Source organism: Virgibacillus sp. JSM 102003 (genome assembly GCF_041949995.1).
Lineage (GTDB): Bacteria > Bacillota > Bacilli > Bacillales > Amphibacillaceae > Lentibacillus.
In genome coordinates this window covers 112,777-228,119 of record NZ_JBHFQH010000002.1, presented here as the reverse complement: position 1 = coordinate 228,119, position 115,343 = coordinate 112,777, and the positions used below count along the sequence as shown (strand labels likewise).

Here is a 115,343-nt window from a genome sequence, read left to right as displayed (position 1 = left end):
TAGCAATTGTTTTTCAGCAGGAGGTACATATGAGAAAAAATCGTCGCCGCAAAACACAGTCTAAATCCATCTTCCCTATAAAAATTGAAAAACTTGAAAAGCTCCTTAAAGATAAGTTTGAGAACAACCCGGATTTAATTTTTTCCACATTTGAACTAGGAGAAAAGAAGGTTTGTGTTTTTTATATATCCTATCAGGTTCAAACGGAAAGAGTTGATAATTTTCTATTAAAACCATTACTGAATATTAGCGAGTTGAGCAGCTCAAACATTCTCAATGAGATTCCTATAGGCGGTGGGTCAACTACAGATACACTGGAGGATATTCTTGAAGGTCTATTAATAGGTAAAGTTTTTGTGTATGTAGAAGATGAGGATAGAACAGTTTTCTATTTAATCATTAGAAAGGAATCAAGGCAACTTGCAAAGTCCGAGAATGAATCTGTTGTTTTAGGACCCCAAGTAGCTTTCAGCGAATCGCTAATTACAAATCTAAATGTTATACGCTGGAGTATAAGGTCTACAGATCTTGTGCTGGAAAAAGTAATGATTGGAAAAAGATTTAAAACAGAAGTTCGAATGATTTATGTGAAATCCATTGCAAACGATACACATGTGAATACAATGCGCCAGAGACTGCAGGATTTGGAAATTGATAAAGTTGAAGACAGCAATGTCCTTGCTCAGCTAATTGAGGATTCTTCGTCTACTATTTTTCCTCAGTATTACTTAACTGAGCTGGCAGATCGCTTAAGTTATACAGTTTCCCAAGGCCGGATAGGTGTGTTGGTCGAAAATAACCCACAAGCAATTATAGCTCCTTCCACAATATTTAGTTTCTTTGAATCAACTGAGGATATGTATATGCGCTGGAACGCTGGATCCTTTTTACGGATTCTGCGGTTTATTGCTATGTTTATCTCAATCATACTTACACCTCTTTACGTCGCGGCGGTCACCTATCACTATGAGCTTATCCCTCCAAGGGAACTAATAACAATTGGGCAATCCAGAGCCATCGTGCCATTTCCACCGATAATTGAAGCCTTATTTCTGGAATTTTTAATTGAATTATTACGGGAAGCGGGTGCAAGGCTACCAACTAAGGTTGGTCAGACAATAGGTATTGTTGGCGGTGTAATTATTGGGCAAGCTGTAGTACAGGCTGGATTAACCAGTAGCATCCTTATTATCGTGATTGCTTTAAGTGCCTTAGCTTCTTTTACTGCTCCCAATTATGAAATGGGAACTACAGTTCGAGTTATTCGTTTTCCTATGATTATATTGGCAGGAATACTTGGTCTCATCGGTATCGTGTATGGTCTGTCCTTTTTAGCAATTCATCTGTTAAAACTCAAATCATTAGGGGAACCCTATCTATCCCCCATATACCCATTTCGTTGGGATGACTTGAATAAAGCACTATATAGGGCACCCCATGCTTATCAATACAAACGGTTTCTCTCATTAAGACCTAAAGATCTGCTTCGTTTTAAAAAGTCTGAGGCAGTTAAAAAACAAGATATAGATGAGTAGGTGGTTCTATGGAAATAAACGTCAAAACTAAAGAGAACGTTCGTATCCGTGCATTCTACTTGTTTTTTATCATTACATCCATTCAAATAGGCGTTGGGATAATGGGTGCTCCGATGTATATTTTCAGAGAAGCAGATCAAGATTCCTGGTTATCTATTATTATCGCGTTTGGTTACTTACTGCTTGTGTTATTTGTTATGTTTCGGATATTGGATCAATATGAAAATGCTGATATTTTTGGAATCCAAGTGGATATTTTCGGTAAATGGCTGGGGAAATTATTAGGGACAATTTATATAATTTATTTCGCTACTGCATTGTTATCCGTAATACTAAATTATATCGATGTTGTTCGAGTCTTTATCTTCCCGGAAATAAGTTCGCTTATCCTCGGTGCTTTACTTATTTCCTTAATAATTTACTGTATTTATGGAGGATTACGAGTCATAATTGGTGTCGTGTTTATATTCTTTTTTTCTGCACACTGGCTTCTGTTTCTTTTATATGAGCCACTCATTAGAATGGACCTGACTCACTTTCAGCCATTTTTCCAAGCATCATTTACGGACTTGTTAAAGGGAGCAAGAGCAACAGCATTTAGCTTTGCGGGATTTGAAATACTCTTTTTGATCTATCCATTTATTCAAAACAAGGAAAGAGCTAAATTTCCCGCCTATTTTGGTGCATTTTGGTCTTTTGGACTTCTTCTCATCGCCACCGTTATTTCAATTGGCTACTTTAGCGCACTACAATTAAAGGAACTGGAGTGGTCTTTATTATCCCTATTCAAGATTGTTTCCCTTCCGTTTGTTGAGCGTTTTGATTATATCGTTGTTGCAGAATGGATGATGGTAGCCTTGCCTAATATGATTTTGCCAATGTGGGCAATTACGTACGGCATGAAACGCCTGTATAAGGTTCAACAAAAAAAGACATTATTTATAACATCGTTTATCCTATTAATACTTATTGTCTTCATGTCCAACCATAGTGTAATTCTTAAACTAACCGACCTTGTAGCTAAAATAGGTTTCTGGATTGTTTATGTCTATCCATTCCTGCTTTTACCGCTTGTATTACTTAAGAAAAGAAAGCAAAAGAAAAAGGGAAGTGAATCTGCATGAGCAACAGTATAAGATCAATTGTTTTATCTGTGCTATTAGTTACTTTCCTTACAAGCTGTGTGCAACCTAAAGCGATCGAAGACCTTGGAATTATTAACACCCGCGGTATCGATTTATTGGAAGATAACAAAATAGAGACAACCTTAGTAATTTATAAGTTTGATTCCCAGAACCAAGAACTGTCAGCAATTCTTTCAGGGGAAGGTGATACAGTTAAGGGAGCCCGCAAAAATGCGAACTATAAAACCAGCTTCCAGTTAACACCCGGACAAATACGTGTTGAACTGTTTGGAAAAGAAATTGCTGAGAAAGGACTATTAAGTTTTGTAGACACACAAATACGTGACGCCAGGGTGTCGGATACCATGTTTCTGGCAGTAAGCGACACAACTGCAAAAGATGTACTTTTACAGGGTAAAGAAGGAGCCTCCGTTCACATAGGTAAATATCTATACGAACTGATTGAACAAAATATTCAGGATAACATTATTCCACGAGTAACATTGCAGGATTTTCTGCATATTTATTATGACAAAGGAAAGGACCCGTTTTTACCAATTCTGTCCACTAAAACCGAATCACCTACATTATCAGCTATTGCACTATTTAAAGATGATAAATATGTTGGTCAGGTTCCTTTAGGGAATGCATTATTAATGAATATGTTTACGAAAACCGTTGAAAATGCATCCCTGGAAGTAAACTTGCCACTAGAACCTTTTAAACACTATATGAAAAATAACAAGCAAGATGAAAGTGATGAAGAAAAACTAAACATACTGATGGAAGTAATTAAAGGCAACAGTAAAACAACGGTAACGAGTCAGCAGAATATGAAATTTGAAACAAAAATAACATTCAATACAACAATATTAGAAATATCAGAAGAAATTGACCTCAAGAACCCAAAAGTTAAAAGACGCTTTGAACAAGAAATGGAAAAGGATTTCAAACAACAATTTGAACAACTTTTACAACAATTACAGGAGTTAAACTCAGATCCTCTCGGGTATGGTACTGTTTACCGGGTTAATAAGCCTGGTGGCAAACTAACAGATGAAGAATGGCACAACAAATTTCCGGATATAAGTGTGGATTTCAAAGTAGACTTCACGCTAAATCGTCATGGGACAATTCCTTAATCAGAAAAATTTTCTCAACACCTGAAAAACCGACCTTACAGAAAGGTCGGTTTCAGATTATCCATGGTATTCGTCGCTCTCACTCACATCATCAGATACTAAGCCGGATAAAACGTGTACACGCAAAATAAATCCGATTAGCTTCTCTTCTTCATTTACAACGGCAAGTGGAAAACTTGATTCCAATGCCTTTGGAATAATATCATTTATATATTCATCTTTTTGTACTACCGTAACATCATCACGCAAAACATCTTCTAATGATTTCTTTTGTTTTGATCCTGAAATGGCATCATCAATCGTCACTATTCCTTTCAAATGACGTTGACGATCCACAACAAATACACTGGAAATACCGTTCTCTTCCATTTCTTTTCTGGCAACATTTAAGCCATCTTTCATGGAAACAAGTGCATTTGGTTTAATCATGACATGTTCAGCCTGAAATACTTTTGAGCGGTCAATATCCTTTATGAAATCAGATATATAGTCATTAGCTGGATTTTCAATAATCGCTTCAGGTGTATCCACCTGATTGACCTTACCATCCTTCATAACAGCCACTCGATCCCCCAATTTAAACGCCTCATTAACATCATGCGTAATAAAAATAATTGTTTTTTGTAAACGGTCCTGTATATCAAGCAATTCAAGCTGCATTTCACGGCGAATTAATGGGTCTAGTGCACTGAAAGGTTCATCCATCAATAGAATATCCGGGTCATTTGCAAGTGCGCGTGCCAATCCTACACGCTGCTGCATACCACCAGACAGTTCATCCGGATATTTGTCCTCGTATCCATTTAACCCGACAATATCAATATTCTTCTGTGCAACTTCCCGCCGTTCTTCTTTGGAAATATTCCGTATCTCCAGACCGTATTCCACATTTGCCATGATAGTCCTATGGTTGAAAAGACCAAAATGCTGGAATACCATCGCAACCTTTTCCTGGCGAACTTTTTTAAGCTGTGAACTATTGAATTTAACGATATCTTCCCCATCAATAAATATTGATCCATCAGTCGGTTTATTCAATAAGTTAAAACAGCGGATTAAAGTTGACTTGCCACTTCCTGAAAGTCCCATGATAACAAAGATTTCACCTTGTTTTATATCCATTGATGCGTCGTAAACACCTACAGTATGCCCCGTTTCAGCAAGTATTTGATCTTTTTCCATTCCGGCTTTTATTTTAGGAATTATTGACTTTGGTTTTGAACCAAAAATCTTTGATACATGCTCAAGTTTAATTTTAGTAGACATTAACTTACCCTCCTATGCTTCTGGAGCTTATCGGCTACCCCACCAGTTATACGGTCAATTATTATTGCTAAAAATACAATACTAATACCCGCTTCAAAACCTAATGCAATATCGATTTGGTTAATAGATACTAGAACTTGCTCACCAAGACCTTGTGCACCAACCATTGATGCTATAACAACCATTGCCAATGCCATCATTGTTGTCTGGTTCACTCCAGCCATAATTGTTGGTAGAGCCTGTGGAAGCTGAATTTTGAAAAGCATTTGCCAATTTGAGGATCCGAAAGATTGTGCCGATTCAATAACTTCTCTGTCGACGCTTCTTATAGCTAGTTCTGTAAGCCTTATTACTGGTGGAACTGCATAAATTAATGTAGCAAAGATTGCCGATATATTCCCTAATCCAAAGAAAAATATTGCTGGGATTAAATATACGAAACTTGGCATCGTCTGCATTGCATCTAAAATCGGACGCATTACGGTCGAAAATCCCTTACTAAATGCCATCCATACCCCTAATGGGATACCTACAGCTAAGGAAATGATAACAGCTGTCATAACAATTGCTATTGTAGTCATCAAATCTTCCCATAAACCGAATGTCCCAATCAAGAATACAAATACACCATAGAGAATTCCAGATACCATTGACTTAAAATACCAGCCAAGAATTACTATTAATAAAATAAACACCCACCAAGGCATCCACAATAAAAAGCCTTCGATTGCATTGATAATCTGCGATGAAAACAGATAGATAAAATTGAAAAAGCCTTCTAATGATTCATCCAGAAATTTAACCAAGTCTGCAACATAATCACCAAGATTAGTAGTTATACCAGGAAAAGCACCCATAGGTACCACCTCTTTCTTTTAAATTAGAAAAAGCAGCCGACCTTAATCCGGCGCCAGCTGCTTGAGATTTTTACTCCATTGAACCTTTGACTTTTTTGGCCACGTCATCAGGGACCCAACTTGTCCAAATATCTTCATGTTCTTTCATCCACCATATTGCTGCCTCTTCAGGTGAAATATCTTCTTTAGATTCCATATAACTTAAGGCATCTTCCGTTAACGGACTGCTTGTTTCATAATTTTTTAGGAATTCTACAACCTTAGGTGCCGCATCAGGAATATCCTTGTGAACTGCAGTTACAACATCATTTGGAGGAAACTCTGTACCTTTTGTTTTATTCCATGTTTCCTGATCAAATTCTGGTTCTTGCAGTAATGTTAAATCGTATTTAGCAGTCACAGCAGTTGGTGACCAATAATACCCTACCCATGGTTCTCCAGCATTATATGCGTCAGTTAAAGAAGCTACAATAGCTGCGTCAGAACCTGGCTTAAAGTTTACAAATGTATCGTTCAAGCCATAGGTTTCCATTTTTTGAGTGATCGTTTTTTCAACAGCCCATCCACTTGGAGCATTAATTAAACGACCTTTATCAGGTTCTGCAGGATCTGCAAATAATTCAGGATATTTTTTCAAATCTTCAACGGTTTTTAAATCTGGTGCCATTGGTTCAATACCGCGTTCTTCATCACCTTCTATTACGTATGTTGGTACATATAATCCTTGAACATTATCGTCAAAGTTTACAGAAGTTTTTACGATATCACCAGCTTCAATCGCCTCTTCATATACTTTTTTAGTATTATCTGTCCATATCTCCATATAAACATCAATGTCACCTTCAATGAACCCTTGCAAAGTGGCTGCAGTCGATCCAGCAGTAACTTCTGTTTCAATACCATAGCCTTCCTCGATGATCTTTTGTGCAATACTATTATGCACTTTGATACTGTTCCAGCCAGCATCAGCAAACACGAGTTTATCAATTTTTCCTTCCGAACCCGAACTGGAATCAGTTCCTCCGCAAGCAGAGAGAACCCCTGCTAAAATGATAGCAGAAAACAATAATAATAGTTTCTTCAAAATAACTACCCCTTTATTTTTGTATTGTCGAAAATAAGTAAAAGTACGTCGACGGACGTGATTAAAATATTTTTATACCATGTAACAGCTGAAGGATACATATATAGAAGAGATGTGAAGATGAAGGTCGATGACAACACTCTTTATGATAGTTAATTGCAAATTTTTAATCAAACTTTATTTAAAGCAGTTATCTCCTATAAACAATGATTAGTGGATGTCAGTGGCTTTTAACTGCGACTATTTGCTTTTTTATCTAAAATACTACAATATTCGACACAATCAGTTTTAAACAACTCCGTCTATTCTTATGGCGAGTAGCTTAATTTTACTAATCAAATAGGAAGGTATTAACACTTTCTCAACTGCAAAAAAATCCCCAAAACGCTGATGCGCCTGGGGACATTTATAAGTTATTTCTTACCAGAGCTTTTAATGATTTCAATCACTCGGTCTCGTGCTTTTTCGCTCTGATAATTTTTCATATTATCCATTATTATAGGAGCATGCTCTTTTAATTGAGAGAGTTCATGTACCAGCGAGTCTTCTGTTAGCTCTTCTTCTTCCATTACACGAGCATACCTTTTTTCGACAAACGATTTTGCATTTATTATCTGATCTCCCCTGCTCGCTTCTTTTGATAACGGAATGAGCAGCATTGGTTTTCTAAGTGCAAGAAACTCAAAAATTGCATTTGAACCTGCTCGTGAGAGGACAAAATCAGTTGCAGCAAAAAGATCCTTCAATGTTTCGTTAACATATTCAAATTGGTTGTAGCCATCACGATTTATCGATGTATCTGTCTTACCAATTCCGCAAATATGAGCTATTTGAAATACTGGTAATAACTCATCAAGGCTTGCTCGTACTGTATTGTTTATTTTTTCAGAACCACCACTTCCACCCATGATGAGTAATACTGGTTTTGCTTTGGTAAACCCGCACATTTCCAATCCTTTTCCCTTATCCCCCTGAAACAGTTCATCACGGATAACAGCACCTACGTATTCAGCTTTATTTTCCGGAAGGTACTTCATTGTTTCCGGAAATGTTGCCAGGACTTTGCTCGCAAAAGGAATAGCAAGTTTGTTTGCGAGTCCAGGTGTAAAGTCTGATTCATGAATAACAGCTGGAACACCACGCATCTTTGCTGCCATAATTACTGGCACAGAAACAAAGCCACCTTTTGAGAAAATAATGGAAGGCTTTCGTTTACCAATAATCCGCCATGCCTGCATCGTACCTTTCATTACTTTAAATGGATCTTTAAAATTTTCCTTTGACATATATCGACGTAACTTCCCTGTTGAAATTGGATAGTATGTAATACCGTCAAGCTGTTCAATTAGTTTGCGTTCTATTCCACTTTTGGAGCCAATATAATCAATTTCCCATCCTTCTTTTTGGAATATCGGAATGAGTGCAAGATTAACGATTACATGACCTGCCGATCCCCCACCCGTAAAAAGAATTCGATTCGTATCCACAGAAATAACTCCTTTCTTTCATAATGCTAACTAAACTTCTATAATTGCATTTATAATTATAAATTCGCTTTCTCTATCCTAATCGAAAAACAACTAAAAAGGAAGCGTATTGTATATGAGACAACATATTTACCCATCCCTGTTATCGAAAAGGCATGTTTAATGAGTTCTTTCGATTCTGTAATGTTCGAGCAATTTGCTGCTATAGGATTCAACCTTTGGGTAGGAATTCGCATGTTTCTTAAAGGATTCTTACCATTCGTAAAACCTTATAGACCTTGAAGTTTGAAGTTCAAATTGATGGGAGTCTCTAATAATTGTACTAAACTGTTAAAATAAGGAGAGCTATCCAAATTATCTATTTTAACATAATACTGGCAAAGCAGGTCACTTGTCGATCCGCTGAAAGAAATCTAAAAGCGCTCAGAATTTATCTGAGCGCTTTTATTTGCCATCTGTACTATTACTATAAGAATATTCCTGCTACTGTAGCAGATAAGATTGATGCAAGTGTTGCACCAACTAACAGCTTCATACCAAATCCAGAAACCTTAACTGCCTTTTCGCTGTCAATAGCCTGTACTGTTCCAGCGATAATTCCAATGGATGAAAAGTTGGCAAAGCTCGTTAGAAATACGGATACGATTCCGATTGTCTTCTCGGACATGCTTCCTAGCATTTTTTCAAACTCAAGCATTGCCACAAATTCATTAGTAACAATCTTAGTACCCATTATTCCGCCAGCCTCAATAACTTCGCCAGGCGCAATACCCATTAAAATACCTATCGGAGCAATAATATATCCTAGAATTTGCTGTAAGGTAACTCCAGCAAACACTGATTGTATAATCCAATTCACTAATTCCAATGAAGCAATAAACGCAACAAGCATTGCTGCAACGATTAAGGCAATTTTACCACCATCGAGTGCACCATTACCCATCGCCTCAAAAATACTTTTATCATTCGATACATCTTTCACATCAACATGATCTTCCTCTGGCGCTACATTAACCGGTGAAATAACGGATGAAATCATCAGCGCACTAAACATGTTTAGCGGTAATGCAACGAGTACATATTCAGGAGGAAGAATTTGAATATATGCCCCAACAATTGATGCCGAAACGGAACCCATTGCCGACGCACTCACAATATACAACCGATTTTTATCCAAGTGATGAAACTGAGATTTAATCGCTAGTAATGCTTCAGATTGACCAAAGAAAATACTGTTCACCGCATTAAACGATTCCACCTTTGGCAATCCTGTAATTTTTGATAAGAATCCGCCAAAATATTTGATAATCGGTGGTAAGATTCTTAAATATGTTAGCACTGACAGAATAGTTGAGAAAAAGATAATTAGAAGTAGGACATCAAAGAAGAAAATGCTTCCACCTTCTGTACGTGCAACCCCACCAAGTATAAAGTTAATACCTTCCATGCCAAATTCAATTAATTTATTAAACCCAGCCGAAATACCGTTTATGATTGTCTGTCCAATTTTCGTAGCAAACATAAACCACGTTATTAAAAATTGCGATGCTAACATAACGATGATGCCTTTATAATTAATATTTTTCTTATCATTGGACATCAAAAATGCTAGTCCGAGGACGATGATGATTGCTAGAAACCCGAGAAGAATATCCACGGATGCAGCCTCCCTTGTAGTTGATTAAATGTAATTGTAACTGCTTACAATAACGTTTTCCATAAATGATTCTAGCAGGTTGTCAGACGTCATGCAAGTTAAATTTTTTCCAATTCGTGCACTGTTTTAGTAATACCCTACATTGAAACATTTTAACAACTTTAATTTGACAGCCCACGGACACTCATAAGCAAAAAGTGAAAGCAGAACACTCCATCCGGTTCTTCTGGCGATTCACCACCTTCTTCTGTTCATTCAGCACCTCCTTCTAGCGATTCAGCATCTTCTTCTGGCGATTCAGCATCTTCTTCTGGCGATTCAGCATCTTCTTCTGGGGATTCAGCACCTTCTTCTGGCAATTCAGCATCTGCAAACCCCAGAGGACCTTCTCTAAAAGCAAAAAGACCCTAGCAATAATTCGCTAGAGTCCCATGTAGATTTATTTTATTAATGTGCTGGGAAAAAAGTCATTTGCAAGACGAACACTATTCCAAAGAAATATAAAATCCAGTGGACATCTTTTCCTTTCCCGGTAACTAATTTTAATAATGGATATGTTATAAACCCAATCGATATCCCTGTTGCAATGCTGGAAGTTAGTGGCATTGTTAAAATAATTGCAAACGCCGGAAATGCTTCATCGAATGTTTTCCAGTCAATCCGTGCCAGCCCTTCCATCATGAAACATCCTACAATAATTAATACAGGAGCTGTAATTGCAGGTAAGCCAGCTATCGCACCTACAACCGGTGTAAAGAAAATGGAAATTGTAAATAACACAGCAATAACTAATGCCGTTAAACCTGTGCGTCCACCAGCCGCAACACCAGAAGAAGATTCGACATATGCTGAAGAAGGACTTGTACCAAACATTGAACCTACTGTAGTTGCCGTAGCATCAGCTAATAGTGCTGACTTTGCCCGCGGCATTTTTCCATCTTTGATAAAACCTGCTTGTTCTGCCACACCAATCATGGTTCCAGTTGTATCAAAAATCGTTACCAATAAAAAAGCGAATACAACCGTGTAAAGTCCGTTGGCAAAAACTCCACCAATATCGATATCAAAGAACACCGGCATTGGTGGCATCGATGTAAATCCTTCCGAAAATTCCAGCTGACCGGTAAAATAAGCTATGATACCCGTAGCTAGCATCCCTAGAAACAAAGCCCCTTTAATATTTCGAGCCATTAGAATCAGTGTAATAAATAACCCAGCTAACGTTAACAGAGTCATGGGTTGGTGCAAATCACCAAAACCAACCATGTTTGCCTCATTAGGTACGACAATACCAGACATCTTCAGACCTAAAAACGCTATGAAGAGGCCAATTCCAGAAGTAATGCCAAATTTTAGTGAAGGTGGTATTGCCCATATTAACGTTTCACGCAGCTTCGTAAAACTCAATAAAACAAAGAGAATACCTGCTAAAAATACCGTTCCGAATACTACCTGATAGGATAACCCCTGAGATGCAACTACACTGGCAAAATAAGCATTCAGACCCATGCCTGGCGCAATCGCGATTGGATAATTGGCTCCTAATGCCATGAATACCGTTCCAACTACCGCGGCAATGACCGTAGCCATAAAGACTTGATCAAATGGTACCCCAGCGGAAGAGAGGATTGCCGGGTTGACCACAACAATATAAACCATCGTTAAGAAGGTAGTTATTCCTGCAACAAACTCTGTTTGGATCGTTGTATTGTTTTGTTTTAGTTTAAATAGATTTTCCAATGAGTTCACCTTACTTCCGAATAATTATAATCACAAGTAACATAATATTCGTTTTTAACACAGAATGCAATACATTTAAAGGATTTCTGTCGCAAAATTTTAGCATAAATCTCACTTGGATTATGTAACAGGGTGTGTTGCTTATCCAGTTACCAGTTCTGGCGATTCGCCACTCTCTTCTGGCGATTCACCGCCTCCTTCTACTCACTCACACCCCAAAAATCGCAGCATACAAAAACCCCGCTTCGACATATCATCAAAGCGAGGTTCATATACCTTTTTTATCTACTTAATTATCCTTCCAACAATAGATCATATGGATCTTCAAGCAATTCTTTAATTCTAACTAAGAATTGCACCGCATCTTTTCCGTCAACAATACGGTGATCATATGATACTGCAAGATACATCATTGGGCGTACTTCAATGGAATCGTCCGGCATTACTATTGGACGCTTTTGGATATTGTGCATACCTAGGATTCCTACTTGTGGTGCATTTAAGATAGGTGTTGACATCATGGATCCAAAAGTTCCGCCATTTGTAATGGTGAAAGTTCCACCTTGCAAGTCGTTTAATCCTAATTCTTTATTAATAGCTTTCTTGCCTAAGTTGCCAATCTCACGTTCAACTCCAGCAAAGTCAAGACGATCTGCATCGCGAACAACTGGTACTACAAGTCCTTCCTCAGTTGATACGGCAATTCCGATGTCATAGAATTTTTTCATTACAATTTCGTTCCCTTGTATTTCTGCATTCAATAGTGGGAATTCTTTCAATGCCCCGATTACTGCTTTGGTAAAGAATGACATAAAGCCAAGTTTTACATCATGTTTCTTAATAAAGTTTTCTTTACGCTCACTTCGAAGTTTCATAACGTTTGTCATGTCAACTTCGTTAAAAGTTGTCAGCATCGCCGCTTCTTGCTGAACTTCAACAAGACGGTTAGCAATCGTTTGACGACGACGGCTCATTTTCACGCGTTCAACAGGTTTGTCAAACTCTGTTTTCTCGGATTTCTTAGGTTCTTCTTTTTTAGCTGGCTTGGATTCTTTCTTGTCATTGCCACCTTTTGCAGCAGAATCAACATCTTCAGGACGGATACGACCTAATGGATCACGTGCCTGAACACTGCTTAAGTCAATACCTAATTCGCGTGCACGCTTACGAGCAGCAGGTGAAGCAATTACATCCTGCTTGTTATCAGAACCATCGTCTTTCGCTGGCTCTTTTGCTTCCTCTTTTTTAGGTGCTACTTCTTTCTTTTCTTCTTTTGGTTCATCGGGTGAGGCATCCGCACCAGCTTCACCATTTTCATCTATTTTAGCAATTACGTCTCCTACTTCGACGTCTTCGCCTTCTTCACTGACAATTTCAGTTATTACGCCGGCAAAGTCGGAGTTAACTTCAACATTAACTTTGTCTGTTTCCAGTTCTACAACTGGATCACCTTTTTCTATCTTGTCGCCTTTTTTCACTAACCACTCGGCAATTGTACCTTCTGTAATGGACTCTGCAAGCTCTGGAATTTTAATTTCGTTCACTGGAATCTCCTCCTTTTGACGGATTAATCGCCTGTCGTACTATTTGATTCTGTTCTGTTTTATGAATGTTCGGCTCACCAACTGCCGGTGAGGAACGGTCTGGACGGCCTATATAACGTAGCGATTGACCCTCACTCAACAATTCTCTTAAGTAATCATCCACGAAATCCCAGCTGCCCATGTTTTTTGGTTCTTCCTGTACCCAGACTATTTCCTCCAGGTTTGGCAGTTCTTTTACTGCTTTTTCCAACTCTTTTTCCGGAAATGGATAAATTTGCTCTAATCGCAATGCACGAAGCCAATCAAAATTCTCTTCTGAATTGTCAATTGCATCTTCAACGTCAACCATTATTTTACCACTGCCAATTAATAAACGCTTTGCATTTTTCTTACTTACCTTCAAATTAGGCTGCTGTCTCAAAGGTTCAAATTTTCCTTCTGTAAATTCTTTCGCTGCTGATGCAACGCGCTGATTCCGTAATAAACTCTTCGGGGTCATTAGCACTAATGGGCGTGCTCCTTCTTTATCACGTAGTGCTGCCTGACGACGGATTAAATGGAAAAATTGTGCAGCTGATGTCACATTTGCTACTATCCAGTTTTTCTCTGCAGCCATTTGTAAAAAGCGTTCCAAACGTGCGCTTGAATGCTCCGGACCCTGGCCTTCATAGCCATGTGGCAACAGCATTACCATATTGGACTTTTCGCCCCATTTCGCACGGCTTGCTGCTATAAACTGATCAAAAATAACCTGACCGGCATTCGCGAAATCACCAAACTGCGCTTCCCAGATAACCAGGGTATTCTTTGACTGTACACTATACCCATACTCGAACCCTAATACACCAGCTTCTGAAAGCGGACTATTGCGAATATCAAACGATGCTTTAGCTTCATCTAATCCATGCAACGGTGAATAGGTTTCAGCTGTTTTAACATCGTGTAACACCATATGTCTGTGTGCGAATGTTCCACGCTCCGTATCCTGACCTGTCAATCGAATAGGAATTCCATCATTTAAAATGGATGCATATGTTAAAGCTTCACCTGCACCCCAGTCTGCTTTATTTCCTTCTTCCAGAACATTTTCACGGCGCTTCAGTATTTTTTCAAGTTTTTTAAACCCGGTAAATCCTTCTGGCCGTTTCAACAAACCAGCATTTAAAGCCTTTAAATCCTCAAGCGGAATTGCTGTTTCAAAACCCTCAAGGCCATTTGCCAATGCTTTAGGCATATTTTTAGCCTCAGCTTCACCTGTCTTATTTTCTTTCATACCGTCATAAATACCACGAAGGCTGGATTCAACTCGATCCTTAATTTTTTCAAATTCATCTTTATCAACCACACCTTCAACCTTCAGTCTTTCGGCAAAAACATTGGCTGCTGTTAAGTGTTCATCAATATCCTGATATAGGTTTGGTTGTGTTGTTCGTGGTTCATCCATTTCATTATGTCCATACCGGCGATAGCCTACAAGATCAATAAGAAAATCTTTATTGAATTTTTGTCGATATTCATAAGCAATTTTAATAGCAGAAACACATGCAATTGGATCATCCGCATTAACATGAATAATCGGTATTTCAAATCCCTTTGCTAAATCACTGGCATAACGAGTTGATCGCCCATCTTCCTGATTTGTTGTGTAACCTACAAGGTTATTGGCAATTATATGAAGTGTGCCACCTGTCTTGTAACCAGGCAAGCCACTTAAATTCAATGTTTCCGCAACGACACCTTCACCGATGAACGCAGCGTCTCCATGGATTAAAACACCTACTGCTTTTTTAAAATCCTGTTGAGGATAACCTCTGCCTGATCGATCATCCTGAGCTGCACGTGCAAACCCTTCAACGACAGGATTTACAAATTCCAGGTGTGATGGATTATGTGCAAGCGTAATTCGTGTTTCAGTTTCATCGCCATCTTTCACTTCTTTTGTTGCACCAAAGTGATACTTCACATCACCAGTCCATCCATAATTAATCCCAGTAGATCCTTCAGAAGGAATTAATTCTTTGTCTGGTGAATGATGGAATTCAGAAAATATTCTATCATAAGGTTTTCCTAAAACGTGCGCCAACACGCTTAAACGTCCACGATGGGCCATTCCCATCATTATATGTTCAACTTTTTCCTCAGTCGCATATTTAACAATGCGATCAAGCATTGGAACCATTGCTTCCAAACCTTCAATCGAAAAGCGTTTCTGTCCAACAAACGTTTTTTGTAAAAAACCTTCAAACCCTTCTACATGGGCAAGACGTTCAAGTAGTTGTTTTTGCTCTTCATTGGAAAGTTTTAAATGAAATTCTCCGGATTCAATACGCTCCAAAAGCCATGTCCGTTCGTCATCATTATTGACATGGTCATATTCAAATGTAATCGTTCCGGAATATAATTCTTTCAACTTTTGTATGACGTCAAAACCGTCTTCTACACCGCTAGGGGATTGCTCCCATAACCAAGATGCAGGCATGTTTCGTAAATCCTGTTCTGATAATCCATAGGTTTTTGGATTAACTAATTCTGTATCGCGCTCTTTACGCCCTACTGGATAGATGTCCGCTTCCAAATGCCCAAAACGACGAATAGCCTCAACAAGTTTCATTGCTGAGGTTAGCTTTTTAACATTATCTATAGACGGCGCTGAATCAGATGTTGCTTGTATGGTACCTTTAGATTGGTTCAGCCATTCAGGAGCCCCATGCTCATCAAAGATTTCTCTCAGTGATGGGTTAACAGCTTCATGATTTTCTTTGTACAAATCATATTGCTCTTCAATATACCCCATATTTGGACCATGAAAAGTACCCCAGAATCTTTCGTTAGATTCTTCATTCTGTGCCACGTCTTATACCCCCATTAGAAGTTAACTTTACCCCGTTGCAAAACGGTCATTTACACTCAAGTTTTATTATAGAACTCTACTATGATTTCATCAACTAATATACCCTATTTTGTTCAGAGAAACAACAACCAATCCAGCCATTTAAAATAATTTCATGAACATGACATATCTTCTGGTTCACATAAGGATAATTATTCGGTATAATAAGGGCATAATTATATTAATGCGTACTTTACATATAGAATAGAAGGAGGAAAACGTCATGAAACTAGCATTATTAATGGGCGTTATTGTAACATTTATCGTATCTTGCTTCACTTCAGGTTACGATGCAAAACCAGGAGTTCCTAAAAAGGATCAGTAATAACAAATAACAAGAGCCGCCATGTACACGTACATGACGGCTTTTTTTAGCAGTTAGGCTTTCTCCATTAGACTTTGCGATAAGCCAAGTTTTTTATGATACCATCTATTCCAGCCCTGAAAAACCACGCTGTCTTAATGCTTCATAGATGATAATGGCAGATGTGTTGGACAAATTTAACGACCGCACTTTATCACTCATATGAATGCGAAGGCACCTGTCTTCTTTTCCCTCTAAAAGACTTTTCGGAATCCCGTCTGTCTCGCGGCCAAATACAAAGTACAGGTCTTCATCACTATTACTGTAATCATATTCCGTATAATACTTTGTACCAAAATTTTCGATATAATAAAACGTTCCTTCTGGATATGTAGCATATAAGTCCTGAATTGAGTCGTATTCACGGATATCGACGTTTTCCCAATAATCAAGCCCAGCACGCTTCACCATTTTATCATCAGTAGAAAACCCAAGTGGGTGGATTAAATGCAGCGTGGCATCTGTTGCAAGACATGTTCTTGCAATATTCCCCGTATTTGCAGGTATTTCTGGCTGATATAATACAATATTTATACTCACTGTTCATTCTCCTTATTCGATTAATACCTACATCATTATACACTACTCACCAATTCGAAAAAACTTATACTGAATATCTGGAGTCCAAGCTGTCGAATCCTCATAAGACCAATAGCGGTTGCGGCTATTATCAGTATGTGCGTTTACCAATGGCATCCCGTTCGCATCTTTTGCCACGACAATTGTATTATGATCCCATTTACCATTTCCTTGAAAATCATAGCAAATGACATCACCAGGTATCAGGTCCCGAGCCGACTCCTTTTCATTGCCTTTTAACCCTGCTGTTGATCCACTTAAATACCAGCGTAAGGAATGTGCTACCGCCCAACTGTAACTCCAATTATCCGCCTGATACCACCAGCCGCTCCCTCGATTAGGCATGCCACGCATGGGAGCACCGCCAGCACGTAAACACTGTGAGATATAATTTGTACAGTCTACATCGAACGTACGATAAGCAGGGTTATAACTGTTCCACCAGTGTTCGGCATATTGAACTGCTGCACGTCGATCATAAGTGAAACGTTCATCAGCCAAATTACGAACTTCATCTGCTTCCATCGATGGTGCATCCACCTTTACAAGCTTTTGCTGCAGTATTTTGTGATCTGTTATATTCCCTTTTTCTATCCGAAACTGGTACGGGACAACTTGTTCTTCCCTAATGAATTGCTCATTTTGCTTCATTAAAAAAGATAAATGAAGTAGATATCGATAACATATTTTATTGGAATAACGGAGTTCTTCGAAAAATTGTCCCCTGCCACTGATTCGAACAATCTCCACACCCCTGTCATTACTAACTGCTTTTTTCCGTTTCCACCAATCCTCATTAACCTCTTGACCTTGAAAAAAATTCAGCCACATATTTTTAATTCTTTCCATAAAAAATCCCCTCCACTTTGAGTATATGGAGAGAACCTCTAATTAATGGCAATTGTACGGGCCATTATTTCGCTTCATGAGCTAACAAATATTCTTTCTTATCAAGTCCACCATTATAACCAACCATTTTGCCATTTGCTCCAATTACACGATGGCATGGCACAACAATCGAAAATGGATTTTTGTTTACTGCACCACCTACTGCACGTACTGCTTTTGGGTTACCAATTGTGTCTGCAATATCTTTATAGGTTTTTGTTTCCCCATATAAAATGGTATCATACAAAGCTTGCCAAACCTTATGCTGAAAGGGTGTACCATGGAATGTAAAGTCAAATGAGAAGTCCCTGCGTTTGCCCTTAAAGTAGTCTTGGAGTTCCGTTTTGACATGATCAACTATCCCGGGTTTATGGATGAACTTCGGATTGTTAAAATAACGTTCACTCCACTTTTGCATTTTTGCTTTCATTTGATTAAATAATCCATATTCTATTCGAACAATGTGTTCACTATCACTAATAATTGTCAACGGACCAACTGGTGATTCCATCTCATCATAGTATAGTTCCATAACCAAATCCTCTTTCCGTATATAATTTAGGGAGTTTAATTGAAGTTTGCTGCTATTGATCTGTGACATAGAGCGAAAATATGAGGCCGCTCCAGAAATATACTTCGCACACCCTTAGGGCAACGCTTCAGCTGTTGCTTCGACGAACAGGAAGTTCATAAAGCGTATTAAGTAGCGGATAATTCCTGTTGAAAATTTAATCCTTTTTCCATTTCAAATAAAACCTGTTCATCTGTTTCGTTCTCCATTGCTTCCGTAATTGCTTCAAATGCTTCATCGGTGCCGATTTTGCCAAGCGACCATGCAGCAGTACCTCGTATCACCGGACGAACATCGTTTTTCATTACCTTAATCATTTCGTCAACAGCTGTCACGTCCTTATAGTGACCAAGTGAAATTAAAGCATTTCGCTGTAGTGGCTTTTTCCCCCGCCACGAACCTGCTACATGACCAAATGTTTCCTTGAATTCACGATTTGATATCCGGAGCATCGGTTTTAGTTTTGGTTTGGCAACATCTGGTTCTGGTTCAAGCTCTGGGTGATTATGAAAGTCTACCTTCTGGTTATATGGACAGACAGCCTGACACGTGTCAAAACCATAAATGAAATTACCGATTTGTGAACGGAATTCATCCGGCATAAAATCTTTTGTCTGAGTCAGAAACGCAAGACAACGCTGAGCATTTAACTGCCCACCTTGTACGAGAGCTCCAGTTGGACAAGCATCCAGGCACTTTGTACAGGAACCGCATCCATCTGCAAGCGGCGTATCAGGGACAAATGGTATACTCGTAATCAATTCACCAAGATAAACATATGATCCGAATTCAGGCGTAATAATAGAAGTGTTTTTCCCGCTGAATCCAATACCAGCACGTTCTGCCACCGCACGGTCTGATAATTCTCCCGTATCGACCATCACCTTGTTCACGGCATCAGGAAATTTTTCCTCCATGAAGGCAGAAAGTTTCTCCAGCTTTTCACGTAAAACAACGTGGTAGTCAACACCCCATGAGGCACGGCAAAATATCCCGCGGCGTTCATCTTTTGTGCTTTTTGGTGCATCCTTAATTCGTGAAGGGTAGGCGATTGCAATCGAAAGGATCGACTTCGCCTCTGGTAATAACCGCTCTGGTTCCGTCCTCTCGTCTACAGACCCTTTTTCGAAGCCTGATTGATAGCCAAGCGACTGCTGACGCCGTAAGCGTTCCTTCAATTCACCAAACACATCAGCAGATGCAAATCCTATCTTATCGATGCCTATATCCTTGCTGTAGTCAATAATCTCCTGCTTCAATTGATCTGTATTCAACGGTAACCCTCCTTTTTATTGTTGCGTAACTTTTGCTGTACGAATTCGATTTAATACAGCAGCAATTTCATACCGCCGTGGTCGTGCGATATCACCTGGATGCTGATTTTTAAACGTCGTAAATGAGGCTAATCCTTTTTTGTCCATCTGCTCTTCCAGATCATCCAGTAGTTTATTTAACGATTTAGCACCAAGCCCATTTGTTCGATCCAAATATTGAATAACCTCTGCAATCATGCGTGTTTGTGAGGAATCCACAAGTTGCTCAGTATCATCAAATGAAATATCCGTCCGCCCCATAATAATTTTAGTTAAGCCTTTTGCCTGTGTTTTCGGACGGCTTCCTTTTTTGGTCTGCAGGGAACCCTGCTGGAAGTAACGTTCGGCAATATCACCAAAAGCGTCTTCCGATAAAGCATCACGGTCTAATGGGTATTTCTCCATTATTTCCTTTGCATCATTCGTAACATTATAAGGGACATAAGCTTCCATCATAATAATCGAATCCGCTACAGCAAAATAATCACCGGAGCCTCCCATAACGAGAATCGTTGATACATCAAGCTGATCTCGCATTTGTTTTATTTTATCAATAAACGGTGTAATCGGCTCTTTATCCTTTTTCACAAGCTGCTGCATCCGGTGATCACGAATCATAAAGTTGGTTGCGCTGGTATCCTCATCGATAAGTAATGTAGTAGCTCCTGCTTCTAATGCTTCCATTACATTCGCTGCCTGCGAGGTGCTTCCGCTGGCATTTTCAGTCGAGAAGAATTGTGTATCCTGTTTGTGTGGTAGATTATTGATAAATGGTGAAATGTTAACACCAGTAACTTGTCGCCCATCTTCTGCACGAATCTTCACAGCATCAGAATCAGTAAGTACGTACTCACGTCCATCACCTTTAGTATGTGAATATACACCGCGTTCTATCGCTTGTAAGATCGTGCTTTTACCATGATAACCACCGCCAACAATAAGTGAGATACCTTTTTTAATCGCCATTCCTTTAATTGGTACAGGTTGGTGCGGCAGCTGAATTTCCACTTCATCTGCAGCAGGACTTTTAAATGGAACCGCGTCCTTCAGCGGCCGGTTGCTAATACCACTTTCCCTAGGCAAAACCGAACCGTTCGCAATAAAAGAAATCCAATCATTATGGCGCATTTCGCTGCGAATAACTTCCTGCTGATCAGCAAGCTCGATAACCTTCTGAACTTCATCATCGGCTATGGCGAAAATGGAGCTTTTAATTATCGTTGGAATGGCATTTGAAAATAACTTCTCTGCCTCTCTCCCGTTAATTTTTCGTCCATTCGCCGGCAAGCCCACAGAAATACATACCGTTATAGACGCTTGATCAATTTGAACAGCGCTCCGTTCCAGAACTTCCTGTCCAGGCTTATCAAAAAGAATCTGTCCACTCTTTCCAGACCCCTTGATAAATTGTCCTACCTTTGCAACGGCTCCACCAACTTTGCGGGCAAGCAGATCCTCTGCAGCTACCTTGCGTGCCTGAGAGTCGAGCCACTCACTTTTTACCTGCCGTTTTTGAACTGGAATGACAACGCGTATTTTGGATGGTGTGGCGAATGGATCACCCTGCACATAATCTATATATAAATCAAAATCATCAAATGTGTAGTGACCCTGAACACTTTTATATGCTTTATAGCCTTTACCATCAATCTGTTTCAAGTTTTGCATTAATTTTTTCATATTAAAATCCCTCAAATTATCGTAGTTATCATAAGAATACAACTTACATTGGTATAAGTTCAAGTTCTATAAAAAAACGCAATGCTTCGTAGGGTATGTTACGAAACACTGCGTTATGACTTATGTATGGAGCGGGTGATGGGAATCGAACCCACGATATCAGCTTGGAAGGCTGAAGTTTTACCACTAAACTACACCCGCACTTCACTCGTATAGTATGTACGATGAATGCTCCGATTTTAGGCCGTTAAGAAGCCAATTTTTCTAAGGAACATTATTAATTATACCAACTCTATCAAATTGAATCAATAGTTTTCTGTTATTATTTTAGAAACCTGGCTTATCAACAATCGAACATGAATGAAAAATATTCCTATCTATAATGCCACTTTTCTTCATCCACGTTCGATTGTAATTATAAGAAATGGCAGGTTTAACTATATTGCACAATTTTCTACACCGCATTGGTCACAAACAAGTAATCTCCTAAAATAGTTCATGTCTTTAAGTATAAAGTGTTTATTTTGATTGTCTATAATCCCTTGGTCTTTCCATTTATTCACAATACGACTGACAGTTTCTCTTGATACAGCAATATGTTTGCTAATATCCTGAATCATAATTGGATCTGTTAGCTCTATACCTTCTGGAGTTACGACACCACATGTGTTGGAATACCGGACAAACACCGATGCAACTGCACCTTCTGAGCCAAATGCAATGTAGTCACGCATTTTTGCTTTACTTGCTTCCAGATTCTCTGCAACCCAGCGCGTAAAATGAAGACCTATTCTTCCATTTTGTGCTAGGACATCTTCAATTTCATGACGTGTAATCGAATATAGCTTACTATCCTGTAAAGCCTTCGCTGAATTGGAATAATAATTTCCACTGAAAATACCGATTTCACCGAACCCATCATTTATATTACGTGTGAAAATAGTAATATCTTTATTTGAACCGAGGTTTTTAAAAATTCTTACTTCACCTTGCTGTATAAAAAACAAATGATCAGCAGTGCTTCCTTCTTCAAATATGAATTCACCTTTTTTCACGCTCATCTGTTTTGAGTTTGCCATGAGAATACTGTATTCATGCTGAGCAAGTCGTTCTAAAATTGGTTCCAATTATGGTCATGCCTCCTTTAACTAACTTTATATCCATTATAAAGGAAAAATAAAACAAATTCTGTGATATTTATCACTATCCAACAAAACATTTACATACAGTGATAGAAGATATAAAATAGTCATAAGTTTCAAGGAGGGGAATAGTATGTCTGTCTATCCAGTAATCATCTCACAAACAAATTTTGTAAACCATGATGATCTTAAATATCCATATGAAGAGCGAGGATTACAGTTTGGTGATGGTGTATATGAAGTGATCCGTATCTACAATGGCACGTATTATCTGCTTTTGGAGCATGTAAATAGGCTGTTTCGGTCTGCAGAGGCAATCAAGATTGAATTACCCTTCACCAGAGAGGAAATAACAGATTTGCTGCAGGAATTATTAGAAAAAAATTCTATGGCAACAGATGGCAAGCTATATTTACAGGCATCACGGGGTTCTGCACCACGTGAACACACTTTTCCAAGCAATGTTCCAGCAAATGTTTATGCATATATGGAGGATTTTCCTCGTAATCTCAAAAATTTATCAGATGGGGTTTCTACGATAACGCAGCGTGACGTCCGATGGGAAAATTGTTATATAAAAAGTTTAAACCTATTGCCTAATGTTATCGCAAAACAGGAAGCAAAAGAGAATGGCAGTTATGAAGCCATCCTTCATAAAGAAGGAGTCGTTACTGAGTGCAGTTCCTCCAATGTTTATCTTGTAAAAGATGGAAAAATTTATACGCATCCTGCCACAAATAATATCTTGCATGGCTGTGTACGCATGCGTATTGAAAAGTTCACGCGCGATTTAGATATCCCATTAATTGAAGAAGCCTTTTCTGTCAGTGATATCGCCACAGCTGATGAATTATTCTTATCCAGCAGTACTTCAGAAGTCTTGCCGATTGTTAAAGTAGATAGCGATACAATAGGTGATGGCCGTCCAGGAAGGATTACAGCAAGATTGCAGGAAGCATACGAACGGGATGCCAACTTAGCTAAGCATAAAGTCTAGTCTTTTGTTAATCAAAAGGCTTTTCTTTTTTAATAGTAGATATTTTCCAAGGGAGGACATTTCATGAATACAACGAAACGTGCATTAGCAGCAGAAGATCTGTTTAATATTAATGTGTACAGTGATCCCCAGTTCACACCTATGGGAGATGCCTACACATTTGTTTCCACAACAGCAAACGACGACAATGAATATACATCACAGTTATTTTTTCAAAAATTAAATGAGACTAAACCAAGCCAGTGGACATTTGGTGAAGCAAAAAATAACAATCCCGCCTTCTCACCTGATGGAAAGAAAGTCATATTCCAGTCGACTAGGAGTGGGCTTCCTCAGCTCTGGATGATACATACAAATGGCGGAGAGGCAAAACAGATCACAACATTTAAGAACGGTGCGACAAACCCTGCCTGGTCAAGGAATGGCAAATATATTGTTTTCAGTGCATCACTGGAAACAGATGATGACGTAACGGCCCAACATGAACAATCAAAAGAGGAACGCCAAAAGTTAAAGGAAGAAAAAAGTGAGCAGCCCATTGTAATCAATCGATTGGATTACAAATCGGACGCTAAAGGATTTTATGATAATAAGCGAACACAGCTTGTTTTGTTTGACGTTGAGAAAGAGATATTTGAGCAGTTAACAACAGCAGATGCAAACCATAACCTCGAGGATATATCACCTGATGGAAAACAGATTCTGTTTACTGCCAACTTGAATGATGATGCAGATTATGAACTCACGAACGACCTTTACCTTCTTAATCTTTCAACAAAAGAAACAAGGAGGTTAACGAACGGACATGGTGCATACGGGAGTGCACAATTTTCACCAAGCGGAACAAAAATCGCCAGTTTCGGCCATGAGTATGCATACCAGGGTGCAACACTTAATGACCTGTATGTGTTTAAAACAGAATCGGCTGAAAGGACATGCTTAAGCAAAGAATGGGATATCCAATTAGGTGATGCGCTGATTGGTGATACCAGACTCGGTCAATCAACAACAGGACCAATATGGGACGAGGCAGAAAAACATTTATTTTTTCTGGGAACAGATTTTGGTGCAACCGGGCTATATCAAGTGAATCTGAACGGTGACCTCGAAGTGCTGTATAAAGAAGACAACCATGTCTTTGGATTTTCGTATAATGCTGGCACTTTCATCCTTGGTATTAGCACTCCAACAAACCCATGCAATTTTTATAAAATGAATAGCGATAGAAAGCTAGCACGCTTAACCAACGCGAACCAGGAGTTTCTAAGCAATGTATCATTAAGTGAACCAGAAACACTGACCTATACTGCAGAAGATGGCTGGGAAATTCAGGGGTGGCTATTACGTCCATATGGCTTTGAAGAGGGCCAAAAATACCCATTCGTACTGGAAATTCACGGCGGCCCACATGCGATGTACGGCCAGACATATTTCCATGAGTTACAATTACTTGCAGCAAAAGGCTATGTCGTTTTGTATACGAATCCCGTGGCAGTCATGGATACGGGCAGTCGTTCGTTGATGCCTGTCGTGAAGACTACGGTGGCAAGGATTACACGGATTTGATGAGTGCGGTTGACTATGCCTTAAAAGAATTTGACTTCATCGATGAAAACCGGATTGGCGTAACTGGCGGCAGTTATGGCGGGTTTATGACAAACTGGATTGTTGGTCACACAAATCGGTTTAAAGCAGCCGTTACCCAGCGCTGCATTAGCAATTGGCTAAGTTTTTACGGAGTAAGCGATATTGGCTATTTCTTTACAAAATGGGAACTTGGTAAAAATTTAATGGACGATCCTACTAAACTATGGGATTTCTCTCCATTGAAGTATGCTGAAAATGTGGAAACCCCGCTGCTTATTGTGCATGGCGAGCAGGATTTGCGCTGCCCAATCGAACAAAGTGAACAAATGTACACTACATTAAAGCATTTGCGTAAAGAAGTTGAATTTGTCCGTTTCCCGGAAGCTAACCACGAATTAAGCCGAAGCGGAAAACCAAAAATGCGTATCGCCCGCCTAAACCACATAGCAAACTGGTTTGAAAAATATTTGTAAAGAACTAATGTTGCAGGTTAATCGTATCGGTGGTCGATATATCGTGTTTCAAGTCGATATACTGCGTTTTCGGTTGATATCCATTATATAGTCGATAGCATGCGTCTCAAGTTGATATTACCACCTCTTAAGTACATACAACTGCCAAATAAAAAGAGTTTTCCCCCCTGCCAGGTGGAAAACTCTTTTTACGATTAATTACCAATATACTTATCCAAAAAAGAATTCAATTTCGTGATATATTTCTCTTTCTTTGTTGCGAATGCTTCTCCATGACCTGCTCCATCTACTGTCATAATCTCTGCTTCACTTTTCGTATTTTCATATAATTTATATGCCATTTTGGTTGGCACAAAGGTATCAGCATTACCATGAATATATAATATCGGCACGTCAGCTTTCTTAACTTGCTCCAATGAAGATGCTTCCGTAAAGGAGTAACCTGCCTTTACTTTTGATACTAGACTTGTGCTCGGTAAAACTGGAAATGCAGGTATGTTATACATTCGATTCATCTGATAGGAAAACATATCCTTTACGCTTGTATAAGGGCTGTCGGCCACAATTGCCTTAACGTTATCAGGAAGCTCTTCCCCGCTTGCCATTAACATTGTTGCAGCCCCCATCGAAACACCGTGCAGGACAATTTCTGTATCTTGACCATATTTTTTTACAATCCGATTGACCCAATCAACATAGTCCTTACGATCATGCCAGCCAAATCCAATGTACTCGCCTTCACTTGCACCATGACCTCTCGCATCGGCCATAAAAATGTTATAGCCAAGCTGTTCATAATAATATTGGCCGTACAATCCCATATCCATCGCGTCACCAAGATACCCGTGTGCCATAACAACAACTTTATTCGTTGGTTGTTTCGCCTCTAAAAAGTAACCTTGCAGCTTCAACCCGTCATACGAAGTCATCGTCCATTCATCAAAATTCTGCTTGCTGACCCAATCACGCCAGTCACCTTCAAGGAAGACATCCATTGCTTCAGCGGAGACTTCCAAATCTTTATTCCCTTGTAAAAAATCCTTTTCATTACGATCGATTGCTAAATTATAAAAATAAAAGCTCGCAATAATATCTATAATAAGTAAAACACTTAAGATTCCTATAATAATTTTAAGCCATTTTTTCTTCCTCACGACAGCTCTCCTTTCTACAATACTCTAACTCTATTATACTAAATATTAAAAACAATTTCGCCCTATATAGTCTGGTACTTCTTTACAATGGAAAGGCGAGCAACAATTTGTCGCTCGCCTCACCCATTACAGCCCTAAATCTTCTTTCACTTCTTTTATCTGTTCCGTGTGCCGTTTTTCATGGTAGCCAACGAATGGTATCCACTGTTTTAAATTCATTTTACCGAATATTGGATGCACAGATCCTTTTTCAGCAAGTAGCTTTTCATCCGCTGTGCAGGCCAACTCCGACAATCCGTTATGTGTCGCTTCAAGCTTATGTTTCAATTCCTCAAGCGTAGCAAACGATTCACTGGGTTGGACGAATTCTGGCGCATCCACCTTCCTGCTCCGATCAACAGACAATTCAATTGGTTTATCAGCTATATTAACTACTTCACCTTGAGCCAGCTCGCTTCGGATGTTTTTTGTAATTGCTCCCTCCATTAGATACAAATGCTCGAGTATCTGCTTCATTGACCATCTGTTTTCTGAAGGTTTTCTATTTAAATCCTCATCTGAGATACCCTTTACTATTTCTAAAAGTTCCTCACGTGCCTGATTATTGATTTCCAATCCATCACTCCTCACATACTTTTATTCTATCAGTGATATATTTTTTTGAAAATAACAGCCAGTCACACATGCCTCTTTTCCATTAAATGAATACCAATTCCAGTCATCATGACACCCATTAGCAATAATATACTGATTGGAAATAATAAATCTTCCACTGGATAACCATAAACGGCTACACCATTTAACACTTCCATCCCATACGTAATAGGAACGATTTTTGATAAAAATAACATAAACTGGGATTGAACAATTTCAATTGGCCAGTAAGCCCCGCCAATCATTGCCATACTCACGGCCACAATTGGAATCACCGCATTAAATTGCTGCACTGTTTTTACCAAGCCTGTTATCAAAATGGAAAGGGCTACAATTGCAAAAACATATGGAATAATCACCAGCAGCGAATCAATAAACCTTCCATGAAAATTAACACCAACCCAATAACGAAATACCAGAAATACAATTGCCACCTGCAGATAACCTGTAATAAACGTATAGACGAAATTTGCTGTATACATCTCCCACTTTCGAACTGGTGATAATATAACCCTATCCCAAATACCATCCTTCTTTTCTGTCAAGATGTAAAAGACATTGTAGGCAATCGTATAAATTACAAAAAACAGTGTAAACCCGAATAACGTATGGAATGTGTTATCAATAATAACCGCATTTGATCCACGGAAATTGTTTGACTGAATACCAAATACCGGTTCATCTAAAGCTGCTTTCAAGTCATCCATAACCTGATCTTTTTCACTCGGTGTTGTTGCATCTGTCTCGGCAAAAATTTGATTGTATTGCGCTTTTTTATTATACGCTTCCCGTATTGTTTGCTGAACCAGCCTAGTATTTTGCGATGAAACCCCAACAATTACATTAAATTCATTTTCCTGGAGTTCTACACCAACCTCTGCTTTTCCACTTGAAATCTGCTCCATCATCTCTTCTTCAGAATGCCATTTAAAAGAATATGCATTAGATTCATCTAACATTTCACCTACCATCGATTCACGGACCGAATCATCAGCTGCATAAAGCGGAACACTGACTGTTGTAAAGTTTCCGGATCCTCCTAGAATAAGGGCAAACCCAACCGACATGACAATCATAATTAAAAACGTCCATGGATTTCGCATAAACATTTTTATTTTTGCTAAGAAAATACCTTTCATGCCGATTGCCCCCTCTTTGGAAAACTAAGTGCCGCAATCACAACAATCGTAACTGCAAAAATAGAAAGGAAAAAAACATGCTCCCAGATCGAAGAAATTGGATCGCCTCTAAGCACACTAAGATAAGCTGTCATCCCGGCACCATTAGGCGTTAAGTTACCCATAAATTGAATCGTTTTAGAAGTATCACCAATTGGAAAAAAACTGCCCCCTAAAAAGGCAATAATCGTAATGACAATCGATTGAAAAAAGTTCGTTACTAATTCCGAATTAATCCGATAACTAATAGCAGTAAGCAAAACGGACAACCCTCCAACCGCTATTGCCAGACCAAATGTAACAATTAAGAATGCTAGAATACTCGGCCAAGCTACCCCAAAGAGAATCCATGACACACCAAACACAATTAATAAATGAAGAAAGCCAAATACAGTACCAGCAATTAGCACACCTGAAAAATAAACCCATCTTGATACGTTGGCCAAAATAATTCGGTTGAAAACGTGGAGTCTTTTTTCAAGAAAGGCATAGGAACCTATTGTGGATGCAAGAAAAAGAACATTCATGACAGCCATTCCAACTGCATAATATTTCTTAGCTGTCACAGGCTGAGTCTGATCAATCGTCGTTATTTCACCAGAAATCGCTTCTGTATCAACCTGAATTGCTTCCATCGAAATACCTTTCTCACCAACAAAGCTTGTTAGCGTTAATTGTTCCTGAAACTGCTCTAAAACCTCTAAAATAATCGTTGACCCTAGTTGTTTCCCTTCGTTACGTGATACGGTTAATGAAGGTTCGGAATTCCTCATGCCAAAGAAATTTTGAAGTGTGTGATATGTGAAATTTTCGGGAACCTCAATAACTGCAGTATAGGAATCATCATTTAGCATTTTTTCGCGTTCAGAAGGCTTAGCACTTTCCAGTTGTATTAATTCCTTTAAGCCTTCACTTCCAAAAACGGATTCTTTTAATAGTTTAATAGGAACTAGCTCTCCTGTTGCCGCTTGAATTGCTTCCACTCTTTCCGGAGGCGCTCCGCTGTTTTTGATATCATTTATAAACCGGTTAACCTGTTCCATTTCATCTCCATGCTCAATAATGGCAACCTTGGCATCAATTGTAACTTCTTCACCATTCATAACATTCCCAAGCGCTGCACCTAAAATTGCAATCAGGATAATTGGGAGGCCAAGCAGCAGAAGCAACTGTTGAGGATTACGCACCAGAGTCAACCCTATTTTTTTCACAATTTGCCAGATCATTAAATCCTCTCCTCCTTAGTCCCGCAGTGCTCTTCCGGTAAGATGCAGGAACACATCCTCCAATGTTGCCTCCTGAACATCAACAGAATTCAATTCAATTTCAGCTTCTTCTGCATACTTCAAAATTGTACCGAACGCTTTTGTTTCTTTTGGCACGATTATTGTCACAGCTCTCTCACCTTCCGTGACACTATTTATCGTTGCGTCATTTCGAAGTAAATGAACAAAAACTTCATTTATCCGGTCAGACTTGATTTCAATCGTTTTTTCTGCTGAAAGAATTCGTTTAATTTCCTCATTCGTTCCAGATGCAATAAGGTTCCCCTGGTCCATAATATAAATACGGTCACAAAGGAATTCCACTTCTTCCATATAGTGACTTGTATACAATACAGTCATCTCTTTCTCACGGTTAAGCCGTTTCACTGTCTCCAGGATATAGTTTCTCGATTGTGGATCTATCCCTACTGTTGGTTCATCCATGATGATTAACTCTGGATTGTGCAGTAGCGCTACACCAATATTAAGACGCCGCTTCATGCCCCCAGAAAACTTTTTAACTACATTCTTACGCCGGTCTGATAAGCCGATCAGCTCCAGCACCTCATCAATTTTCTGCTTCAGTTCCTCACCTGACAGCCGATAAATCCTGCCAAAAAACTGTAAATTCTCTTCTGCAGTTAAATCATCATATAAGGCAATCTCCTGTGGTACCATGCCAATCACATCCCGAATTGGCCCGGGGCTTTTAATAATACTGGAACTCTTAAACCGCACATCACCTGTTGTCGGTTCAACCAAGGACGACAATATGGAAATTGCCGTTGATTTCCCAGCACCATTTGGTCCCAGCAAACCTACAATTTCACCTTTTTCAATAAACATATTCAAATTTTTCACAGCATAAAATTGTTTAAATTTCTTGGATAAATCAACTAACTCAAGCATCGTATCTTCCTCCTCTTACATTATTGTACGATGTCTGGCCACCATCGCATACTGTCTCAAGTCACTAATAGTTATCATAAGAGGATGACCTGCGTCACTTTTATCGTTTTTCTGTTGATGTTTCATGTTTTCCTGTCGATGTGCACGCTATCTGTTAATATTCGCTCCCTTCTGTGATGCATTACCTCCTCTACACCACATAAAAAACTCCCCACTCGCGCAGGAAGTTTACTAGCCTATATCATGTTTTACCGCAAAGATAGCCAGTTGTGTGCGGTCGCGCAGCCCTGTTTTTTGCAGTATTTGTGTGATGTTGTTTTTCACGGTACCGATCGATAAATATAGATCTCCTGAAATTTCTTTGTTTGTTTTTCCTTCGCCCACCAAACGTGTTATCGTTAATTCCCTTGATGTCAGATCAACATTAACTGCAGCATTGTACGATGTTGAACGTTCCAATAAACGCGGCATCACTTTTGCAGCTACTTCTTCATGAATTGTTAAACCTCCGCTCATACAACTGTAAACAGCAGCAATTAATTTAGTCGATTCTGATGTTTTTAATAAAAATCCATTTGCTCCTTCTTTTAACGCTTGAAGAGCATATTCATCGTCATTAAACGTTGTCAAAATCAGGATTTTAACCTCTGGCCATTGCTTTTTAATCTTTCTTGTCGCTTCAATTCCATTGACCACAGGCATCCGTACATCCATCATGATAAAATCGACCATATGTTTTTTTAGAATATCCAAAGCATGCTGACCATTATCCGCTTCATGGGTTACTGTAATATTGTCGTCCTGTTCTAAGATAACCTTCAGCCCCTGCCTGACAATCGCCTGATCTTCAACTAACAGCACACGAATCATTACGCTTCCCCCTCATTCACAGGAATCGTTCCCAATACAACAAATTTTTCTTCTGTTTGATAAACGAATAGTGTTCCATTAACTTCTTCCACTCGGTTTTTCATATTCGATAGACCGAATCCAAATTCGAACGGGTCTGCATCATAAATCTTATTCAATACTTCCAATGAAATGGATCCTGTGGCTGCCCTGCCCAAATTAATATGTACTTCCTTTGATTGTGCATGGCGCATCGCATTGGTTAATGCCTCCTGTATGACCCGATATAAAACAACACTTTTATCATTGGAAAGTGGAACTGACAGAACCCCTTGCCTGATGGTGAACTGAACTTGGATGTTACTTTCTGCTTCAAGTTTACGAATCAAATGGACAACCGTAGCCAAACCTTCATGTTCCTCACTTTGCAAAGCCTTTACAGCTTGTCTTGTCTGATCAAGACTACCCTGTGCCATTTCCTTTAATTCACTATATTCCGCTGCATTGTTTTGAATAGACAACATTTCCAATTTCATAATTAAAGCCGTTAATCGATGTCCTACCGAATCATGGATATCCCGGGCAATTTTCGTACGCTCTTCAAGACGGGCGTCCCTTTCCGCCACCAGGTTCATCCTTTTTAATTTACGATACTCACCTGACATCTGTTCATACATTTCGTGTTGCTCATTTTTTTCCAAATACAATCGGTTAACCGCGGCTACCATGAAGTAAAAGAAACTGGATAGAATAATTAATTCAACCACACTATTATTAAAATAAACAACCATCATCATGGATAATGCCAAGTTAAAGATTAAATAGATTGTCAAAGGCTTTTCCTTATGGCGATACACAGCAATAATTGCAAGATATAATAATAATAAAATCGAGTATGTAACTTCATTTGCCAACATAATTCCATGAGTAAAAATGATTACAGACAGACTAATGTAAAGAAGAAGCAATTCTTTCCGGATAGACAAAAAGAAAAATAATCCTAATGCAAGTGCTGCAATTAACAGGCTAATAGGTTGATTTTCACTATACCTGAAGATCAGCAAGGACCAAAGCCCACAAAATATACCAAACCGTGCCCAAAAAATGCTCACTCAATTATCACCTGCCCTATAAAAAAAGACTAGCAGAATTCTATTAATTTGGAAATAACTTCTTTAATAGTGTATCTTTATACTATAATAATAGTAATTTAAAAAAAGGAGCAATTATATGAAGCATACATATTTTCTCACAGGCTATCCTGGTTTCCTTGCATCTAACTTAGTTAAGCAGCTTCTCCATGATCATCAGCAGGACATCAAACAAATCTACTTATTAGTATTGCCCTCCCTCCAGAACACAGCTACCCAAGAAATTATCAGACTGGCAAAAAATAACGGACATGATCCCGGCATGTTTTCCATTGTAACCGGCGATATCACAAAGCCCACCCTCGCACTTGATCATGATATAAACCGCGAGATACAGGAGTCGGTTACCCATGTCTTTCATCTTGCAGCCGTTTACGACCTGGCAGTACCTAAAGATATTGCATATCAAGTAAATGTCGATGGAACAGAAAACATAAACAATTGGGTAAAGACGTTGGGAAATCTCGAGCGATATACTTATTTTAGTACGGCATATGTGGCGGGAATGCGTGAAGGAAAGATATATGAAGATGAGTTAGTAGCAGGGCAATCATTTAAAAATCATTATGAAGAAACGAAATATCATGCAGAAGTTTTAGTCGAGGATCTTAAGCAATCTGTTCCGACTACTATAATCAGGCCCGGTATTGTTAAAGGGCATTCAAAGACTGGAGAAACCTCCAAATTTGACGGCATATATTTTATGCTTAATTTACTTGATCATATAAGTTTTCTTCCATTCACGCCATATATGAGCGATGGTAAACCTGAAGGAAACTTTGTACCATCTGATTATGTATTACGCGCCACAAGTTATCTTGCAATCACACCTGCCGGCAAAGGAAAAACATATCATCTGACTGATCCAAATCCTTACACAATGCATGAGTTACAGAAGATACTCGCCGAGGCTTACTTAGGAAAAACACCAAAAGGTACAATTCCTGTATCTTGGGTAAAAAGTTCTCTATCAGCTGCTCCAGTGCGGAAGTGGCTTCAAGTCGAGCTGGAAGCAATGGATTATTTCACAATTAATGCATCATTTGACTGTTCATCAGCAGTAGCGGATTTAGAAGGATCAGGGATTGTTTGTCCTGACCTGAAGGACACTGTTGAACCAATGGTTGAGTTTTATCGAAAATACAGGCATGACCGAAGCAAGCACATACAAATTAACTAAACTGACTAATTTACAGATTTATGAGAATATTGGCCCATTTCCTAAAAATTACCACATTTCTGATTCCTTTTATAGTATACTATTTGGGACAGGTTATGCAGGGTGGCTTCAATTAAGAAGTGGTGGAAGAGTTTTTCTCTTATTACTTGGCGGCTTCAAATCCCCGATGAAAGGGGTTGAGCGAGTGATTCCAGTTGACAGTGCTCTTGAGCTGATGTTAATGTTTGCCACACTCGTATTACTGATCGTCAACAGTAGCCACGGAAAAAAGTAATCACCCTGTCGTCTGCGTAATTGTGGGATAATTACTTTTTTCGTTCCATAAACGGAGTCGCCGTGCCTTGCGGATAACTGTCAGAGCCGCAAGTTGCAGCTTGCGGCTCACTAAATTCCCCCCGAAAAAAACAACCAATTTAATAATATTTCAGTCCAATCAAATTTATTCACTTTTTTAAAAATAACACCAAAACAAATTTTTTAAATAGGTCATAAGTTTCTATTTCAATTGCTGGAAATACAGATTGATACTTTTGTCTTAATAAAATAGTATCACATCACACTTCCTCAGTCATCATAAATATTCCAAAATTTTCTTCCACTCTTCTACTTTCCCCTTAAAGGTCTTCGTATAACGTCCGGGAATTGGACTGGTCGAAGGCAATTTTATAACATCAACTCCACTAACAGTAAAATTTTTCTTGAAGGTTTCATAAGATCTACCCCCATTACATGCTATCAGGCAAATTCCAGGATATTGGTTCAACAACCCAATAATATCATTCGGTTTCTCATCCACAATATTAGCGTCAAGACTCCCTTCCCGATAGCAGTGACCTATTGTATCCCATAAAGCAAGCTGCTTATGCTTTACAAATGTGATTTTTTCATCGTAGTCAGATGTTGGCTCTTGATCAAAAAGTTCAAAAAGAATATCCCAAAAATGGTTGCGGGGATTCCCATAATACTCTTCTTTTTCCAAAGAAATACCGCCTGGCATGGAACCCAGGATAAGAACTTTAGGGTTTGCGGGAAGCACTGGTGCAAATGATGTTAATTTTACAGCCACTATACGGATTCTCCTTTCAGTTTATATTACCTTTATTAGATAACTCTAATCATCTTATGATTTATATTAAATCAAACGGGGAACAAATAACATATATAGCTACTCTTAGAAAGAAGGTATCAAAATGAAAGCAATTGTAATAAACGAATACGGATCTGCTAACCAGTTGACTGAGGAAGAGGTTCCAAAACCAGTTATAGCTGATGATCAGGTATTAGTAGAACTTCATGCAACATCAATTAATCCAATCGATTGGAAACTGCGTGAAGGTTACTTAAAAGAAAAATTCCCGTTTGATTTCCCCATTATCTTAGGCTGGGATGCTGCCGGAGTTGTTAGTGAAGTTGGCCATAGTGTATCAAACTTCTCCGTTGGCGACCGTGTTTTTGCACGTCCCGCTACAACCAAAAATGGAACTTACGCTGAATACACCGCTGTCGATAAAAATCTGCTAGCAAAAATACCGGAGAATGTATCATTTGAAGAGGCTGCTGCAGTTCCACTTACCGGACTTACTGCATGGCAATGTCTGGTCGATAGTTGCGACATTAAATCTGACGACAAAGTCTTAATACATGCAGGCTCAGGAGGTGTCGGAAGTTTTGCCATCCAAATTGCCAAAAGTTTCGGCGCCCATGTTGCATCAACTGCGAGTGGAAAAAATGAAGGTTTCCTCAAAGAATTAGGAGTGGATCAATTCATAAATTATCAGATGAAAAACTTTGAAGAAGAGCTTACTGACTTCGACGTTGTGCTTGATACAATGGGGGGCGGAATTCAAAAGAAAAGCTATGATGTCTTAAAAGAAGGCGGAAAACTTGTATCTATAGCAGAACCACCAGATGAAAGCCTCGCTGAATCAAAAGGAGTTAAAGCAAGCTTTCATTGGTTAGAGCCTGATGGCAAACAGTTGGCCAAGCTTGGCGAATTGATGGAACAAGGAGAAATGAAAGCACATATTGGCCATACGTTCCAACTTACAGAAGACGAAATGCGCGAAGCCCATAAACTAAGTGAGACACACCATGCAAAAGGAAAAATCGTGATAAAAATAAAGTAGAGATGGAATTAGAGAACCTGTGAGGATTTCGCAGGTTTTTTTAATGGGAAACCTAAAAGCAGACCATGATCCTGATGCGCTACCCATTTTTACTAAGAACTGCAACATCTATTCAAATAAGATTAACATACCTAAGGAAATTTTGATGCATCATGCATAGAATAATGTATTCCATATAGTTTTTCCTATATCAAAATGCTTTTGGGAGCATAAAAGCTGGCTTTCTCTACACTAAGGGAAAGCCAGCTTTATTATGTTCACTAACTAAAAATAATAAATAGGTGGTGCTATAGTTTTACAAGACAATAGTTATATTTACTATACTCTTGGAAAACTCAGCTACCCAGACCCCATTAATCAATTCAACAAGGATAGCGATGATAATTATCACAATACTAGACTAACCCCCTAAAAGTAACTGAAAAAGGGCTAATCTATCAGATGATTTGTCCTTTACGTATTTTGAAGTCCTCCATATGCTGTAGAGATAGATGCAAAGGAGGTGAAATTATATGGGACGTAGTAATAATAATAATGTTCGTTCAGATTTTGACACAGATAACTGTGTATGCAGAACATTACGTGATATTTTAGCTGCTCAAGATGAAAACAATGGTAATGGTTGTACTACTAGTTGTGCAAGATTTGCGTTAAGTCCTGCCAGCAATGGGCCAACTACAATTCCTTTTGTTCTGACAACAAAAGCAAACACTTTATTCTATGCATTTGGTAACATTGCATCTGGTACTGGTTCTGCAAATGATTGCTTCATCAGTGTATATTTCAAAGTAAGAGCGGTGGATGATGATTGTTGTGCGGTATTGGAAATATTAGAACCTAACAGTTCAAGGGCTATTCAGGCTGGTAATGAATGTTGTGTACCTTTGGAGCAGGTTTGTGATCCATCTTCATTATCATTAATGTCGACAGGCCAGTGTGTGACAGTCGACCTTAACTGTATTTGTTCTGTTCAATGTTTCGATCCATCTGTTGTATCTAATGGCTAACAAAAATAATGAGGAAATAAAATTCTACCAACAATACCTTTAGCTCAGGTTCTCCCCCCTGAGCTTTTGGTTTACCCACTGTCAAACAATCTAGGTGATCCCATTTTATGAATAAATAACCGTAATCTAGTCAAGTTTATCATTTTCTCTACCTTAGTGAATATAACTAGAACATTTAAGCTTATATACAAATACGGAGGGAGTGATCCCCCTGTTCCCCCTTCCATAAGAGGTCCTAAAAAAGGCTAATCTACCAGATGATTTGTCCTTTACGTTTTTTGAAGACCTCCATATGCTATAGAGATAGAAGTAAGGGAGGTGAAATTATATGGGATGTGGTTGTAATAGCAACAATGATGTTAGCTTTGAGACAGATAACTGTGCATGCAGAACATTACGAGATATTTTAGCCGCCCAGGATGCAAACAATGGTAATGGCTGCACTACAAGTTGCGCAAGATTCGCATTAAGCCCTGCCAGCAATGGCCCCTCAACAATTCCTTTTGTTCTGACAACAAAAGCAAACACTTTATTTTATGCATTTGGTAATATTACGTCGTCTGGTACTGGTTCTGCGAATGACTGCTTCATTAGTGTATATTTCAAAGTAAGAGCGGTGGATGAAGATTGTTGTGCGGTACTGGAAATATTGGAACCTAACAACTCAAGGTCTATTCAAACTGGGAACGAATGTTGTGTACCTCTGGAGGAAGTTTGTGATCCAGATCCATTAACATTAACGACAACTGGCCAATGTGTGACAGTTGACCTTAACTGTATTTGCTCAGTTCAATGTTTCGATCCATCAGTTGTATCTAATAATTAACAATTTAACATGAAAATGTCGTCCAATAAACGATGCTTTTAAGCTCAGGCTACCCCCTGAGCTTATTTGTCCGTGATCTGGTAATTCGATTCTATAGATAAATAGCCTTAATAAGGTCTAGTTCAATTTTAATAACTGTACCAGAGCGTTTAAGCTTTTCATTAGGTCAGTTCCAGAACAAATAGGATTACCTTTATGATCTATTATATTATTATGTTTGGGTTTTGGTTCCTAAAAATTAATAGTAAGCAAGCAAATATGTAATTCTTAACAACTATAACTGCGTGTGCTTCCGTTATATCATACCTAACAACCAACTCTTATGATTCGACATATTCTGCCACATCATTACTCCTAACCACTTTTTACAGTTTATAGACAAAAATCTATTAAATGATCTAACTTTTATTTAGCCTTTCACACATTTATCTCAAATCTATTTTTTTGCCCAAGCATCCCCTTTTCTACCTCCATATAGTACTAAAAGGGAGGTGAAATCATGACCGAATTAGTATTGTATTCACTTATCTTTGGATTGTTCCTAGGAGGGATGGTAGTTTTCAGACTGCTAATGCAACACCAAATAAACCAAGTCCTTAAAGCTTTAGATGTTGATAGGAAACCAGAAAAGGAAACCGAAAAAGTTCGTCCAACCACAAATCCTTCCTTTATTTTACAGGAATCCACAGAACGCCTAAAAGACTAGAGTTTCCAAAGCTTACTCCTGCAGTTCATTTTTCAAACCACTGCCACTCAAACATTCATTAATTAGAAAGGAGGTGTGGCAATGATCCAACTATTATATTTTGTTCTAACTTTGGGGTTGTTCCTATTTGGAATGTATCTTGTAAGAACTGGACTTTTCAACCTATCAGCCGATAAATTAAAACACTGGTTAGCAACTCTAACTGATGCCCCCTGGAAAGGTCTTATATTGGGAACAGTAGTAACGGCTATTTTACAAAGTAGTTCTGCTGTATCAATTATTGTAATTGGACTAGTTGCCGGACAAATGCTCAAATTTTCTCAAGCGATTGGAATTATTTTAGGAGCAAATATCGGAACTACGATCACCACCGAAATAATTGCATTAGATATTGAGTCTATGATAATTCCAATGGCAATTATTGGAGCAATTTTCATGCTCATAAAAAGAAGCAATATATTCCGCAATACTGGGATGGCATTAATCGGACTATCTGCCGTATTTGGGGCAATGTGGGGATTTAAGACGTTAGCAGCCCCATTAACGCAAATGGCGTATATCGATCAATTGTTTCTTACTTTAGATAGCAGCTTATTACTTGCTGTTATCGCAGGAGCTATCATATGCGCGATTATTCAGTCAAGCACAGCCACTACAGGGATTACAATGGGGTTCATTGCTACAGGATCCTTAAATTTAGATACCGCTGTAGCCATTGTTCTTGGGGCAAATATCGGCACATGTGTTGATGCATGGCTTGCCTCCATTGGAGCTGGAAGAGAAGCAAAGCTTACTGCCTGGTCTCATATTTGGATAAATGTCCTAGGGGTCATCGCCTTCTTCCCATTTATAGGGATTCTCGCTAATCTAGGAACGATGCTGGCAGATCAGCCGGCTGTCCAAGTTGCGCATATAAGTGTTATCTTTAATATCGCTTGTTCAATAATTGCACTTCCATTCACAAATAAATTAGCAAACCTCATTACAAAAATTCATGACCGTAAGAATGCAGTTGCCTAACCTTCCTTTATCCCTAGAACAAAAGCGCAAGTGCCTGTTCAGCGCCGTATGGACTGGACTGACCCGTGTGAGATAAAGGATACACGAAGAGCGTAAGCGATTCGATGTTGACTTATCGTAGACACGGGGAGGGAAGTCCACTAGGCGCTAGGCGCTGGCCGGTGAGAACGCCACGTCCTGTGGCGTCACCGGCACTAGTACGTCCTGTACGTCGGAGCTGGACGTCGCTGATTCTGATGTCCAGTTACTCATAGCACTTAAATTTTATAATTTTCTATACAATTAAAAGCATCTCCTTAGCGAGGAGATGTTTTTTTAAACATATTGTTGCATGACAAAACACACAAAGGAGGTATAACAATGATTTTCATACTTTCATTTTTTCTATTTCTGGGGGGACTTATCTATGGAATGTATCTGTTACGATTTGGGCTGCTTAACCTGTCAACTAATACGTTTAGAAAATGGCTAATAAACTTAACAGATACTTACTGGAAGGGCTTACTATTGGGTACCTTTATTTCAGTATTTTTCCAAAATGGTTCTATCGTAATGGTTATCACTGTTGGATTAGTTGCAGCAAGAATGCTCAGCTTTCCTCAATCCTTTGGAGTTATCTTAGGAGCAAATATTGGCTCGACAATAAAGATAGAATTAATCACCACTCACTTTCAAGGATATGTCGTTCTGTTAGCCTTTATTGGAGCGATTCTATGTCTTATAAAGAATAGGAACTCAATTAGCATTGGTTACGCACTCATGGGGATATCACTTTTGTTTGGGGCATTATGGGGATTTGAAATGATCGGTCCTCCTATAAGTGGGCTTAAGTATGTAAGTAATATGTTCCTGAATGCAGACCATAATAAGTTCTTTTCTATTTTAACTGGCACTACCTTTACTGCAATTGTCCAATCGGTTAATGTGCTTAACGGAATTACGGTAGACTTTCTTTCGATTGGGGGCATCGACTTATCTGCTGGGGTCGCCTTTATTCTTGGGGGGAATATGGGGGCATGTGTTACTGTGCTGCTAGCTACTATTGGTTCCGGAAAAAAAGCCTGGCTTACTGCTTTTGCCTACACATGGCTGAATGTATTAGGAGTTGCTCTTTTCTACCCACTTATCGATATACTTGCCTCAATAGGAATCAACTTATCAGCCCATCCAGATATACAGCTTGCACATATAAATATTATCTTTAATGTAATTCTCTCCCTAGTCGTCCTTCCTTTTTCAAATCAATTCGTAAAGCTTATACAAAAAATTCATAAACAGATTACTTAATCTGCTCTATAATAGTTAGCTGTTATCATTCTACCTTTTGCAATCAAAAACAGGCTGTACAGCGCTCCTCCACAGCCTGAAAACAGCTTACTTATTTTCATGTACTTCTTTGTTCCCCTGAATTTCAACTTTAATTTTTCTTACTCGTCGACCAACAACTTCTTCAGCACTTATCTTTAAATTTTGATAAGTAAAAGAATCTCCTTCTGCGGGAATTGCTCCAAGCTTTTCCATAATCCATCCCCCTAATGCAAAATAGGAACTTCTCGGTAAGGATACATGCATCATTTCAGCGAAATCATCTAAGTGGTACTGAGCATCAAAAATATAGATCTTTTTATCTATTTGAGATACTAAATCCAACTGATCTTCATTTTCATCCAAAATTTCACCAACAATTTCCTCTAAGATATCTTCCAGAGTTACAATACCTGCAGTTCCTCCAAATTCATTTATAACAATTGCTAAAGGCATTTTATTTTTCTGCAGTTGTGGTAAAAGAGTTGAAATCTTCATTGACTCTGCTACAAACAGTGGCTTTCTTAGTAACCCTTTTATGTTTACGTCTTTATACTTTAATAAGTCAGTCAGAAATTCTTTCTCCGTTATAAATCCTATAATGTTATCAATGTTTCCTTCATAAACAGGAATTCGTGAAAAACGCTCTTTTAAAAAAACATTTTTAATTTCTTCAATGGTCAGTCTACTATCAATCGCAACCATATCCATACGCGGGGTTAGTATTTCTCTTACAAAGGTCTCATCCAGGTCCATTGACCGATGGATTAATTGCCTTTCCATTTTATCAATAACCCCCTCTTCCTCACTTATACCAAGAATAATTCTTATTTCATCTTCTGTGATGAATGGAAAGTTGTTTTTCTTTGAAATGAAACGCGAGACAAAAAATACTTTAAATTTGAGGAAAAAGAAATTTATGGGGGTTAGGAACTTAATTAATATATATAACACATTGGATATAGCAAGTGAATAGGATTCTGCATGTTCCTTTGCTAACGATTTAGGGAGAATTTCTCCAAAGATCAATATCAATATCGTCATTATTACTGTACTTACTACTACTCCTGTATTCCCACCAATTAATTCAGTGGATATTTTCGCTGATATACTTGCAGCAGCTATGTTTACAATGTTATTTCCAACTAAAATAGTAGAAAGAGTCTGATCAAAATTGTCACTTCTAACAAGATGAAGAGCCATTTTACTCCCTCGTCTTCCTTCATTCACAAATTTTTTCAATCTAACTTCATTCACACTTGAAAAAGCCGTTTCAGAAGACGAAAAGAATGCAGAAAGGATAATTAGTGAAATTAACAGTATTATTAAATTTACAGATATCACTTCAAAAACTCACCCCCGTCAATCATCTGATTTCTATTTGAAATACGGTGTTACTTGTACATATCTTTAACAAGTATATACTGTAGTTTAGAGTAAGTAAGTACATCTAATTGAAGGTCGCTTCAGAATACTTGGCTTTCATCAAAAGAATTCTTAGGAGGCGTATTTAGCTTTTACTTAAAACCCATCTTTATGGGGAATCATTTGTAGTAATAAAGCATTTTATCCCCTGGTAAAAATAAACTACCCTTCTCCTGTTCAGGAAAAAGATAGTATAGCTGCTCTTCCTATCTCGTATTACTCCAACATAAACTCAATCATATCAATTCGATCACCGATTGCTACAAAGGTGCTGCCAGAACTGTTGGAGAAATAGGCAAGGCCTGTTTTTTCATCATACTTTACAAATGTCTCAACTCCTGATACATCTTCTCCATTCATCATTAATTCTCTTACAGCTGTGCCCGGTGGGGTTTCTGACAATAGTTCACTTAAAGGATTAGACAATTTAAGACCCTCCTTTACTTTTAGATACTATACTATATTTCAATCCAATAGCTTTTGTATGTGCATTTACTGGAGTATGTCTTAAAATGTGCACTTGCTGAATGCAATGTAAAGGAAAGTATTAAAGAACACATAATAGGATTGTTAGGAAAATGGGGAAGACATAATTAATCTAGTATATTAAAAATATCACAAACATGCGGAAATCCTTGGTTAATTAGGGGGCGACGAAACACCATCAAATTAGTGATATATTTGTAATAGAAGACGGGACCCGTGATAAGTTTTACAGTTTTTTCATAGGCAACCAAACAAGCAGATCAACGTTCAAGTGCATAAATTAACATGAATTAGTATAAATTTGGAGCGGTGGTATGCTATGAAAATCCCTACTTTACTGGCAGGACCAATTATTCGTCGGGTTGAACCTCAAAATGTCTATATTTGGTTGGTTACTAGCAAAGATTTTGCTATAGAAGCAGCCCTTTATCAAAATGATTTTGATGAAGAAATCAGAACATATACAGAAACAAAGAGAATTCATGTCGGTACAAACATGTATTTTCATTTAATTAACATTTCTCCATTTGGCGATGCATTTCCAACTGATTCTTTAATTGGGTACAATCTTTTCTTTACAAATAAGGATGAAACATTAGATTTGGGTAGTTTCAATCTTCTTTCCACCGATAACCCAAACAGTATTGTTTACGGTGACCTTAAGTACCCGTCCTTTTTCATTCAGCATAATTGCCCTTGCAATATCTTATATGGTTCATGCCGAAAACCGCATGGAAAGGGTAATGACGTACTCGCAAGTGCAGACGAAACCATTCAGGAAGATTATTTGAATTTAACGGTCCGACCAAGTTCATTATTTCTAATGGGAGACCAGATTTATGCAGATGATGTCGCAGATCCCCTATTTTTTCTAATATCTAGCTGGTCAAATCGATTAATCAGTGAAGAAAAGAAAAACATTGCTGATATTGACCCACGCTTAAATTCACAAACATTCTATCCGGATAAACTTCATGCCAGACAATATATCATGGATAAATTTGCCGCATTCACATCCGGAAATGCCGACAACCATCTCATTCGACTAGGTGAATATTTCGTAATGTACTTAATGACTCTTGGCCCTGCCCTTTGGGATAATACAGAAATACCATTATTTGAAGAACTCATTGAAGATAACGAATACTATTTTATGTATACGGAAAAAAATCAGAAGCAACGAGCAAAAGAATTGAAAAAACATCAAGCCAGATATTATGAACAATTAAAAGATCTTCTTACTTTTACAAAAACATTACCTCAAATCAGACGCGTACTTGCTAACACTCCAACATACATGATTTTTGACGACCACGATATTACCGATGATTGGAACCTTTCGCTGGATTGGAAAGAAAATGTGTGGAATGCCCCTTTGGGAAGGCATGTAATCGCTCATGGTTTAACTGCCTATTGGTTATTCCAGGGATGGGGAAACGACCCCAAGGCTTTTGATGGGAACTTCACCAAGTTACTCGCATACCATACTGGAATATTTACCAAAAGGTCATATTTTGATGAAGAATGGATCAAAATACTTTGGGATTCTCGCTTCTGGAATTTCGTCACACCTACCAATCCAAAGGCTATTTTTCTAGATATACGGACATCACGCGATTTCGATCTTGCACCACAACCAATTCGAATTGGAAACATTATTGATGAAGGAACAAATGCACCACATTTAATTGGAAAAGATGGATGGAAAACCGTATCCAATACGTTACTCAAAAGTGGTTGGGCCACAGCGGAACCTTTGATTATCGTATCCCCTACACCACTGTATGGAATAGGTATCGTCGAATCCGCTTTAAACCGCTATGTCTATCCACTGCGTATATTAGGCCTTCCAATCAAATATACAGCTGATTTTGAGGCATGGAAATATAACGGAACAGGATTCAATAGCTTTCTCCAGCAAATCATGGCCTGGAATCCAAGTCAATGCTATGTTTTATCAGGTGATGTCCATTACGCGGGCGCAATCAGATCCCGAGTTGAATTTAGCGATTCGGAGCAAATTACGATCAACCAATTCACTAGCAGCCCGATCCGTAATATGAGCTTCTCAGGATTATGGGGGTTCCTCTTGAAAATTTTCGTTTGGTTTAATTCGCTTAAGAGGAGAAAGCGTTCGATTAAGAGATGTTGTGATAATACAGGTAACCTAATAATGGGGCGAGGTGATTCTGATAACGTAAAATGGAATGAAAATATTGAATACCTGTCTTCCAAAGGAGGAAAAATCATTATAACCGACAATAATCTTGGCCTGCTTACAGTAAATGGTCAATCTGCAGCAAACAAATTGCTGAAACACGAACAGGAAGTTATATTCAAGGCCTAAGTAAATATAGTTTAACTCTCACTCTAATCTAATAGGATAAAACCTGCTTAACTCTTCTAGCAAACGTTTAATTTTTTATGGTTAAAGTAACTTCTCCAACTCACATCAAAATTAATACTTCTATCAAACGTCTTGTTCGTAAAATTCCTCATCCCCGAGTCTGTCTGTCTTTAATTGCCAGATAAAAAGCTCAAGTGATCTGGCGTTGACCCAGTTTGTCCCCCAAACATCGTCATTCTCAAGCATTGTGCCTAACAGCCAAATTCTTCTCGCGGTTATGAATAGTGGCAAACTTTTCAAATCATCCAAAGCGAAGTTCCGCTTCGCCAAATATCCCTGTAAAAATGCCTCCCAGCATTCAGCTTCAAGGTTTTTGTAATTATTTTTCAAATTCCACCAAGAAACGGCAACATCATACGCCCGGTACCCCATTGCACAACAATCGAAGTCGAATACTTCAATTGCACCACCATGAATATGCATGTTGTGATTATGAAAGTCACCATGACAAAATCCTATTTCCAGATTAAGCTCAGCTAAATCTGCTTTAATATTTTCAACAACGATTTGCAGCGTTTCCTCTTCCTCATTTCCGAGGTGTTTTTTCAATATCGGTGAGATGATAGCTGCCGGTTCATCCAGCAAATGTTTCGTATCCAACGAAAAACCTCGCTCATAATTAGAAGTAAGCTTGTCCGATTTCGCATGAAGCATACCAAGTGTCTCGCCAATAATTTGTGAATTATCAACGTTAATTTGCGGACGTTCTCCACTTGAATAAGAAAATAACACACCATAACGTAATCCCTCAGGTGCTTTTACCTCTGTCAAATAGTTGCCATCTCTCTTTTTAATCGGAAAAGAAACCCTACAACCATGCAAACAGTTAATCGCATCCAACTCAAACAAGATAGCTTCTTTATCCCGCCAGTCAGCACGATAAAGCCTATAGATATAGGACTCATTTTCAGTCGTAATGAGATATGTGTCATTTAATCCACGTGCTAAAAAATCACACTGAATAGCTTTTATATTATATTCATTGAAAATTTGTATGATTGAATCTGTGTTGATTAGTGAATGTTTTACCTGAATATCCAACGTCCCAATCCTCCAAAAAATAAGTGCTACTCTATAATTCTGAAAAAATCACGAAGATTCCTTCCTACTGAAAAAACAATACCATATGCTCTTCGTCATAGTAAGTGTCTCCTAATTTTACCGCGCGTTTATGGGTACCAAACGGAACAAACCCCAATGCATAATAAAGACTTTTGGCTGTGTCATTCTTGGTTACGACAGATATGCACACCTGCTCAACCCCATCAAGTGAATTCGCATGATCAATCGCTGTCTGCAATAACTGTTTGCTCACACCTCTCCCACGTTTATAGGGTGTAACATACACGGCATAAATACTTGTTCGATGGTCTATTTTTACCTTTGTTTCCCTGACCAACGTTACAACTCCAATCAATTCATTATCCTCAAATGCACCAAAATTATATGCGTTTTCTGATTGAAACCTAACCTTGTACACATCCGCCGAATTATTTTTCACTTCGTCATAGCTCGAAATAAAAGCTTCCGGACTATTAAGCAACGCTTCTAATCTCAGCTTTCGATAAGCTTCAGCATCCTCTGGCTCCAATATACGTATATCCATTTAACCAACTCCCCATTAAGTTTTATAGGTTAAACTCTAGTTTATTAGAAAACTTGGCTTATCTCCATGCCTTACTATAGATAAGCCTTAGTTGCACTTATGCAGTAAGAAAGTATTTATACTTTCTTATCTGCTGAAACAAAAACGTCTCCCCATAAGGACACGTTCTTCCATACCATTTTTATTCAATAGGAAATAATGCCGAATAACAAGCAACAAATGACTTTATCAACTCATCCCCCATGACAAAACCCCTCTCCAATATAACAGTCGCTATTAATATATGTATCGTATCATAGTATTCATGATTAAATTCTAAAATAAGAAAAAGAGTCTTAAATCGCGTCTGTTTCTGATATGATACTATCTAAAGACATTGAATACGAGGTGCCATAATGAAAGCAATTTTAATTGGAATTTTTTCTGCTATATTCTTTTCCGTGACATTTATTTTAAACCGTTCGATGGAGTTAGAGGGAGGAAGCTGGGTTTGGAGTGCATCTCTCCGATTTATGTTTATGCTTCCCATGCTGCTAATCATTGTCGGATACAAAAGGAACGTCAGGCCAGTTATCCAGCAATTAAGAATACAGCCGTTCCCATGGATTATTTGGAGCACAATTGGATTCGGCTTGTTTTATGCACCTATAACTTTTGCAACAATATATGGACCTGGTTGGCTCGTTGCGGCAACCTTTCAGATAACAATTATTGCGGGTTCACTTTTAGTTCCCTTTTTAAATAAAAAGGCAAAACAGAGAATCCCTTTTCAGAGCATATTTGTTTCGCTGATTATCCTTTTCGGCGTGTTCGTAATGCAACTAGAACATGCGTCATCTGTCTCGCTAACCAGTGTTTTACTATGTGTTGTTCCATTGATCATATCTGCATTCGCCTACCCGCTTGGAAATCGGAAAATGATGCAACTTGTGAATGGGAAATTGAACACATTCCAGCGAATCCTTGGAATGACAATTGCATCGATGCCATTCTGGATTATTTTATCTATTTATGGAATTATAGCGCACGGCACACCAAACACAAGTCAGGTGCTACAGACATTTATTGTTGCTGTTTCATCCGGTATCATTGCTACTGTATTATTTTTCTATGCAACCGAACTGGTCAATCACGACAACCAGAAACTCGCTGCCGTGGAGGCAACACAATCAGGTGAAGTTGTCTTCGCTTTATTCGGCGAACTATTCTTGCTAAGTGCGCCATTACCAAGCTTTCTTTCATTTATCGGTATGGCACTTGTTATTACTGGAATGATTTTACACAGTATCATCTCTGCACTGGGAAATAAGAAAATTAAAAAACCGCTACACCACACGGCATAACGGGGCCACCTGTGAAGTGCAAAACCAGTGATTCGAAAGGTGATTTTCAATTTATAAATAATACCTATTAAAAAAATCCCAATTTCATATTCAAACTCTAAGAAATTGGGATTTTTCTCTTATTACTGAATTTTACTTATATAAATCATGTGTTGGATCGAACAAGCTTTCCTCTGTATTTCTCACAATTGAAAAGTGTTCAACATTATAATGACCATGAAGGGTTTCATTATGATGCTTAATAATTTGTTCCGCACTTAAGTTATCGCTGTCCGTTGTCGAATGTCCATCACCTACTAATGTGACATCTAAACCACTAATAGTAGCTGTTCTGACTGCACTATCTATACAGTGTTGGGTCACACACCCCATTATAACAACATGTTCAATCTCATGAGATCTTAAATGATTTAGAAGTCCTGTCCCATGGAAGGAATTCGTTGCAGTTTTGTCAAAAGTCTTTGCATCCGCAGGCATATGAATTTTTTCATGAACCAGAAACCCTTTCCCTTTGCCTTCAGCAACTTCCAAATCCCTTACAAAAACGACAGGAATACTGGATTTACTCGCCTTTTCAATAACTAAATTGATATTCCTGATAAGTTGCTCTTTATTAAAAACAGCACTTTCTTCTTTATTCCCATCAATTAACTCTTGTTGGGAATCAATGATTAACAATGTTTGTTTCAAATAATTTTCCCCTTTCAAATGTGGGGAAACGCTATATTTAATTAGACGTATTCCCCTTAGTGTTCATTAAGCCAATACTAATTTGATTTGTCATAATATCTACCTCCTGGATAAAATAATGCCTGTAAAATAAGCGTTTAAAATTTTCAGGCAATTAAATTTTAACACAATTTTCTTTAAAAAGGTACTTTATTAAGAGATTTGTATAGATTACTTCATTGACCTGTCCTTTAGTAACCCTCTTAGAAAACTTGGCATTCGTTAAAGGGATTCTTATGATAGCGTATTTTGCTTTCTTAGAACCCCTTATACTCTGGAGTGCAAACCGCTAAGCGATTTGCACTCCTAATTATTGTGTTACTTAATGTTTTCTCCCCTATAACTGGTCCCGTCGTCACATAGCATAGCGAATCTTATTTTTCATTTTCTTCGGCAAGTTCCATTGCAGCACGGTCTTCAGCTGGTGTAGACCGTTTGATAAAAAACGCCAGTACAAGCCCTCCCAATGACAACCCTGTTGCAACGTAGAAGGCCACATTAACACCATGGATCATTTCACTTGGGTCCGCATCTGCGCTCATATCCACTGCAGCAGCCGTCATCACTGTAACCAGGATGGCGGTACCAATCGATGCCGCAACCTGGCGCATTGTATTATTCATCGCGGTACCATGCGGTATTAATCGTGTTGGTAACTGGTTAAGACCTGCAGTAGTAACAGGCATCATCACCATAGAAATACCAAACATGCGAATCGCAAACACGACGGTGATATAAGTCAATGACGTCTCAGTCGAAAGATTCGTAAACATAAATGTGGTGATTGTGAGAATAGATAATCCAATAATCACTAGCCACCTGGCACCCACTCTGTCAAAAATCCGACCCGTAATCGGGGACATAAACCCCATCACCAATGCACCAGGCATTATCATCATTCCAGATTCAAGCGGAGTAAATCCAGCCATATTCTGCATATAAATCGGCAGGATTGTTTCCGCACCAATCAGTGCCATAAACACGATCATCCCTATGGCGGTTGCAATTGTAAATCTCGGATATTTCAATACACGAAATTCCAAAATAGGTTGAGCAAGCTTAAATTGCCGAAGAATGAAACTTGTCAGCGCAATCGCCCCAATAGCAAGGGAAGCAAGTACTACTAAATCAGACCAGCCATAATTACCTGCACTGCTGAATCCATACAACAACCCACCGAAGCCTAGCGTTGATAAAATGATGGAAAGAATATCAACCTTTGGATATGTCTGTGTGGTCACATTTTTCATAACAAAATAAGCAACAATAATATCAATAATCGCTAGCGGTAAAATAATGAAAAACATCACACGCCATGGATAATTCTCTACAACCCATCCGGAAAGCGTTGGACCGATAGCAGGAGCAAACGAAATAACCAACCCAACAGTCCCCATAGCAGAACCTCGTTTTTCGATAGGAAAAATTAATAGAAATATAGTCATCATTAATGGCAGCATTATCCCTGCGCCAGATGCCTGAACAACTCTTCCGACCATCAATACAAAGAAATTTGGTGCAATACCACAAATTAACGTCCCCACCGCAAAAGTAGACATTGCAGTAAGCAGTAATTTTCTAGCCGTAAATGTCTCTATTAAAAAAGCTGTGATAGGAATCATAATCCCATTCACCAGCATAAAAATAGTCGTTAACCACTGTGCAGTGCTTTCAGTTAGATTAAAGTCGGCCATAATTGGCGGAATAGCCGTAGCCAGTAACGTTTGATTTAAAATCGCCAAAAAAGCACCTGATAGCAATACAGCAACAATCGGAAACTTATTTAACTGTTGTACACTTTCCTCTTGATTGTTTCCCATACAACACATCTCCTTTTCAGCTGCTGTTCTTGTACACGTATTGAATTATATGGAAAATAACAGGCAAGGTCAATAATGTTGTATAATGAAAGTTAAAAATTCAAATGGAAGTATGATGGTGATGAAAATGAATAGAACAGAAGATATCATCCAGGTTATCCAAGCTGACAAATGGATGATGGATATCTTAAAAGCAGCACAGCAATTACAGTTGCCCGATTGGTGGATCTGTGCAGGATTTGTACGGTCAAAAGTTTGGGATGTCCTGCATGGATTCGATGAACGGACTGTTCTTCCTGATATTGATGTTGTGTATTTCGATGAGGGCACCATTGATGAGGCTGAAGAAAAACGCTTAGAAAAAATATTGCACAAGCTTTTACCTGAGGTGCCTTGGTCCGTTAAAAATGAAGCACGCATGCATGTACGAAATAACCTGGATCCTTATAGCAGTACAGAAGACGCCATAGCAAAATTCCCGGAAACAGCAACAGCTCTGGGAGTAAAACTAAGTCAGGATGATGATCTGATTCTGACAGCACCACATGGCGTTGATGATGTGCTCAACATGGTAGTTCGCCCTACACCCTATTTCGCGAAATCAGCTGAGCTTCTTAAAATTTATAAGCAACGGGTTGTGGAGAAAGATTGGTCGGATAGATGGAATATGGTTAAGGTGGAATTTTAGGTGTTGTCGCCCGATTTCACGGGTTGTCGCTCGACTTGGGGATGCTGTCTCCCGATTTCACGATTTGTCGCTCGACTTGACTATGCTGTCTCCCGATTTCACGGGTTGTCGCTCGACTTGACTATGCTGTCTCCCGATTTCACGATTTGTCGCTCGACTTGACTATGCTGTCTCCCGATTTCACGATTTGTCGCTCGAATTAAGGCCAATGTCGCTCGAGTTCCCGGTTTATCGCGATTATACAAAATAAAAGAAGCACCCAATCAATTCAGGTACTTCCACCGTAATTTATTCATGCTCATAGGTGCCATATTCTTCACCATAATACCGGTTATACCGTTGCTTAAATTTAGTATACAAATACTGAACGATCACTTTCAATATTGCATAACCCGGGATACCAAGAATCACACCAACGACTCCAAACAGGTTTCCCGCAACTAATAACACGATAATAATTGTGAGCGGATGAACACTCATTGTTTTTCCCATAACATTTGGTGATATGAAATTCCCTTCCAAAAATTGAACAGCAGCCCAAACAATAGCTAATTTTAAAAACATGAATGGGGAAGCAACCAGCGCAATTATGATTGCAGGCGATATAGCTATCATTGGCCCAAGATACGGAACTACACTCGTTATCCCTGCAATAATCGCAAGTGTTATCGCATAGTCCAGCCCAATGATTAAGTACCCGATATATAAAAGAATACCGATACATGAAGCCACAATAATTTGACCTTGAATATAAGAACCTACCTGAATATCCATATTTTTAAGGATTTGGTTCGCGTCGTCTCTATATCTTGGGGGCAAAATTTTTAAACAAAATTCCTTAAATCGCTCCCCATCTTTTAACAGGAAAAACAGGATGAAAGGAAATGTAATAATAGAAACCACTACACTGGTAAGTGTACTAGCAACATTCTGGACGCTTTCTAGAGCACCACCAAGATACTCACCAATTCTGCTAGTCAGATTGCTGAGGTTGGATGTAAGCCAATTGTATCCTTGATCATAATAAGGTGCCAAAAATGAATTTTGAACCCATGATTTAATACCTTCTCCCATTTGCTGTAAGTATTTTGGAAAGTTAGTAGCCAAATCTTTTACCTGAGCTTCAATTGCCGGTGCCGTAAGTAAAATCACACCCGTAAGCAACCCACTGATACCAAGGATTAAGATGATAATTCCCCAAATTCGCTTAATATGTAAACGCTGCAGGATATTTACAATTGGATTTAACAAATAGTAAGCTATAAAGGCCAATATAACCGGCGGTAAAACAGTTGAAAAAACGATAAGTATTGGATTAAAGATGAAAGAAACTTTAGTGTAAATAAATATTGCAATACCTATCAGAATCAGCAGAATTAATCCGAAAAAAAGATCCCGTCCACCAATAAAATTCATAAATCGACTCTCTGTCTTCATAGCGACCCTCCTAGATACACAAATTATAGATTATATTGCAGAAAAATTCCATAATTGAGGGGCTATGTAACTTAGGAATAATATATTTTTTGAAACTTTTTTAAACAATAATTGCTCTAACGTGTGAAAGGAGGTTACAACTTGGAAAACTTGGACCTTGTTGACAAAGCAATAAATGGGGACGGACAAGCATTTGAAACCCTAGTAAAAAATGAAAGTGAGAAATTGTACAAAACGGCTTTTCTTTATGTACGAAACAAAGAAGATGCATTAGACGTTCTGCAAGAGACGATTTATAAAGCTTTTGTATCTATAAAACAAGTGAAACAGCCCCAGTATTTTCACACATGGCTAACTAAAATATTAATTCGTACAGCATACGACTTTATAAGAAAACGAAAGAAAGTTGTGTTAGATGAAAATATTATTGATAATATGCCAGACGAACCCAGTACAAATATTGAGGACAAAATGGACACATTAAATGCAGTAACCAGATTAAATAAGGACTATCAAACAGTAATTATCCTATTTTATTATCATGACCTGACTATTTATCAAATCTCAGAAACAATGGAAAAACCAGAAAACACAATTAAGACTTATCTGCGCCGGGCGAAGATTGAATTAAAAAAGATAATTGGGGGAGTGGATAGCAATGTTCAAAGAGCAATTCAATAAAGAAATTAATGATATAAATGTTGAAAAGAGTGAAATATTCGATGCAATTGACAAAGGAATAGAAAAGGGGCGAAATGAAAAAACGCCAAAAAGAAAGTCAAAGGCTAAAATTTTCGGAACTATTGCATCAGTTGCTGCCAGTACATTCTTAGCATCTGGTTTGGTTTTTGCTCCGATCACAAACGTGTTAGCATCTGTACCTTTAATAGGCTCTATATATGAGAACTTCAGCATGCAGATTGGATCGCAATTATCAAAAAGTGGTTTAGTTACAGAACTAAACCAACATGCAACAAGTAATAATGTAGATATTACAATCACAAGTGCTTACTATGATGGGAATATTATAGGTATTACATTTAAAGCTCAAGGTGATCGATTATCCTTGGATAATGTTGGTGGAGATAAAGGACCTGAAACTGGATATGGTTTTCACCTGTTTGGCGGCGACGAACGGGAACAATGGTCCGGATCTATGACTGGACTGGAAGAAACTGAAGATGGTTACGTTGCTGCGATGGAGTTTGAAAATCCTGATGCTAATTTACCTGAAGATTATAATCTGCCTTTAACATTCACCTCTATAGCAGGAGTGAAGGGAAATTGGACATTCAATGTTCCCGTTCAGCAAATTCCTTCTGAAACAATTTATACTCAAGCTGAAAGTACACATAAAGACTATAAGCTTAAAATGGAGTCAGTTGAAAAAGGGAAAGCAACAACAATGCTGAATTATACTACAACATTCCCTATAGCTGGTAAAAATGATGATATAAGATTAACCGTAGTGGATAATGAGGGTAATGGACTATCAACACAACATGCAGCGGTCTTAGAAACCGAACAGAATGGTGGATTAGTCGAGAAAGAGACACGAGAGTTATTTGATAGCAAGATTAGTAATAAAGCAGAATACCTAACTGTTTATCCTGAAATAGTACAAAATGAAGAAGACACCGTGACATCACTCGATCAGACGACTCCATTTATGGCGGAAAGTGAAAGATTTAAATACAGCATTAAGGTTAATAAAGTAGAACAAAATGGAAATAAACTTATATTGGATTACAATGTACAAAATGTAGACACAGATACCATTAGAAAAGATATTGTTCAAGGCTTTGCTAATTTTATTATGTTAATTAAGTCCGACAATATCTATAGAGATGAAGATGGTGATCTGGAGATGGTAAAGATGCTCGAAAATAGGATTAGGAGTAAAACGGCGAAAATAATAGACGAAGAAAAATTACATTTTAAATCAACTTATACAATAGAGAACCCTGGTCAATTCAATATCAAAGACTACTCAATAATGGTTCCATTTGGCACGCTAAGCGCAAATGATGACCCTATTAAAATGGACCCAATAAAAATTGACTTAAAAGAATAGTATTGTTCGTAGCAATAGGCTTCGGGAATGCCTTCCCGAAGCCTTCTTAAGTCTGGATTGCTATTACTCCCACTCCAGGAACTCCAGCCTATTTCCAAATGGATCAGACACATAGAATCGATTTGCTCCAGGAAGCCGGTCATCCGTTTTAAAAGCAACATCCTTCTCAACCAGATACTGCTTCATTGCTTCTATATTTTTTACCTGAAAAGCTGGGTGCGCTTTTTTGGCTGGAACAAATGGTTCTTCAATTCCAATATGTATATGAACATCCCCTGCCTGGAACCAAACGCCACCATTCTTTTTTAATAATGCTGGCTTCTCAACTTCTTCAAAGCCTAATTTATTCTGATAAAATTCACGCGCCTGATTTTCTCCTTTGATAGGAGCTGCTAATTGAACATGATCAATCTTTTCATAGTTAAATGACATATGCTCACTCTCCCTTCTCTCCATTTTAACCACTATTGCGCAGCATGAATAATAGTAATTACATATCACTTTTGAAAAGATATGCTTATAGAACATTTATAAGCGCCTTATACTCTGGAATGCAATCTTATTTATGCAGTAAGAAAGACCAGCTTCATAAAAAAACTGGTCTAAAAATTTTTCAACTAACTAGTTTTCATTAAACGCCAGATTAACTGCATCATAAGCATTCACATAACCTGCCCCAACTTCCCAAGCTTCATAGTCTGACATTGGGGTTGCTGTTTGTTGAATGATATTTTTAACCTCTTCAGGTGTCAATTCTGGATTAGCATCAAGCATTAAAGCAACTATTCCTGCAACGTGTGGTGTGGCCATCGATGTTCCGCTCATTGTTGTATAATATGGGAGATATTCCGTCTCAATGTATTGCAAATCTTTATCCAATGCTAATGATGATATCGGTGCAATAACTCTTGAAGAAATAATATCTACTCCTGGTGCAGTAATTGATGGTTGATCTTTCCATGTCCATGTTTCCCCATCAATCTCAAAGGTTCCACCACCATCAGTTGTTCCACGCGATGAAAAGTCTGCCAACTCACCGCCTTTTGTACCTGCTGCAACAGAAATGACCCATGGTGCCTTTGCATATGGATTATGTGTATCTTCAGCTGGTCCTTCATTTCCAGCGGCAAATAATACCGTTATACCATTATCATAGGCTTCCTTACTAGCGATATTTATTGGATCATTAGGATCAAAATCTCCACTTGATCCCCAGGAATTTGTGATTACACGAACTCCATATTCTTCCTGGTGCTCCATTGCATAATCGAATCCACCAAGAGCGTCTAAGATAGATAATGCTGCTCCTGATCCATAACCAATCAAATCTGCACCTGGCGCAACACCTTCATACTTCCCATCAGACATTTCCCCAGTACCGCCGACGGTTCCAGCTACGTGAGTTCCATGACCTGAGTTACTATCGGTATTTGGTACATTTTCCAGGTAAGTAGCAGGCAATAACCCTGGTGCCAGGTTGCTTAAATTCAAGCTTGCCAAGACGTTTTGTACTAAATTCTCACCAAACAGTAAATCCTGATGAGTTCCATCAACCCCGCTATCATTCACAACAACACCTACTCCTTCACCAGTAACAGGTATTCCATTATTTTGTTCTGTCATTTGTTCATCAGAACGAACTTGATCAACACCTGTTAATTCTGTTGCGTCAGCATTGGAATATTCTAGCTTTCGATTTAAATAAACAGAACGAACACTATCTTTATTTTTTAGATCTTCTATTTGGTCTGCAGTAGCAATCGTAGCTACCATTGGCAGGGATTTAAGCGATATCCCATCTGTAATTCCTATTCTTTCTAGTAGATTCAAGTTGGCTAAGGTTGGTTCTTCATCACCATCGAAGGTAACAATCACTTGAAAACTTCCTATACCTTCTGCAATCTTCTCTTCCAGAAGGGGATCAATTGCAACCGAATTCGTTGTAGCATTTGCTTTAGGTTGTCCAAAAATCAGTAACGAAAATAGAAAAAATGATAAAAGTGTTAAATAAATAACCTTTTTCATAAACTTCAACTCCCATTTGATAGAATTTTCTTTCAAATTCATTATGAATGAGAGAAATCTCGTTTACTACCGTACAAATGATAGATTATTGTTGGGAAATATCCAATTTAATCATAAAAAAGTCATACATCTTAAATCATATAAATAATTTTTTCCATACAAAATGGCCAGCTTCCCATTAGGAAACTGGCCCGCCATTTAAATAGTTATCAGCCACAATTGCCGTATTTTCATAAAAAGTTTAAACCACCACTTCGCAAAGTGGGTGTTTGCAGAAACCTTCCTGTCTTCCACACGATCGAGGCACGACATTATAGTTTCGATGTAAAACTCCCTATTCATATGTTAGAGGTTAAACTAAAATTAATACGTACATTGCAGCTTATAAATATATATTACACGTAAACCCACCCAAATACAATGGGAATTTTAACCTATTTTGAAAACGGTTTCAAAACAATAACTCATATACTTCCGTTAACTCTTTTACACGAATATCGTTTTCGACATTCCTGGCATAGGCTAATTCCTTCTCCAATACGGAATCAAGATAAGCCATTTCTTCTTCATCCAAATTTCTAACAAACTCGACTTCATTCTTGTATCCTTCTGTTTCAAGCTTCTTACCAATCCTTTGACACATATCATTTTCACTATAATTCGCTAATGACTCACGCAAATAATTCAATGTATTATCGATGATCCTCACCCTTTATTTCGTGTTCTTTTTCTTCGCACGTTGTTCAAGCTGCGATTTTGGACGCTGATCAGCTGCATCCTCGGTCAACCCTTGTTGATTAACACTTGAATTAACTCTGCGCTTGCTTCTGTTATCCTCTTTCTCACTCATAATATAAACACCTCCACTTGATAGTATTTCAAATTATGAGCCTTTTATGCTAGAAAAAGGCGCCCTCTGGCCAGGGCACCTTTAGACTTTATCGATTATTTGTCGATGTTTATCGATTCCGTGTCGAACTTTATCTATTCTGCCAATAACTTTATCGATTCCGCGTCGATCTTTATCTATTCGCCGATTTTGAGCTGCCTTTTCTACCTGAATTCGGGCCGTTCTAGCCTCTACTTTTCGCCAAGTTCTTCATACTTATCACGTAATGACCGTTTCAGTACCTTTCCACTTGGGTTCTTTGGCAATTCATCCGTGAAATCTACATATTTTGGAACCTTGAATTTTGAAAGCCTCTCCCTGCAAAATTCTGCTACTCCATCTTCCGTAAGACTTGCACCCTCTTTCGGAACAATTATCGCAGTCACTGCTTCGATCCAGTATGGGTCTGGAATACTTACAACAGCAACTTCGGAAACACCATCCATTTGATAAATAGTCTCCTCCACTTCCCGGCTCGAGACATTGACACCACCTGTGTTTATCATATCTTTTTTGCGGTCAACAATTGTAATGTAGCCTTCTTCGTCCATCACACCCAGATCTCCACTGTGAAACCAGCCACCCCGAAATGCTTCGGCTGTCTTTTCCGGATCATGTAAATATCCCTTCATAGTATGCGGTGTCCGGTGAACAATTTCACCCGTTTCGCCGCGAGCAACTTCCTTATCATTATCATCAACAATTTTTGTCTGTACATTTAAGGTTGCTACACCAGCTGATCCTAATTTACGTAGTTGATCTTCTGGCTGTAATGCTGTAGCAAGTGGAGCCACTTCAGTTTGTCCGTAAAAGTTCCAGAACTTCGCATTCGGTAATCGCTCGGCAAGTTCCTTTAAAATTTCACGTGGCATGATGGCTGCACCATAATAGCATTTTTCAAGCGTCGATAAATCACGTTTATCAAAATCCGGATGGCGCAGTAATGCAATCCAGACAGTTGGTGGAGCAAATAACTGTGTTGCCCCTTCCTCTTCAATTGTTTGTAAAATAACATCTGGACTCGCCGCGCCAAGAATGATTCCACTCGATCCAACATAAATACTTGGTCCTAAAAATACATGTAACTGTGCACTATGATATAGCGGTAATGCATGAATCGCCACATCTTCAGCTGCCATTTTCCCATCTATAATGGAGCTTACATACTCACTAATTAAGCTCTTATGGGAAAGCATAACACCTTTAGGCCGTGATTCCGTCCCGCTAGTATACAACACATGTGCAAGATCATCATCACCAATATCAACTTCCACAATATCATTAGGACGACCATCACGTGCATCAGACAACGATTCCCACGAGGAGAGTTCTCCTTCATATGCTCCAAGGGTATCCATCAAATAGCGCTGTCTGATTTCAAGCCTTCCAGCTGATTTATCCAAAACTGGTGCATATTCCTCTGAAGCGATAAATGCACTAACCTCTGCATGTTCCAATATATATGCCACATCTTCAGTGGAAAGCATATAGTTAATCGGAATCATAACTGCCCCAATTCTGGCTAAAGCAAAGTTTGCTATGACAAAGTCCAAGCTATTTTTGGACATTACTGTCACCATATCTCCTTTTTTCATTCCGTCAGCCAAAAAGGCATGTGCCGTTTGGTTTACCAAGTTATCTAGTTCCGCATAATTCAGCCGTTGTCCCTCATACGTAATTGCTAACTTCTCGGGCATTCGGTCACGAGTCCGCGCTAACAGATCTCCAAGCGTATTTCGTCTTGCCCGCTGCAACATCTTGCCAAGATCACCATGTACATTTGTTTCTGTGTTCATATTTCCACTCCTCAAATGAATTTTTCGATGACTTATGTGCTGAATATTCTTTGTTTTATTTTAATTCAGAAAACTAATAATGACAAGTAAGCCGTAATGACTTATTTTGCCAAAAAAACTCGAGCAACTGATTAATTCAGGTAATACTATCGAATTAATAAAATTAGAAAGCCCCTTAATTAATTATGCAGTAAGATAGTATTATAATTTCTTAACCGCAAAAAAAATCAGGTCACCCAGCGATGACCTGATTACTCCAAAAATCTATTCTGCTGTTACCAATTGTAATTCTACAGGAATAAACTCATCCACTGATTCACCTGAAGCTACTTTTCCTGCAGCATCAATGGCTTTTTGTCCGATTAATTCTGGCTGTTGAGCAACTGTTGCATCCATACGACCTTCTTTTACTGCTGCACGGGCATCATCGGTTGCGTCGAATCCGACAACGACTACATCTTTCAGCATGCCGTTTGATTCAAGTGCCTGTACTGCACCTAGTGCCATTTCGTCATTGTGAGCGAACACGGCATCAATTTGATCACTGCTTTGAATAATGTTTTCCATTACTGTTAAGCCTTCTGAGCGGTCAAAATTTGCTGATTGATTTGCAACGACTTCCAAACCGTCAATACCATCTACAATATTATGGAATCCTTTACCACGCTCACGTGTAGCTGATGCGCCCGGGATACCTTCAAGCTCTACAAGTTTACCACTCTCACCTAACTGCTCAGCAATATACTTACCAGCCATTTCACCACCTGCTACGTTATCAGAAGCGATGTGTGTAACAACTTCACCACCATCAGCACTACGGTCAACGGTTATAACCGGAACACCTGCATCATTTGCTGATTCAATTGCTGAAACTACTGCCTTTGAATCAGTTGGATTTACTAAAAGAACATCAATATCCTGCTGCAATAAATCTTCAATATCACTTAACTGTGTTGATGCATCGTTCTGTGCATCTGCTGTTACGATTTCATATCCTGCTTCTTTTGCTGCAGCTTCAGCACCATCACGTAATGATACGAAGAAAGGGTTGTTCAATGTTGACACAGATAAACCGATTTTAATGGAATCATCTGAACTGCCTTCTGAAGAATCATCTGATGATCCCGGTTTTTCAGTAGAACATGCACTGATTACAACCAGCAATAACGTTAATAGTCCTAATCTCTTAATCCATTTACTCATTTTAATTCCTCCCAAAATTTTGTTAATTATTTAGATCTTCTATCAAGTAATACGGCGAGTAATATAACACCACCTTTAACAATTTGCTGATAGAATGATGAAACATTCAATAAGTTCAAGCCGTTATCAATAACACCAATAATTAATGCACCAACCAATGTCCCAAAAATACGGCCGCGTCCACCCATAAGGCTTGTACCACCGATTACAACTGCAGCGATTGCATCCAGTTCAAACATCGAACCTGCTGTTGGCTGTGCTGAATTTAACCGGCTTGTTAAAATAATTCCAGCTAATACTGATAACATCCCAGTTAATGCGTAAACCCAAATCTTCACGCGATCCGCCTTAATACCTGATAATGTAGATGCTTCTTCGTTTCCACCCACAGCATAAACTTGCCGGCCAAAAACTGTTTTACGAAGCACAAAGTATAAAATAAGGAATACGCCCAGCATAAGAATAACTGGAAATGGAATACCAAATACATAACCTCGACCAATCATCTCAAATGTGAAACTGTCAGAAAGACCTGTAACTGGTTTACCGTCTGTATAAACGAGCGTTGCACCACGGAAAACGGTCATGGTTGCAAGTGTTGCAATAAACGGAGCTACTTTACCTTTCGTAATAATAAGCCCATTCATTGCACCTAATGCCAGCCCGATCAATAAACCAACCAATATAGCTAGTAACGGATCCATTCCGGTCGTTAACATCCCAGCTGTCAACGCACTGCCTAAGGCAAGCATCGACCCTACTGATAGGTCAATACCAGCAGTCAGGATAACAAACGTCATCCCAAACGCGATTAACGCATTCACGGAAATTTGTCGAAGCAGATTTAGAATATTATCTAATGTGAAGAAGTTCTCACTCATAAACCCTAGTATTATCATTATTAGAATAAGTCCAATTAATGGACCGATTTTAGCAAAATTTGTAACCAATAATTTTTTCATCATGACTCCCCTCCTGTAGCTGCCGTCATTATTTTTTCCTGGTCGGCTTCATGCCTGTCCATGGTTTGTGAGATCTTACCTTCGTGAATAACCATAATACGATCGCTTACACCTAAAATTTCCGGCAGTTCAGATGAAATCATAATAATTGCAACACCATTTTTGGTAAGTTCATTCATAATGTTATAGATTTCTTTTTTTGCTCCAATGTCTACACCACGTGTTGGTTCATCCAGAATAAGCAGTTTCGGATTGATTCCGAGCCATTTTGCGATAACAATCTTTTGCTGATTACCACCACTTAATGACTTAACTTCCTGTTCTCCACCGGTCGTTTTTACATGCAATCGCTTTATCAAATCTGTTACAAGATCGTGTTCTTTTCTGGCTGAAACAATTCCATTTTTTGATACTGTTTTCATATTGGGAAGGGAGATATTTTCGCGAATTGAAGAACTAATCACCAACCCTTTTGCTTTACGATCCTCTGATATAAAACCAATCCCAGCTTTCACGGCGTCATGCGGGTGTTTAATAGACAATTTCTTTCCATCAAGAAAGACAGTCCCATTATTTTTCTTTTCATAGCCAAATATGGCTTCCATAATTTCGGTTCTGCCTGCTCCCATTAATCCTGATACACCGAGAATTTCTCCCTTATTAACATGAAAGCTAATATCGTTAAAAAGTCCTTTTCGCTCAAGGTTCTTCACTTCAAAAATCACATCACCAACTTTGTTCAAACGTTCCGGAAAACGCTCGCCAAGCTCGCGTCCAACCATCATCTTTACAATTGCTTCAAAACTGGTATCCGAAATATCCTCCGTTCCGATATACGTCCCATCACGCAATACAGTGACCCGATTACAAATCTTAAAAATTTCCTCCATCCGGTGTGAAATATAAATAATAGCAACACCGCGTTTTTGCAGTGATTCAACAACGCGAAACAGATTATCAATCTCACGCTCAGTCAAAGCAGCTGTCGGCTCATCCATCACAATCAGTTCTGCATTAGTTGATAATGCCCGTGCGATTTCAACCATCTGTTGTTTACCAACTGACAAATCACCTGCTGTATCATCCGGATGAATGTTTGTTACACCCAACGCTTGTAAACTTGCTTGGGTTTGTTTTTTCATTTCTTTTGTATTTAAGATACCTGTTTTCGGATAAGTGATGTCTTTCCCAAGAAACATGTTTTCTGTAACGGTAAGATGTGGAATAATGTTAAGCTCCTGGTGAATAACAAGGATCCCTTCCTTTTCTGCCTGTTTCGGGTTGGCGAAATCCACTTCTTTACCATTTACTTTAATAACACCATTATCACGTTTATGAATTCCCGTTAACACTTTAATTAACGTAGACTTCCCAGCACCGTTTTCACCCATTAATGCGTGAACCTCACCCTTCTGGACGTTGAAGTTAACTCCATTCAACACTTGGTTGCCAGAAAAGGATTTATCGATTCCATTCATTTCCACAAAAGGTGTTTTTACCATGATTTTCACCTCCTTCAATTAAAAAATGACGCCTGATTTCAATATTACATTTCCAAATGGGGTCGCTTCCCCTGTACGAATAATCACCCGTGAATTCCCAGTTTCCTTTTTCAAATTCTCGTGTGTTATATAATTCTTAGGAATTTCTTTATATTCCTCGGAAACTTCATCATATAAAGCTTTATTATTGTCTTTTATTTCACTTGCGAACGTCATTTCCTCGATCATCATATCTGCTGACACAGCCTTAAGAACTGTTGTGAATTTTGGTGTGCCGAGATCCAGCGATAGATCGATACACGGAACTTCATTTGGAATAGGAAGCCCGCAATCTCCGATAACGATTGTGTCTGTATGTCCCAACCTTGCAAGTACTGTTGCAATATCTCGATTTAAAATGCCTGACTTTTTCATTCAGAATTCTTCCTTTCTAGTAAAAACTTCTCTACCGCATCCTTTAGTGGCATACCTCCTTGTGCACCAATTCTAGTAACAGATAACGCAGCAGCAGCATTAGCCAACTGAATAGCCTTTTCAACCGCTGAGCCTCGTGCAAGTTCTGTTGCAAGCACACCATTAAATGTATCTCCGGCACCAGTTGTATCCTGGACATCAACAGAGTAGCTTGGCATATGTTTTTTCACACTGTTTTCGAAAAATTGAACACCCTGGCTGCCTTGCGTAACGATGACTTTTTCCTGAATCTTTTCGAATAAAGGATCTTTTTTCATCGATTCAACTTCCAATTCATTTGGCGTTAAATAGGATGCCCTCTCCAGCAGTGCATCTGGCAAAGGCTGATATGGAGCGGGATTGACGATTACCGGAATGTTATACCTACTTGCAACTTCCAGCGTATAAAGAACGGTCTCCATAGGGACTTCCAATTGAAGCAGAACCATGTCACTTTTTTTTATTTGATTAAGATTTTGCTCTACCAACTCCGGTGTAACTAGCAAATTTGCTCCAGAAGCTACAATAATTCGGTTATCATTTTCGGATAAAATAATATTTGCAATGCCTGTTGCTGCACTAGAAACAGTTGTAACACCATCCACGTTAATGCTTTCATTTTCAAGATGCTTTAAAAGGGTTTTACCAAATGGGTCATCCCCAACTGCACCTATAAAATTAACATTTGCTCCAATTCTTGCCGCAGCAACTGCCTGGTTTGCACCTTTTCCACCTGGATAGGTAAAAAAATTATCACCAAGAACAGTCTCGCCTTGCATCGGCATCTTCTTTGTCGTCACGGTTAGATCCATGTTAATACTTCCAACAACACAAACACTAGGTTGTTTCGCCATCTCACTACCTCCTTGCTCTTGTTGATTGTCGTTCTGTTAATACAACCTTAAATTCCTCTGATTTTATTCTGGATTGATTGTCGGTAATCTGTTGAATGAGCATTTCCGCAGCTTTCGATCCGATCTCATAAATTGGCTGCGCCATCGTTGTAAGCGCTGGTGTTGTTGTCTCACCTATGGCTATACCATCAAATCCAATAATCGACAAATCAGCTGGAACTTTGATTCCAAGGTTAGCTGCTGCACTCAATGCCCCAGCACCCATCAAGTCATTCCCGGCAAATATCGCATCTATTTCAGGGTGATCAGTAAGTAATTTAATTGTGGATTGTTTGGCAATTTCAAAATTATATTCGCCGGGTATAATGTAGCTGGACAAGAACCATTTATCGTCTTTTACTTCATCAAGATAACCCTGCAGACGTGTTTTTGTATTACCTGCATGCTCTGGTCCGCAAATATGAGCGATTCGCTTAGCTCCAGTTGACTTTAAATACTGTACAGCCTGTCTTGCACCCTCGCGGTTATTTACTGTCACCGATGAAAGCTTAGAGCTCAAAATTCGGTCTAACGCTACAATTGGAGCATTAATCTTACTTATGTGTTCTTCAGAAATTGTACTCGACACAATAATAAAGCCATCCACCGATTTTTGCTGTAAAGCATTCAAATAGGTTAATTCTTTTTCAATGTCGTCATCTGTATTACAAAGAACAAATGTATATTCATGATGATTCGTGACATCTTCAACAGCTCGTGCCAGTTCCGGAAAGTAAGGGTTCATAATATCCGGCACAAATAAGGCAATCATTTTCGAGCGTCCTTTAAAAAGGCTTCTCGCCACATCATTCGGTAAATAATTCAATTGCTCAATCGCCTGCTTTACCCGCTCTTTTGTCGAAGAATTCACATATCCATTACTGTTCAGAACACGTGATACAGTAGCTGTCGACACTTTTGCAAGTTTAGCAACATCCTTGATAGTTGTCATACACCATAACCACTCTCATATTTAGATTTTTATACATGTGTTTGTTACTTGCGCTTCTTCTGTCGATACTCGGGGGCTCTTCTGTTGATTCCGGCGACTCTTCTGGTGATTCACACGTCTCTTCTAGTGATTCCGGCATTTTTTGTTGATACTCGACCCGCTTCTGTTGATTCACGCACTTCTTCTGTCGATTCCGGCGCTTCTTCTGTCGATACTCGACCCGCTTCTGTCGATTCACGAACCTCTTCTGTCGATTCACGCACTTCTTCTGTCGATTCACGCACTTCTTCTGTTGATTACCGCGCCTCTTCTGGTGATTCACGCATCTCTTCTGTTGATTCACGCACTTCTTCTGTCGATTCACGAACCTCTTCTGGTGATTCACGCACCGCTTCTGTTGATTCACGCACTTCTTCTGTCGATTCACGAACCTCTTCTGGTGATTCACGCACCGCTTCTGTTGATTCACGCACTTCTTCTGTTGATTCCCGCACCTCTTCTGTTGATTCACGCACCGCTTCTGTCGATTCACGAACCTCTTCTGGTCACATGCCCTGCATGTAACCCGTTACATAAACTCAAAAATAAAAAATCACTTCTCATGTAACCCGTTACACATTATATTAAAGCGTTTTCACCAACGTGTCAATGACTAAATTATAAAATATTCGATAGTTGCACCACTTATGCTGTAACCGCCGAAATAAACGAGCAGTGCGTCCAGCACTGCTCGTATCCGTCCAACTATTTCTTTCGGAGCTTCCTTATTTCATCTGCAACAAATTGTACCTGTGTACCGACAACAACCTGTATATTATGCTTGCCGACAACATTAATGCCTGGCACACCTGTTGCTTTAATTTTATCCTGATCAACTTTATCCATGTCATTTACTTCAAGTCTTAAGCGGGATACACAATTATCAACTGTTGTCACGTTTTCATCGCCGCCTAAACCCTCATAAATCTTTTCCGCCATTTCAGCTGTTTCGTCTTTCTTAGCACCTTCTTGTCCACTAACATTTTCCGTTTCGTCCATTTCTTCACCTTGTACGTCATCATCGTCTTCACGACCTGGCGTTTTCAAGTCTAATTTAACGATTAGGAAACGGAACAGGAAGTAATAAATAACGGCAAAAACAAGGCCTTGTAAAAGCAGCATAAGTGGCTGACTGGCAATTGGTACACCTAAACTCAGCGTATAGTCAACAAGACCAGCACTGAAACTGAATCCGGCTGTCCATTCAAACATTGCCGCAATAGCTAGCGACAGACCTGTTAATGCTGCGTGAACAACATATAGCAATGGTGCTAAGAACATGAATGAGAATTCAAGTGGCTCGGTAACACCAGTAAAGAATGAAGCGAACCCGGCAGCCATCATTAGTGATGCTGTTTGTTTTTTACGTTTCGTTTTTGCTGTATGATACATAGCTAATGCTGCTGCAGGCAGACCGAACATCATAATTGGGAAGAATCCTCCCAGATAGCGTCCAGTTACACCTTTTTCACCTTCGCTTGCCCAGAAATTAGCAATATCATTGATCCCGGCAACGTCAAACCAGAATACAGAGTTCAGCGCGTGATGTAATCCGGTTGGAATAAGTAATCTGTTAAAGAACCCATATAAACCAGCACCAAATGCACCCAGTTCACTTATACCTGTACCGAATGAAACAAGTCCTGAATAAACAACTGGCCATACGAAAAAGAGAATAGCTGATACAGCCATCATTGCAGCCGCACTCATGATTGGAACAAGTCGCTTGCCACTGAAGAAAGCAAGTGCGTCCGGCAGTCTAACCTCGCTAAATCGGTTATACATAATAGAGGCAACAATACCTGATAAAATACCAATAAACACATTCTCAATATTTTCAAAAGCTGCATTGACAGACCCTTCCTCAATACCCTGAAGGCCAGCAACACCACTTACATTTAATAGGTTTGTTACAACAAGATAGGCTACAAGCCCGCTCAATCCGGCGGCACCATCTTGTTCTTTCGACATCCCTATTGCAACACCTACAGCAAACAAAATGCCAAGACTGCCTATAATAGCTATACCGCCATTGGTAAGGTATGTGGCAACAACACTACCTTCAGCAAAGTTTAAAATCCAATTTCCAATACCAATCAGAATCGCCGCAGCCGGTAATACCGCAACCGGAAGCATCAATGAACGGCCAAGATTCTGTAAATACTTCATCATGATAAATTCCTCCTTACATAGATTAATATTTCATAAATGTGAATTCTGATACATCAGCTTAAAATATGAATTCGTTTTCAAAGAATGAGTTCAGTTTCTTTCAATAAGTTTTCCATTTAATGTGTTCGCAATCGTTCAATATGGAGCGTGATGTATCCTAATTCTTCTTCAGGAAGCTCAATTTGATAGGTAGCATATAATTCCTGAGCAACTTTCTGTGCACATCGGAAAGAATAACTATATTTTTTCTTGATCATTTCAAACATCTCATCATCCATCACGTGACTCTCGTACCATTTCGCTCTGCTTAATGCAAACTGCAAATGTGTCACTAAACGTTCATAGGAAATGTCAGCTTCATGAATCTCGATATTTAGATATCCTTTAATAGTCTGCACCATATCCTGAATTATTGTCGTTTGCTTAACCGTTTCGTGAATATCACCCCCTTGAAGTTTCATCGTATGAATATACAGCGCTATAAACGCAGCTTCATCGGCAGGCATCTCCATGTGAAACTTATCCTTAATGTGCTCAATAGCCCATAAGCCGATTTCAAATTCTTCTCTGTACAAAATCTTAATTTCCTGCAACAGTTTATTTTTAAGCTTGATACCACTCTGTTCCCGTTCAATTGCAAATGAAATATGGTCTGCAAGCTGCACACGGATATGTTCGTTTAATTCTGTTCCCAAGCGCTTTTTTGTATAAGTAATAATTTCTTCCGATATGGTAAAATGCTCTTCTGGTATCCGGAGTAAGAGCTGCTGCAGCTTTTCATTTTCCTTTAAGACAAACAACTTCTCTACCTTGTTAGAAATTACAATGTCATTTTTTTGCTTGCCAAAAGCTACACCAGCTCCAATAGCAATCTTTTCTTCCTGCTCATCGATAACAATTGCCGCATTGTTATTTAAGATCTTTTTTATTTTCACCTGAAGCCCACATCCTTCATAGCACGTTTTTCACTTAATCAGAAGTTGTGATTATCACCGTTTCTTTGGCCGTACTTTCTTTTTCTTCAGTCATACTGAATGATTTACCAGTATCTTTTCCATTTGTAATCACAATTGGAGATATATCACTTGAAGCATTATTCCGAACATATTCCAGATCAAATTCCATCAGCGAATCACCAACTGATACTTTGTCGCCAGTACTTACATTAATGGTGAAACCTTTGCCTTCCAGTGAAACCGTCTCAAGTCCAATATGAATAAGAATTTCGATTCCGTCCTCTGTGCGTAACCCAATAGCATGCTTTGTCTCAGGTATCTGAACAACCTCACCTTCAACCGGAGAATAAACCTGTCCTTCACTTGGCTTAATCGCAATCCCGTCTCCCATCATCTTCTGACTGAAAACTGGATCCGGAACTTCTTCTAACGATACAATTTCGCCGTTAATTGGTGCATATATTTTCGTGTTTGAACTTTCCTTCTTAAACAGATTTTTAAACATAACAACATTCCTCCTTTAAGTTAAGTATGTGCAAAAGTCGCCTAAACTAAAAAAGACATGGCGGTTTAGAGATGGACCTATGTCCCCCTCAAAATACCACCATGCCTAATCAAGTCAGTAACATGTGATTCGTAATTATTTTTTCTAAGTGTATCGTATCATCATTCAAATGGAAAAATCAATCATTCACTTTTAAAAATTATTTCATCCTCATTATCAATTGGTTCCCTATTTCTAAATAAAAAGAACTGAATTGGTATCACAGCCGTAAGAGTAACAAATATCAATACAAGGTGGAGCACCTCATTATTAGAATATCTTTTTATGATAAAGTAAAACCCGTAAACTAAAAGAATATTAGAAGCAAGACCAACAAACGGTATGAACCAAGATAGGAAAAATGCACAGGCCATCGTTACGCCATAAACCAATGTAAATTTGCCACGCAGCGATTCATGTACATCATTTTCAACAAGCTGCGTAATTAAAAAAGTATTAACAATCGGTATCCATGCCATCCACGCCAGGTCACTTTTGCCTTCCCGTTTAGCCATTTTAAATAATCCAATCGCCATTAATATATGAAATACAATTGCTACTAAAAATAAAAAAAGAATCAGGAACAAAAATCCGGCAAGGAAAATTAACAAACCTTCATCACTAGTCATGTAACCCCTCCATTTTTAGAAAATGTGCCTTAACTGCCTAAAAGTCCAGGCACCATTGCACCCGGACTTATTATTATTTATCAAACACAACCCGCGTATTGCCAATCATGTCATGTATTCCTTGTTTCTCTCCACCAAACGCAACAAACAAATATAACAATCCAGTAAAGAAAAATACACGGTGAATAAATCGCCCAACTACTTCTCTAAAAAGAAGATCCTTCCACTCGAGCGACTGAGCATCTTCTCGAATAACGCGAAGGCCAAATATCATTTTGCCTAACGTCTGACCATAATACTTCGTCATTAAAAGAAAGTACAAATACAGCACAACGGCACCAACAATACCAGCCATTGTCCAAAAACCAACGTCAATACCAGTCCCATCATTAATAAATTTAAACGGAGTAAGCAGGATGCCGTTAATGCTAAATACAATAATTAAATCAGCTAGATATGCCCAGAACCGCATCCAGAATCCAGCATATCTGTAATCAACACTCTCCGTATATTCCACTTCATTTTCACTCATCGACGGCACCCCCTTATTTAGAATATAGGTACATAGCGCGCGGCCCATTGGATTCACGCAATAATTCCTTGATACCGAATAATTCTGTTTGTCCTTTAAACATTCCTTGTAATGTGCCACCTAAAAATTCGTTAATTTCAAGACCCTTTTTATATTCAATCACTTTTGCATTACCCCAGCCATTATCTTCTTTCATCATGGCAATCGTATCGGTAAGCGAACCTAGCGCATCAACAAGGCCATTATTCTTAGCTTGTTCACCGGTATACACACGGCCATCGCCCAATTCACGGACTTTCGATTCTGACATATCACGGCCATCCACAATCACTTCCACGAAATCACCGTATAAATTATCAATCATCGTCTGCAGAATTTCTCGCTCTTCATCGGTCATTTTACGTGATTGTGACATTATATCCTTGAATTCGCCGCTCTTGATCGTATTAAACTTAATACCATGTTTATCAGCAAATTCGGCAAAATTAAAGCTCTCCATAATAACACCAATCGAACCTGTCAATGTTGCAGAGTGTGCAACGATTTTATCAGCAGGTGCAGAGACATAATATCCCCCTGATGCCGCTGTATTCCCCATTGATACATAAACTGGCTTATCATGTTCTTCTTTTATCTGAACAATTTTGTCATGTATTTCATCGCTTTCTACAACACCCCCGCCAGGTGTATTCACGCGTAGAATAATACCGTCAACAGTTGAATCTTCCCCTGCTGCTTCAAGCATTTCCAGGAATTGCTCATGATTATATCCACCTGTATTAAGCAAGGAAGCTGTAGATGTATTTTGAATTACTCCATCCAATTCAAGTACTGCAATTTTGTTGCCTGTTCCTTCCTCAATGACCTCTTCTTGAAATTTCTGTGAAGAATTCGGGAAGTTAAACATTTTTTCAAAATCAGCCGTAACTACACTCGTTACAGCCTGAAAGCCTAGTGAAACGACAAATAAAACAACCGCTACACCAAGCGCAATCCAACGTTTTGTATTCAATTTCATGTCCTCCAATTCGTTCCCTATTTTATGTATACCGCTATTTTACATTATTGTTAACATTTATGCAGAAAACTTGTACGTTTGTTACCAAATTAGCGAGTCCAAAACAAGAAGATTGCTTTGGACCCAGTGCCATACACAATATTGCGTGAAATCAATCAAGTTCAGATAATGCAGCTTTCAATTTGTACAATTCGTCTTCCGTCAATGTAACTCCTTTTCCCATTTTCTCTTTGTCCGGTGCCCAATCCCTCAGGTCATATTTGGGATCGCGCCCATTCCAGCTTACCAGATTAAGCTCTTTCGTCCATCCTTTTGGCGACTCTGATAGCACAGCTACTGTTTCGATTACCTCATATTTAAGATCTGCCACATTGATTCCTCCTAATAGACTTCATAGTTATTACCGGTTTGCATACCATCAACACTTTTAACAAAAGCACGAGCCACACGACTTGCAGGAACTGGATCAAACCCTGCAAAAAATTTACCTAGCTTTTCCCATGATTCCTGAACAATATTAGGACTTACACTATTTATCCTAATTCCTCTAGGCATTTCAATTGATGATGCTTTAACGAACGCCTTGACACCACCATTTGCCATTGCTGCAGACGCACCCAGTGGAATTGGATCATCCATCATCACACCTGTTGTTAGCGTGAAACTGCCACCGTCATTCACATATTCCATACCTAGCAGGACAAGATTTATTTGCCCTTTAAGTTTACTTTCAATTCCTTTTTCATTTAATTCCGGTGTTAATTCAGAAACAGCTGTAAAATTGGCACCACCAGATGCATTGACTACAGCATCCACTTTTCCAATCTGTTTATACATTTCTCTGATACTTTCCTCGGAAGTAATATCAACAGAAACATCTGCCCCATTTCGTCCAGCACGAATTATGGAGTGATTCTCTCCTAATTCTCTTACAATCTCTTTGCCAATTGTACCAGCTGCACCTACAACAAGTATCCTCATATGCAATCCAACTCCCCTTGATATATTTTAGAAATAAAGCTTTCTGCTCCGTTTCGTCCGCTTCACTTTCGGCGGAAAATATCCCCGTTCATAAATTTTCCCTTTCGAAATACTGCACCTCTCTAGAAATATATCCATTTCATCCGTCTCGTATGTCTCAAACGCCTTCATTAAAATTTTGGCAGCAACTCTAGCATCCTCAAGTGCATGGTGATGCTCAAAGGTAATACCGTGATAACCAGCTACCGTATTCAACTTATGATTCTCTAACTCTGGCCAAATTCTTTTAGAAATATTCACCGTACAAAGATAATCCATTTCAGGATATGTAAGGTTAAAGTAGTCCAATGTATTTCGAATGACACTCATATCAAAACTGGCGTTATGCGCAATAACTATGTTATGAGATAAATAATTATTGAGTGTCGGCCATAATTCTGCGAACGTCGGAGCATCTGCCACATCTTCCTCTCGTATCCCATGAATGCGCGTATTAAACGAACTGAAATGCATCATTGGATTTATTAAACTGTAAAATTCATCAACAATTTTATTTTCATTGGCGACAACAACACCAATCGCACATGGACTGTTTCTCTTTTCATTCGCCGTCTCAAAGTCTATCGATACGACATTCATGGATTGGCCTCCTCTACAACAACTCTCTAACGCAATTTTAACATATACCACGATCAAACAACCCTGAAAAAGGATTTAAATTTTGATGATGTTTATTTTTTCCAAATCCGGGATAAATTCCGATGATTCCAAGCTGTCATCTAGTCCAGTCTACTTCCAATCCTGTTATGTTGAATATTAATGTATAATAGCAGAAACGAGTGCCAAGGGAACCAGAATGTAATCTCAAAGTAATCAAGTGGCGGACGAACAGTGTGTATTCTTTAACTTCTATAAAAGGTTAACGAAATCTAAGAATGTTATTCTTTAGCGGACACAGGAGACGCTATTCCTCTAAAAAAGTGACCTTTTCGAACTTATCCGGACACAGAGGCCCTTATTTAACATATATCATGGTTAATTGAGGGCATTTGTGCTAAATAAGGTCCCTGGTGTCCGCTAACACTTCCATTTTCGTGGATTTGTGCCAAATAAGGACTCTGGTGTCCGCAAAACCTCAGATTTGCTATATGAAAGAATACCTCTAATTCGATTATAAATTCATTTCATGATAGATATTCGCTACGCATTCGGCAGCTATGTAAGTTTCTTAGATGAGTCAATTTCATAAATACGTATATTCATCATTTATCCGAATAGTTTTGCGAACTAATATTTTACCATTCGTGAATTCAAAGTACTATTATCGTTGATTGAAACAGAGGGGGCGACTCCTGCGGGAATAGCAAACGGTTTATTTGCGATTGAAGTGAAGCGGAATGAGCATGAGTTTAAGACCCGGAGGCCCAAGCCATGCTCGCGGAAAGCATCCGCCTGCAGTGGAAATCAACAGGCATAGCACATTTACAAGTAGTTTGGATTTACTGTTTTATTATTGAATGATGAAATTAATTCAAATGCTAAAAATATTCTTGACATTCATTTGCAAGAGTTGTATCGTATTCAATAATACAAAATTGAATAATTTTCTTATCCAGAGAGGTGGAGGGACTGGCCCTTTGAAACCTCAGCAACAGATTTTAAATACTGTGCTAATTCCAGAAGCTGAAATGCTTAAAGCTTGAAGATAAGGAGAGTGATACTTTACGGTTTCAAACCCTCTTCTATTTTCAGAAGTGGGTTTTTTTAATTTATTAAAGAGGAGGAAAACGATTGAAGCGCAGTTTAGAAGAACGTTTAAAAGATGGAACTGTTATTGTTGGAGAAGGGTATTTATTTGAATTAGAGCGTAGAGGGTATTTGCAAGCAGGATCTTTTGTTCCAGAAGTTGCACTTGATAACCCAGAAGCACTTAAACAGGCATACAGGGATTATATGTACGCAGGTTCAGACGTTGTATTAGCCTTCACGTATAATGCACACAGAGAAAAAATGCGCATTATTGGCAAAGAAGATTTACTAGAGCCATTAAACCGAAATGCTGTCCGCTTAGCAAAAGAAGTTGCTAAAGAACATCCTGACGAAGAAGCATTAGTGGCTGGAAATATCTCAAATACTAATATTTTCGATCCCGAAGATCCTGAGTCCAAAACGAAGGTCAGAGATATTTTTGCCGAAATGGTTAAATGGTGCAAAGAAGAGGGCGTTGATTTCATTAATGGCGAAACGTTCTATTACCACGAAGAGGCAGTAATAGCACTGGAAGAAATTCTGAAACAGGACCTACCAGCAGTCATCACGTTCGGACTAATGGGAGAAAATATATTAAGGGATAGCTACACTGTAGAAGAATCCTGTAAGATACTTTCTGAAAATGGTGCACTGGTTGTGGGCATGAATTGTTTCCGGGGTCCTGAAACGATGCAGCCTTACCTTGCTGACATACGTAACAATGTTGATGGCTATGTGGCTGGACTCCCGATCCCATACCGTACAACAGAGGAAAATCCGACATTTTTTAATTTACCGGATGGAGGATGCAGCTGCCATCTGCCTTTAGAAACAACTTTCCCGACTGCGCTTGATCCGCTTTACCATAACCGATACGAACTGGCAGTCTGGGCAAAAGAGGCGAACGACGTCGGGATAAATTATATCGGGCTTTGTTGCGGAGCATCACCAGCAATGCTGCGTTCAGTAGCTGAAGCTTTAGGCGTTAAAACAGTAAACTCAAAATATTCCCCAGACATGGAAAAACATTTCTTGTTCGGGACAGACAAAACGCTTCAAGAACATAATCAGAACTACCGGTTAAAAGCGTAAATTTTCATCTATATAAACTAAAAACAGAAAGAAGGAATTTACATGTCAGTATCATTAACAAAAGCACCACCATTCAGAGCAGAGCACGTAGGAAGCTTACTGCGCCCGGATAATCTACACAAAGCAAGACTAGAGTACAAAGAAGGACAGATAACGGCAGTAGAATTACGTGAGGTTGAGACAAAAGAAATTAAGCGTGTTGTCGATAAGCAAATTGAACTTGGCTTAAAAGTTGTTACAGATGGCGAGTTTCGCCGTACATGGTTTCACTTAGACTTTCTGGAGCATCTAAACGGAATTGAAGGTTATGTACCTGAGCAAGGATACCAATTCGAGGGACTGGAAACAGAAAAATATGACGTACGGAATACTGGAAAGATTTCATTTAACCCTGACCATCCATTCTTAAAAGATTTCACTGATTTAAACGAAATTGTTGATGGCCGGGCAGTCGCAAAGCAAACAATTCCTAGCCCAAACCAGCTTTTTAACGCTGGAATTCACAATACAGAAATATATCCAAACATCGAAGACTATGCAAGTGATATTATTAAAACTTACCAGGATGCAATCAAAGCATTTTACGATGCAGGTGTACGATACCTGCAATTAGACGATGTATACATCGCTGGGCTATCCGCTCCAGATATCCCGTTTAATGAGGGAAAGTACTCAAGAGAGGATTTAATTGACCTGGCGTTACGAGTAGTTAATGGCGCTTTAGAGAATAAGCCTGAGGACTTAATTGTAACAACACACTTATGCCGGGGAAACTACCAGTCTACCTGGGCATTTGAAGGAAGCTATGCTCTAATCGCTCCTACATTATTGGCAAAAGAAAATGTAGACGGCTTCTTCCTGGAATATGATGACGATCGCTCAGGTGACTTCAAACCACTTGAACATATTCCAAACGGTGGCGCTCAAGTCGTATTAGGTCTGGTAACATCGAAGAACGGAGAACTTGAAGACAAAGAAACAATTAAAGCACGAATTAAAGAAGCAACACAATATGTCCCACTCGAGCAACTATCTTTAAGCCCTCAGTGCGGCTTTGCTTCAACACATCATGGCAATAAATTAACAGAAGAGCAGCAATGGAATAAACTGAAATATATTGTTGACCTGTCTGAAGAGGTTTGGAGCACTTCTAACAAGTAATAATAAAGAAGCTTGCAGAGAAATCGTAATCTCTGCAAGCTTCTTTTAATCTACTGACAATTTTTTGCTGGACTTTTCTCCGTGTACTTAAATGTATAGATGAACAGACTAACCAAAAATAGTAATTCAACTACCCTCGTTAATAGACTAATCGTAATCTGCATATCCTTACCTAACAATACTAATGATTGGTTCGTATTTAAATCAAACAAAATATGACAAAAACAATAAATGCCAGTAATCCAAATAATTGTAATTAACGTATTTTTCATCACTCTGTCCCCCCACTTGTAATTGCATCAAATTCCACTTAGCATATACTAACAGAAAAAGTCATAAAAAGGGAGACTTTTTATAAAATTTTTTTACGCTATTCCTTAACTTCCATTACATACGATGTTAACTCCTTAACTTTTGGATCTTTGAACCTATTAAACCGATAAATATCACAAAAGGCATATAGCTTAACACCGCCGGATTCATCAACAACTTTTACTTTCCCGTCCACAGCAGCAGTTATCCCATGGGTAATGATATTGCTTATTCTTAACTCCTGTGTTCCACCTGATTCCATCATCTCAAATGCCCTCGCAAAATCACTTTTTCCCTGTATTGGTGACTCTCCTACGACAGTCCATTTGATATCATCTGTAACATTCGCAACAACATAATCCATATTGCCATTTAAGAATGCTTCATTGAATTCTTCCAGAAACTTTCCTTTTTTTGTGGTCATTTTAAAATCTCCCTTTTGTCCATTTAATCCAATCTATTAAATATGGGGATCCTTTTTTGCTTTTTCAATAATAGTTCTAATGAAAGGTTCTTTTCTCATGGTATATGCCGGTCTATCGAATTTATAGTTAGCAGCAAGTTCTTTTTTTAATGAAGCATATTCCAGAGCTACGTTTGGGTGCAATCTTAGATAATCACGAAATAATAACTTTTCATTCCACTCAATACTGTTAAATTCACAAATATGTAAATGACAGGTCCCTTGTCCATGCATTCCTTTCCTAAAAAACTTTCTATCTGTTAATTCTGGCTTTGGAACATATTCGTATTCAATTTTACTTAAAGGACGTACAAATGCAGCTGCTTCATCTAAATCCTGTACACCTGCCATAATATCTATGATTGGCTTCGAATCCAGCCCCTTTATCGAAGTACTGCCAATATGTTCAATTTCAACAATTTTATTTCCTACCATAGTATTAATTCTCTTTTTCTCGTATTCAAATTGTAGCTTCCAGTTAGGATTATATTTCACAAGATTAACAGTTGGCTTTGTCATTCTGTCACCCCATATAGTTTAAATGCTGATTACCATGAAAGATTTTGAGAATATCATCTCCAGCCGGAACATTCAGCTTTTCATATCCAAGCAAAAATTCCTTGTTATCATAGGGTACTTCAATGAAGGAAACGTCAATTTGACCAAAATCCCCAACCTGCAATTTAGCATATGGTGCAACGGGTTTAGAGGCACACCCTAAAGAACTCGGGTTTAGGTAAAGTTTTTCTTTAGACTTAAAATGATGAACTGTATGATGGTGTCCAAAACAAATAACATCCACATCAGTTAATTCATAAATGTCATCAAGTCTTTGTGAAGTTGGCTGATTATCAATTGGCAAAAATTCATCTTGTCCATTCAAGTGATAATGTACAAACAAAAAGTTCTTTTCGTTTATTTTTGCATTTTGTCTCATTGGAATATTTTTTAGCTTAGAAATAAAGTTCTTATCCAATCGTGAGGCAATCCATTTATGATGCACCCTCTCATCTCCAACACTCCCTGGCTCATTTCCATCAAGTATTTTTAAAACTGCTTCGTCATGATTTCCCATCACAAAAGAAATGTCGTTACGGGAAAATAACAATTCAAGAACTTCATTTGTTTCATGACCAATACCGATTAAATCACCCAGACAATAAATGTGATCTATTTGTTCATCTTTATCAATATCATCCAAAACAGCCTTCAAGGCCGCACTATTTCCATGAATATCCGCAATGATGGCTACTTTCTCTCCTGCATTCATTATATCCCTCGCTTGATCTAGTTAATTTCAAAAAGAAGTGCTTTAAATAAAGGAACCTGGACGAGTTAATACTTTCCCCTCATTAGTAAAAGTAATGGCTGATGAATTTCCTATAACTTTTATACCTTCATCACTAACAGCGACACCAGTTCCATCTCTTAATGCAATAACAGACTTCTTATAATCTTTGATAAAGCTAGCTATCAAACTTTCATTATCAATTTCATAGTGACACCAGATAGAATAGTCACTAATAAGATTTAACCCATTCATGCTTTGTAAATCTGTATTGTTTGGGTCCATATGAGCACAAGTCATGATGCTTGAACCTAATATTATTGCTCCGGCACTCCCTCCATAGACAATACCATCGTTCTCTATGTACTCTTTTAAAAGGCTATCAAATTGAGATACCCTAAACTCCCTTAATAAGTTAAACGTATTTCCGCCACCGATATAAATTGCCGAGAACTCTTTTAGATCATCAAAAGATTTATTATCTACATTGGTCCACATAGTGACTTCTATTCCTAATGGGTTAAAAACACTGTACGCCCACTTAAAACATTCTTCATAGGGAATAACCCCATTCATTGCAATAGGAATATATAATATTGGTTTGTTCGGATTAATGTGTTCTATAAAATATAAGTCAAGTTTCTTTGATTGCTCCTTATCTCCACCACCAGAAAGAATTAAATGTCCCATTAAGTCCCCCCTACATTCAAATTAACTCAAGTGCCTTTTTAAAATCCAAATCAACGTCTATATGTTCCGGTGTCCAGGGAATATAAATATCAGGTTGGATTCCAACGCCGCTCATACCCTTTCCTTCATCAACGATGGATAATTTTGACGTAGGATACGAAAGTTCGAATTTGTTCTCCCAACTCATAATGGCAAGATTGGAATAATCGTTTAAACCTAATGTTGGTCTTCCAATTACAGTGACCTTTGAGGAATTTTTGCATAGCTTAACAAATGAATCGCCTGAACTTCCACAATAGACATCGGTCAAAAGAATAACTTGTTCTGGACCAGGTTTAGTTTTAATTGAAAAACTATCGTCCATTTCTCCAAAACCAAGTTCAACAAAGCCCTTACCCTTGTTCTCTTCCAGTTGTTTAATGAAAGCATTTATTTGATTTCGTGTTACCTCGTCTTCAATAGAAGAAAAAGCACTTTTAAACAATTGTGTTCTCAGTTCTACATTTCGACTTGTACAGTTGGTTAACATATAACCCTCATCAAATCCATTTAAATCTATTACTTCTCCTTCAAAAAGAAAAGGAAGTAAATCAAAATAAGCTAAGTCACTTCCTCCTCTGTTTACACGAACATCAATGAGCAGGTTTTTACGAGTAGTTAAAAGTGAACGATTTTCATCGATTAACGTTGAGATTTCACTATGGTTCATAAAGTCTGTTAATGTTAAAAATAATGTATCCTCCGAGATTTCTTTTATTGAATACTCTGGCTGGAAGCTTTCTTTTCGATAGTTCTTGAGTTCAATCGTAAAAGATTTCCCTGATTCACTTATAACCTCAGCATTTTTGTATTGCAGAAGAATCGCACTCCAATTTTCCCGTTCTGCCTCCGTTTCCATCAATCTTCTTTTATGAATATTTACTAATTCTGGAACTGTTGAGCCATCTAACGCTGTAATAGCAAAACCCTTTTTCACTCTATCTTCCTTTTCATTAGATACAATATAAAGTAAATCGTTATACCTCCTAACAGCAAAACCAACATCATCTTCCATTTCAGTTGATTGTGAGGTATATTTAAACGCCATATGTAAATCTTTAAAATCCAGTAAATAATCCTGAACAATTCCCACAAACTTTTCATCATTCATATTGCGCGATTCCTGTATTTTGCCACGATAAAAATCTGGATTATCGCAACCCTTTTTATCCAAACAACCCGCATAATCGTTATGTAAAATACTTATAACATCCTCGAATATTTTTAAGTACATTTTGATCTCCTTCACCTATATATCTATCTGATCATTTATTGAATTCTGTTCTTTTAAAAGAGAAATAACCTCTTCATTCTGTTCAATTATCGTCTGATTTTGCTTTCTAATTTCGTGAAATCAAATAAATATACTAGCAAGATTGCAACTATCAAAAAACTCATATGTACTTCTCCCTATTTTAATTAACTACCATGGCGAGCCTGTCCTTTATATTTTCAATAGGAGACCTCAACATTTCCGTTCTTTGGCAGAAATTAATTTAAAGGAATATCTAAATACTTAATATATCTATTTGGTTCAATTTCTTGATAAACCCTGACAAATCTAACCTCAAAGGTTGGAAAAGGAGTAAGTTCAGTTTCTGCCGTCCTTTTCATCTTTCTAAGTTCCTTTTGCGATAAACCATGATTCGTTTTACCTAAGGTCATATGTGGTACAAAGTCCTTAAGTTCAAAGTATTTCTTTATTGAATCACTAGAAGGTGAAATTTCTCGAACAATACTGTTATGTAATTTATATAACTCACTGGAAGTAGCACTTAAGTAAAGAATTTCATCGCCAAAGAACATTGGTTTATCAATTGTTATTTCAAAAGGTTGAAAGTTATAACATACTTCTTTAACCTTCTGTAGCCATTTTTCATCTGAGGTTAATCCACCTTGTGCCTTCAGAGTTATATGTGGTTCAACAACATCAGTTATCCGGTTATTTTTCCATTTCTGCTGAAAATCTATTAATTTCATTTTGTATTCATCTGAAGGTACAATTCCTATAAAAAACTGCAATAAATATCTCTCCTTTAGAAAACATGGCATTCGCCAAGCCTTTGGGCGAATTGCCTTAGTTGCGCTTATGCAGTAAGAAAGTAATTATACTTTTTTATCTGCCAATAAAAGATTCATTCATGCTTCGTTTAAATCAATAAATCTTTCCTTTGTTAGTAACAGCAAAAGATAACTAATCAAATAAACAATGCTCGTAATCCCGAATAAGGCAAAAATTCCAGGTGAAATTACTAAGTATAAACTTACCGGTAACGACCACAAAAATGCGATTAACATTAGGATTTTTTTTGACGTTAAAGAAGCAACTATCGCTAAACAAGCTGGAAGAAACAGCATGAAAAATGTGTTTACTACAGGTGATATTTCAGTTGGGTTCGAATAAGGATTGTAAAAGTTTAGGACAAACCATAAGACAACACTGGTGATACCTGCTGTTACTCCCAAAACTACCGACACTTTTCTGATGTTCACCACTCCTTAATTTTCTTATCTGTTCTTCTCTAAACGATTAACTTTCTTAAATAGAATAATAATGGAAATGATGACTGCAATTGGTAACCCCCATGTAACAACTATCCCTAATATCATTGCAAAATATTGCTGAAAAGCTCATGGAACCACCCCCTTTATTCCTTTTAATTAGCCAGCCTGGAAATATCATCCTTAACCACAATATGTTTCGGATTCATTGGCATATCTTTTATTTCTGCCTTTAAGAATTCGGGTTGTATAGAGAGTTCATCAAGATCATCTAGAGGAATCCATTTATATATTAAATGATCACCCTCCATTCCATAAAATTCCTCAGTACTAAATTTATAATCGCCATTAAATGACACCTGATAGTAAAATCCTATTTCATGAAAGTCATTTCCATTAAATTCAAAGAAATTTTCAACTGCCCAAAGCAACCTTTCTACTTTAACATCAATCCCCAGTTCCTCTTGGAATTCCCTATACAGACCTTTTTGGGATTCTTCTGTGATTTCCACTCTCCCACCAGGAAGGGCCCAATGATTATCAGTTACACTTTTGTGTAAAAGAACTTGACCATCCTGGATCCAAACACCAGCTACACGATAATTAAATACTGCCTTTTCCGTCTTAAATACTGCATCCATATAATTACCTCCTGCCATATTTATACTTCAGGTTCTGTTTCTTTATTAAAGAGGACAGTAATGATTGATAATATCCATAAGCTGTTCGGATTCTTTTGATGACACGTTTTCAGATAAACGTGCTCCTGCAATAATCGGAGCCCACTTGAAAATTTCTTCTTTTGACAAATCGCTTTTCTCACAATACAGTCGCAAATACATATCTGCTAACTCCATTGAAAAATGTGAGTACAAAAGATACGTGCGGTATATGTCCGCACGAATATCTCCTGCACTGGAATCAACCCAGTCTATAATTGCCACTTTATGATCTGACATAACCAAATTGAAAAGATGGAAATCTCCATGACACAGCCTCTTCTCATATGTCATTGAATCCAATTTATGTATTAAAGCAGACTTATATTTTTCGTCTAATTTAGGAGCGAGTTCAATTTGGAGTCTTAATTTCCCAGCCATTGGCTCAAGCGGGTCATCAGCAGTAATCATATGAATTCTTTGCTGTATATCAATGGATATTTTCATGTAATACGCTGCTTTCTGCCTATTTTCAAATAAGATTTCCCCCATTGTACTACCCTTAATATATTCCATAATGATGGCTTGCTTCCCATCAATCTCTGTGACATCCAATATTTCAGGCACAAATAGTCCGCACGAATAAGCAAATTTCTGCTTATTTGCTTCATAAACAGATTCTGATTTCGGTAAATAATCATTGAATATTTTGATAATCTTATTTTCCAAAAGGTATATAGTTGCTGTATTCCCTTTTGCTATTGGGTGACCTAGATCCAATTGTAATCTCTCCCTGATATGCTTCTGACTAAATTACAACTAATTTCACATATATCAATATTAGCATAATATTCCAATTATTGATGAAGAAAATCTGTTGGCAACAGCCCAATATAGTTTTATTGCTTTTCTGAAATAAATTCTACTGCTTCAATAAGTTGATTAGATAAGTCATCAGGCAAACTATGTCCCATACCTTTTTTAACAATTAACTTACAAGGAACCCCATTTTTTCTTAAGATATCCACTGTTTTTAGAGTCTTATCATAAAACGGATCTTTATCTCCTGTGATAACACAACCTCTTACATTTATTTCTCTATTTAATTGCAGGAATTCTTCTATTTCTTCTGTATTTTCAAATGAAGGAACAATGGCTATAAATCCATTAAATTTTGCTAAATTATTCTTAAAAATAAGTTCAATTGCTGTCTTACCTCCCTGCGATGCTCCTGCTATTATTTTCTCTTTTGCTGCAAGGTCGTATTTACTACTAAATTGATTGAATGTATCAATAACATCTTTTTCTGCAACATCTTGATTGTCCCATGAATAACACTCATAACTAAACAACTGAGAGGATTGGGGAAATCCCAATAAAAATTTTGATAAAATAGCTGATTCACTCCACTGTTCAGTGAAATCTTTGGCGTTTGAACCTTTCCAGTGTAATGCAAAAATAGAAGTGTTAGCTTGTGGGTTACCTACCACTTGCAATGAAGCTTTGGCATTCTTCTTTTCTGCTTCATATTTCGCGTTACACAGTTCTAAAACATTTTGAAATTCTTCCTTTTCTTTGAGTGGTTGTAACTCAGTGTCATTCGTTAGCAATTCTGGATTCCACCAAAATCCTCGATCTAATACTTCGGATAGTTCTGATATTGCTTTATCGTTGTTTCCTTGCAACATACAAATACCAGCTTTCCAATGCCCTAGTCGATCTAGTTTTTCTGGAAATTGCTCCTTAGCTTTTTCTAAAAGCAAAGCCGCTTCTGTAAAATTTTCCTCTTCCACCAGGTTAACTGCCTTTCGTTGAATCTTTGTAAACTCATTATTTGGTTTTGTGGCACCCATAAAAAATCTCTCCTTATCTAAAAAGCCTTAATAAAGCATACAAAGTAAATCTTGTACCGATAAATATGATACCAACAAACTCACTTCCCAGTGTAAGTTCATATACATTTTTACTGATCTTTCCACATGAACTATCCTCCACTGATGAAAAGCTCATCTACTGTGGTATCCAATAAAGATGCTATGTTAAACGCTAATTGTAAAGTAGGGTCGTATTTATCATTTTCAATTGCGTTTATTGTTTGTCTGGATACCTTACAGAGTTTAGCCAGTTCTTCCTGGGAGAAATTAGCTGTTTTTCTTAATTTCTTAATGTGATTTTTCATTTAATCACCATATTTTTTCCTGTAAACTAGTAAAGTTACCAGATATATAATTGAAATCACCGTCAGAAACACTATAGGCGAAATTCCTTTGCCAGTATATGAAGTATTTCCCTGAGTAGTTAGATAAATTGACTGTGCAACTTCTAAAATTAACATACCAATAACTACAATAAATGCATATGATTGAGCTTTCTTGTTGATAAACTTCCTTCTTTCATCACCCTTTTGAGAAAATCTTGTAACAAAAATAGAAATTCCGCAAACTAACAATATGACTGAATACACAATTTTAACCCAATCCACTTTTTATTTCCTCCTTATTAAAAATGTAAAAAGTATTTGACATTTATTATTGTAGCATTAGCTTCAAAAATGTCAAATACTTTTTACAAAATAAATTACTTCTATAAAATTAGAACCTAAAAACAACCATCATTTTAGAAAACTGTTTCCCATATACTCTTATCTAAACAAATCGAATAACCGGTCCCAGAATCCTTTTTTCTCTTCTTCCTGTTCTTGTGTTTCTTGCTTGTCATCATCTTTTTTTATACTTTCCGTTTTAATGACAAATTGTACGGAATTGACCTTTTTATTTTTCGATGAAACAAATGAAACGGGATTAAAATCGGATTTATCGTATTCATTAATCATTTGATCAATTTCAGTTTGCATTTCATCAGGTAAATCATTTGTTGATTCAGCTAACTCAGTTGTGCCTTCATGAAGTTCATTTACGCCATTTTCCAATTCACTCGTTCCATCAGTTAGGTCGGTGATGCCTCGATGCAAATCACCGTATGATTTTGATACTTCGGTTACGCCACCAGTATAATCTACCAATCCGGAATGGAATGATTGATAATTGGATGATAGCTTGCTTAATCCTTGCTGTAATTTTTTCATTGATTCATCGACATTCATATTGTCTAAGCTCTTGCCCAAATTAGCTGCCATCGTTTCAACATTCGTTTTCATTGTTTGCAGCGACCCTATGACTCCATCTAATGTCGGGTTCACAGCTTGAAAGGCTTTTTTGACACTGGAATAGGTGCTTTTCGCTGCACTCGCTGCTTTATGAGTTTTAATCAGTTTTTCAATAACCTCAGGATCTGCATTGCTAGCTTTTAATTTCTTTATTTCCTCATCAGAAATATCACTCGCAGGAATAGCTCCCATCGATTTATCCAGTGCATCATAAGCTTTATCATATTGTTTCTTTAATTCAGACAAACCTTTCTTTGTCTCTCCTAAGCCATTTGCAATTTCCGTTAGTCCTTTTTGTAATTTCTTTAATTCACCTACATTTGTCTCAGTAGAACCGTTTCCTACTGACTGACTCATGTTTTCGAGCGCTTTATTAATTTCCTTAGACCCTTTAATCAGTTCAGAGGATCGATTAGCGAGTTTGTTAATTCCGTTTTTATATGATGCAGAACCTTCCTGTAAGCTTGCGGCACCATTATTTAATTCGGCTATCCCTTCATTCAGTTCACCAACGCCATCATTTATTTCTTCTGTTGCATCTGACAGGGACTTCATATCTTTGGTCATGTCTTCAGCGTCTGGCGAGTCAATGGACATAGAAGATGTAACTGCCGATATTTCAATACTTTCCATTTCTAAATCTTTTACATCTGCCTTTACCACAAAGCTTTCTTCTTTTTCCGGCATAACAGTAAAGGTAACCTGTTTATTTTTCCCTGCATTGGCAATCGTTCCATTTTCAGCTTCGATATTTTGATAGATTTCCGAATTTAGAGGGAGTGATATCTGTAACATATAATTTTCGAAAAAATTGGAATTGGCCTTTTGGTTTTCCTTTGTATCGATATGAATTTCAAACTGGCCATCTTTCCCTAATAGTTCATCAGGTGACACAGTTTCACCGTTCAGTTTATAGGAAACATTGATATCCCATGGTAAGGCTTTGTTCTCTAGATTTCCCTGATAATAAAACTCATCTTCTGTTGCTTTAAACGAAACTTGATTACCGTTTAGTTTCATATCTGTTAAATTAGTTAAATTTTCAACACTGGTATATGGTCCAAAGTCAATCATTTTACCAGGCTCATCAACCGTAAAACTGTTAACAACATACATCTCTTCTTGATCACCATTGGCATTTAGCGTGGCATATACGACTTCACTCTTCTTTGAATATGATCCATCAGCGGAAGATTCATTTGTCGCCGCTGATATCAATGTTGTTGGCATTACAAGAAGACATGCCATGAACACCGCGATTATCCGTTTAAATCTCATTATCATTTCCCTTTCCCTTTATAGAAGTTTGCTCTTCGTGTTGTTTTTTCAATTACTCGATCGAAAATGACCAGCATAGCTGGCAGGACAAATACGACCATAATAAATGCGAGTAACGCACCTCTGCCTAGTAATAAACCGATCGAAGACACAATTGGGTTTGATGATGTTAATGATAAAATAAATCCAACACTTGATAAAATCGAAGCGGAAATAAATATCGCAAAAATCTTATCATCAATCGTTTTCTTAATTGCTTCCATAGCCGGCATTTCTTTACGAAGGTTTTGGTATGTCTCCGTAAATAAGATGCCGTAGTCGACTGTTGCGGCAAGTTGTACCGTACTGATAATTAAATAACCAACATACACCAACGACGAATCCATAAAGTATGGAACCGATAAGTTAAACCAAACTGCAGACTGAATTGTTAATAATAAGACAGCAGGTATGGAGATTGATCGGAATGTAATTAAAAGCACGATAGCAATTGCAATTACCGTTAGCAAATTCACGACTGTGTTATCTTCTTCAACGATTTTTTTCATATCATACAACGTTACACTCTCACCTAGTAGATGGGTGTCATCATAATAAGTTTCAGCAGTATCTCGAACATTCTCAATTAGCGAAAAGGCTGCTTCCCCTTCTGAACCTGTATCAGTGTTCAGAGTAATTCGCGTGTAGTTCTCTGAATAAAATTGTTCCGTCGTCGATTCCTCTAAATAATCAGGGGGAATGGCCGAACTGACGACATTCACATAGGAAATAACACTCGACACATTAGGCAGATTCTCTAACTGTTGAACAAGCTCTTCCTCCTTCGCCATATCACCATTAGGAACAAGTAAGACCATTGGCGTATTTTCCCCAAATTCTTCTTGTATCGCGGCTGCATCTGAACCAGCACGTGTTGTCTCCGGCTGTTCCCCAGTACCATATATGAAGGATGTTTCACTTTGCGCTAAAAATGCTGGCACAATTAATAGTAAGACTAATAATAAACTTGGAATCCTAAATTTCATAACGTGCTTTCCGATATTTTTAATGCTCGGAACAAGTGGTTTGTGTTGTGTACGATCAATCCACTTGTAAAACATCAGTGTTAATGCAGGTAAAAAGACAATGACACTAATGAAACTCAGGACAATTCCCTTCACAAGGTTAAGACCTAAGTCAGCTCCAATGCCAAAGTCCATAAATGTGAGGGCCATAAAACCGAAAAAGGTTGTTGATGCACTCGCTGCAATAGCTGGGAATGATCGTTTAATAGCTAGTTGCATCGCTTCTTTAGGATCTGAAACTTGCTTTCGATAGTCGGAGAAACTATGAAGTAAAAAAATTGCATAGTCCAGCGATACAGCAAGCTGTAAGATCGGTGCCACCGATTGGGTAATATACGATATTTCGCCGATAAAAATATTTGTACCTAAATTAATGATTACAGAGACCCCAATAGCCGTTAAAAAGAATAAAGGTTCCATCCAGGAGCTAGTGGATAGAATTAAAATGATGATAATGATTGGGACTAATAATAAGGCTGCATTTAAAGACTCATTACCAGCCATTTTTTGTGATGTCGCTGTGTCTACTGCCTCACCTGAAATAGCATTTTCCTCACCAATCAGATTATAAATTTTTTCAGTAGCTTCAACTTCTTCACCTTCACGAATATTTATGGAAAACAAGGCTGATTCATCTTGATAATAAGTTTCTACAGTATCCTGATTAGCCATTTCGATTGGCGTTTTTATATCCATAACATCATCTAACCAAGTCACTGAAGTTACACCATCGATTGCAGCTAATTTATCTTTGTATGCTAAAGATTCGGTAATCGAGACATCACGAACCATCACCCTCGCATTCGCAATCGGCTCATCAAATTCTTTTTCCATTAAATCCATAGCCACTATTGATGGTGCATCATCTGGCAGATAATCAACCATATTGTAATTGACTGAAACAGCAAATTGCGCAACTGTACTAATTAGCGCAATGATGATAAATGTTATCACAATGGGTTTTTTATGTTTAATAATTCTTGCTGATTGGTCAATAAGACTTCATCCTTTCTTGCAATAGTACCTTAATACACTTTATCATTGTAATAGACACTGTGTTGGATAATCAACAAACAGTTTTATAAATATCGTCAGCTATTCAACATATTGTTAAATTGTGTTGGATTTCCGTTAGAAAAACGTACGAAAAAGGAGGATTTTCAAATTGAGTCAGAAATTAGACCGGCGTAAAAAATACACCCGCAAAATTTTAAAGGAAAGTCTTATTACATTACTGGCCGAAAAACCAATATCTGCCATTACCGTAAAAGAAATTTGTGAAATGGCAGATATTAATCGTTCAACTTTTTATACGCATTATGCAGATCATTACGATTTACTGGACAAAATAGAAGCAGAAATTTCGGAGGATATGATTAAGTATCTAAGCAGTTACAGCTTTACAATCGAAGAAGAGTCACAAGAGATGACTCAAAAATTACTGGAATACATTACAAACAATAAATTTATGTTCCAAACATTATTAATGAAAAATGGAGACCCCACTTTTGAGCAGCGGCTGATGAACATCGCCCAACGTTTTATGATGAAAAACCGGATGGCTGTCAATCATATAGATGAGGTAGAATCAAGGTACTTCAGCACGTTCGTTGTAAGTGGAGCTATAAATGTCATTAAGGATTGGATTGAAAATGAAATGGATCAGCCCCCTAAAGAGATGGCTATTATAATTAATAAATTTGTGAACTATGGGATGTCTTATTTAGATTAATTATCTATGTCTCAAGATAACGTCTGTCAGGATATATAAAATATAGGAAATGATAAACAAACAGAAGGGGATCAGGAATAAGTAAAAGTCAAAAGTGTTATGCTCTGAAATCATAACATTATCCACGTCAGGTATTTCGAAAAGTAATGACCTTAAGAGGTACATGCTTATCAGAAAGAATATAGTTCCTACGACTAGAAAAGCCTTTCTTTTCGCTTTCTTAAGCCCTATTAAAGAAATAATCAACAAAACCAACCCCAATGGAAAAACAGTATAAGAAAAAATGATTGGAATCTCACTTTCAAACGGCATTAAAATCACCCTTTCTGTTCTTCACGAATGGAGGCAGATTTGAAATCACCTTATTTAACCAATCCCGAAACCAGGATCTGATAATGTGATAACAGTAAGTAAAACCAGTTTGTATTTTTCCAATTTATTGCCTCCAAAAAATCGTACTTGTAGAAAAAGAGCTTACCAAACTTATACTTCTGATACTTATGCTAATCAATGTTTTTCACAATCTCTGGAATTATTTTACCACAAATATTCTGAATTCGTAATACCAATAGAAAGACCATCAAATCAGCGTATAATTTGATGGTCTTTCTTAATAATTACTCTGCAACTTCAGGTCGTGAGTTTTTGATGAAGAATGATAAACCAAAACCTACGATAGATATAACCCCAGCAACAATAAATGACACGTTAACACCATGAATAAGGCCTGGAATACCTTCATCAGGAATAGTATTATTTGTCATAACTGACACAAGCAAGGCTGTTCCAACCGCACCTGCTATTTGTCGCATTGTATTATTCATTGCAGTACCATGTGGTATGACGTCTGTTGGAATCTGATTTAATCCAGCTGTTGTTACTGGCATCATGACCATCGCAACACCAAACATTCGTACAGCATTTACTACAGCCAAGTAGGTAAATGTGGTTTCGGTTGTTAAATTGGTGAACATGAACGTCGTAACTGTTAGGATGAATAATCCTATAATCGCCAGCCATTTAGCACCAAATTTATCAAACAGCCGCCCGGTAATTGGGTTCATTAACCCCATTAACGCAGCTCCCGGCAACAGCATTAGCCCTGACTCAAATGCCGTATAGCCTAACATATCCTGCATAAGTAATGGTAACACTACTGCCGATCCAATCATTGCCATAAACACAATCATTCCAAGCCCCGTTGTTAAGGTGAACATTTTGTGTTTAAATATTCGGAACTCAAGTATTGGCTGTTCCAGTTTGAACTGTCTAAGAATAAATAACGTAACGGCAACAGCCCCGACAGACATAGAGATGATAACCGGGTTACTTGTCCAGCCACCATTCCCAGCCGTACTAAATCCAAATAGTAATCCGCCAAACCCTAATGTTGAGAGGACTATTGATATAATATCTACCTTTGGAAACGTCCGCTTCGTCACATTTTTAAGAATGAAATAAGCAACAATAATATCGATAATAATGATTGGTAAAATTACATAGAACAAGCTTCTCCATGGAAAGTTTTCCACTAGATAACCAGATAGAGTTGGACCTATCGCTGGTGCAAAAGCTATTACTAATCCAAACATCCCCATCGCTGTCCCCCGTTTTTCAACAGGAAAAATCAGAAACAGTATTGTTTGCATGAGTGGCATGATAATTCCCGCACCACTTGCTTGAGCGATTCTGCCAACCATTAATATAGGAAAGCTCGTTGCTACAGCACAAATCACTGTACCTACAGCAAATATCCCCATTGCGGTTAAAAATAACCCTCTTGTCGTATAGCGTTGAATAAGAAAAGCTGTAATTGGTATCATGATGCCATTAACTAACATAAAAATGGACTGCAGCCACTGCGCAGTATTATAGTCCAGTTGCAGGTCCTTCATTATATGTGGCAATGCCGTCGCTAACAGAGTCTGGTTCAGTATGGCAGCAAAAGCTCCTGATATTAAAACTAGCATAAGAGGTACTTTGTTAATTGTCTCCCCTGATTGTGATGGTCCCTGACTTTCTGCCATAATCTTTCTTCCTTCTTTCTTTATTTTAAACTTTGCTGTCCATAAAATTTTTATTTCAAGATCGTTATTTACGAACAACATTATACTCTAACACAACTAATGAAAGACTAAAAGAAATATACATATATATTTTATTTTCCTACTTCTAGCATGGATCAATATAGGTCTATATAATCGTTTTAGATTATTAAAAAGAGGTATATATATTAAATAAGACAAGGAGGGGATAAACGATGAGCAAGATTCACTTGATTCCTTATCAGATTGAAGAAATTCAGGATACAGCGACCGATATTCCAGAAGGCGTTACCATGATTCAAGCACCAGATGCCTGGGAAGAAGCAGAGAAAGGCCACGGAAATGTCGTCGCAATTATCGATACCGGGTGCCAAGTAGATCACCCAGATCTGAAAGGACAAATAATTGATGGAAGGAACTTCACTTCCGATTATAACGGGGATAAAGATAATTACGATGACAACAACGGTCACGGAACACATGTGGCAGGAACAATTGCCGCTTCATCTGCTCAGGATGAAGGAATTTCTGGTGTTGCACCAAATGCCAAACTCTTGATTATAAAAGTTTTAAGTGGAGAAGGAAGCGGAGATTATCAATGGATTATCGATGGGATAAATTATGCCGTAAATTGGGAAGGACCTAGTGGTGAAAAAGTAAGGGTTATATCCATGTCGCTCGGTGGACCGGAGGATGTACCCGAACTTTATAAGTCTGTTAAACAAGCAGTTGATTCCGGCATCCCAGTAATATGCGCCGCTGGGAATGAAGGTGATGGCCGTCCAGCGACTGATGAATTCGCATACCCCGGCGCTTATAACGAAGTAACACAAGTTGGAGCCATTAACTTTGACAGAGAAATTGCACCATTCAGCAATACCAATGATGAAATCGACCTTGTCGCTCCGGGGGTGAAAATTTTATCTACTTATACTGATAGTAAGTATGCCCGGTTATCAGGTACATCCATGGCTACACCACATATATCAGGCGCACTTGCCTTAGTCATCAACATTGCAGAAAAGCAATTTGATCGACGCTTATCCGAAACAGAAATCTATGCCCAGCTGGTTAGACGTACAGTACCTCTAGGCTATCCAAAATCAGCAGAAGGAAACGGACTCATTGCACTAGCAATCCTGGAACAGTTCGAACAGCTTTTCCAAACCTTTAACAGACATTATGGTAGTAACTAGGTGGATCGTGGGCATCAGTCGGGTGGGAATTATGCTTGGTCAGCTATGCTCTATCGCTGTTGATAATAACACTATCTCTCGGAATATTGGGGTAGTGTCGTTTTTTGATGATAGCGGACACTGTGGCTCTTATCTGTGACAATTTGGGTGTAAATCAGGGTTTTGCGGACACCAGTGCTCTTATTAGGGTACATAATCACTTTTATGGGCTGATTTTTAGTAAATAACGTCCACTGTGTCCGGTAAAAACACGAAGGACCTAGTTTTACTGGAAATAAGGTATTCTGTGTCCGCTTAAAATTTATACAAAACATCACCTAAGCTTATATGTTCGAACACGCTTACTACCGCTTGCCACACTTAAAATTTGTGAGTCAACTAGACTATGTAAAATGCGTCTTGTATGACGATCACTTATCTTCAAATGTTCAACAATCTCATGAGGGGTGAAGGGCCTTAGTAACCTTCGTGCATAACGCACAACTTCCGCCTCAAGCCAAGATAATTCAGTTGATACTTCAGTAGAGATGAATTTGCCAATAAAAGCTAGAACAAGCTGTTGGCAGCGTTGGGGTTCGTCCTGAATCGATAAATAAGCAATTGGTAAGAGGGTCCATCCATCGAGGGCTAATAATGAGTGCCGCCAGCATAAATCTTTAAATCGTCTAACATCGAGATCTCTCGCATGAGGGCCATAGCCTTGAATTTCAATGCATCCCTTGGCATCATGTCCTGGTCTGTATGCGAGGTCAAGGTACCGGTAACCATTGTTGAAATCCCGCACTTCCCATTCAGGGTATAAATAATTAAAATTTCCCACAGTCGGAAACCAGACAGAACGAAGAAATTGAACTGTACCGTGACCTAAACCCTTTTTCAAAAGTTCACGTCTCCGATGGTTCTTCTCCTCGGCAATTTGTACTTGAATCCATTCTTCATATTTTTGTTCAAATCCTGGCATCGTCCACTTTCCTTTCCGGTATTATATTTAGTTACTAGACAAAGTGATTTTTTTAAAAACTAGTTTTCGAGGCAAATCTTACAACAGGGGTTTACGTAGAAATTGCGGGTAATATGCCAGCTTAATAGGACTTCTTAATTATACTGTATTTTTAAATTATAGGAAACTATTCTTTTGTTCGCCCCCCTAATCCACCAGCCCACAAACTTATCCTTATGAATTAAACGATTTAAATGGTACATTATTTCTATAAGGAGGTTTCATATAATGTCAAAAGATAAATGGGATAGCAGATTTTCAGAGGAAGGTTATGTATATGGTACAACTGAAAATGAATTCATTCGAGAGATGAGTGAGCAGATTCCGCCCCGATCAAATGTTGGTTGCTTTGCAGAAGGTGAAGGCCGTAATGCTGTTTATTTAGCAAGTCTTGGACATCATGTAACAATGTACGATCAATCAACAGCCGGCATTGAGAAAGCGAAGAAACTGGCAGAACAGCATCATGTATCCATACAAGCTGCTGCTATGGATTTAACAAAAGAAAAAGTAGAACCCAGCCAATACGATGCTGCTATTATGGTATTCGGCCATGTGCCAAAGCCAGATCAGCAATTTTTAATCGAAAATATAATTCAATCCGTTAAAACTGGCGGGCAGATTATGTTTGAAGTGTACTCAGAAAATCAAATTAATTATAAATCCGGTGGTCCTCCTACTGTAGAACATCTGTATAATCCGTCAGATATCCTCAACTGGATCAAACCATACAAGTGCATCCATTTTTATTATGGTGAAGCAACACGTAACGAAGGAAGCCGTCATACCGGATTGGGTCATGTCATTCAGGTCGTTATCCGAAAATAGATAGTTATTGTTTTACATTTATAGTTAATCCATTAACTAATTCTGGGTTTTTCTTTATAGCCTTATTTAATGTTGAATCAATGGCCTTCTTTACTTTATACCGCTCATCATGTAAAAGTATTTTTATTATACTTTCTGATTCACATATATATTTCATACCCTCAGCTGATGAAAAAATTTTTGCTATATTCCACCGTGCATTTTCATCACTTATCTCTATCCATTTATCTAACCTTCTTAAAACTTTTGATGGATAGTACCTTAGCAGACCATCCCCGATTGCAAATTGTCCTAAATTTTTCTTTACATATGTACTACTATCAGTTAACAATAACTCCACAATATCAAGCAGTGGCTCTCCATATTCCTCTTTACGTTTTTTACCTGCATACATCGCAGCTATAGAAGCTGCACGTCTGACATTCTCTGAGTTGTCACGAGTCCAACTTTTTATATCTTCATAGAATAATTCAAAATGATTTGTAAGTATTTCTCCGCAAGCACCAGCAACCCACTCTCTGACTTCCCAATTTTCATCATTAGCAAGTGACCTTAAAACATTTGAAACTTGACGAGGATATTCATCAAAAACAGACGTAAGTAAATGAGCAGCGATTTCCTTTGCGGTAGCATCATCAACTTCAGCAAGTTTAATAGCCATGCCCTTTAATCGTGATTTATCTTGAACAGTAGAAATAACGTATTTTATTGCTTTATTCTTCACAGGTGACCTTGGTGTATTACGCGCCCCAGTTCCAAGCTCTTTTAGAGTTTCAATGGACCCTCTGAAATTATCATCTCCAAGCTGATAAACAAATGATTCTAAAATTTTCTTTGATTCGACCATGTCTAATCCCTCCAAGATGTATCAGAGCAAGTTATTTTTCTAGACTAGTTGCAACTTTATCTCCAGATAAAAATACCTTAGCCATAAAATAAGCATTTGCTGTGAACAGCTGTGTTTTTATCTGATTTGTTGTAATTAGATGTCCCATTTCCTCAAAATCAATCATTTTAGTATCTATCTCTTCGGTATCATCTAAATCTTGCTCGAATTCTTTAATGGCATCCATTATCAGATACGTTTTCACCTTATTGTTTTGCGTAGCAGGATTAACCATAAATTCTCCTAATTTAATAGGTTTCTTCTTTGAAGTGAATCCTGTTTCTTCTTTAATCTCCCTTAGTATTCCTTCTTCGTATGACTCATTTTCCTCTATTTTACCTGCAGGAACCTCCAAATAGAAATCCTCTCCAGCATGTCTGTATTGTTCAACAAGTACAATTTGATTTTCTTTCGTAATAACAATAGCATTAACCCAATCAGCGTATTCATTAACATAATAGTCATCTATCACAATTCCATTTGGCAGCTCACATTTATCTTTTCTCAAATTTCCAAATGGTGACTTAAATAAATACGCTGAATCTAACGTTTTCCACTTTCTCATATGTAATCCTCCATTCATTCTTCAAACGTTTTCCTAAAGCCATAAAAGGCCCGATAGCCTTGCTCTTCATAATAGGTACGAGATGCACTCGAGGCAAGCATCTCTATTCTTGTTTTAGGATATAAGCTATGTACATATTTAAGTAGTCCTTGTCCAACTCCTAACCCGCGATAGTCGGTACTTACCACTAATTCAGAAATAAATAGAGTTATAAATTTATCTGTAATTCCACGAATATACCCGACAAATTCCCCTTCATCCATTACAACAAATGCAATATTCGAATGGTCCCATGCTTGCTTTGTATCATCTTTTTTCTCTACAAGATTTGTCCAGCCTTCATTAATATTTAACCTTTGAATATTTACAAAATCATCTTGTGTGTATTCCCGAACATGAACTGACTTGCCGTTCCTTAATTTTAGTTCCATGTATATCCCCTATTTCATGTTATTTCAGCAGTAATAAACCATTTTCAAAAATTCAAAACTGCTGCCGTTTGTATCCTGCATAAATGTTTCGACATCTTTAAATCCAATTTTCCGATAGACTTTAATCGCTCTTTGGTTAAAAGTTGCTACCGATAATGTTATTTCATCAGGTGAATAGTTTGATTTAGCAAATTCCATCCCAGCCTTGATAAATTCCGACCCACTTCCACTACCGGTTAAGTCTGGCCTCATCCCCAGCCCAATATCTATGGTGTTGTTTCCAATTCTATTAAAACTAAAAAAGCCGACTACCGCACTATCTTTTGTAACAACATATGTAGAATTTTGTTTGTTAGAGTCCAAGAACTCAGCAAGATCCTCCTCATCAGCTTCCATATCATAAAAAGAATATATCCCATCATAGTGCCAGTTATATGCAATATCTTCTGCCTGTTCCTGCGTCATAATTTCAAACGCATAAGTCATAAATATCCCTCCTCGTCTACTAAGCAGCCCTTTGTCTAAACCAATTTATAGAGGAGCACATCATCCGCATATCCCCTCTCATTTATCTTAAATTCCCTAATTTTTCGTCCTTCTTCAGTAAAGCCCATATTTTTATACAATTTTATTGCTTTATAATTTGTTGAAAGAACTCCTAAACTTACCTTTTCAATGAAGGAATTGTTTTCACACCAATCTAATAATTCCTGTAACAACAGTTTACCTATTCCATTACTTCGATACATTTGATTTATCATCATAACTAGTGACCCGGTATGGGATAATCTTTTTCGGTTTTGGGCATAAAAAACGATCCAACCCACAACTTCATAATTTACTTCTGCTACAAATACTGTTTCTCTTTTGTTTTCTATTATGTTCTGTAACCATTGTCTTTGTTCCTCTAAAGTTTTACCAAACTCTTCCTCTACTGTAATTAAATAGTTGCTTTCTGAGATAACATCACGTTCAATAGTTAACATTGCTTCTGCGTCTTCAACTTGACCTTGTCGAATTATAACGTTCATTTCATGATGACACTCCTATTCATTTGTACTTAAACTTTTCTTCGTCGCTATGTTTCTTTTTAAATATTTTGCCAATTATTTTTATAACAATATGCAATTGAATCCCCCTTGATGCAGCTAATCTAACTTTAACATTCTACCATTCTACCATTTTTTTAAAATTCATCCAGTTTTGAAGTTTTATTTTATGGGTATAGATTAGAAAACTTGGCTTATCTCAAATCCTTTATATAGATAAGCCTTAGTTGCACTTATGCAGTAAGAAAGGATTTATACTTTCTTAACTGCCAAATAAGAATTATATTTTCTAATGGGAGGCTTTGGTAATGGCTAACGAAATTTTTGGACCATTTCACTCAAAGGAGGATGCTATTAAGAAGGTGTCGGTATTGGAACTGAAAGGTCTTAAAGCTGAAAATATTACCGTCTTTACAAATAAGGAAAATACAGATGAACTGGAAGAACGTACAGATGTTGACGTGGAAAACAATGCAACAGAAGATGATGAAAAAGGTTCTTTCATAGATAAAATTAAAAAAGTAATGCTTAATTCTCAAGATTCAGGTCTTAATGTACATGAAAAATTAGTTCAGCTCGGTGTATCTGACAAACAAGCAACAAAATATGTGGATGCTATTGAATCTGGCGAAATTTTAGTAATAGCTGATGACAAATTAAAAATGGGAAATGACTCTACCAGTGACACCGTCACATTAGAGGAAGAAGTCATTCATCGTAATTAAGCGAACAGCACCTGATGCTGTTCGCTTAAATTTTTTTATTGCTAAACCTTCTTTTTTACGTATAATGAGTAAAAAAAGGAGCGATCCTACAATGTGCTTAATCAATTTTCAGTTTCACGAGCATCCAAACTATAAATTAATAGTTGCGGCAAATCGGGATGAGTTTTATGGGAGACCAACGGCGCAAGCTCGCTTTTGGGATGATGAACCAAATATTCTGGCTGGACGTGATTTAGTCCAGAAGGGGACATGGCTTGGCATCACAAAACAAGGAAGATTTGCAGCATTAACGAACTACCGTGACCCTGAACAGCCAGCTACTGGTGAGCAATCACGTGGTGACATAGTCAGGAGCTATTTAGCGGAAGATACAGCGCCACATAATTTTCTGGAATCATTAAAAGTAAACAAGCATAATTATGCAGGATTTAATATAATTATTGGAGACACAAAGCAAATTTTATATTACAATAACATACAAGATAAAATTACAGAAATCAGTCCAGGTACACATGGGCTTAGTAATCATTTTTTAAATACACCATGGCCGAAAGTCACGAAAGGAAAAACAAATTTACATAAATATACAATGGGCCAAGAAACAGTCCAAACAGATAAGTTATTTCAGATCATTTCAGATGCTGAAGAAGCACAAGATGAAAACTTACCGGAAACAGGTGTAGGATTAGACCTCGAACGAAAACTCTCACCATTATTCATCAAAACACCTGAATATGGCACCCGCTCCTCCACTGTCTTGCTAGTAGACAATAATGATGAAGTGACCTTTGTTGAACGCACATATGATAAAGGAGATTTTGCAAAAGAAAATCACTATAATTTCCAACTGCAGAAAGGAGAAAATTGATGTTATCAGACCAGCAATTACTAAGAATTCCCGGACCAACTCCAATTCCCCCAAGCGTACAGCGCGCCATGAGCCAGCCAATGATTGGGCATCGGGGTCAGGAAACAAAGGATTTACTCAAAAGCATTAAACCGAAACTGAAACCCATTTTCGGAACCGAACAAGATGTCGCGATTATCACCGGAAGTGGAACAGCGGGTTTGGAAGCAGCAGTTGTTAATACGGTTAGCCCAGGAGACGAAGTGCTAGTCATCGCAACAGGTGCTTTTGGTGAACGTTTCGTCAAAATAACTGATGCCTATCAAATAAAAACGCATCGTTATGATGTTGAATGGGGAGAAGCCGTTACCCCCGATGCTATTAAGGAATACCTTACAAAATACCCTACGATAAAAGCTGTGTTTGCCACGTTTTGCGAGACATCCACAGGAGTACTTAATCCAGTACAGGAACTTGCCCAAGTAGTACATGCACATTCAGATGCATTATTCATTGTAGATGGAGTATCCTGCATTGGCGGTGTTGAATGCAAAATGGATGAATGGGGTATCGACCTATTGGTAACAGGTTCTCAGAAAGCAATGATGCTTCCCGCTGGTCTGACCTTTTTAGCTGCAAGTGAGCGTGCATGGAAAACAATCGAGCAGAATGAACAGTCACGCTTTTACTTAGACCTAAAAAAGTACCGTGAAAACCTGGAAAAAGATTCAACACCATTCACCCCTGCCCTATCACTTTTGTTAGGACTGGAACAGGTATTAACACTTATGAATGAAGAAGGGCTGGAACAAATTCACGAGCGGCACCGCCTAATGATGGAAATGACCAGAGCCGCATTTCGTGCCCTAAATATCCCTCTTTTAACGAGTGATAACGCTGCTTCCCCTACTGTAACAGCGATAAAACCTGCTGATTTTGAAGCGGAGGCACTGCGAAATGTCCTTAAAGAAGAATTCGGTTTAGCTGTTGCAGGTGGCCAGCAGCATATGAAAGGTGAAATCTTTCGGATTGGCCATATGGGCTACTGCTCTCCAGCAGATGTTCTGCAAACAATTAGTGTGGTAGAAATCAGCCTGCGAAAAATAAGTAAAGACATTGAACTAGGTAAAGGAACACAAGCTGCACAAGAAATATACTTAGGTTAGGAGTTTTAACATGTCATTTAATATATTAATTGCAGATCCGCTAAGTGAGGAAGGTTTACAGCCTCTCCGTGAAGCGGAAAATATGAATCTTGTAATCGAAACGAAACTATCGCCAGAAGAATTAGAGAGCAAAATTGGCGATTTCGATGCCTTACTAGTAAGAAGTCAAACACAAGTAACACGCAACATTATCCAGAAAGCTAAGAAACTGAAGATCATCGGTCGTGCTGGTGTCGGAGTTGATAATATCGACCTTGATGCAGCAACCGAGAATGGTATTATCGTTGTCAACGCTCCGAATGGGAATACGAATTCTGCTGCCGAGCATACGATGGCCATGATAATGTCGTTATCCAGAAAAATCCCTCAAGCCTATTATGCACTTAAAAATCATCAATGGGACCGGAAAAAATATGTCGGCGTCGAGCTAAAGAATAAGACACTAGGGATCGTCGGGCTTGGCAGGATCGGTACAGAAGTCGCTTCCAGAGCCAAAGGCCAACGGATGGACGTTATGGCGTACGACCCATTCTTAACTGAAGAGAAAGCAGATAAAATGGGAATTCGCTACGGGTCAATTGAAGATGTTTTAAAAGAAGCGGACTTCATCACGGTACATACACCTTTATTAAAGGAGACAAAGCATCTAATAAATGCTGAAGCGTTCCAGCAAATGAAGACTGGAGTGCAAATTGTCAACTGTGCCCGCGGTGGAATTATTGATGAAGAAGCTTTATATAACGCTATTGTTAATAAAAAAGTTGCCGGTGCCGCACTGGACGTTTTTGAAGAAGAACCGTTCCATGACAATAAGCTCCTAGAGTTACCAGAAGTTTTTGCCACACCACACCTTGGGGCTAGCACAATTGAGGCACAGGAAAATGTTGCTATCGATGTCTGCCAGGACGTTATCGGCTTTTTAACGGGAGATTTAGTCAGAAATCCGGTTAACCTGCCATCCGTCCCAAATGAAATCATGAGCAAAATCGAGCCTTACTTCAACTTAGCAGAAAAACTTGGTTCATTCCTCATTCACTTAACTGACGAGGTGGTTGAAGAAGTAAATATCTATTATGCTGGCGATTTATCTGAAGTAGAAGTTGCACCATTAACGCGAAATACAGTAAAAGGGCTACTGACTCGCCATCTCGGCGACCATGTTAACGACGTGAATGCCCTTTACCTTGCTAAAAGAAAAGGAATTAACATTAACGAAAATAAAACATCCCGGACCAGAGGCTTTACAAATCTGCTGACAGTAGAAGTGAAGACAGCAACAGAAACAAGAAGCGTAGCAGGAACTCTATTAAATGGCCTAGGACCAAGAATCGTCAAAGTTGATAAATACAGTGTCGATGTAACACCAGAGGATCATATTGTTGTCATTTATCACCAGGACCAACCGGGGGTTATCGGCAGGATGGGAAGTATCCTCGCTCAGCATCAAATCAATATTGCAACAATGCAAGTGGATCGAGTGGACATCGGCGGAGAAGCAATTATGATGCTTAAAGTTGACAGACATATGGAACAAGAAGAATTAGACGAGTTAAAATCCCTGGAAGAAATTCATGAAGTTACAGCAATAGATTTATAGGGTTACGATTAGGGTCGCTACCTATCATCCAATTGCACCGTAATTTTACGGTGCTTTTTGTTTGTCAAAACCACCAGACCTTGAATATTCTTCAGATTCCCCGATTCCCGGTAATTAGCGGAATGAGGATCCGCTTGCAGATTGATATGAATCCTCATTCCGCTATTTGTCCCAAACTCCCTAGTTTGAGCTTGGCTACGGATCCTCGTTCCGCTATTTGCCCTTTTCGACGTTATAATTAACTGTTTTATAGCAATTAGCGGAACGAGGATTCATCTAAGCCTCTGCTAAGCCGTTTTTTGGCCATTTAGCGGAATGAGGATTCATGCCGACTAAAAACATGATCGGCTTGCACTAAGAAACCCTCTCCCTACCAATAAGGCTCCTCTTCATTAGATAATTTTATAATGAAAGGATATAAGCCGATCATTATAAAAGCAAAGATAATAGCAAGAATCAACACAGTACCTATTGAAAACTCAAACCAGGCATTTATAGGTAATAAAATTAATGGAATAAGCACAAATACACTACCCCTTATTCTTGATGATGCAGACTCATATTGCTTTTTACCACAGTGCGGGCATTTCAATCTGAACATTGTTTTAATCGTTTGTTTCCAAGTCCACTTTCTACCGCAATTATGGCAAACGGGCATCCATCTCCCCCCAATTATCTTACTGAGCAGCCCCAGCACTACTTTTTCTAAATCTATGTAAACCGTTAGTAAAAGCTTAAAGTATTACCCCAGAAAATTCTCCCTTTAATACCTCTTTTCCATGCTGATTGTTGCATAAAAAGGATGCTCTAATGGATGATCTGTTCTTCTCCTGCTTTTCGTATTTTTCAATTGTAACTTCGCAAATGATTGTATCTCCTGTAAACACAGGTCTTAAGAACTCAAAATTCATATTACGAGCCATTACATTATAGTCTCCACCTACTTTTGTTGGAAGAGTCGCCGTTAATAAACCTTGTACAACAAGCTTTCCTTGTTCATCTGGCATTTTATGATGAGCACCTTCATCACCTGAAATTTCGGAAAATAACTCAACATCCCTTTCCGAAAAAGACCGTTCAAATGTAATGATATCCCCTACTTTTAAAGACAAATTTACCCCTCCTTAATTTTAATGTGTATCCTATATTCAATCACTACAATTCCTATACGCTTGTACAATCTACCTTAGTGAAAATTAACATAAATGTTATTAATGGATCACAATTTTCTGAAATAGTAAACAAAAATAAAAAGAGAATCTCCTTGTTGGGGCATGAGGATCCATTTGCTGTTTAACATGAATCCTCATTCCGCTATTCGTCCCAAACTCCCTAGTTTGAGCTTGGTTCCGGATCCTCGTTCCGCTATTTGCCCTTTTCGACGTTATAATTAACTGTTTTATAGCAATTAGCGGAACGAGGATTCATCTAAGCCTCTGCTAAGCGGTTTTTTGGCCATTTAGCGGAATGAGGATCCGTTTGCCACCACATTACTAGAATAAAGATTATATTTGAGCAATATCAATTACATTCCCTCGTTAATGAAATTCAGGTTTTCGCCCTCTTTAAAACTCCAAATATATCCCTACATATTTTTACTTTGCTGAAGTAGTTTGGATTCTCCTGTCCGTTCCCATTCTTCTACTGTTTCATATGCTGTTTCAGGAGAATATCCTTTCCCTACAAGAACTCCCATCAAAATGAATTCCTGGAGAATATGAGTTGCATTTATTCCCCTGCGTACATCTTCTAACCCTTCCTCCACCAGATATTCTGTATGCTGCACCCATTCATCTGGCGTCTTGCCTGAAATAACTGTATTTCCATTCTCATGCTCTTCTTCAGCTGCCATAGCATCTGCTTTGGTAACATGAACTGTGCCAAATGGATGGTTAGGAGGAGCATATATTGAGTAAAGTTTTAGGGGAACATTACCAGTATTGGTCAGGTTATGCCATGATCCAGCAGGTATTAGTATTGCAGAATCATCATATACATTTCGTTCAAAGGTTAAATTATCTCTGCTGTTACCCATTCTGACAATTCCTTGGCCTTGTTCTACACGTAAAAATTGATCAACGTCAGGATGCATTTCCAAACCGATATCCTCACCGACATTGATACTCATTAACGTAACCTGCAAATGTGTTCCTGTCCATAAAGCAGTACGAAACGTATTGTTTTGTAGTGTTGCTTCATTAATATTAATGACAAAAGGATTCGGGCCATAATCTTGCAACCTGGCACCTTCATCACCTTGATAAGCGTTGAATGATCCAAATCTGTCAGCATGCTCTAACTCATTAGGTAAAGGATGCCTTCCATAATTATACATTGGTACAGTAACATAATAAGGATGTTGATACGGATACATATGTGGATAATAAATTTTTCTCAATCCCTTCACAATTTATAAAATTATCCTATGCATCTGTTAAAATAATGTACTAAGATTCAAGGGTCCTTTTTTAACTATCTTAATTTAATTACATTAAATCAAACTATTACTTAATAGGTTTTGCCCGTATCAAATAAATGATATCAGCCCAATAACGTTCGATCTGATCAACCTGAAGAATGGATCCTTCAATTATTTTATCGATATTTCTATTGCAATGACAACCAGTTATCTTAGTATGTAGTGGGTCGATCATTTTTTGGGTAAAAGAAAGTAATGAATTAGAGCTGAGACCATGTTCCATCAACAATATAACACCATCCTCACGGCACCAACTGTTGAACTTATTTAATGTTGCAATTGGGTCAGGATAACTGCAAAGTGAAAGGGTTGATACGATGCTATCAAAAGAGTTAGGCTCTATTATCAACTCATCAATATCGTCTTGTATAAATTCTGCCTTCATCTGAAAATTCGATGCTGTTCTTTTGGCACTCTTAATCATCTCTGGACTAAAGTCAACTCCTGTTATCTCAACGTTATTCCGATCATAATAAGAAAAGTTCGCTCCAGCTCCAACACCGACCTCTAAGACTTTTCCGTATGCATTTTTTATAAGTTTATTTCTCAGTTCAGCAAACTTTTGATTTGCGCGTTTACTTTCATACATTTTTACCTGTTTATCGTATTTTTTAATTAGCTTCTCTTTTTTCATTTGTTCACTTCCTGAAGAATTGACTTTTCATCCATATATATAAGATAATTTCAATTTTATTCATATTTTGGCGAGGTCCGAATAAATCACTGAAATGCTGACTATACAGAATAAAGCACTTTTCAAAATAACTATTCCACTTATGCTTAATTATCCAGATTGCACTTGAAGCCGTGTCAGTGATACCTGTAAACTATTGGTGCTGCTAAAATCCTCGTATATTGCTTCCTTTTCTTCCATAAGTCACTGCTTTGAATAAAGATAAGTGAAAATGCTTCCCAGAGAAAAACCCATCCACCTACTGTTACGCTTAGTGAAATAATCTCATTTATAACCTTCTCGCTTTCGGAAATTTGCAGATAAAATGATAACGTCGTAAACAAAACAGAAATGATAATATAAAGAAAGACTCTTTTTCTTATGTTGGCAAAATCTCTTTTCGTCGTATACAGGACATAATTAAAATAATTCCGAATACCTTTTTCAATATTTTTTTCCATATCAATATTTCTTTCCTGCTTTTGCATGTTAAATCTCAGTTTTATATTTTTTTGTGATTTGATATCGTTAGAACATTCCTCTAAAAAAGATTTCAAACTCGAATCAAGATCCCTAATGTTATATACAGAGGAATCCCAAGTATTAAAAATATCATCATAATTCTCTAAATTAATTTCAATTATATAGTCACCTGAATGCGGATCAATTGTGTAAAACTGGTCCAAGAACCTATTCGACATAACTGCTTAATCCTCCAGTTTGTACTTCATTATCCCTGATTCACCGTTCCAGCAACGGCAATAGCTCTGTCAAGGTTTCAATCTCATATGTTGGCTTCACTTCATTACATTCTTTGTCATGACGGTTAATCCAGACGGAATCTATGCCAGCTCGCTCGGCACCAAGGATATCTGTACTTAAATTATCCCCAACCATCAATACCTCATCCTTCTGTACAGCAAGAAGCTTAAGCGCATGTTCAAAGATTGCTGGATTTGGTTTCCCTTTTCCAAAAGCCCCAGAGACAACTATCTGCTCAAAATACGTCATGAGTTGTGGCGTGATGTTAAGCTTCGTCTGTTGTAATTCAGGGGACCCATTCGTTAGCAGCAGCAACTGATACTTCCCTTTTAACTGATCAAGTACTGCAAAACTATCCTCATATACAAACGCATTTTTCTTGCGCATCGCAGGAAAAGTTTCTGCCAGCTGATAACCGAAATCTGAATCATCAACTCCTAAATCATGCAGTCCTCTCGTCCAAGCTTCTTTCCGATATTCAGGAACAATTTCTTTCAACTTGCGAAAAGATTCCCCTTCATCCCGAAAATCACCCCATAGTCCTTCAAACGGATTAATGCCAATCATCTTTGTAAAAGCATATGTATCATAGGATGCATACAATTTCCGTGCATTTTCACGCACTTTCGCTTCAAGCTTAACAGGGTCAATATCATATGTTTGCTTTGCCAATTCACAAGTAGCCTTAAATGCCTCTTTTACACTTTTTTTGTCCCAAAGCAAGGTATCATCAAGATCAAATAAGAGTGCTTTAATCATTTCATCAGCGTCCTTTCCGTAAATCCCGTTCATTCCCATAAACAATTTTTTATGCATATAATTAAATGGGTGTATTTTACAAGGAGGGATTATTTTTTATGTATTACGTCAATTATCCAGGTTATTACCCCAATTCCACTTCCTGGCCAGATCGCGAGCAATATCCACCAGTTGACGCCAACCTATTATATCAATCAGCAAATGAAACGAAAAAGCTCATGGATGACGCGAGTATTGTTCTTAATAAACTTGCAGAATCACACGAATTTGATGCAGAACTAATGTATGCAGCACAGGTCGCTGATACTGCAAAGGTTGAGCGATTAATTCACTCTACAGGTATTAAGTCAGAAGTTGATATTCATTACAACCCCGATGGACTACGGCTGATACTTATATCACAGGTTGCAAATACAGATTGTTGTAAACTGCAAATTGCATTACGCTGGCGCTAGATTCGATAAACAACTATGTAGGTTTATAAAACTTATCATAGCGATAAGTCTTAATAGCGCTTATACTTAATCATAACTACCAAAAATAAAAATTATCCCATCTATATTTACCCTTAATTTTACAATCTACAGTCCTTTAATATCATTCACAAGTTCAGGCAATCCACTATGAAATAAATGCCCCTTGTTTTCAATTGCACGTGGAGCTGCTGTTAAAAATTCTTCCGTATATTCCTTAAAATGATCGAATGAAACTACTTCATCGTCGCGACTATGGTAAAAAAACACTTGTGATATTGGAGGAAGCTTTGCAGCAAAATTTTCAGACAGCGCAAATTCTTCACTCTCCCAAAAACCATTTTTACCCCAGTAAGGTGCTGCAACACTATGTAAACTGGATATCTTAAGATGGCAATCTTCTTCAGATAGATATTTTAGTAATACCGATCCACCCAAAGAATGCCCGATCAAAATAACTTCACCTTCTAATGACGCAAACTCTTTGCTAAGCCGCTCCTTCCATCTTGTATATTCCGGGTTTTCCGGATTAGGCATTTCAGGAATTATCAAATTATATTCTGCATTTAGATTATCTTGCAAATACACTATTAAATCAAAGCTTCCTTCGTGCTCCCCTTGTGGTCCAGCACTATGAATGAATAGTATTTGTTTTGTCATTGCACTCCTCCTTATAAAATCCTAGTTAAGATTAAGAGATTGCTAATTCTTTAATACTCGATTCAGAAAATTATTCATTAAGAGAGGGATCGACACTAGGATCGGTGGATCATCAAGTTGTGGTTCACGAAGTGTCACATGTTGATGCGGAACAATTGTGTGTCTCTTAACAATTATCGGTGCCTTTAATCTGGCGCGTAATGTTGAGTACGGGAGCAGTATATCCCTTGCCTGCATTTCCCAGGATACAGATGTAGCCATTAAGTAATACGTGCCAGGTTTGACCCCAGTAAAACAAAAAGTACCCAATGAAGAAAGTAGCGTCCCATATAAAGGAAGCCCTTCTGGAATTGGTTTTGCAAATAAGCCAATTAAAATAACCCCTTCAAAAGGAGCATCCGCATGAACGGTCCCCTCGACCTTTACGTGTGTATTTGAGGTTAATAGTAAGCTGTCAGTCCAATCATTTAGCCTCTTTAACCTGCTTAATCGATAGTCTGCATGAACCGTTGAATTCCGAAATTCAGCAGGTGTTACACCTACCCGTTCCGTAAATCTAGTTGTAAAGGTTCCCAAGCTTTGTTGTCCAACCTCCATTCCTATATCACGAACACTTAAATTCGTACGTAACAGTAAATCTTTTGCCCTTTGCAGACGGAGGGAAGAAACATAATAATGTGGCGGAAGACCTGTTTTTTGCTTAAATATACGGGAAAAATGATACGGGCTATAAGCTACGTATTTAGCCAAATGAGAAAGGGGCAGGGGCTCTTGGATATTTTCACGGATGTACTCAATCACTGCATCAATTTCTACAGCATATTGGTCAGTCATTGTCTCTACACCTCCGTGTTAATTATTCTATTTTCATATAAAAATTCCTTCTCTATTTTCGAAAATATGTATTTAATTACTTCATGATATCTTTCTAAAAGAAAAACAGAAATAGCTGGACAAACCAAATAAATTATAATTTTCTATTGCATTATCCAATCGTTTGTATTAAAGTAAGAAAAATCAAGTAAATAAAAATCACATATATTTCTTATCAAGAGAGACGGAGGGATTGGCCCTGTGATGTCTCAGCAACCCGCCATAACTGGTCCGGTGCTAAATCCAAAAGGTAACACGTTACCTGAAGATGAGAAGATTGTTTGCGCTATTAGGGACCTTCTTCTTATCTGGAGGGTCCCTAATTTTTTTCATGAAAAGGATGATTACTATGTCAGATAAAAGTATCCAAACCAACTTAGCACAACTTGGCAATAATAGTGATAAAACAACAGGTGCAGTTAATCCGCCGATCTATTTATCAACTGCATTCCAGCATGAAGGAATTGGCAAATCCACTGGTTACGACTATACGCGTACGAAAAATCCGACGCGAGCTATCCTGGAAGAAGGGATTGCAAAACTAGAAGCCGGTGATAGCGGCTATGCCTGCAGTTCCGGAATGGCAGCTATTCAGTTAGTTCTTTCCCTCTTCCGTTCCGGTGATGAAATCATTGTTCCTGAGGACATTTATGGTGGTACATACCGTTTACTTCAGCATTACGATGATGTCTATGATATAAAGACAACCTATTCAGAGTTTGAGGATGTTGCCGTGACAGAGAAATTAATTACACCAAAAACGAGAGCATTATTCATTGAAACCCCAACAAACCCGTTAATGCAGGAAATCGATATCACGGCATATGCAGCACTAGCACAGAAACACGACCTGTTACTCATTGTTGACAACACATTCCTAACTCCTTATTTCCAGCAGCCGCTCGAACTAGGCGCTGATATCGTCGTTCATAGTGCTACAAAATTTATTGGCGGACACAATGATGTTCTCGCAGGTCTAGTCGCTGCAAAAGGAGAGGCAATTTGCGAAAAACTTGCAACTATCCATAATGCTTCAGGTGCAGTCCTGTCTCCATTTGATTCATGGCTTATTATTAGAGGCCTCAAAACACTTGCTCTAAGGATGAAGCAGCACGATGAAAATGCACGGAAAATAGTTGATTATTTAGCAAACGAACCAGGAGTTACTGACGTATTGTATCCGGGTAAAGGCGGCATGCTTTCATTCCGCCTCAAGAAAGCAGATTGGGTTGAACCTTTTTTAGAAAACCTTGAATTAATTACTTTTGCAGAAAGCCTTGGCGGGGTTGAAAGTTTCATTACGTATCCTGCGACACAGACCCATGCAGAGATACCGGAAGAAGAACGAACACTCCGTGGAATCGATAACCGGTTATTACGGTTTTCTGTTGGCATTGAACAAGCGGAGGATCTGATTGCCGATTTGAATCAAGTACTCTCATCATTGAAAAAGGAGGAGGCCAAGAAATGAGTAGTAACAAGAATCAATTAGAAACAGAATTAATTCATGCTCCATCAAATTCGGACGTTGAACAGAAAACAGGTGCAGTGAATGTGCCGATTTATCTGTCATCAACCTATCATCAGGAATCCTTTGATGCGTTTGGACCATTTGATTATAGCCGCTCAGGAAATCCGACAAGACAAGCGCTGGAAGAAAAAATAGCGCAATTAGAGGAAGGTGCCCGCGGCTTAGCATTTGCTTCTGGAATGTCTGCCATCTCGTCAGCCTTTATGCTGCTTTCCGCTGGTGACCATGTTCTAGTATCATCGGATGTGTACGGCGGTACTTACCGATTTGTAACCGAAGTACTAACCAAATTTAAAATTGATCACACGTTTGTAGATATGACAAACCTAACTGAGGTTAACGATGCAATTAAACCGAATACAAAAGTAATCTATATCGAAACACCGTCAAACCCATGTTTAAACATTACTGACATTAAGGGTATTGTTAAAATTGCCAAAGCGAATGACTGCCTAACTTTTCTCGACAACACTTTCATGACACCACTTTACCAGAAGCCAATTAACCTTGGTGTTGATATTGTGCTCCATAGTGCAACCAAGTTTTTGTCTGGCCATAGTGATATTATTGCAGGTCTAGCTGTTACAAACACAGAAGAGCTTGGAGATAGATTGGCCTTTATTCAAAATTCCTTCGGCTCCATACTAGGCGCTCAGGATTCCTATTTGTTAATTCAAGGCATCAAAACGTTAGGCTCCCGGCTTAAGCAATCATCTGAATCAGCACTGAAAATAGCTGCCTATTTAACTAATCATCCATTAATTAAGAACGTATTTTATCCAGGATTACCGAATCATCCAGGACATGACCTACACAACAGACAATCTAATGGTTCAGGAGCAGTCCTTTCATTCGAAATAGAAGGTTCAGTTATAGCGAAAACATTTGTCGAACAAATTCGACTGCCAGTATTCGCTGTAAGTCTTGGAGCAGTAGAAACTATTCTGTCGTATCCGGCAACAATGTCTCATGCTGCAATGCCAAAGCAAGAAAGAGAAAAACGAGGGATCACCGATGGATTATTCCGGTATTCAGTCGGACTTGAACATGTCGATGACTTAATCGCAGACCTGGATCATGCATTACAAGCCGCTTCTCAACAAGTAAAGAATCCACATGTAGTCGGATAAAATTTGTGCTGCTCGCTCGAGTTTCCGTGCTGCTCGCTCGAGTTCCAGTGCTGCTCGCTCGAGTTCCAGTACTGCTCGCTCGTGTTTCCGTGCTCCTCGCTCGAGTTTCCGTGCTCCTCGCTCGAGTTTCCGTGCTGCTCGCTCGAGTTCCAGTACTGCTCGCTCGAGTTCCAGTGCTGCTCGCTCGAGTTTCCGTGCTCCTCGCTCGAGTTCCGGTGCTGCTCGCTCGAGTTTCCGTGCTCCTCGCTCGAGTTTCCGTGCTCCTCGCTCGAGTTTCCGTACTCCTCGCTCGAGTTTCCGTACTCCTCGCTCGAGTTCCAGTACTGCTCGCTCGAGTTTCAGTGCTCCTCGCTCGTGTTTCCGTGCTCCTCGCTCGAGTTCCGGTGCTGCTCGCTCGAGTTTCCGTGCTGCTCGCTCGAGTTCCGGTGCTGCTCGCTCGAGTTCCAGTGCTGCTCGCTCGAGTTTCCGTGCTGCTCGCTCGAGTTTCCGTGCTCCTCGCTCGAGTTTCCGTGCTCCTCGCTCGAGTTTCCGTGCTGCTCGCTCGAGTTTCCGTGCTCCTCGCTCGAGTTTCCGTGCTCCTCGCTCGAGTTTCCGTGCTCCTCGCTCGAGTTTCCGTGCTGCTCGCTCGAGTTCCAGTGCTGCTCGCTCGAGTTTCCGTGCTGCTCGCTCGAGTTTCCAGTGCTCCTCGCTCGAGTTCCAGTGCTCCTCGCTCGAGTTCCAGTGCTCCTCGCTCGAGTTCCAGTGCTCCTCGCTCGAGTTTCCGTGCTGCTCGCTCGAGTTTCCGTGCTGCTCGCTCGAGTTTCCGTGCTCCTCGCTCGAGTTCCAGTGCTCCTCGCTCGAGTTCCAGTGCTCCTCGCTCGAGTTTCCGTGCTGCTCGCTCGAGTTTCCATGCTCCTCGCTCGAGTTTCCGTGCTCCTCGCTCGAGTTCCAGTGCTCCTCGCTCGAGTTCCAGTGCTCCTCGCTCGAGTTCCAGTGCTCCTCGCTCGAGTTTCCGTGCTGCTCGCTCATTCTTTACCAAAAAAATTGCGCCTATTTAATAAAAGTCCTCCCCACTAACCTTCGAAACAGCTTTACAAAACTTCGCCCACTTTTTTGGATAATGGTTACTGCCAATCTTAATTTCACAATGTGTATCATATTCGACAGTTAACCGCCAATAGGAACCGTCCAAAACACCATTATGGTTATACTCCTCCGCCCAGTTAACAAAATCACATTTATACAATTCAGTTAGCAGCCATTCAATACTTTCCTCACTTATTGTGGCAATCTGATCAAATTCGTTAAACTCACCGAACATAAGCGCTTTTCGAACTCGCCTGCTCCTAAGGTCAATCCTCAACCTTTGACCAGAACCATAATCCATATACCCACCACTTTGTATATCAATAACCTGAATCCGATTATAAACTTGTCGCCCTCTGTACTTCTTCCATTCATGACCGCAATCCTTGCAATGATATTTTGCATTACCTATAGTAATCGGCTGTAATGGTGCAGGATCCGTATGCTTGTATTCCTGGCTAATGTCATATGTATTTTTCGACTTACATTTCGGACAAACTGGTGAAACAACCCAGTAATTACTCATAGAACTCTCTCCTCAACCTTTACTTACATGTTAAACGCCTGTATACGGATTATTTTTTATGCTTATGGAAAAACTTTTGTGTCAAAAATCCTGCATTAAAAACCGATAGAATCATAGCGAAATAAAAAAGTCGCTTATTAAACAGAGTTATTCCTTCACCACTAAATTCAATAAAAGAAAATGAAGTAATCAGAAAACCTATCGCAACTGCTATTGATATGATAAATTGCCCCTTCAAAGACTTAACCATAGTAACCTCCATATGTACCCCACATATTATAAAAAAACGGCCGACCTTACAGTGGTCGACTAGAAACCTAGTATGATTAAAATGATTAATAAGCTAAAGTTGGGGACACCAATTATTAGTAATTTGGTAACCCATTTGTTTTTGTCCTGTCTGTCTTTTTTGGTCCCGGTATGATAATTAGCTCTGTTTCTGTCACCATCAACAAAAGCTCCTGTTAACAAACCTGATAATACTAAGGGAATAACTGCAGATGCAGCTATAAGTTTAAAAAATAAGTTCCAGTCACCAGTGAAAACGCCGATAACCAGGGCAATAATGGTAAAGATTACACCAATGCCCAGATATTTTAACAACGTAACCCCCTCCCTTTTTGATTCAATCGTGTTCTCCTCTTTCGGACTATTAACTTATAGTAGCTGTTAAAAATACTTAATAACCACCAAGACCAAACTAAAAACTGTGTATAGAAGTGAACCATAAAATACGACACCCACATCTATTTTCATCTCTTCGCTTTCTTGTATTTTCCAGCTTGATTCACTTGCTTCAAAAGTTGCAGCTTTTGATAATGCCCCTCCACTACTATTAAAAAAGTAAATTATAATCGTTATTCCCAGACCAATTAAAAAACTCCACTCACTATATGAAAATGAAATGATTACACTAGCAGCCCATATAATTAATCCAATAACGATTGAAGATAATAATGAAAAGCCAATAACCTTCTTCACATATACCCCCTCCTTCTCTTATTTCCTACGAAGCATAAGGAAAAAGGTTTCAATTAAACAGAATTTTCTTTAAAAGGATGTGTTACTTACCAATACAAAAGACCGTTAATTAATAATAACGGTTTTCCATTTCCTGATTATGAATTACTTATTTCAACCTTATAAACTGCGATTTGACATCCTACTCAGCTATTTTGCCACGATATAAAATCAGAGTAATTGCATTTAATATAATAGTAACGATAACAAGAACTGCTGAGACGAAAGCCACAGCACCTGTTGTGTCCATAAGAGCAGACCAATCCTCAATTTTCACTAGATGATTGGTATAAAAAACCTGAAAACTCAGCGAAATAGCACAAGCACTTATGCTCATCACAGAAAGAACTACCCAATTCCTATGGTCATGATTTTTATATTGCATGAGATTAATAGCTGGAAGTATCCATGCAATTAGCCCAAGCGCGAGGCTGCCAACATTAAGCCAACCAATCATAATTAATCCCCTAGTATTTTCCTTCCTTAACCTGTTTAGGCTTTTCTAAAAGTTTAGTTCCATATGACTCACCTTTTTAGGATTATGAACCTGCAGCCATTTTTCGGATTCACTTATCAGCCAATTTCCCATATCATCTAAAAAAATGATTAACTCATATACATTTCCTACCGGATTGATTGCATATTGTAATGCTTGTTTCATTTCAAATTCCTTCTCTGGATAATACGCAGAAAATATCTTGTATGCTGGGAATAAGTCTCTTGTATATTGATATTCTTTTTCTATTACAAGTGCAAGCCCTGCCCTAACAATGATTTTCATAATCCAGCCGCAACAATCCAAAATATCTTCAAGATCGTCATTACCATCAAGATCTTCTTTTGCTTGTTCAATTTGGTTCTTTAGGTTCATAAGATGTTCGTTACCAAGTGTTTTATCTGCTTTATAATTAGGTAAATGAGCGCTTAAATCATCCCCATATACACATACACTATGGGTCTTAATCATGAAAGGTATGATAGAAAACGTAGTCGTCTCTACTATATCGTCAATGTGATAGAAACTAAATTCAACTCCATTTACACAGCTAAA

General features: G+C 38.3%; 118 protein-coding genes, 1 tRNA gene, 1 other RNA gene and 2 riboswitches (1 of these 122 running past the window's edge). Of the genes, 30 read left to right on the top strand and 90 right to left on the bottom strand.

The window, feature by feature from the left end:
* Window positions 1–29 precede the first annotated feature (29 nt).
* Genes ACE1TG_RS03605 through ACE1TG_RS03595 form a run of 3 tightly spaced genes read left to right on the top strand, consistent with a single transcriptional unit; the run spans window position 30 to window position 3,801 of the window.
* The gene (locus ACE1TG_RS03605; RefSeq protein ID WP_375050989.1) at window positions 30–1,535 is read left to right on the top strand and encodes a spore germination protein; all 1,506 of its coding nucleotides are present in this window, start codon (window positions 30–32) and stop codon (window positions 1,533–1,535) included.
* Window positions 1,536–1,543: 8 nt separating this feature from the next.
* On the top strand, window positions 1,544–2,659 hold the full coding sequence (locus tag ACE1TG_RS03600) for a GerAB/ArcD/ProY family transporter (protein WP_375050988.1): 1,116 nt from the start codon (window positions 1,544–1,546) through the stop codon (window positions 2,657–2,659).
* The gene (locus ACE1TG_RS03595) at window positions 2,656–3,801 is read left to right on the top strand and encodes a Ger(x)C family spore germination protein (protein ID WP_375050987.1); all 1,146 of its coding nucleotides are present in this window, start codon (window positions 2,656–2,658) and stop codon (window positions 3,799–3,801) included. Before ACE1TG_RS03600 ends, ACE1TG_RS03595 begins: the two co-directional genes overlap by 4 nt.
* A 57-nt stretch (window positions 3,802–3,858) precedes the next feature.
* Here ACE1TG_RS03595 and ACE1TG_RS03590 read toward each other — a convergent pair whose 3' ends face one another.
* The 15 genes from ACE1TG_RS03590 to ACE1TG_RS03520 all read right to left on the bottom strand — a co-directional run bounded on the left by ACE1TG_RS03590 (window position 3,859) and on the right by ACE1TG_RS03520 (window position 22,848).
* The gene (locus tag ACE1TG_RS03590) at window positions 3,859–5,067 is read right to left on the bottom strand and encodes a quaternary amine ABC transporter ATP-binding protein (protein WP_375050986.1); all 1,209 of its coding nucleotides are present in this window, start codon (window positions 5,065–5,067) and stop codon (window positions 3,859–3,861) included.
* Window positions 5,067–5,924, bottom strand: coding sequence for an ABC transporter permease (locus ACE1TG_RS03585; RefSeq protein ID WP_375050985.1), 858 nt, complete (start codon window positions 5,922–5,924; stop codon window positions 5,067–5,069). The genes ACE1TG_RS03590 and ACE1TG_RS03585 overlap by 1 nt, the downstream gene beginning before the upstream one ends.
* Before the next feature lie 70 nt (window positions 5,925–5,994).
* The gene (locus ACE1TG_RS03580) at window positions 5,995–7,008 is read right to left on the bottom strand and encodes a glycine betaine ABC transporter substrate-binding protein (RefSeq protein ID WP_375050984.1); all 1,014 of its coding nucleotides are present in this window, start codon (window positions 7,006–7,008) and stop codon (window positions 5,995–5,997) included.
* A 413-nt stretch (window positions 7,009–7,421) separates the two neighbouring features.
* Complete coding sequence (locus ACE1TG_RS03575) at window positions 7,422–8,495, bottom strand: undecaprenyldiphospho-muramoylpentapeptide beta-N-acetylglucosaminyltransferase (protein ID WP_375050983.1); 1,074 nt, start codon at window positions 8,493–8,495, stop codon at window positions 7,422–7,424.
* A gap of 466 nt (window positions 8,496–8,961) precedes the next feature.
* Window positions 8,962–10,152: a NupC/NupG family nucleoside CNT transporter gene (locus ACE1TG_RS03570; protein ID WP_375050982.1), complete on the bottom strand. Its 1,191-nt coding sequence runs from the start codon at window positions 10,150–10,152 to the stop codon at window positions 8,962–8,964.
* 447 nt (window positions 10,153–10,599) lie between these two features.
* On the bottom strand, window positions 10,600–11,892 hold the full coding sequence (locus tag ACE1TG_RS03565; protein ID WP_375050981.1) for an NCS2 family permease: 1,293 nt from the start codon (window positions 11,890–11,892) through the stop codon (window positions 10,600–10,602).
* Between the two features lie 293 nt (window positions 11,893–12,185).
* Window positions 12,186–13,436: a 2-oxoglutarate dehydrogenase complex dihydrolipoyllysine-residue succinyltransferase gene (odhB, locus tag ACE1TG_RS03560; RefSeq protein ID WP_375050980.1), complete on the bottom strand. Its 1,251-nt coding sequence runs from the start codon at window positions 13,434–13,436 to the stop codon at window positions 12,186–12,188.
* Window positions 13,423–16,287 carry a 2-oxoglutarate dehydrogenase E1 component gene (locus tag ACE1TG_RS03555; RefSeq protein WP_375050979.1) on the bottom strand — a complete coding sequence of 955 codons (2,865 nt, stop codon included), beginning with the start codon at window positions 16,285–16,287 and terminating at the stop codon, window positions 13,423–13,425. Before ACE1TG_RS03555 ends, odhB begins: the two co-directional genes overlap by 14 nt.
* Before the next feature lie 469 nt (window positions 16,288–16,756).
* A complete protein-coding gene (gene trmL, locus ACE1TG_RS03550) occupies window positions 16,757–17,230 on the bottom strand; it encodes a tRNA (uridine(34)/cytosine(34)/5-carboxymethylaminomethyluridine(34)-2'-O)-methyltransferase TrmL (protein WP_375050978.1) in 474 nt (157 codons plus the stop codon).
* A 42-nt stretch (window positions 17,231–17,272) separates the two neighbouring features.
* The gene (locus ACE1TG_RS03545; protein ID WP_375050977.1) at window positions 17,273–18,118 is read right to left on the bottom strand and encodes an amidase domain-containing protein; all 846 of its coding nucleotides are present in this window, start codon (window positions 18,116–18,118) and stop codon (window positions 17,273–17,275) included.
* Window positions 18,119–18,182: 64 nt separating this feature from the next.
* On the bottom strand, window positions 18,183–18,689 hold the full coding sequence (locus tag ACE1TG_RS03540) for a methylated-DNA--[protein]-cysteine S-methyltransferase (protein WP_375050976.1): 507 nt from the start codon (window positions 18,687–18,689) through the stop codon (window positions 18,183–18,185).
* Window positions 18,690–18,856: 167 nt separating this feature from the next.
* Window positions 18,857–20,002, bottom strand: a complete 1,146-nt coding sequence (queG, locus tag ACE1TG_RS03535; RefSeq protein WP_375050975.1) for a tRNA epoxyqueuosine(34) reductase QueG — start codon at window positions 20,000–20,002, stop codon at window positions 18,857–18,859.
* Between the two features lie 15 nt (window positions 20,003–20,017).
* Window positions 20,018–21,721, bottom strand: a complete 1,704-nt coding sequence (locus ACE1TG_RS03530) for an ABC-ATPase domain-containing protein (protein ID WP_375050974.1) — start codon at window positions 21,719–21,721, stop codon at window positions 20,018–20,020.
* A 127-nt stretch (window positions 21,722–21,848) separates the two neighbouring features.
* Window positions 21,849–21,922: transfer RNA gene (locus tag ACE1TG_RS03525), tRNA-Gly, on the bottom strand.
* Between the two features lie 236 nt (window positions 21,923–22,158).
* Window positions 22,159–22,848, bottom strand: a complete 690-nt coding sequence (locus tag ACE1TG_RS03520) for a Crp/Fnr family transcriptional regulator (RefSeq protein WP_375050973.1) — start codon at window positions 22,846–22,848, stop codon at window positions 22,159–22,161.
* A 148-nt stretch (window positions 22,849–22,996) separates the two neighbouring features.
* Between ACE1TG_RS03520 and dat the strand changes: the two genes are divergently transcribed.
* Together dat and ACE1TG_RS03510 are read left to right on the top strand one after the other, a co-directional pair.
* Window positions 22,997–23,860 carry a D-amino-acid transaminase gene (gene dat / locus ACE1TG_RS03515; protein WP_375050972.1) on the top strand — a complete coding sequence of 288 codons (864 nt, stop codon included), beginning with the start codon at window positions 22,997–22,999 and terminating at the stop codon, window positions 23,858–23,860.
* 1,445 nt (window positions 23,861–25,305) lie between these two features.
* The gene (locus ACE1TG_RS03510) at window positions 25,306–25,920 is read left to right on the top strand and encodes an alpha/beta hydrolase family protein (RefSeq protein WP_375051091.1); all 615 of its coding nucleotides are present in this window, start codon (window positions 25,306–25,308) and stop codon (window positions 25,918–25,920) included.
* Between the two features lie 194 nt (window positions 25,921–26,114).
* Here the strand turns inward: ACE1TG_RS03510 and ACE1TG_RS03505 are convergent, their stop codons facing one another.
* The 7 genes from ACE1TG_RS03505 to ACE1TG_RS03475 form a co-directional block, all read right to left on the bottom strand.
* Entirely contained in the window at window positions 26,115–27,074 is a 960-nt protein-coding gene (locus ACE1TG_RS03505; RefSeq protein WP_375050971.1) for an alpha/beta hydrolase, read from the bottom strand.
* Window positions 27,075–27,200: 126 nt separating this feature from the next.
* Entirely contained in the window at window positions 27,201–27,689 is a 489-nt protein-coding gene (locus tag ACE1TG_RS03500) for a DinB family protein (RefSeq protein WP_375050970.1), read from the bottom strand.
* Window positions 27,690–27,751: 62 nt separating this feature from the next.
* Window positions 27,752–28,867 (bottom strand): ABC transporter permease, encoded by a 1,116-nt coding sequence (locus tag ACE1TG_RS03495; protein ID WP_375050969.1) that lies wholly within the window; start codon window positions 28,865–28,867, stop codon window positions 27,752–27,754.
* Window positions 28,864–30,132 carry an ABC transporter permease gene (locus tag ACE1TG_RS03490; RefSeq protein WP_375050968.1) on the bottom strand — a complete coding sequence of 423 codons (1,269 nt, stop codon included), beginning with the start codon at window positions 30,130–30,132 and terminating at the stop codon, window positions 28,864–28,866. The genes ACE1TG_RS03495 and ACE1TG_RS03490 overlap by 4 nt, the downstream gene beginning before the upstream one ends.
* Before the next feature lie 15 nt (window positions 30,133–30,147).
* Entirely contained in the window at window positions 30,148–31,080 is a 933-nt protein-coding gene (locus ACE1TG_RS03485; protein ID WP_375050967.1) for an ABC transporter ATP-binding protein, read from the bottom strand.
* A 231-nt stretch (window positions 31,081–31,311) separates the two neighbouring features.
* Entirely contained in the window at window positions 31,312–31,950 is a 639-nt protein-coding gene (locus tag ACE1TG_RS03480; RefSeq protein WP_375050966.1) for a response regulator transcription factor, read from the bottom strand.
* The gene (locus tag ACE1TG_RS03475; protein ID WP_375050965.1) at window positions 31,950–33,041 is read right to left on the bottom strand and encodes a sensor histidine kinase; all 1,092 of its coding nucleotides are present in this window, start codon (window positions 33,039–33,041) and stop codon (window positions 31,950–31,952) included. Before ACE1TG_RS03475 ends, ACE1TG_RS03480 begins: the two co-directional genes overlap by 1 nt.
* A 118-nt stretch (window positions 33,042–33,159) precedes the next feature.
* Between ACE1TG_RS03475 and ACE1TG_RS03470 the strand changes: the two genes are divergently transcribed.
* Window positions 33,160–34,260, top strand: coding sequence for an SDR family oxidoreductase (locus tag ACE1TG_RS03470; protein WP_375050964.1), 1,101 nt, complete (start codon window positions 33,160–33,162; stop codon window positions 34,258–34,260).
* Entirely contained in the window at window positions 34,229–34,534 is a 306-nt protein-coding gene (locus ACE1TG_RS03465) for a hypothetical protein (RefSeq protein ID WP_375050963.1), read from the top strand. The genes ACE1TG_RS03470 and ACE1TG_RS03465 overlap by 32 nt, the downstream gene beginning before the upstream one ends.
* A 297-nt stretch (window positions 34,535–34,831) precedes the next feature.
* Here ACE1TG_RS03465 and ACE1TG_RS03460 read toward each other — a convergent pair whose 3' ends face one another.
* Window positions 34,832–35,326 (bottom strand): DNA-deoxyinosine glycosylase, encoded by a 495-nt coding sequence (locus ACE1TG_RS03460; protein ID WP_375050962.1) that lies wholly within the window; start codon window positions 35,324–35,326, stop codon window positions 34,832–34,834.
* Between the two features lie 124 nt (window positions 35,327–35,450).
* On the opposite strand from ACE1TG_RS03460, the gene ACE1TG_RS03455 reads away from it, so the two are divergent.
* From ACE1TG_RS03455 to ACE1TG_RS03430, 6 genes are all read left to right on the top strand, one after another.
* The gene (locus ACE1TG_RS03455) at window positions 35,451–36,386 is read left to right on the top strand and encodes an NADP-dependent oxidoreductase (protein WP_375050961.1); all 936 of its coding nucleotides are present in this window, start codon (window positions 35,451–35,453) and stop codon (window positions 36,384–36,386) included.
* Between the two features lie 512 nt (window positions 36,387–36,898).
* Window positions 36,899–37,393 (top strand): CotY/CotZ family spore coat protein, encoded by a 495-nt coding sequence (locus ACE1TG_RS03450; RefSeq protein WP_375050960.1) that lies wholly within the window; start codon window positions 36,899–36,901, stop codon window positions 37,391–37,393.
* Between the two features lie 328 nt (window positions 37,394–37,721).
* Window positions 37,722–38,219, top strand: coding sequence for a CotY/CotZ family spore coat protein (locus ACE1TG_RS03445; protein ID WP_375050959.1), 498 nt, complete (start codon window positions 37,722–37,724; stop codon window positions 38,217–38,219).
* Between the two features lie 499 nt (window positions 38,220–38,718).
* Window positions 38,719–38,925 carry a hypothetical protein gene (locus ACE1TG_RS03440; RefSeq protein WP_375050958.1) on the top strand — a complete coding sequence of 69 codons (207 nt, stop codon included), beginning with the start codon at window positions 38,719–38,721 and terminating at the stop codon, window positions 38,923–38,925.
* Between the two features lie 81 nt (window positions 38,926–39,006).
* A complete protein-coding gene (locus tag ACE1TG_RS03435; protein ID WP_375050957.1) occupies window positions 39,007–39,945 on the top strand; it encodes a Na/Pi symporter in 939 nt (312 codons plus the stop codon).
* Window positions 39,946–40,305: 360 nt separating this feature from the next.
* Complete coding sequence (locus tag ACE1TG_RS03430; protein WP_375050956.1) at window positions 40,306–41,232, top strand: Na/Pi symporter; 927 nt, start codon at window positions 40,306–40,308, stop codon at window positions 41,230–41,232.
* Between the two features lie 87 nt (window positions 41,233–41,319).
* Here ACE1TG_RS03430 and ACE1TG_RS03425 read toward each other — a convergent pair whose 3' ends face one another.
* Complete coding sequence (locus ACE1TG_RS03425) at window positions 41,320–42,594, bottom strand: hemolysin family protein (protein WP_375050955.1); 1,275 nt, start codon at window positions 42,592–42,594, stop codon at window positions 41,320–41,322.
* 297 nt (window positions 42,595–42,891) lie between these two features.
* A complete protein-coding gene (locus ACE1TG_RS03420; protein WP_375050954.1) occupies window positions 42,892–43,101 on the bottom strand; it encodes a hypothetical protein in 210 nt (69 codons plus the stop codon).
* A gap of 379 nt (window positions 43,102–43,480) precedes the next feature.
* On the opposite strand from ACE1TG_RS03420, the gene ACE1TG_RS03415 reads away from it, so the two are divergent.
* Entirely contained in the window at window positions 43,481–45,508 is a 2,028-nt protein-coding gene (locus ACE1TG_RS03415) for a metallophosphoesterase family protein (RefSeq protein WP_375050953.1), read from the top strand.
* Between the two features lie 123 nt (window positions 45,509–45,631).
* On the opposite strand, the gene ACE1TG_RS03410 is transcribed toward ACE1TG_RS03415, so the two are convergent.
* Both ACE1TG_RS03410 and ACE1TG_RS03405 read right to left on the bottom strand, forming a co-directional pair.
* Window positions 45,632–46,609 (bottom strand): phosphotransferase enzyme family protein, encoded by a 978-nt coding sequence (locus ACE1TG_RS03410; RefSeq protein ID WP_375050952.1) that lies wholly within the window; start codon window positions 46,607–46,609, stop codon window positions 45,632–45,634.
* Between the two features lie 64 nt (window positions 46,610–46,673).
* Entirely contained in the window at window positions 46,674–47,174 is a 501-nt protein-coding gene (locus tag ACE1TG_RS03405; protein WP_375050951.1) for a GNAT family N-acetyltransferase, read from the bottom strand.
* Between the two features lie 395 nt (window positions 47,175–47,569).
* On the opposite strand from ACE1TG_RS03405, the gene ACE1TG_RS03400 reads away from it, so the two are divergent.
* Entirely contained in the window at window positions 47,570–48,517 is a 948-nt protein-coding gene (locus ACE1TG_RS03400) for a DMT family transporter (RefSeq protein ID WP_375050950.1), read from the top strand.
* Between the two features lie 132 nt (window positions 48,518–48,649).
* Here ACE1TG_RS03400 and ACE1TG_RS03395 read toward each other — a convergent pair whose 3' ends face one another.
* Complete coding sequence (locus ACE1TG_RS03395) at window positions 48,650–49,207, bottom strand: isochorismatase family protein (protein WP_375050949.1); 558 nt, start codon at window positions 49,205–49,207, stop codon at window positions 48,650–48,652.
* A 413-nt stretch (window positions 49,208–49,620) separates the two neighbouring features.
* Window positions 49,621–51,066: an MDR family MFS transporter gene (locus ACE1TG_RS03390; protein WP_375050948.1), complete on the bottom strand. Its 1,446-nt coding sequence runs from the start codon at window positions 51,064–51,066 to the stop codon at window positions 49,621–49,623.
* Between the two features lie 121 nt (window positions 51,067–51,187).
* Here ACE1TG_RS03390 and ACE1TG_RS03385 point away from each other — a divergent pair, with 121 nt between their 5' ends.
* The gene (locus ACE1TG_RS03385; protein WP_375051090.1) at window positions 51,188–51,754 is read left to right on the top strand and encodes a nucleotidyltransferase family protein; all 567 of its coding nucleotides are present in this window, start codon (window positions 51,188–51,190) and stop codon (window positions 51,752–51,754) included.
* Window positions 51,755–52,042: 288 nt separating this feature from the next.
* Here the strand turns inward: ACE1TG_RS03385 and ACE1TG_RS03380 are convergent, their stop codons facing one another.
* Window positions 52,043–53,191, bottom strand: coding sequence for an AI-2E family transporter (locus ACE1TG_RS03380; RefSeq protein WP_375050947.1), 1,149 nt, complete (start codon window positions 53,189–53,191; stop codon window positions 52,043–52,045).
* Between the two features lie 141 nt (window positions 53,192–53,332).
* Between ACE1TG_RS03380 and ACE1TG_RS03375 the strand changes: the two genes are divergently transcribed.
* Both ACE1TG_RS03375 and ACE1TG_RS03370 read left to right on the top strand, forming a co-directional pair.
* Window positions 53,333–53,872 carry a sigma-70 family RNA polymerase sigma factor gene (locus tag ACE1TG_RS03375; RefSeq protein WP_375050946.1) on the top strand — a complete coding sequence of 180 codons (540 nt, stop codon included), beginning with the start codon at window positions 53,333–53,335 and terminating at the stop codon, window positions 53,870–53,872.
* Window positions 53,850–55,265, top strand: coding sequence for a DUF4179 domain-containing protein (locus ACE1TG_RS03370; protein ID WP_375050945.1), 1,416 nt, complete (start codon window positions 53,850–53,852; stop codon window positions 55,263–55,265). The genes ACE1TG_RS03375 and ACE1TG_RS03370 overlap by 23 nt, the downstream gene beginning before the upstream one ends.
* Window positions 55,266–55,328: 63 nt before the next feature.
* Here ACE1TG_RS03370 and ACE1TG_RS03365 read toward each other — a convergent pair whose 3' ends face one another.
* The 23 genes from ACE1TG_RS03365 to ACE1TG_RS03255 all read right to left on the bottom strand — a co-directional run bounded on the left by ACE1TG_RS03365 (window position 55,329) and on the right by ACE1TG_RS03255 (window position 73,450).
* Entirely contained in the window at window positions 55,329–55,697 is a 369-nt protein-coding gene (locus ACE1TG_RS03365) for a VOC family protein (protein WP_375050944.1), read from the bottom strand.
* Between the two features lie 189 nt (window positions 55,698–55,886).
* Complete coding sequence (locus ACE1TG_RS03360; protein ID WP_375050943.1) at window positions 55,887–57,290, bottom strand: S8 family serine peptidase; 1,404 nt, start codon at window positions 57,288–57,290, stop codon at window positions 55,887–55,889.
* A gap of 206 nt (window positions 57,291–57,496) precedes the next feature.
* Window positions 57,497–57,677: non-coding RNA, 6S RNA (gene ssrS / locus ACE1TG_RS03355), on the bottom strand.
* A 64-nt stretch (window positions 57,678–57,741) separates the two neighbouring features.
* Window positions 57,742–57,999: a sporulation protein gene (locus tag ACE1TG_RS03350; RefSeq protein WP_375050942.1), complete on the bottom strand. Its 258-nt coding sequence runs from the start codon at window positions 57,997–57,999 to the stop codon at window positions 57,742–57,744.
* A 3-nt stretch (window positions 58,000–58,002) separates the two neighbouring features.
* Window positions 58,003–58,140, bottom strand: a complete 138-nt coding sequence (sspL, locus tag ACE1TG_RS03345; protein WP_375050941.1) for a small, acid-soluble spore protein L — start codon at window positions 58,138–58,140, stop codon at window positions 58,003–58,005.
* A 230-nt stretch (window positions 58,141–58,370) separates the two neighbouring features.
* The gene (locus ACE1TG_RS03340) at window positions 58,371–59,975 is read right to left on the bottom strand and encodes an acyl-CoA synthetase (RefSeq protein ID WP_375050940.1); all 1,605 of its coding nucleotides are present in this window, start codon (window positions 59,973–59,975) and stop codon (window positions 58,371–58,373) included.
* A 264-nt stretch (window positions 59,976–60,239) separates the two neighbouring features.
* Entirely contained in the window at window positions 60,240–61,178 is a 939-nt protein-coding gene (rbsB, locus tag ACE1TG_RS03335) for a ribose ABC transporter substrate-binding protein RbsB (protein ID WP_375050939.1), read from the bottom strand.
* A 26-nt stretch (window positions 61,179–61,204) separates the two neighbouring features.
* The gene (locus ACE1TG_RS03330; protein WP_375051089.1) at window positions 61,205–62,140 is read right to left on the bottom strand and encodes an ABC transporter permease subunit; all 936 of its coding nucleotides are present in this window, start codon (window positions 62,138–62,140) and stop codon (window positions 61,205–61,207) included.
* A complete protein-coding gene (locus ACE1TG_RS03325; RefSeq protein WP_375050938.1) occupies window positions 62,140–63,642 on the bottom strand; it encodes a sugar ABC transporter ATP-binding protein in 1,503 nt (500 codons plus the stop codon). The genes ACE1TG_RS03330 and ACE1TG_RS03325 overlap by 1 nt, the downstream gene beginning before the upstream one ends.
* A gap of 18 nt (window positions 63,643–63,660) precedes the next feature.
* Entirely contained in the window at window positions 63,661–64,056 is a 396-nt protein-coding gene (rbsD, locus tag ACE1TG_RS03320; RefSeq protein ID WP_375050937.1) for a D-ribose pyranase, read from the bottom strand.
* The gene (gene rbsK / locus ACE1TG_RS03315; RefSeq protein ID WP_375050936.1) at window positions 64,053–64,949 is read right to left on the bottom strand and encodes a ribokinase; all 897 of its coding nucleotides are present in this window, start codon (window positions 64,947–64,949) and stop codon (window positions 64,053–64,055) included. Before rbsK ends, rbsD begins: the two co-directional genes overlap by 4 nt.
* Window positions 64,950–64,953: 4 nt before the next feature.
* Entirely contained in the window at window positions 64,954–65,940 is a 987-nt protein-coding gene (locus tag ACE1TG_RS03310) for a LacI family DNA-binding transcriptional regulator (RefSeq protein ID WP_375050935.1), read from the bottom strand.
* A gap of 110 nt (window positions 65,941–66,050) precedes the next feature.
* The gene (locus ACE1TG_RS03305; RefSeq protein WP_375050934.1) at window positions 66,051–66,224 is read right to left on the bottom strand and encodes a hypothetical protein; all 174 of its coding nucleotides are present in this window, start codon (window positions 66,222–66,224) and stop codon (window positions 66,051–66,053) included.
* Between the two features lie 12 nt (window positions 66,225–66,236).
* Window positions 66,237–66,455 (bottom strand): hypothetical protein, encoded by a 219-nt coding sequence (locus ACE1TG_RS03300; RefSeq protein WP_375050933.1) that lies wholly within the window; start codon window positions 66,453–66,455, stop codon window positions 66,237–66,239.
* A gap of 229 nt (window positions 66,456–66,684) precedes the next feature.
* Window positions 66,685–68,151, bottom strand: coding sequence for an N-acetylglucosamine-specific PTS transporter subunit IIBC (nagE, locus tag ACE1TG_RS03295; protein WP_375050932.1), 1,467 nt, complete (start codon window positions 68,149–68,151; stop codon window positions 66,685–66,687).
* A gap of 116 nt (window positions 68,152–68,267) precedes the next feature.
* Entirely contained in the window at window positions 68,268–69,086 is an 819-nt protein-coding gene (locus ACE1TG_RS03290; protein ID WP_375050931.1) for a PRD domain-containing protein, read from the bottom strand.
* Window positions 69,087–69,120: 34 nt separating this feature from the next.
* The gene (locus ACE1TG_RS03285; protein WP_375050930.1) at window positions 69,121–69,612 is read right to left on the bottom strand and encodes a PTS sugar transporter subunit IIA; all 492 of its coding nucleotides are present in this window, start codon (window positions 69,610–69,612) and stop codon (window positions 69,121–69,123) included.
* 182 nt (window positions 69,613–69,794) lie between these two features.
* Window positions 69,795–70,280, bottom strand: coding sequence for a hypothetical protein (locus ACE1TG_RS03280; protein WP_375050929.1), 486 nt, complete (start codon window positions 70,278–70,280; stop codon window positions 69,795–69,797).
* A 73-nt stretch (window positions 70,281–70,353) separates the two neighbouring features.
* Window positions 70,354–70,812 carry an RDD family protein gene (locus ACE1TG_RS03275; RefSeq protein ID WP_375050928.1) on the bottom strand — a complete coding sequence of 153 codons (459 nt, stop codon included), beginning with the start codon at window positions 70,810–70,812 and terminating at the stop codon, window positions 70,354–70,356.
* 13 nt (window positions 70,813–70,825) lie between these two features.
* Entirely contained in the window at window positions 70,826–71,824 is a 999-nt protein-coding gene (gene sppA, locus ACE1TG_RS03270) for a signal peptide peptidase SppA (RefSeq protein ID WP_375050927.1), read from the bottom strand.
* Between the two features lie 157 nt (window positions 71,825–71,981).
* Window positions 71,982–72,200 carry a YdbC family protein gene (locus ACE1TG_RS03265; RefSeq protein ID WP_375050926.1) on the bottom strand — a complete coding sequence of 73 codons (219 nt, stop codon included), beginning with the start codon at window positions 72,198–72,200 and terminating at the stop codon, window positions 71,982–71,984.
* Between the two features lie 11 nt (window positions 72,201–72,211).
* Complete coding sequence (locus ACE1TG_RS03260) at window positions 72,212–72,811, bottom strand: short chain dehydrogenase (RefSeq protein ID WP_375050925.1); 600 nt, start codon at window positions 72,809–72,811, stop codon at window positions 72,212–72,214.
* Window positions 72,812–72,838: 27 nt separating this feature from the next.
* Window positions 72,839–73,450 (bottom strand): 3'-5' exonuclease, encoded by a 612-nt coding sequence (locus ACE1TG_RS03255; protein ID WP_375050924.1) that lies wholly within the window; start codon window positions 73,448–73,450, stop codon window positions 72,839–72,841.
* A gap of 966 nt (window positions 73,451–74,416) precedes the next feature.
* Window positions 74,417–74,523, top strand: a riboswitch (SAM riboswitch).
* 79 nt (window positions 74,524–74,602) lie between these two features.
* On the opposite strand from ACE1TG_RS03255, the gene ACE1TG_RS03250 reads away from it, so the two are divergent.
* On the top strand, window positions 74,603–75,652 hold the full coding sequence (locus tag ACE1TG_RS03250) for a homocysteine S-methyltransferase family protein (RefSeq protein ID WP_375050923.1): 1,050 nt from the start codon (window positions 74,603–74,605) through the stop codon (window positions 75,650–75,652).
* A gap of 42 nt (window positions 75,653–75,694) precedes the next feature.
* Window positions 75,695–76,813 carry a 5-methyltetrahydropteroyltriglutamate--homocysteine S-methyltransferase gene (locus tag ACE1TG_RS03245; RefSeq protein WP_375050922.1) on the top strand — a complete coding sequence of 373 codons (1,119 nt, stop codon included), beginning with the start codon at window positions 75,695–75,697 and terminating at the stop codon, window positions 76,811–76,813.
* 50 nt (window positions 76,814–76,863) lie between these two features.
* Here the strand turns inward: ACE1TG_RS03245 and ACE1TG_RS03240 are convergent, their stop codons facing one another.
* From ACE1TG_RS03240 to ACE1TG_RS03170, 15 genes are all read right to left on the bottom strand, one after another.
* Complete coding sequence (locus tag ACE1TG_RS03240) at window positions 76,864–77,085, bottom strand: hypothetical protein (protein ID WP_375050921.1); 222 nt, start codon at window positions 77,083–77,085, stop codon at window positions 76,864–76,866.
* Between the two features lie 98 nt (window positions 77,086–77,183).
* The gene (locus ACE1TG_RS03235; protein ID WP_375050920.1) at window positions 77,184–77,549 is read right to left on the bottom strand and encodes a nuclear transport factor 2 family protein; all 366 of its coding nucleotides are present in this window, start codon (window positions 77,547–77,549) and stop codon (window positions 77,184–77,186) included.
* A 36-nt stretch (window positions 77,550–77,585) separates the two neighbouring features.
* The gene (locus ACE1TG_RS03230) at window positions 77,586–78,107 is read right to left on the bottom strand and encodes a GrpB family protein (RefSeq protein WP_375050919.1); all 522 of its coding nucleotides are present in this window, start codon (window positions 78,105–78,107) and stop codon (window positions 77,586–77,588) included.
* A gap of 4 nt (window positions 78,108–78,111) precedes the next feature.
* Window positions 78,112–78,858: a metallophosphoesterase family protein gene (locus tag ACE1TG_RS03225; RefSeq protein ID WP_375050918.1), complete on the bottom strand. Its 747-nt coding sequence runs from the start codon at window positions 78,856–78,858 to the stop codon at window positions 78,112–78,114.
* Between the two features lie 42 nt (window positions 78,859–78,900).
* A complete protein-coding gene (locus ACE1TG_RS03220) occupies window positions 78,901–79,566 on the bottom strand; it encodes a Type 1 glutamine amidotransferase-like domain-containing protein (RefSeq protein WP_375050917.1) in 666 nt (221 codons plus the stop codon).
* Between the two features lie 16 nt (window positions 79,567–79,582).
* On the bottom strand, window positions 79,583–80,839 hold the full coding sequence (locus ACE1TG_RS03215; protein ID WP_375050916.1) for a S41 family peptidase: 1,257 nt from the start codon (window positions 80,837–80,839) through the stop codon (window positions 79,583–79,585).
* Window positions 80,840–81,096: 257 nt separating this feature from the next.
* Window positions 81,097–81,627: a 2'-5' RNA ligase family protein gene (locus tag ACE1TG_RS03210; protein WP_375050915.1), complete on the bottom strand. Its 531-nt coding sequence runs from the start codon at window positions 81,625–81,627 to the stop codon at window positions 81,097–81,099.
* Between the two features lie 117 nt (window positions 81,628–81,744).
* The gene (locus ACE1TG_RS03205; protein ID WP_375050914.1) at window positions 81,745–82,098 is read right to left on the bottom strand and encodes a hypothetical protein; all 354 of its coding nucleotides are present in this window, start codon (window positions 82,096–82,098) and stop codon (window positions 81,745–81,747) included.
* Between the two features lie 164 nt (window positions 82,099–82,262).
* Complete coding sequence (locus tag ACE1TG_RS03200) at window positions 82,263–82,748, bottom strand: NUDIX hydrolase (RefSeq protein ID WP_375050913.1); 486 nt, start codon at window positions 82,746–82,748, stop codon at window positions 82,263–82,265.
* 45 nt (window positions 82,749–82,793) lie between these two features.
* Complete coding sequence (locus ACE1TG_RS03195; RefSeq protein ID WP_375050912.1) at window positions 82,794–83,546, bottom strand: aminoglycoside phosphotransferase family protein; 753 nt, start codon at window positions 83,544–83,546, stop codon at window positions 82,794–82,796.
* 119 nt (window positions 83,547–83,665) lie between these two features.
* A complete protein-coding gene (locus ACE1TG_RS03190; protein ID WP_375050911.1) occupies window positions 83,666–84,619 on the bottom strand; it encodes an alpha/beta hydrolase in 954 nt (317 codons plus the stop codon).
* Window positions 84,620–84,750: 131 nt separating this feature from the next.
* Window positions 84,751–84,945, bottom strand: coding sequence for a helix-turn-helix transcriptional regulator (locus tag ACE1TG_RS03185; RefSeq protein WP_375050910.1), 195 nt, complete (start codon window positions 84,943–84,945; stop codon window positions 84,751–84,753).
* Window positions 84,946–85,248 (bottom strand): DUF2178 domain-containing protein, encoded by a 303-nt coding sequence (locus tag ACE1TG_RS03180; RefSeq protein WP_375050909.1) that lies wholly within the window; start codon window positions 85,246–85,248, stop codon window positions 84,946–84,948.
* A gap of 159 nt (window positions 85,249–85,407) precedes the next feature.
* Window positions 85,408–87,210: a YhgE/Pip domain-containing protein gene (locus tag ACE1TG_RS03175; protein ID WP_375050908.1), complete on the bottom strand. Its 1,803-nt coding sequence runs from the start codon at window positions 87,208–87,210 to the stop codon at window positions 85,408–85,410.
* Window positions 87,211–87,212: 2 nt separating this feature from the next.
* On the bottom strand, window positions 87,213–89,159 hold the full coding sequence (locus tag ACE1TG_RS03170; protein ID WP_375051088.1) for an efflux RND transporter permease subunit: 1,947 nt from the start codon (window positions 89,157–89,159) through the stop codon (window positions 87,213–87,215).
* Window positions 89,160–89,439: 280 nt separating this feature from the next.
* Here ACE1TG_RS03170 and ACE1TG_RS03165 point away from each other — a divergent pair, with 280 nt between their 5' ends.
* The gene (locus ACE1TG_RS03165; RefSeq protein WP_375050907.1) at window positions 89,440–90,006 is read left to right on the top strand and encodes a TetR/AcrR family transcriptional regulator; all 567 of its coding nucleotides are present in this window, start codon (window positions 89,440–89,442) and stop codon (window positions 90,004–90,006) included.
* A 617-nt stretch (window positions 90,007–90,623) separates the two neighbouring features.
* Here ACE1TG_RS03165 and ACE1TG_RS03160 read toward each other — a convergent pair.
* Complete coding sequence (locus ACE1TG_RS03160; RefSeq protein ID WP_375050906.1) at window positions 90,624–92,033, bottom strand: MDR family MFS transporter; 1,410 nt, start codon at window positions 92,031–92,033, stop codon at window positions 90,624–90,626.
* Between the two features lie 233 nt (window positions 92,034–92,266).
* Between ACE1TG_RS03160 and ACE1TG_RS03155 the strand changes: the two genes are divergently transcribed.
* On the top strand, window positions 92,267–93,247 hold the full coding sequence (locus ACE1TG_RS03155; RefSeq protein ID WP_375050905.1) for a S8 family peptidase: 981 nt from the start codon (window positions 92,267–92,269) through the stop codon (window positions 93,245–93,247).
* A gap of 313 nt (window positions 93,248–93,560) precedes the next feature.
* Here ACE1TG_RS03155 and ACE1TG_RS03150 read toward each other — a convergent pair whose 3' ends face one another.
* A complete protein-coding gene (locus ACE1TG_RS03150) occupies window positions 93,561–94,208 on the bottom strand; it encodes a transcriptional regulator (RefSeq protein ID WP_375050904.1) in 648 nt (215 codons plus the stop codon).
* A gap of 267 nt (window positions 94,209–94,475) precedes the next feature.
* Here ACE1TG_RS03150 and ACE1TG_RS03145 point away from each other — a divergent pair, with 267 nt between their 5' ends.
* Entirely contained in the window at window positions 94,476–95,075 is a 600-nt protein-coding gene (locus ACE1TG_RS03145; protein ID WP_375050903.1) for a class I SAM-dependent methyltransferase, read from the top strand.
* Window positions 95,076–95,079: 4 nt separating this feature from the next.
* On the opposite strand, the gene ACE1TG_RS03140 is transcribed toward ACE1TG_RS03145, so the two are convergent.
* Genes ACE1TG_RS03140 through ACE1TG_RS03120 form a run of 5 tightly spaced genes read right to left on the bottom strand, consistent with a single transcriptional unit; the run spans window position 95,080 to window position 97,988 of the window.
* Complete coding sequence (locus ACE1TG_RS03140; protein WP_375050902.1) at window positions 95,080–95,922, bottom strand: DNA alkylation repair protein; 843 nt, start codon at window positions 95,920–95,922, stop codon at window positions 95,080–95,082.
* 31 nt (window positions 95,923–95,953) lie between these two features.
* A complete protein-coding gene (locus ACE1TG_RS03135) occupies window positions 95,954–96,526 on the bottom strand; it encodes an NUDIX hydrolase (protein ID WP_375050901.1) in 573 nt (190 codons plus the stop codon).
* Between the two features lie 14 nt (window positions 96,527–96,540).
* Complete coding sequence (locus ACE1TG_RS03130) at window positions 96,541–96,957, bottom strand: GNAT family N-acetyltransferase (protein ID WP_375050900.1); 417 nt, start codon at window positions 96,955–96,957, stop codon at window positions 96,541–96,543.
* Between the two features lie 24 nt (window positions 96,958–96,981).
* Window positions 96,982–97,443 (bottom strand): GNAT family N-acetyltransferase, encoded by a 462-nt coding sequence (locus tag ACE1TG_RS03125; RefSeq protein ID WP_375050899.1) that lies wholly within the window; start codon window positions 97,441–97,443, stop codon window positions 96,982–96,984.
* A 35-nt stretch (window positions 97,444–97,478) separates the two neighbouring features.
* A complete protein-coding gene (locus ACE1TG_RS03120; RefSeq protein WP_375050898.1) occupies window positions 97,479–97,988 on the bottom strand; it encodes a GNAT family N-acetyltransferase in 510 nt (169 codons plus the stop codon).
* Window positions 97,989–98,314: 326 nt separating this feature from the next.
* Here ACE1TG_RS03120 and ACE1TG_RS03115 point away from each other — a divergent pair, with 326 nt between their 5' ends.
* From ACE1TG_RS03115 to serA, 4 genes are all read left to right on the top strand, one after another.
* Window positions 98,315–98,731 carry a general stress protein gene (locus ACE1TG_RS03115; protein ID WP_375050897.1) on the top strand — a complete coding sequence of 139 codons (417 nt, stop codon included), beginning with the start codon at window positions 98,315–98,317 and terminating at the stop codon, window positions 98,729–98,731.
* Window positions 98,732–98,822: 91 nt separating this feature from the next.
* Window positions 98,823–99,599: an NRDE family protein gene (locus tag ACE1TG_RS03110; protein ID WP_375050896.1), complete on the top strand. Its 777-nt coding sequence runs from the start codon at window positions 98,823–98,825 to the stop codon at window positions 99,597–99,599.
* Entirely contained in the window at window positions 99,599–100,744 is a 1,146-nt protein-coding gene (locus ACE1TG_RS03105) for a pyridoxal-phosphate-dependent aminotransferase family protein (RefSeq protein WP_375050895.1), read from the top strand. The genes ACE1TG_RS03110 and ACE1TG_RS03105 overlap by 1 nt, the downstream gene beginning before the upstream one ends.
* Before the next feature lie 10 nt (window positions 100,745–100,754).
* Entirely contained in the window at window positions 100,755–102,341 is a 1,587-nt protein-coding gene (gene serA, locus ACE1TG_RS03100; RefSeq protein ID WP_375050894.1) for a phosphoglycerate dehydrogenase, read from the top strand.
* Between the two features lie 370 nt (window positions 102,342–102,711).
* Here serA and ACE1TG_RS03095 read toward each other — a convergent pair whose 3' ends face one another.
* The 6 genes from ACE1TG_RS03095 to ACE1TG_RS03070 all read right to left on the bottom strand — a co-directional run bounded on the left by ACE1TG_RS03095 (window position 102,712) and on the right by ACE1TG_RS03070 (window position 107,014).
* On the bottom strand, window positions 102,712–102,999 hold the full coding sequence (locus ACE1TG_RS03095; RefSeq protein WP_375050893.1) for a TIGR04104 family putative zinc finger protein: 288 nt from the start codon (window positions 102,997–102,999) through the stop codon (window positions 102,712–102,714).
* A 76-nt stretch (window positions 103,000–103,075) separates the two neighbouring features.
* Window positions 103,076–103,453, bottom strand: coding sequence for a hotdog domain-containing protein (locus tag ACE1TG_RS03090; RefSeq protein WP_375050892.1), 378 nt, complete (start codon window positions 103,451–103,453; stop codon window positions 103,076–103,078).
* Between the two features lie 473 nt (window positions 103,454–103,926).
* Window positions 103,927–104,715, bottom strand: a complete 789-nt coding sequence (locus ACE1TG_RS03085) for a cupin domain-containing protein (protein ID WP_375050891.1) — start codon at window positions 104,713–104,715, stop codon at window positions 103,927–103,929.
* A 130-nt stretch (window positions 104,716–104,845) separates the two neighbouring features.
* The gene (locus ACE1TG_RS03080; RefSeq protein WP_375050890.1) at window positions 104,846–105,454 is read right to left on the bottom strand and encodes a class I SAM-dependent methyltransferase; all 609 of its coding nucleotides are present in this window, start codon (window positions 105,452–105,454) and stop codon (window positions 104,846–104,848) included.
* Window positions 105,455–105,630: 176 nt separating this feature from the next.
* Complete coding sequence (locus tag ACE1TG_RS03075; RefSeq protein WP_375050889.1) at window positions 105,631–106,194, bottom strand: hypothetical protein; 564 nt, start codon at window positions 106,192–106,194, stop codon at window positions 105,631–105,633.
* A gap of 40 nt (window positions 106,195–106,234) precedes the next feature.
* On the bottom strand, window positions 106,235–107,014 hold the full coding sequence (locus tag ACE1TG_RS03070; protein ID WP_375051087.1) for an HAD family hydrolase: 780 nt from the start codon (window positions 107,012–107,014) through the stop codon (window positions 106,235–106,237).
* A 98-nt stretch (window positions 107,015–107,112) separates the two neighbouring features.
* Between ACE1TG_RS03070 and ACE1TG_RS03065 the strand changes: the two genes are divergently transcribed.
* Window positions 107,113–107,469 carry a YuzC family spore coat inner layer protein gene (locus tag ACE1TG_RS03065; protein ID WP_375050888.1) on the top strand — a complete coding sequence of 119 codons (357 nt, stop codon included), beginning with the start codon at window positions 107,113–107,115 and terminating at the stop codon, window positions 107,467–107,469.
* A gap of 126 nt (window positions 107,470–107,595) precedes the next feature.
* On the opposite strand, the gene ACE1TG_RS03060 is transcribed toward ACE1TG_RS03065, so the two are convergent.
* Window positions 107,596–108,147, bottom strand: coding sequence for an alpha/beta hydrolase (locus ACE1TG_RS03060; protein ID WP_375050887.1), 552 nt, complete (start codon window positions 108,145–108,147; stop codon window positions 107,596–107,598).
* A 42-nt stretch (window positions 108,148–108,189) separates the two neighbouring features.
* Entirely contained in the window at window positions 108,190–108,981 is a 792-nt protein-coding gene (locus tag ACE1TG_RS03055; protein ID WP_375050886.1) for a helix-turn-helix domain-containing protein, read from the bottom strand.
* A gap of 208 nt (window positions 108,982–109,189) precedes the next feature.
* Window positions 109,190–109,295: riboswitch (SAM riboswitch) on the top strand.
* 74 nt (window positions 109,296–109,369) lie between these two features.
* Here ACE1TG_RS03055 and ACE1TG_RS03050 point away from each other — a divergent pair.
* Together ACE1TG_RS03050 and metC are read left to right on the top strand one after the other, a co-directional pair.
* Window positions 109,370–110,491, top strand: a complete 1,122-nt coding sequence (locus tag ACE1TG_RS03050; protein WP_375050885.1) for a methionine biosynthesis PLP-dependent protein — start codon at window positions 109,370–109,372, stop codon at window positions 110,489–110,491.
* Window positions 110,488–111,681 carry a cystathionine beta-lyase gene (metC, locus tag ACE1TG_RS03045; RefSeq protein ID WP_375050884.1) on the top strand — a complete coding sequence of 398 codons (1,194 nt, stop codon included), beginning with the start codon at window positions 110,488–110,490 and terminating at the stop codon, window positions 111,679–111,681. Before ACE1TG_RS03050 ends, metC begins: the two co-directional genes overlap by 4 nt.
* Here metC and ACE1TG_RS03040 read toward each other — a convergent pair.
* The 7 genes from ACE1TG_RS03040 to ACE1TG_RS03010 all read right to left on the bottom strand — a co-directional run.
* The gene (locus tag ACE1TG_RS03040; RefSeq protein ID WP_375050883.1) at window positions 111,634–112,689 is read right to left on the bottom strand and encodes a coiled-coil domain-containing protein; all 1,056 of its coding nucleotides are present in this window, start codon (window positions 112,687–112,689) and stop codon (window positions 111,634–111,636) included. The genes metC and ACE1TG_RS03040 overlap by 48 nt on opposite strands.
* A gap of 25 nt (window positions 112,690–112,714) precedes the next feature.
* The gene (locus tag ACE1TG_RS03035; protein ID WP_375050882.1) at window positions 112,715–113,272 is read right to left on the bottom strand and encodes a zinc ribbon domain-containing protein; all 558 of its coding nucleotides are present in this window, start codon (window positions 113,270–113,272) and stop codon (window positions 112,715–112,717) included.
* A gap of 49 nt (window positions 113,273–113,321) precedes the next feature.
* Entirely contained in the window at window positions 113,322–113,522 is a 201-nt protein-coding gene (locus tag ACE1TG_RS03030; protein WP_375050881.1) for a hypothetical protein, read from the bottom strand.
* A 59-nt stretch (window positions 113,523–113,581) separates the two neighbouring features.
* On the bottom strand, window positions 113,582–113,875 hold the full coding sequence (locus ACE1TG_RS03025; protein ID WP_375050880.1) for a DUF5316 domain-containing protein: 294 nt from the start codon (window positions 113,873–113,875) through the stop codon (window positions 113,582–113,584).
* 66 nt (window positions 113,876–113,941) lie between these two features.
* Window positions 113,942–114,253 (bottom strand): hypothetical protein, encoded by a 312-nt coding sequence (locus ACE1TG_RS03020; RefSeq protein ID WP_375050879.1) that lies wholly within the window; start codon window positions 114,251–114,253, stop codon window positions 113,942–113,944.
* A 181-nt stretch (window positions 114,254–114,434) separates the two neighbouring features.
* Window positions 114,435–114,749 (bottom strand): hypothetical protein, encoded by a 315-nt coding sequence (locus ACE1TG_RS03015; RefSeq protein ID WP_375050878.1) that lies wholly within the window; start codon window positions 114,747–114,749, stop codon window positions 114,435–114,437.
* Between the two features lie 45 nt (window positions 114,750–114,794).
* A protein-coding gene (locus ACE1TG_RS03010; RefSeq protein WP_375050877.1) for a nucleotidyltransferase crosses the window boundary here: on the bottom strand, window positions 114,795–115,343 show its 3' portion. It continues 300 nt past the right edge of the window; 549 of the gene's 849 nt are visible here — the last part of the coding sequence; its start codon lies beyond the right edge, outside the window — the gene reads right to left on this strand; the stop codon is at window positions 114,795–114,797.

Bases quoted from the DNA above. Each gene is read 5' to 3' on its own strand.
- ACE1TG_RS03175 (WP_375050908.1), bottom strand. From the start codon at position 87,210: ATGAGATTTAAACGGATAATCGCGGTGTTCATGGCATGTCTTCTTGTA.
- ACE1TG_RS03310 (WP_375050935.1), bottom strand. From the start codon at position 65,940: ATGACAACTATCAAGGATGTTGCTAAACTTGCAAAAGTGTCGACAGCT.
- ACE1TG_RS03470 (WP_375050964.1), top strand. From the start codon at position 33,160: ATGAAGCATACATATTTTCTCACAGGCTATCCTGGTTTCCTTGCATCT.
- ACE1TG_RS03465 (WP_375050963.1), top strand. From the start codon at position 34,229: ATGACCGAAGCAAGCACATACAAATTAACTAAACTGACTAATTTACAG.
- ACE1TG_RS03075 (WP_375050889.1), bottom strand. From the start codon at position 106,194: ATGTCGAATAGGTTCTTGGACCAGTTTTACACAATTGATCCGCATTCA.
- ACE1TG_RS03050 (WP_375050885.1), top strand. From the start codon at position 109,370: ATGTCAGATAAAAGTATCCAAACCAACTTAGCACAACTTGGCAATAAT.
- ACE1TG_RS03095 (WP_375050893.1), bottom strand. From the start codon at position 102,999: ATGCCCGTTTGCCATAATTGCGGTAGAAAGTGGACTTGGAAACAAACG.
- ACE1TG_RS03400 (WP_375050950.1), top strand. From the start codon at position 47,570: ATGAAAGCAATTTTAATTGGAATTTTTTCTGCTATATTCTTTTCCGTG.
- ACE1TG_RS03490 (WP_375050968.1), bottom strand. From the start codon at position 30,132: ATGATCTGGCAAATTGTGAAAAAAATAGGGTTGACTCTGGTGCGTAAT.
- ACE1TG_RS03255 (WP_375050924.1), bottom strand. From the start codon at position 73,450: ATGAATGTCGTATCGATAGACTTTGAGACGGCGAATGAAAAGAGAAAC.
- ACE1TG_RS03380 (WP_375050947.1), bottom strand. From the start codon at position 53,191: ATGAAGACAGAGAGTCGATTTATGAATTTTATTGGTGGACGGGATCTT.
- ACE1TG_RS03390 (WP_375050948.1), bottom strand. From the start codon at position 51,066: ATGGGAAACAATCAAGAGGAAAGTGTACAACAGTTAAATAAGTTTCCG.
- ACE1TG_RS03485 (WP_375050967.1), bottom strand. From the start codon at position 31,080: ATGCTTGAGTTAGTTGATTTATCCAAGAAATTTAAACAATTTTATGCT.
- ACE1TG_RS03230 (WP_375050919.1), bottom strand. From the start codon at position 78,107: ATGACAAAGCCAACTGTTAATCTTGTGAAATATAATCCTAACTGGAAG.
- metC (WP_375050884.1), top strand. From the start codon at position 110,488: ATGAGTAGTAACAAGAATCAATTAGAAACAGAATTAATTCATGCTCCA.
- ACE1TG_RS03325 (WP_375050938.1), bottom strand. From the start codon at position 63,642: ATGGTAAAAACACCTTTTGTGGAAATGAATGGAATCGATAAATCCTTT.
- ACE1TG_RS03215 (WP_375050916.1), bottom strand. From the start codon at position 80,839: ATGTACTTAAAAATATTCGAGGATGTTATAAGTATTTTACATAACGAT.
- ACE1TG_RS03070 (WP_375051087.1), bottom strand. From the start codon at position 107,014: ATGATTAAAGCACTCTTATTTGATCTTGATGATACCTTGCTTTGGGAC.
- ACE1TG_RS03370 (WP_375050945.1), top strand. From the start codon at position 53,850: ATGTTCAAAGAGCAATTCAATAAAGAAATTAATGATATAAATGTTGAA.
- ACE1TG_RS03225 (WP_375050918.1), bottom strand. From the start codon at position 78,858: ATGAATGCAGGAGAGAAAGTAGCCATCATTGCGGATATTCATGGAAAT.
- ACE1TG_RS03480 (WP_375050966.1), bottom strand. From the start codon at position 31,950: ATGATTCGTGTGCTGTTAGTTGAAGATCAGGCGATTGTCAGGCAGGGG.
- ACE1TG_RS03495 (WP_375050969.1), bottom strand. From the start codon at position 28,867: ATGAAAGGTATTTTCTTAGCAAAAATAAAAATGTTTATGCGAAATCCA.
- ACE1TG_RS03140 (WP_375050902.1), bottom strand. From the start codon at position 95,922: ATGGTCGAATCAAAGAAAATTTTAGAATCATTTGTTTATCAGCTTGGA.
- ACE1TG_RS03435 (WP_375050957.1), top strand. From the start codon at position 39,007: ATGATCCAACTATTATATTTTGTTCTAACTTTGGGGTTGTTCCTATTT.
- ACE1TG_RS03135 (WP_375050901.1), bottom strand. From the start codon at position 96,526: ATGAGAAAGTGGAAAACGTTAGATTCAGCGTATTTATTTAAGTCACCA.
- ACE1TG_RS03155 (WP_375050905.1), top strand. From the start codon at position 92,267: ATGAGCAAGATTCACTTGATTCCTTATCAGATTGAAGAAATTCAGGAT.
- rbsB (WP_375050939.1), bottom strand. From the start codon at position 61,178: ATGAGTAAATGGATTAAGAGATTAGGACTATTAACGTTATTGCTGGTT.
- ACE1TG_RS03105 (WP_375050895.1), top strand. From the start codon at position 99,599: ATGTTATCAGACCAGCAATTACTAAGAATTCCCGGACCAACTCCAATT.
- ACE1TG_RS03385 (WP_375051090.1), top strand. From the start codon at position 51,188: ATGAAAATGAATAGAACAGAAGATATCATCCAGGTTATCCAAGCTGAC.
- dat (WP_375050972.1), top strand. From the start codon at position 22,997: ATGTCTGTCTATCCAGTAATCATCTCACAAACAAATTTTGTAAACCAT.
- ACE1TG_RS03030 (WP_375050881.1), bottom strand. From the start codon at position 113,522: ATGGTTAAGTCTTTGAAGGGGCAATTTATCATATCAATAGCAGTTGCG.
- ACE1TG_RS03360 (WP_375050943.1), bottom strand. From the start codon at position 57,290: ATGAAAAAGGTTATTTATTTAACACTTTTATCATTTTTTCTATTTTCG.
- ACE1TG_RS03365 (WP_375050944.1), bottom strand. From the start codon at position 55,697: ATGTCATTTAACTATGAAAAGATTGATCATGTTCAATTAGCAGCTCCT.
- rbsK (WP_375050936.1), bottom strand. From the start codon at position 64,949: ATGGCGAAACAACCTAGTGTTTGTGTTGTTGGAAGTATTAACATGGAT.
- ACE1TG_RS03065 (WP_375050888.1), top strand. From the start codon at position 107,113: ATGTATTACGTCAATTATCCAGGTTATTACCCCAATTCCACTTCCTGG.
- ACE1TG_RS03170 (WP_375051088.1), bottom strand. From the start codon at position 89,159: ATGGTTGATTATCTGCCAGATGATGCACCATCAATAGTGGCTATGGAT.
- ACE1TG_RS03530 (WP_375050974.1), bottom strand. From the start codon at position 21,721: ATGAAAAAATTAATGCAAAACTTGAAACAGATTGATGGTAAAGGCTAT.
- ACE1TG_RS03280 (WP_375050929.1), bottom strand. From the start codon at position 70,280: ATGACTAGTGATGAAGGTTTGTTAATTTTCCTTGCCGGATTTTTGTTC.
- ACE1TG_RS03590 (WP_375050986.1), bottom strand. From the start codon at position 5,067: ATGTCTACTAAAATTAAACTTGAGCATGTATCAAAGATTTTTGGTTCA.
- serA (WP_375050894.1), top strand. From the start codon at position 100,755: ATGTCATTTAATATATTAATTGCAGATCCGCTAAGTGAGGAAGGTTTA.
- ACE1TG_RS03430 (WP_375050956.1), top strand. From the start codon at position 40,306: ATGATTTTCATACTTTCATTTTTTCTATTTCTGGGGGGACTTATCTAT.
- ACE1TG_RS03585 (WP_375050985.1), bottom strand. From the start codon at position 5,924: ATGGGTGCTTTTCCTGGTATAACTACTAATCTTGGTGATTATGTTGCA.
- ACE1TG_RS03240 (WP_375050921.1), bottom strand. From the start codon at position 77,085: ATGAAAAATACGTTAATTACAATTATTTGGATTACTGGCATTTATTGT.
- ACE1TG_RS03185 (WP_375050910.1), bottom strand. From the start codon at position 84,945: ATGAAAAATCACATTAAGAAATTAAGAAAAACAGCTAATTTCTCCCAG.
- ACE1TG_RS03145 (WP_375050903.1), top strand. From the start codon at position 94,476: ATGTCAAAAGATAAATGGGATAGCAGATTTTCAGAGGAAGGTTATGTA.
- ACE1TG_RS03415 (WP_375050953.1), top strand. From the start codon at position 43,481: ATGAAAATCCCTACTTTACTGGCAGGACCAATTATTCGTCGGGTTGAA.
- ACE1TG_RS03235 (WP_375050920.1), bottom strand. From the start codon at position 77,549: ATGACCACAAAAAAAGGAAAGTTTCTGGAAGAATTCAATGAAGCATTC.
- ACE1TG_RS03015 (WP_375050878.1), bottom strand. From the start codon at position 114,749: ATGATTGGTTGGCTTAATGTTGGCAGCCTCGCGCTTGGGCTAATTGCA.
- ACE1TG_RS03120 (WP_375050898.1), bottom strand. From the start codon at position 97,988: ATGAACGTTATAATTCGACAAGGTCAAGTTGAAGACGCAGAAGCAATG.
- ACE1TG_RS03245 (WP_375050922.1), top strand. From the start codon at position 75,695: ATGTCAGTATCATTAACAAAAGCACCACCATTCAGAGCAGAGCACGTA.
- ACE1TG_RS03600 (WP_375050988.1), top strand. From the start codon at position 1,544: ATGGAAATAAACGTCAAAACTAAAGAGAACGTTCGTATCCGTGCATTC.
- ACE1TG_RS03445 (WP_375050959.1), top strand. From the start codon at position 37,722: ATGGGATGTGGTTGTAATAGCAACAATGATGTTAGCTTTGAGACAGAT.
- ACE1TG_RS03540 (WP_375050976.1), bottom strand. From the start codon at position 18,689: ATGGAACTATACTATGATGAGATGGAATCACCAGTTGGTCCGTTGACA.
- ACE1TG_RS03125 (WP_375050899.1), bottom strand. From the start codon at position 97,443: ATGACTTATGCGTTTGAAATTATGACGCAGGAACAGGCAGAAGATATT.
- ACE1TG_RS03085 (WP_375050891.1), bottom strand. From the start codon at position 104,715: ATGTATCCGTATCAACATCCTTATTATGTTACTGTACCAATGTATAAT.
- ACE1TG_RS03190 (WP_375050911.1), bottom strand. From the start codon at position 84,619: ATGGGTGCCACAAAACCAAATAATGAGTTTACAAAGATTCAACGAAAG.
- ACE1TG_RS03040 (WP_375050883.1), bottom strand. From the start codon at position 112,689: ATGAGCGAGCAGCACGGAAACTCGAGCGAGGAGCACTGGAACTCGAGC.
- ACE1TG_RS03285 (WP_375050930.1), bottom strand. From the start codon at position 69,612: ATGTTTAAAAATCTGTTTAAGAAGGAAAGTTCAAACACGAAAATATAT.
- ACE1TG_RS03595 (WP_375050987.1), top strand. From the start codon at position 2,656: ATGAGCAACAGTATAAGATCAATTGTTTTATCTGTGCTATTAGTTACT.
- ACE1TG_RS03605 (WP_375050989.1), top strand. From the start codon at position 30: ATGAGAAAAAATCGTCGCCGCAAAACACAGTCTAAATCCATCTTCCCT.
- ACE1TG_RS03340 (WP_375050940.1), bottom strand. From the start codon at position 59,975: ATGAACACAGAAACAAATGTACATGGTGATCTTGGCAAGATGTTGCAG.
- ACE1TG_RS03220 (WP_375050917.1), bottom strand. From the start codon at position 79,566: ATGGGACATTTAATTCTTTCTGGTGGTGGAGATAAGGAGCAATCAAAG.
- ACE1TG_RS03060 (WP_375050887.1), bottom strand. From the start codon at position 108,147: ATGACAAAACAAATACTATTCATTCATAGTGCTGGACCACAAGGGGAG.
- ACE1TG_RS03545 (WP_375050977.1), bottom strand. From the start codon at position 18,118: ATGGAAAGAATTAAAAATATGTGGCTGAATTTTTTTCAAGGTCAAGAG.
- ACE1TG_RS03455 (WP_375050961.1), top strand. From the start codon at position 35,451: ATGAAAGCAATTGTAATAAACGAATACGGATCTGCTAACCAGTTGACT.
- ACE1TG_RS03200 (WP_375050913.1), bottom strand. From the start codon at position 82,748: ATGGATGCAGTATTTAAGACGGAAAAGGCAGTATTTAATTATCGTGTA.
- ACE1TG_RS03150 (WP_375050904.1), bottom strand. From the start codon at position 94,208: ATGCCAGGATTTGAACAAAAATATGAAGAATGGATTCAAGTACAAATT.
- ACE1TG_RS03330 (WP_375051089.1), bottom strand. From the start codon at position 62,140: ATGAAAAAATTATTGGTTACAAATTTTGCTAAAATCGGTCCATTAATT.
- sspL (WP_375050941.1), bottom strand. From the start codon at position 58,140: ATGAGTGAGAAAGAGGATAACAGAAGCAAGCGCAGAGTTAATTCAAGT.
- rbsD (WP_375050937.1), bottom strand. From the start codon at position 64,056: ATGAAAAAGTCAGGCATTTTAAATCGAGATATTGCAACAGTACTTGCA.
- ACE1TG_RS03275 (WP_375050928.1), bottom strand. From the start codon at position 70,812: ATGAGTGAAAATGAAGTGGAATATACGGAGAGTGTTGATTACAGATAT.
- ACE1TG_RS03055 (WP_375050886.1), bottom strand. From the start codon at position 108,981: ATGACTGACCAATATGCTGTAGAAATTGATGCAGTGATTGAGTACATC.
- ACE1TG_RS03260 (WP_375050925.1), bottom strand. From the start codon at position 72,811: ATGAGGATACTTGTTGTAGGTGCAGCTGGTACAATTGGCAAAGAGATT.
- nagE (WP_375050932.1), bottom strand. From the start codon at position 68,151: ATGATGAAGTATTTACAGAATCTTGGCCGTTCATTGATGCTTCCGGTT.
- ACE1TG_RS03160 (WP_375050906.1), bottom strand. From the start codon at position 92,033: ATGGCAGAAAGTCAGGGACCATCACAATCAGGGGAGACAATTAACAAA.
- ACE1TG_RS03110 (WP_375050896.1), top strand. From the start codon at position 98,823: ATGTGCTTAATCAATTTTCAGTTTCACGAGCATCCAAACTATAAATTA.
- ACE1TG_RS03450 (WP_375050960.1), top strand. From the start codon at position 36,899: ATGGGACGTAGTAATAATAATAATGTTCGTTCAGATTTTGACACAGAT.
- ACE1TG_RS03115 (WP_375050897.1), top strand. From the start codon at position 98,315: ATGGCTAACGAAATTTTTGGACCATTTCACTCAAAGGAGGATGCTATT.
- ACE1TG_RS03130 (WP_375050900.1), bottom strand. From the start codon at position 96,957: ATGGAACTAAAATTAAGGAACGGCAAGTCAGTTCATGTTCGGGAATAC.
- ACE1TG_RS03405 (WP_375050951.1), bottom strand. From the start codon at position 47,174: ATGGATATACGTATATTGGAGCCAGAGGATGCTGAAGCTTATCGAAAG.
- ACE1TG_RS03440 (WP_375050958.1), top strand. From the start codon at position 38,719: ATGACCGAATTAGTATTGTATTCACTTATCTTTGGATTGTTCCTAGGA.
- ACE1TG_RS03080 (WP_375050890.1), bottom strand. From the start codon at position 105,454: ATGAAAAAAGAGAAGCTAATTAAAAAATACGATAAACAGGTAAAAATG.
- ACE1TG_RS03035 (WP_375050882.1), bottom strand. From the start codon at position 113,272: ATGAGTAATTACTGGGTTGTTTCACCAGTTTGTCCGAAATGTAAGTCG.